Annotated in this window: 87 protein-coding genes (2 of these 87 cut by a window edge); 15 read left to right on the top strand and 72 right to left on the bottom strand. The window is 44.9% G+C overall.

Annotated features, from left to right (window positions below):
* On the bottom strand, positions 1-1,003 hold the 5' portion of the coding sequence (locus KJS52_RS10765; RefSeq protein WP_213514841.1) for a LacI family DNA-binding transcriptional regulator. It extends 32 nt beyond the left edge of the window; the window shows 1,003 of its 1,035 coding nt (coding positions 1-1,003); the start codon lies at positions 1,001-1,003; its stop codon lies off the left edge, out of view.
* Positions 1,004-1,250: 247 nt separating this feature from the next.
* Between KJS52_RS10765 and KJS52_RS10760 the strand changes: the two genes are divergently transcribed.
* Positions 1,251-1,649, top strand: coding sequence for an MmcQ/YjbR family DNA-binding protein (locus KJS52_RS10760; protein WP_213514839.1), 399 nt, complete (start codon positions 1,251-1,253; stop codon positions 1,647-1,649).
* 150 nt (positions 1,650-1,799) lie between these two features.
* Here the strand turns inward: KJS52_RS10760 and KJS52_RS10755 are convergent, their stop codons facing one another.
* The 4 genes from KJS52_RS10755 to KJS52_RS10740 all read right to left on the bottom strand — a co-directional run bounded on the left by KJS52_RS10755 (position 1,800) and on the right by KJS52_RS10740 (position 4,997).
* Positions 1,800-2,669, bottom strand: coding sequence for a DUF6612 family protein (locus KJS52_RS10755; protein ID WP_213514837.1), 870 nt, complete (start codon positions 2,667-2,669; stop codon positions 1,800-1,802).
* Positions 2,670-2,976: 307 nt separating this feature from the next.
* Entirely contained in the window at positions 2,977-3,438 is a 462-nt protein-coding gene (locus KJS52_RS10750) for a hypothetical protein (RefSeq protein ID WP_213514836.1), read from the bottom strand.
* Positions 3,439-3,575: 137 nt separating this feature from the next.
* The gene (locus tag KJS52_RS10745; RefSeq protein ID WP_213514834.1) at positions 3,576-4,739 is read right to left on the bottom strand and encodes a CobW family GTP-binding protein; all 1,164 of its coding nucleotides are present in this window, start codon (positions 4,737-4,739) and stop codon (positions 3,576-3,578) included.
* 108 nt (positions 4,740-4,847) lie between these two features.
* On the bottom strand, positions 4,848-4,997 hold the full coding sequence (locus tag KJS52_RS10740; RefSeq protein ID WP_213514833.1) for a sporulation protein YjcZ: 150 nt from the start codon (positions 4,995-4,997) through the stop codon (positions 4,848-4,850).
* 434 nt (positions 4,998-5,431) lie between these two features.
* On the opposite strand from KJS52_RS10740, the gene KJS52_RS10735 reads away from it, so the two are divergent.
* Positions 5,432-6,073 (top strand): polyhedral envelope domain-containing protein, encoded by a 642-nt coding sequence (locus KJS52_RS10735; protein WP_213514831.1) that lies wholly within the window; start codon positions 5,432-5,434, stop codon positions 6,071-6,073.
* 115 nt (positions 6,074-6,188) lie between these two features.
* On the opposite strand, the gene KJS52_RS10730 is transcribed toward KJS52_RS10735, so the two are convergent.
* From KJS52_RS10730 to KJS52_RS10580, 31 genes are all read right to left on the bottom strand, one after another.
* Positions 6,189-7,559 carry a hypothetical protein gene (locus KJS52_RS10730; protein ID WP_213514829.1) on the bottom strand — a complete coding sequence of 457 codons (1,371 nt, stop codon included), beginning with the start codon at positions 7,557-7,559 and terminating at the stop codon, positions 6,189-6,191.
* A 15-nt stretch (positions 7,560-7,574) separates the two neighbouring features.
* Positions 7,575-7,814 (bottom strand): hypothetical protein, encoded by a 240-nt coding sequence (locus KJS52_RS10725; protein ID WP_213514827.1) that lies wholly within the window; start codon positions 7,812-7,814, stop codon positions 7,575-7,577.
* 6 nt (positions 7,815-7,820) lie between these two features.
* Positions 7,821-8,027 carry an RQC domain-containing protein gene (locus tag KJS52_RS10720; RefSeq protein ID WP_213514825.1) on the bottom strand — a complete coding sequence of 69 codons (207 nt, stop codon included), beginning with the start codon at positions 8,025-8,027 and terminating at the stop codon, positions 7,821-7,823.
* A gap of 174 nt (positions 8,028-8,201) precedes the next feature.
* The gene (locus KJS52_RS10715) at positions 8,202-9,731 is read right to left on the bottom strand and encodes a methyl-accepting chemotaxis protein (protein ID WP_213514823.1); all 1,530 of its coding nucleotides are present in this window, start codon (positions 9,729-9,731) and stop codon (positions 8,202-8,204) included.
* A 170-nt stretch (positions 9,732-9,901) separates the two neighbouring features.
* The gene (locus KJS52_RS10710; RefSeq protein WP_213514822.1) at positions 9,902-10,651 is read right to left on the bottom strand and encodes a hypothetical protein; all 750 of its coding nucleotides are present in this window, start codon (positions 10,649-10,651) and stop codon (positions 9,902-9,904) included.
* On the bottom strand, positions 10,648-11,103 hold the full coding sequence (locus KJS52_RS10705) for a VanZ family protein (protein WP_213514820.1): 456 nt from the start codon (positions 11,101-11,103) through the stop codon (positions 10,648-10,650). The genes KJS52_RS10710 and KJS52_RS10705 overlap by 4 nt, the downstream gene beginning before the upstream one ends.
* Positions 11,103-11,978, bottom strand: coding sequence for a UTP--glucose-1-phosphate uridylyltransferase GalU (gene galU, locus KJS52_RS10700; RefSeq protein WP_213514818.1), 876 nt, complete (start codon positions 11,976-11,978; stop codon positions 11,103-11,105). Before galU ends, KJS52_RS10705 begins: the two co-directional genes overlap by 1 nt.
* A 32-nt stretch (positions 11,979-12,010) precedes the next feature.
* Positions 12,011-13,264 (bottom strand): oligosaccharide flippase family protein, encoded by a 1,254-nt coding sequence (locus tag KJS52_RS10695; protein ID WP_213514816.1) that lies wholly within the window; start codon positions 13,262-13,264, stop codon positions 12,011-12,013.
* 181 nt (positions 13,265-13,445) lie between these two features.
* Positions 13,446-14,879 carry an O-antigen polymerase gene (locus KJS52_RS10690; protein WP_213514814.1) on the bottom strand — a complete coding sequence of 478 codons (1,434 nt, stop codon included), beginning with the start codon at positions 14,877-14,879 and terminating at the stop codon, positions 13,446-13,448.
* 33 nt (positions 14,880-14,912) lie between these two features.
* Positions 14,913-15,992, bottom strand: a complete 1,080-nt coding sequence (locus tag KJS52_RS10685) for a glycosyltransferase (RefSeq protein WP_213514812.1) — start codon at positions 15,990-15,992, stop codon at positions 14,913-14,915.
* A gap of 5 nt (positions 15,993-15,997) precedes the next feature.
* Positions 15,998-17,131 carry a glycosyltransferase family 1 protein gene (locus tag KJS52_RS10680; RefSeq protein WP_213514811.1) on the bottom strand — a complete coding sequence of 378 codons (1,134 nt, stop codon included), beginning with the start codon at positions 17,129-17,131 and terminating at the stop codon, positions 15,998-16,000.
* Entirely contained in the window at positions 17,128-18,105 is a 978-nt protein-coding gene (locus KJS52_RS10675; protein WP_213514809.1) for an SDR family oxidoreductase, read from the bottom strand. The genes KJS52_RS10680 and KJS52_RS10675 overlap by 4 nt, the downstream gene beginning before the upstream one ends.
* 14 nt (positions 18,106-18,119) lie before the next feature.
* Positions 18,120-19,412 (bottom strand): nucleotide sugar dehydrogenase, encoded by a 1,293-nt coding sequence (locus KJS52_RS10670; protein ID WP_213514807.1) that lies wholly within the window; start codon positions 19,410-19,412, stop codon positions 18,120-18,122.
* 12 nt (positions 19,413-19,424) lie between these two features.
* Positions 19,425-20,489, bottom strand: coding sequence for a glycosyltransferase family 4 protein (locus KJS52_RS10665; protein WP_213514805.1), 1,065 nt, complete (start codon positions 20,487-20,489; stop codon positions 19,425-19,427).
* An 18-nt stretch (positions 20,490-20,507) separates the two neighbouring features.
* Entirely contained in the window at positions 20,508-21,131 is a 624-nt protein-coding gene (locus KJS52_RS10660) for an acetyltransferase (RefSeq protein ID WP_213514803.1), read from the bottom strand.
* On the bottom strand, positions 21,128-21,766 hold the full coding sequence (locus KJS52_RS10655; protein WP_281425583.1) for a sugar transferase: 639 nt from the start codon (positions 21,764-21,766) through the stop codon (positions 21,128-21,130). The genes KJS52_RS10660 and KJS52_RS10655 overlap by 4 nt, the downstream gene beginning before the upstream one ends.
* Positions 21,767-22,885, bottom strand: coding sequence for a DegT/DnrJ/EryC1/StrS family aminotransferase (locus KJS52_RS10650; protein WP_246563410.1), 1,119 nt, complete (start codon positions 22,883-22,885; stop codon positions 21,767-21,769).
* Positions 22,886-22,944: 59 nt separating this feature from the next.
* Entirely contained in the window at positions 22,945-24,798 is a 1,854-nt protein-coding gene (locus tag KJS52_RS10645; RefSeq protein ID WP_213514799.1) for a polysaccharide biosynthesis protein, read from the bottom strand.
* A 22-nt stretch (positions 24,799-24,820) separates the two neighbouring features.
* Positions 24,821-25,519: a CpsD/CapB family tyrosine-protein kinase gene (locus KJS52_RS10640; protein WP_213514797.1), complete on the bottom strand. Its 699-nt coding sequence runs from the start codon at positions 25,517-25,519 to the stop codon at positions 24,821-24,823.
* A complete protein-coding gene (locus KJS52_RS10635) occupies positions 25,500-26,249 on the bottom strand; it encodes a YveK family protein (protein ID WP_213514795.1) in 750 nt (249 codons plus the stop codon). The genes KJS52_RS10640 and KJS52_RS10635 overlap by 20 nt, the downstream gene beginning before the upstream one ends.
* A gap of 118 nt (positions 26,250-26,367) precedes the next feature.
* Positions 26,368-28,752: an S-layer homology domain-containing protein gene (locus KJS52_RS10630; RefSeq protein ID WP_213514793.1), complete on the bottom strand. Its 2,385-nt coding sequence runs from the start codon at positions 28,750-28,752 to the stop codon at positions 26,368-26,370.
* A gap of 36 nt (positions 28,753-28,788) precedes the next feature.
* Positions 28,789-29,817 carry a stalk domain-containing protein gene (locus KJS52_RS10625; protein ID WP_213514791.1) on the bottom strand — a complete coding sequence of 343 codons (1,029 nt, stop codon included), beginning with the start codon at positions 29,815-29,817 and terminating at the stop codon, positions 28,789-28,791.
* Positions 29,818-29,842: 25 nt separating this feature from the next.
* Complete coding sequence (locus KJS52_RS10620) at positions 29,843-30,598, bottom strand: tyrosine-protein phosphatase (RefSeq protein ID WP_213514789.1); 756 nt, start codon at positions 30,596-30,598, stop codon at positions 29,843-29,845.
* A 300-nt stretch (positions 30,599-30,898) separates the two neighbouring features.
* Entirely contained in the window at positions 30,899-31,870 is a 972-nt protein-coding gene (gene trhO / locus KJS52_RS10615; protein WP_213514787.1) for an oxygen-dependent tRNA uridine(34) hydroxylase TrhO, read from the bottom strand.
* Between the two features lie 159 nt (positions 31,871-32,029).
* A complete protein-coding gene (locus tag KJS52_RS10610; protein WP_213514785.1) occupies positions 32,030-35,083 on the bottom strand; it encodes a hybrid sensor histidine kinase/response regulator in 3,054 nt (1,017 codons plus the stop codon).
* Positions 35,084-35,289: 206 nt separating this feature from the next.
* On the bottom strand, positions 35,290-35,922 hold the full coding sequence (locus KJS52_RS10605; protein WP_213514783.1) for an FMN-dependent NADH-azoreductase: 633 nt from the start codon (positions 35,920-35,922) through the stop codon (positions 35,290-35,292).
* Between the two features lie 149 nt (positions 35,923-36,071).
* Positions 36,072-37,139, bottom strand: a complete 1,068-nt coding sequence (locus tag KJS52_RS10600; RefSeq protein WP_213514780.1) for a mandelate racemase/muconate lactonizing enzyme family protein — start codon at positions 37,137-37,139, stop codon at positions 36,072-36,074.
* Positions 37,136-37,711 (bottom strand): helix-turn-helix domain-containing protein, encoded by a 576-nt coding sequence (locus KJS52_RS10595; protein ID WP_281425588.1) that lies wholly within the window; start codon positions 37,709-37,711, stop codon positions 37,136-37,138. The genes KJS52_RS10600 and KJS52_RS10595 overlap by 4 nt, the downstream gene beginning before the upstream one ends.
* Before the next feature lie 75 nt (positions 37,712-37,786).
* Positions 37,787-38,338 carry a helix-turn-helix domain-containing protein gene (locus KJS52_RS10590; protein ID WP_213514777.1) on the bottom strand — a complete coding sequence of 184 codons (552 nt, stop codon included), beginning with the start codon at positions 38,336-38,338 and terminating at the stop codon, positions 37,787-37,789.
* Positions 38,339-38,361: 23 nt separating this feature from the next.
* Entirely contained in the window at positions 38,362-39,804 is a 1,443-nt protein-coding gene (locus KJS52_RS10585) for a serine hydrolase (protein ID WP_213514775.1), read from the bottom strand.
* Between the two features lie 465 nt (positions 39,805-40,269).
* The gene (locus tag KJS52_RS10580) at positions 40,270-41,310 is read right to left on the bottom strand and encodes a Gfo/Idh/MocA family protein (protein ID WP_213514773.1); all 1,041 of its coding nucleotides are present in this window, start codon (positions 41,308-41,310) and stop codon (positions 40,270-40,272) included.
* A 109-nt stretch (positions 41,311-41,419) separates the two neighbouring features.
* Between KJS52_RS10580 and KJS52_RS10575 the strand changes: the two genes are divergently transcribed.
* On the top strand, positions 41,420-42,280 hold the full coding sequence (locus KJS52_RS10575) for an Rpn family recombination-promoting nuclease/putative transposase (RefSeq protein ID WP_213514771.1): 861 nt from the start codon (positions 41,420-41,422) through the stop codon (positions 42,278-42,280).
* Between the two features lie 147 nt (positions 42,281-42,427).
* Here the strand turns inward: KJS52_RS10575 and abnB are convergent, their stop codons facing one another.
* The 11 genes from abnB to KJS52_RS10520 all read right to left on the bottom strand — a co-directional run bounded on the left by abnB (position 42,428) and on the right by KJS52_RS10520 (position 60,883).
* On the bottom strand, positions 42,428-43,993 hold the full coding sequence (gene abnB, locus KJS52_RS10570; protein ID WP_281425582.1) for an arabinan endo-1,5-alpha-L-arabinosidase AbnB: 1,566 nt from the start codon (positions 43,991-43,993) through the stop codon (positions 42,428-42,430).
* Positions 43,994-44,010: 17 nt separating this feature from the next.
* The gene (locus KJS52_RS10565) at positions 44,011-44,991 is read right to left on the bottom strand and encodes a carbohydrate ABC transporter permease (RefSeq protein WP_213514769.1); all 981 of its coding nucleotides are present in this window, start codon (positions 44,989-44,991) and stop codon (positions 44,011-44,013) included.
* Between the two features lie 4 nt (positions 44,992-44,995).
* The gene (locus KJS52_RS10560) at positions 44,996-45,847 is read right to left on the bottom strand and encodes a carbohydrate ABC transporter permease (RefSeq protein ID WP_213514767.1); all 852 of its coding nucleotides are present in this window, start codon (positions 45,845-45,847) and stop codon (positions 44,996-44,998) included.
* Positions 45,848-45,875: 28 nt separating this feature from the next.
* The gene (locus tag KJS52_RS10555; protein WP_213514765.1) at positions 45,876-48,257 is read right to left on the bottom strand and encodes a DUF5696 domain-containing protein; all 2,382 of its coding nucleotides are present in this window, start codon (positions 48,255-48,257) and stop codon (positions 45,876-45,878) included.
* A gap of 12 nt (positions 48,258-48,269) precedes the next feature.
* Entirely contained in the window at positions 48,270-48,884 is a 615-nt protein-coding gene (locus tag KJS52_RS10550) for a YIP1 family protein (protein ID WP_213514763.1), read from the bottom strand.
* Positions 48,881-50,386, bottom strand: coding sequence for a hypothetical protein (locus KJS52_RS10545; protein ID WP_213514761.1), 1,506 nt, complete (start codon positions 50,384-50,386; stop codon positions 48,881-48,883). The genes KJS52_RS10550 and KJS52_RS10545 overlap by 4 nt, the downstream gene beginning before the upstream one ends.
* Before the next feature lie 11 nt (positions 50,387-50,397).
* The gene (locus tag KJS52_RS10540; RefSeq protein ID WP_213514759.1) at positions 50,398-51,264 is read right to left on the bottom strand and encodes a carbohydrate ABC transporter permease; all 867 of its coding nucleotides are present in this window, start codon (positions 51,262-51,264) and stop codon (positions 50,398-50,400) included.
* A gap of 2 nt (positions 51,265-51,266) precedes the next feature.
* Positions 51,267-52,232, bottom strand: coding sequence for a carbohydrate ABC transporter permease (locus KJS52_RS10535; protein WP_213514758.1), 966 nt, complete (start codon positions 52,230-52,232; stop codon positions 51,267-51,269).
* Complete coding sequence (locus tag KJS52_RS10530) at positions 52,229-55,207, bottom strand: extracellular solute-binding protein (RefSeq protein ID WP_213514756.1); 2,979 nt, start codon at positions 55,205-55,207, stop codon at positions 52,229-52,231. Before KJS52_RS10530 ends, KJS52_RS10535 begins: the two co-directional genes overlap by 4 nt.
* Positions 55,208-55,307: 100 nt before the next feature.
* On the bottom strand, positions 55,308-56,717 hold the full coding sequence (locus tag KJS52_RS10525) for an ABC transporter substrate-binding protein (protein WP_213514754.1): 1,410 nt from the start codon (positions 56,715-56,717) through the stop codon (positions 55,308-55,310).
* Positions 56,718-57,127: 410 nt separating this feature from the next.
* The gene (locus tag KJS52_RS10520) at positions 57,128-60,883 is read right to left on the bottom strand and encodes an alpha-L-arabinofuranosidase family protein (protein WP_213514752.1); all 3,756 of its coding nucleotides are present in this window, start codon (positions 60,881-60,883) and stop codon (positions 57,128-57,130) included.
* A gap of 258 nt (positions 60,884-61,141) precedes the next feature.
* On the opposite strand from KJS52_RS10520, the gene KJS52_RS10515 reads away from it, so the two are divergent.
* Positions 61,142-62,140 carry a glycoside hydrolase family 43 protein gene (locus tag KJS52_RS10515; protein WP_213514750.1) on the top strand — a complete coding sequence of 333 codons (999 nt, stop codon included), beginning with the start codon at positions 61,142-61,144 and terminating at the stop codon, positions 62,138-62,140.
* A 256-nt stretch (positions 62,141-62,396) separates the two neighbouring features.
* On the opposite strand, the gene KJS52_RS10510 is transcribed toward KJS52_RS10515, so the two are convergent.
* From KJS52_RS10510 to KJS52_RS10490, 5 genes are all read right to left on the bottom strand, one after another.
* A complete protein-coding gene (locus KJS52_RS10510; protein WP_213514748.1) occupies positions 62,397-63,353 on the bottom strand; it encodes an ArsR/SmtB family transcription factor in 957 nt (318 codons plus the stop codon).
* 155 nt (positions 63,354-63,508) lie between these two features.
* On the bottom strand, positions 63,509-64,027 hold the full coding sequence (locus KJS52_RS10505) for an SRPBCC family protein (protein ID WP_213514746.1): 519 nt from the start codon (positions 64,025-64,027) through the stop codon (positions 63,509-63,511).
* Between the two features lie 181 nt (positions 64,028-64,208).
* Positions 64,209-65,876: an extracellular solute-binding protein gene (locus tag KJS52_RS10500; RefSeq protein WP_213514744.1), complete on the bottom strand. Its 1,668-nt coding sequence runs from the start codon at positions 65,874-65,876 to the stop codon at positions 64,209-64,211.
* A 62-nt stretch (positions 65,877-65,938) separates the two neighbouring features.
* A complete protein-coding gene (locus KJS52_RS10495) occupies positions 65,939-66,808 on the bottom strand; it encodes a carbohydrate ABC transporter permease (protein ID WP_213514742.1) in 870 nt (289 codons plus the stop codon).
* Between the two features lie 25 nt (positions 66,809-66,833).
* A complete protein-coding gene (locus tag KJS52_RS10490) occupies positions 66,834-67,787 on the bottom strand; it encodes an ABC transporter permease (RefSeq protein WP_213514740.1) in 954 nt (317 codons plus the stop codon).
* Between the two features lie 228 nt (positions 67,788-68,015).
* On the opposite strand from KJS52_RS10490, the gene KJS52_RS10485 reads away from it, so the two are divergent.
* Both KJS52_RS10485 and KJS52_RS10480 read left to right on the top strand, forming a co-directional pair.
* Positions 68,016-68,708: a FadR/GntR family transcriptional regulator gene (locus KJS52_RS10485; RefSeq protein WP_213514738.1), complete on the top strand. Its 693-nt coding sequence runs from the start codon at positions 68,016-68,018 to the stop codon at positions 68,706-68,708.
* A complete protein-coding gene (locus KJS52_RS10480; protein ID WP_213514737.1) occupies positions 68,705-69,913 on the top strand; it encodes a CynX/NimT family MFS transporter in 1,209 nt (402 codons plus the stop codon). The genes KJS52_RS10485 and KJS52_RS10480 overlap by 4 nt, the downstream gene beginning before the upstream one ends.
* Positions 69,914-70,546: 633 nt before the next feature.
* On the opposite strand, the gene KJS52_RS10475 is transcribed toward KJS52_RS10480, so the two are convergent.
* Both KJS52_RS10475 and KJS52_RS10470 read right to left on the bottom strand, forming a co-directional pair.
* Positions 70,547-72,061: a response regulator gene (locus KJS52_RS10475; RefSeq protein WP_213514735.1), complete on the bottom strand. Its 1,515-nt coding sequence runs from the start codon at positions 72,059-72,061 to the stop codon at positions 70,547-70,549.
* Positions 72,036-73,892, bottom strand: coding sequence for a sensor histidine kinase (locus KJS52_RS10470; protein ID WP_213514733.1), 1,857 nt, complete (start codon positions 73,890-73,892; stop codon positions 72,036-72,038). Before KJS52_RS10470 ends, KJS52_RS10475 begins: the two co-directional genes overlap by 26 nt.
* A gap of 195 nt (positions 73,893-74,087) precedes the next feature.
* On the opposite strand from KJS52_RS10470, the gene KJS52_RS10465 reads away from it, so the two are divergent.
* Positions 74,088-74,663: a hypothetical protein gene (locus tag KJS52_RS10465; RefSeq protein ID WP_213514731.1), complete on the top strand. Its 576-nt coding sequence runs from the start codon at positions 74,088-74,090 to the stop codon at positions 74,661-74,663.
* An 834-nt stretch (positions 74,664-75,497) separates the two neighbouring features.
* On the opposite strand, the gene KJS52_RS10460 is transcribed toward KJS52_RS10465, so the two are convergent.
* From KJS52_RS10460 to KJS52_RS10445, 4 genes are all read right to left on the bottom strand, one after another.
* Positions 75,498-77,591 carry a glycoside hydrolase family 36 protein gene (locus KJS52_RS10460; protein WP_213514729.1) on the bottom strand — a complete coding sequence of 698 codons (2,094 nt, stop codon included), beginning with the start codon at positions 77,589-77,591 and terminating at the stop codon, positions 75,498-75,500.
* A gap of 393 nt (positions 77,592-77,984) precedes the next feature.
* Positions 77,985-79,286, bottom strand: a complete 1,302-nt coding sequence (locus KJS52_RS10455; RefSeq protein WP_213514727.1) for an ABC transporter substrate-binding protein — start codon at positions 79,284-79,286, stop codon at positions 77,985-77,987.
* A 119-nt stretch (positions 79,287-79,405) separates the two neighbouring features.
* On the bottom strand, positions 79,406-81,058 hold the full coding sequence (locus KJS52_RS10450; RefSeq protein WP_213514725.1) for a response regulator transcription factor: 1,653 nt from the start codon (positions 81,056-81,058) through the stop codon (positions 79,406-79,408).
* Positions 81,048-82,883 carry a sensor histidine kinase gene (locus KJS52_RS10445; RefSeq protein ID WP_213514723.1) on the bottom strand — a complete coding sequence of 612 codons (1,836 nt, stop codon included), beginning with the start codon at positions 82,881-82,883 and terminating at the stop codon, positions 81,048-81,050. The genes KJS52_RS10450 and KJS52_RS10445 overlap by 11 nt, the downstream gene beginning before the upstream one ends.
* A 146-nt stretch (positions 82,884-83,029) precedes the next feature.
* Between KJS52_RS10445 and KJS52_RS10440 the strand changes: the two genes are divergently transcribed.
* The 5 genes from KJS52_RS10440 (at position 83,030) to KJS52_RS10420 (ending at position 87,560) form a co-directional block, all read left to right on the top strand.
* Positions 83,030-83,920, top strand: a complete 891-nt coding sequence (locus KJS52_RS10440; protein WP_213514722.1) for a carbohydrate ABC transporter permease — start codon at positions 83,030-83,032, stop codon at positions 83,918-83,920.
* The gene (locus KJS52_RS10435) at positions 83,920-84,753 is read left to right on the top strand and encodes a carbohydrate ABC transporter permease (protein ID WP_213514720.1); all 834 of its coding nucleotides are present in this window, start codon (positions 83,920-83,922) and stop codon (positions 84,751-84,753) included. Before KJS52_RS10440 ends, KJS52_RS10435 begins: the two co-directional genes overlap by 1 nt.
* A gap of 119 nt (positions 84,754-84,872) precedes the next feature.
* On the top strand, positions 84,873-85,052 hold the full coding sequence (locus KJS52_RS10430) for a YjfB family protein (protein ID WP_213514718.1): 180 nt from the start codon (positions 84,873-84,875) through the stop codon (positions 85,050-85,052).
* Between the two features lie 20 nt (positions 85,053-85,072).
* Entirely contained in the window at positions 85,073-86,239 is a 1,167-nt protein-coding gene (locus tag KJS52_RS10425) for a VanZ family protein (RefSeq protein ID WP_213514716.1), read from the top strand.
* 268 nt (positions 86,240-86,507) lie between these two features.
* Positions 86,508-87,560, top strand: coding sequence for a cation diffusion facilitator family transporter (locus KJS52_RS10420; RefSeq protein ID WP_213514714.1), 1,053 nt, complete (start codon positions 86,508-86,510; stop codon positions 87,558-87,560).
* A 137-nt stretch (positions 87,561-87,697) separates the two neighbouring features.
* Here the strand turns inward: KJS52_RS10420 and KJS52_RS10415 are convergent, their stop codons facing one another.
* The 4 genes from KJS52_RS10415 to KJS52_RS10400 form a co-directional block, all read right to left on the bottom strand.
* The gene (locus tag KJS52_RS10415) at positions 87,698-88,387 is read right to left on the bottom strand and encodes a PadR family transcriptional regulator (protein WP_213514712.1); all 690 of its coding nucleotides are present in this window, start codon (positions 88,385-88,387) and stop codon (positions 87,698-87,700) included.
* A 76-nt stretch (positions 88,388-88,463) separates the two neighbouring features.
* Entirely contained in the window at positions 88,464-96,122 is a 7,659-nt protein-coding gene (gene pulA / locus KJS52_RS10410) for a type I pullulanase (RefSeq protein ID WP_213514710.1), read from the bottom strand.
* Positions 96,123-96,495: 373 nt separating this feature from the next.
* Complete coding sequence (locus tag KJS52_RS10405) at positions 96,496-97,359, bottom strand: alpha/beta fold hydrolase (RefSeq protein ID WP_213514708.1); 864 nt, start codon at positions 97,357-97,359, stop codon at positions 96,496-96,498.
* A 134-nt stretch (positions 97,360-97,493) separates the two neighbouring features.
* Positions 97,494-98,918: an amidase gene (locus KJS52_RS10400; protein WP_213514706.1), complete on the bottom strand. Its 1,425-nt coding sequence runs from the start codon at positions 98,916-98,918 to the stop codon at positions 97,494-97,496.
* A gap of 652 nt (positions 98,919-99,570) precedes the next feature.
* Between KJS52_RS10400 and KJS52_RS10395 the strand changes: the two genes are divergently transcribed.
* On the top strand, positions 99,571-100,248 hold the full coding sequence (locus KJS52_RS10395) for a hypothetical protein (RefSeq protein ID WP_213514704.1): 678 nt from the start codon (positions 99,571-99,573) through the stop codon (positions 100,246-100,248).
* Positions 100,249-100,465: 217 nt separating this feature from the next.
* Here KJS52_RS10395 and KJS52_RS10390 read toward each other — a convergent pair whose 3' ends face one another.
* The 3 genes from KJS52_RS10390 to KJS52_RS10380 are packed head-to-tail and all read right to left on the bottom strand — an operon-like array spanning position 100,466 to position 103,870.
* The gene (locus tag KJS52_RS10390; RefSeq protein WP_213514702.1) at positions 100,466-101,392 is read right to left on the bottom strand and encodes a transglutaminase family protein; all 927 of its coding nucleotides are present in this window, start codon (positions 101,390-101,392) and stop codon (positions 100,466-100,468) included.
* Complete coding sequence (locus KJS52_RS10385; protein WP_213514700.1) at positions 101,389-102,372, bottom strand: alpha-E domain-containing protein; 984 nt, start codon at positions 102,370-102,372, stop codon at positions 101,389-101,391. The genes KJS52_RS10390 and KJS52_RS10385 overlap by 4 nt, the downstream gene beginning before the upstream one ends.
* Positions 102,373-102,427: 55 nt before the next feature.
* Complete coding sequence (locus KJS52_RS10380) at positions 102,428-103,870, bottom strand: circularly permuted type 2 ATP-grasp protein (RefSeq protein ID WP_213514698.1); 1,443 nt, start codon at positions 103,868-103,870, stop codon at positions 102,428-102,430.
* A 302-nt stretch (positions 103,871-104,172) separates the two neighbouring features.
* On the opposite strand from KJS52_RS10380, the gene KJS52_RS10375 reads away from it, so the two are divergent.
* Entirely contained in the window at positions 104,173-104,697 is a 525-nt protein-coding gene (locus KJS52_RS10375) for a superoxide dismutase family protein (protein WP_213514696.1), read from the top strand.
* Positions 104,698-104,771: 74 nt separating this feature from the next.
* Here the strand turns inward: KJS52_RS10375 and KJS52_RS10370 are convergent, their stop codons facing one another.
* Both KJS52_RS10370 and KJS52_RS10365 read right to left on the bottom strand, forming a co-directional pair.
* A complete protein-coding gene (locus tag KJS52_RS10370; RefSeq protein WP_213514694.1) occupies positions 104,772-105,953 on the bottom strand; it encodes an MFS transporter in 1,182 nt (393 codons plus the stop codon).
* 103 nt (positions 105,954-106,056) lie between these two features.
* Positions 106,057-106,959 carry a serine hydrolase domain-containing protein gene (locus tag KJS52_RS10365; protein WP_213514692.1) on the bottom strand — a complete coding sequence of 301 codons (903 nt, stop codon included), beginning with the start codon at positions 106,957-106,959 and terminating at the stop codon, positions 106,057-106,059.
* Positions 106,960-107,200: 241 nt separating this feature from the next.
* Here KJS52_RS10365 and KJS52_RS10360 point away from each other — a divergent pair, with 241 nt between their 5' ends.
* Positions 107,201-108,592 carry an MATE family efflux transporter gene (locus KJS52_RS10360; protein WP_213514690.1) on the top strand — a complete coding sequence of 464 codons (1,392 nt, stop codon included), beginning with the start codon at positions 107,201-107,203 and terminating at the stop codon, positions 108,590-108,592.
* A gap of 257 nt (positions 108,593-108,849) precedes the next feature.
* Here the strand turns inward: KJS52_RS10360 and KJS52_RS10355 are convergent, their stop codons facing one another.
* The 5 genes from KJS52_RS10355 to KJS52_RS10335 all read right to left on the bottom strand — a co-directional run.
* Positions 108,850-109,860, bottom strand: a complete 1,011-nt coding sequence (locus KJS52_RS10355; protein ID WP_213514688.1) for an Rpn family recombination-promoting nuclease/putative transposase — start codon at positions 109,858-109,860, stop codon at positions 108,850-108,852.
* A gap of 157 nt (positions 109,861-110,017) precedes the next feature.
* A complete protein-coding gene (gene nagZ / locus KJS52_RS10350) occupies positions 110,018-111,622 on the bottom strand; it encodes a beta-N-acetylhexosaminidase (protein WP_213514687.1) in 1,605 nt (534 codons plus the stop codon).
* A gap of 1 nt (position 111,623) precedes the next feature.
* The gene (locus KJS52_RS10345; protein ID WP_213514686.1) at positions 111,624-113,192 is read right to left on the bottom strand and encodes a response regulator; all 1,569 of its coding nucleotides are present in this window, start codon (positions 113,190-113,192) and stop codon (positions 111,624-111,626) included.
* The gene (locus tag KJS52_RS10340; protein WP_213514685.1) at positions 113,167-114,984 is read right to left on the bottom strand and encodes a cache domain-containing sensor histidine kinase; all 1,818 of its coding nucleotides are present in this window, start codon (positions 114,982-114,984) and stop codon (positions 113,167-113,169) included. Before KJS52_RS10340 ends, KJS52_RS10345 begins: the two co-directional genes overlap by 26 nt.
* Positions 114,985-115,004: 20 nt before the next feature.
* On the bottom strand, positions 115,005-115,343 hold the final stretch of the coding sequence (locus tag KJS52_RS10335; protein ID WP_213514684.1) for a carbohydrate ABC transporter permease. 489 nt of this gene lie beyond the right edge of the window; 339 of the gene's 828 nt are visible here — the last part of the coding sequence; the start codon falls outside the window, past its right edge; it ends in the stop codon at positions 115,005-115,007.

Genomic DNA, 115,343 nt, shown 5'->3' with positions numbered 1-115,343 from the left:
TAATAAGCGTCGTGCCGATCTTCACCTGCAGCGCTGCTTCACGTCCTTCCATACGCTCAAGCAGCAGCTTGACGGCTGTTCTGCCGAGCAGCTCGGTATGGGCGCGCACGGTTGTCAAAGGCGGAATGACAAAGCCCGCCAGTTCAATATCGTTAAAGCCTATGATTGACATTTTGCCCGGAACTGGCACTCCCGCTTCATGCAGGGCGCGCAGCGCACCGACAGCCATCGCATCGCTTGCTGCAATACATGCTGTTGGCTCCTGCCCGCCTGCCAGTATCCGCTGCATCGCTTCATATCCACCCTGCGACGACCAATCCGGCACATACTCCACGCATGTAAATCGATGCTTGTACTGGTGCTGCATTTGGATAAAGGCACGATAGCGATGCTCTTCTAGCTGACGCATTTGTCCGGGATTGCGCAGCGAATGAATCCACTCCTGCCCGCTAATGAAGGCGATTCGCTCATGTCCCAGCTCAACCAGGTGATCATAGGCAGATTGGATCGCCGCTTCAAAGTTTAGATGAACCGTGTCATACTGATGCAGCGGCTCGCCATGATTGACAAACACAATGCGGTCTGGCTTTGGAAATGCCTCCAGCACCTCATCCGCCTCGATCGAGCCAATGACAAGCAAGCCATCCAGTGAGGCGGCTTCCTGCTTGGCATGCGCAAGATCGCCGCGAATTACTTTGCTAATCGTTAACCCGTGCTCCTCACAATGCAGCTCGATGCCGCGGCGAACCGCCTTGAAGTAAGGATCATTGTTGCCTTCATCGGCCGTTGACCAGAACATTAAGCCAATTTCCGCATTAGAACGCTGCAGCTCGAGCTTTTGCTTGCGCAACTGCTTTGGCTTATAGCCAAGCTGCTCGGCAACAGCAAAAATTCTTTCCTTTGTTTCAGCGCTTGCATTTAAGGTCGGATCATTGTTGAGCACACGCGATACGGTAGCAGCCGATACCTGCGCCAGCTCTGCAATTTGCCGAATCGTCGCCATGCTTTCCCTCCTCTTGCTGCACATAAGCAACGTGTATGAGATGATGTTGTTTAGTTAATAATTTTACTTAACAAATGCAATTCAATCATACCTAAACTTCCCCAATTATGCAAGCGGTATTACAGCATAGTTGACGAAGCGACAAAGGCATGACATACTAGGCGTGACTGAAGCCCTTTACTGAGGCAGCTTTCAGATACGCTCTAAAGCCAAATTCAGCTTGATCGAATAAGGAGGACGCCCCACTATGAAGCAGCCATCCCCTGACAGCATAGATTTGAACAGCTTTGCAGGCTTACAACAGTATTGCTTGGACTTGCCGGGAACGACAGAAGAATACCCCTTCGGACCGACGCCTCTTGTTATGAAGGTAAGCGGCAAAATGTACGCCCTTATCCAGCCAGGAGACACACCGTCTATTTCATTAAAATGTGATCCGTTTATATCGGAGCTGTTAAGGCAGCAATATGAGGCAGTAAAGCCGGGCTATCATCTCAATAAACGACTCTGGATAACCGTTGATGTCAACGAAACCGTCCCGGCAGAGGAGCTGCGCGACTGGATCGTAAGCTCGTATCAGCTGGTCGTAAGCAAGCTGACAAAAGCACAGCGAGCCGCCTTGCAGCAGCTTGGCGAGCAGCAGTAAGCGTCTGATGGTATCAGCATAATAGAAAAAGCTCGGCTGCAAGGATATTACTCCCCGCAGCCGAGCTTTTGGTCTGTTACCAGAACAGCTATCAATTTAATAAATCGTCTATAAGATTAGGCCTAATTAAACCAAGGCTTGTCGTTCAAACTATTCGATTGTAACCTCTTCGCCACCAAGTGCTTCTTCAGGTACTACAATCGCTTCGATTGCATTGTGATTAGAATATTCTGTCTCGATGTTGGAAACGATTTTCATCGATTGTGCCGCTTCGCTGTTTTCCACTGTCATATCAAACACAACATCCAATTTTAACAGCTTGTTGCTGCTTTTTTCTACTTCAATGTTGTATTGAATAGAATCAACAGTTACGCTGCCTAACTGAGCCATCGTTTCTTGCTGCTGAGCAAGCTGCTCTTCAATCAGCTTAGAAAACTCCTCGCCTTTCGCGCTTAGCGTAAATACATAAACGCCGTCTTTTTCTTCAACTGTAAATTGATCAGCATAATCTACAAGCTGAGAAAGCTGTGCAGAAGGATCAAGCGATTCCTGATCAACGCCTTGTAAAACTTGACCAGCCGCGTCTGCAGGCAGCTTAACCCACATACCAGAGCTCAAATCTTTAACGAAAAAGCCTTCAGCAGTTAGATATGCTTCCATTTCCTGCTTTTGTCCAGCAGCTTCGATTGTTGTTACTTGCTTAAAAGCAACCTCAGGCTTTACTGTAATATCCATTGCACTTACTGTTTTACTTTCTACTACTTCGCCATCTGCCTCGATCTTTTGATCTGCAGTCATATTGATGGAGAAGCTGTCTAAGCCAGAGGCTTCGCTAACAACTGCAACAAAGAGATCCTTGTCAGTTTCAGCGGAAGATCCTGTATTCGTTTCTTTATTTCCGTTTTCCTGTTGTACAGGTGTACCTGTAGATTTCGGATCAGACTCGCCACAAGCGGCAAGCAATACCAGACTCAGTACTAGCAACATTGACATTAATGATTTTCTTACTAATTTTTTCAAAACAATACCCCACTCCTTTTTTCTATTACAAGCCATCTTAAGCTTAACATAAATCGATAGCTTGCAGCTGCTGCATCATTAAACAGTTAAATTTTGGATAGGAATGCAACAATACGAAAAAGTATATCATATCACCAGATATCGTCAACAGTCTTTTAGTCCTGGGTCAAAAGTACAATTTTCCTTGAATTTGGTATGAGCTACTATCATAACCTGTTCGGCTGCCTAACGATAAAAGGCATCAAGCCAGTTAATCTGGACATGATGCCTTTGCAGGGTTTATCGGGTTTGTAACGCCTATTAATCTTTATTGATGGTTGCTGCGTTCCTCGAGCTCATGAAGCTCGTCATGGAGCTGTTCGAGACTTTTGTCCTTGATGTCGATGCCTTTGGACTTGGCATATTCGCGGATTTTTTCCAGTTTTTTCGCACGAAATTCCTGCTTGAATGCTTCCCATTTTTCAGGCTGCGCCTTTTTCGCCTGGTCGACTTCAGCCTTTAGCTGCTCAAGCGATTTTCCATCAGTTGAAATATCAAAATATTGCGCCAGCCGCTTCAGCTTTTTTATGCGCATTTGCTTGATTTCTTCGCTTGTCATTTTTTTATGAGCATGGGGATGTGCCTGCTTATCCAGCTTCGTTTCATCCTGCTGTTTACTTGAGCCTTTGACATCCAAATCAGACATTGCCCCGCTTGCCATTGGCAGCATCAAGCTGTATGCAAGCATGGCGCTGGCAATTGACACCACAATCGTTCTAGTTTTACTCATGCTGTAACCTCCACTGTGTTGATCTACCTTGCTCAATCACAGTATTCCCAAGGCTTGGCATAATAATCATTTTTTAGCTCCGCTGGCTGCTGGAGTGCCTACGATTCTCCCGCTAGCTCTGCTGACTGCTGAATGGCCTACGATTCTCCCGCTGAATCTGCTTGTTGTTCGAGCTTTTCCAGCTCCTGCTTCAGCCATTCTGCGTCAAAATGCTCGCCGATAAATACAGCCACATCGTGGACAGTCCCTTGCGGCTCAATTCGCATAAAATCAGATTCACGATACGCAAATTGGAACAAGAAGCGGCTCGGAAGATCCCGGAACGTCATAATCCCCTTTGCCCGATAAATGTTGGCAGGCAGCTGTGCCAGCCACGCTTCAAACTGCTCGCTATGCGGTGGCTGCTTCCAGTAATGCGTATGAGCCATAACATGGGAGTGATGATGGTGCGAGGCATGCGTATGCTCATGCTCGCCATCCGTATGCTCGTGCGTGTGCTCATGCGCATGGCAGTGATCAGGCTCGTCCGTATGCTCATGCGCATGGCAGTGATCAGGCTCGTGCGTGTGCTCATGCACGTGTCCATGACCAGGCTCGTCTGTATGCTCATGCGCATGGCCGTATCTTTGCTGTGCAGCTTGCGCTTGTTTAGCTGCCTCGCTATGCCCAGGAGCTTGCGCTGTTAGGTCAGCTGAGCTTGGCTGCAGCAGCCACGACCAATCCTTAAGCCGGGCTTGGGTTGTCGTAATGATCGGAGCATAGCCGTTCAGCTCTCTAACAAGCTGCTGCAGCTCAACGACCTGCTCAGGATGCAGACGATCGCATTTATTCAGCAAAATTAGCGTAGCACAGCGGATCTGCTCCTGCATCAGCCGATAGGTTTTATCTTTGGCCGACTTCGAGCGTGCCAGCATATGCTCGCTATCGACAACCGTGACAACTTCCTGCAGCTTGGCATGCTTGTACATCGATGTTTCCGATATCGCGTCTATGCTTTCTAAAGGATGCGCAGCGCCTGTAGATTCTACAATAACAAGATCAGGCTTGTACTGCTGCAGCAGCTGATTCAGCTCAAGCGATAAATCGCCGCGCATGCTGCAGCAAATACAGCCTCCCAGCACCTCCGCCATCGCAACCTCCTTGCTCACAAGCTGGCCATCGAGATTTACCTCGCCAAGCTCATTCATCAGCACAGCCGGAGTCAAGCCGGCAGCTTGCGCTTGCTCAACCATTTGGGAAAGCAGGGTTGTTTTGCCACTTCCTAAAAATCCTGACAATAAATAAATTGGTACAATTTTCATCTGGTAACCCTTCTTTTATATAGACTTGCTTCATTATAGCTTATCTGCATAAAAGGAAGAAAGCCCTTGGTTGCCCAAGGACTTTCCGCAGGTCCGATCAAAGCTGGTTTAGCACATACATAATACAAGAAGAACCAACAAAATAAACAATACTAAAATCCAGCTAGCACTTAACCCGCCAAATCCACCACCATATCCCCCAACTTTACCGCCGTATGCTGGATTAACACTACCAGCAACATTTGCCGCATAATTCATTCACGTCAACTCCTTTGAATTAAGGTACACCATATCTTATGTCAGTTAGGACGAAATGTATGGGCAACTGCCTAAACAGGGGAGCTGCCCTTCCATTTTCCACATTCGCCTATCTTGCTGCATACTAGACATCCGTCCATGCTCATAAATCAAGGCTTGCATATAGTACAGTGTAGTCACTTACTTGAGGAGGTGCATGTTACTATGAAAGGTTACGCTGGTGGATACTCGAGCTCTGCATTTATTTTGGTGCTATTCATTTTATTAGTGCTTCTTATCGTTTGCTTCGGTTACTAATTTAACCCGAATGCTCTGTAACATGGTATGAAAGAAAAGCAGCACAACAAGGGAATGCGATATGGGGATCGCATTCCCTTTTATTGTTGACTGGCCCAATGAAACTACTCATAATATATAGAAAGGAGGTGTGAAAAATGGATACTGGCAGAACCGATTCCATGCTAATGGAACTGCTCACGCTTGTACATGGCATAAAAGATGAACAAGTTAATTTCGCCCAGCAAGTCAACAGTCGCTTTGATCTTGTTGAAACGCGGTTAGACGGCATTGATACTCAACTGAACAGCGTCGAATCACGATTAGATGGCCTTGAAACGCGGTTAGATGGCCTTGATACTCAACTGAACAGCGTCGAATCACGATTAGATGGCCTTGAAACGCGGTTAGACGGCATTGATACTCGACTGAACAGTGTCGAATCACGATTAGATGGCCTTGAATCACGATTAGACGGCGTTGAATCACGATTAGACGGCGTTGAAGCTCAACTCAAAGACGTTGACTTACGTCTGGGACATGTCGCAGCAAGACTTGACGGCGTCGAATCACGATTAGATGGCGTTGAAGCTCAACTCAAAGACGTTGACTTACGCTTCGGACATGTCGAGGTTCAACTAGAGGGTATGGAAAAAACAATAAATGCTACCTTTGACCAAACCGGACAAATAAGTGAAGATGTAGGGTATATCCTGCATGGCCGCCTTGACGCCCAACGCAACATGATTGCCCGCATTGAAGAAGATGTCGAGCAGTTGAAAGCTCGTCAGCATCTCTAGCTCTTAGTGCCTCTCATTGCATGATCACGCTTTGTTAGTAAGGAAGCACCTTCATACTTAGCGTTTGATCAAGTGTTGAAGTCCATTAAGAGCTGAGTATGCTGATCCTGAGTAATTAGAGCAAATTTTCGAGCTCATCAATGAAAGCAGGACGTCTAGCATACCGGGTTGTAAATTTATCAATGACCGCTGCCTGTTTATCCTTGCCAACCGTTTTCCCGTACTGTCTTATCACCTTGCATACCCGCTTATAATCTTTACGGTTGGAAGAAGTCTCCGCAAGTTGATCAATAAATTCACGATAAATCTGCTCAACCTCTTCCGGATAGCGATCCATTAATCTTGCAGCGTAGCTCTCGATTGAGGAAGGCGAACTGCGTACATAACTCATCATTTCCTCTACATCATTTTTATCCGAAATTAGTTTCAGATAAATCTCACGCACACCCCAGCCTTTAGCCTTCTTTAGCTCAGCAAGCATGCTGCGATAAAACACAAGCTCGTCCTCTTCATTAAGCGACTCTAATTCCTGGTAATACTTATAGTCTCCTGTCAGCAGCAGCTCTTTCGCCAGCAGCCATTGCTCTTTCTTGAGGTTACGCTGTTTGTATGCCTCATATCTGGCATTTTTCCACTTAATGACGAGACCCGGAAAGCCCTTGTCCTGCTGCTCTCCCTCTTTAGCCAGCTCAATAACAGCAGTATAGTCTCCGCTCTCCATCCGTCTTGAAATCTGCAAGGCTCTGAATGCAGGAAAAAGAAGGTGGTTCGCAATAAATAGCTCCGCTTCCTCGCCAGTACCGTAAGCTTCGATTAGTTCATATAAAATCATAAGCAAAGCTTCCTGAGTATAGGCGCCGTACGTTTGTGTGGCAGAAGCATCAATTTGAAGTTCAATGGCTGCCTTAAGCTGCTCACGTAACTCCTCCATCTCTGATAACTTACTACAAATGCGGAATAATGCTATCTGAAATTCATCCCAGCCTTGAAAAATGCCGCTCCTGCTTACAGCAAGCAGGCGATTCATGTAATATTGCTGCAAAGCAAGGTCTTGTTTATTCAAGCTGCATGTGAGCATAAAAATACGTTCAAGGGCACTATCAACCAGTATCCCTATATCGCCATTTGAGTCATCTGCATACTGAAAGGCCTCAATAGCTTCCGCTAATATCATTAAAGCAGCTTCCAGCTCTAAACGCTCATCATTCGCGGCATTAAAGTTTTCCAGCAGCTCAAGCATTTCTATTGTAAACCGATGAGTTTCTCTATACGGGATAAAGCCGTCTCTATCGGAATACCTGCGCACGGTCGACTGAATTAGTTTGCTATAAGAAGCAAGCCGCTGCTCGTTATTGCCTTCACCGTATTGCAGCAGTAACGCATTTCTCAAATGCTCATCCTGCTTTGCCAGCTCTAACAAAATCCCTTTCAGCTCGTCCTTGGTTAGCTTGTTCAAAATCTTTTCTATGCTTGGTTGTTTGCTCATAAGAATAATTACTCCCTAATGTTCATGGTTTTGTGGAGGCAAAGCATCAATCGCCTTCTGTAGCTCAGAGCGAACTTTTTTATACTCAATCTCTTGCCAAGCCTTTAACAGCGGCACAAAATCGGGATTTTTCGTTTGTTTGATCTTCTCAATCAACAGTAAAATCATTTCCCGGTTGCGATCCTTAAGCTGGCTTACATAGCTATAATCAGTGCCTTTCAGCAGCTCGGATAACTGAACCAGCAACTCTTCCACAAACTGTTAGAATCCATACACAGGGCAGCTTTCCAGCCCGTGCTTTTTTATCTGTTGGTTGTTGGAGCCTTTAAGTATAAAGCAAAGCATGTTCCTGCCACCAACAGAGATGATTTCATCCGCTGCTCGCAAAATCGCCTTAATCTCCACATCTGGCAGCCGCTTAATAGCTCCAGTATCTAAATCATAGCTAACTCTAGCTCTTCTGCTCAATTACATCACCTTTATCAGAGTCATTTGTTTTCTACATTGTATCACACTATTTTTTACTCCATTTTAATATACATATTAATCAAATTGCACACAAAAGTGGGGCTGTCAGTGATCCAGTATAAACTGAAAAACTGATCAACCCCTTCTCTTGTCTGTAATCCTTCCACCACATGCCTACGGTGCAAATTGCTGCTTTAGCTTGCGTGCAAGCTGCGCCATATCATCAATCTCCTGATCAATATTTGCTGTGGCAGCCTGCTGCTGTTCCGTGGCGGCAAGCAGCTGCTCGACTGAGGCTACGCCCTGCTCTGTAATGGCTGCCATGCTCAGCATTTCATCATACATATGTTTAGATTTATCCTGCAGCCTGTAAGTAAACTCGTACAAGCTGTCTATAATATGCTGCATTGCCTCGTTCGCCTGCTGCATCGTCTCATATTGCTCAACTGCACTGCGAGAGAGCTCCGCCGTTTGGCGTGTACCTTGCTCCCCAGCATCCAGCCGCTCGACCATTTGCTGAGCCTCGTCTGTTATTCCGCTCAGCACCTCTTGAATCTCCTCAGTGGCAATTCTTGATTGATCCGCCAGGGACTGAATTTCTTTAGCCACCACGCTAAAGCCACGACCATGCTCACCTGCTCGCGAAGCTTCAATCGCAGCATTCAGAGCCAGCATTTTTGTTTGCATGGAAATGCGCGTAATCAGCTTCATCGCAGCTTCAATTTGCGCTGTCGCCAGATTAAAAGCTTTAGCAGCATGAGAGGTTTGCTCGATTGCCTCCGCTACGTTATGTACTTGATCGTTCAATTGTGCCAGCGTAGCATAGCTTTGCTCTGCCGTGCTTGCCGCTTCCTTGGTGTGCTTGTACAGCATATCAAATGCTTCCGTATTTTCACGCACCAATGACTTTACCTCATTCAGCTCGCGATGAACATCATTAATGGCGTCACTTTGCTTCGTAAAGCCATTAGTCACCTCCTTGAACGATTGCAGCATTTCCTGCGATGTCTGCACATGCTGGCTTGATTGCTCCCGCATAGCAGCAGCGCTATTCTCCAGCTCATTAGATAACTGCTCGGCATTCACCACCAGCTGCTGCAGCTTTGCATCCTTTTCCTGCTTCTCAGCTTCAACAGCAGCCATGACACGCTGCTTAGCATAAATTTGCCTGATCGTAGCAAGAGACGTAAGGACAAGGAACAGAGCATGAATTGAAAACATGCCGAAGGAATACGCATTCGCACCAAACACGAGCTGCGGAAGCCAAAGCAAGCCTACAACATGCTGCAGCGCAAAAACAGCTGTACTTACGGTGATCAGCTTAATTTGCTCATAATAGGCAATGGCAGCGACAACCATAAATATCGAAAAATGCAGCTCCACCATGCCGCCTCCCCCAGCGATCAGCGAAATGCTGGAAAAGGTTAACGACAATGTATTCAGCAAAGCAATCAACGGATGCTCTTGATTTCGCCGATACAGTACAAAGGCCGCTGCAAAAAATAAACCAGGAACAAGGAATATAAGATTCAGCGCAAGCCCATACACCTCTTCGTCCAGTACAAGATAACTGGCCGCAGTTAACCCATGATGCATCCAGTTATGCAGCACATCGAATACACGATTCAGCAAATGGAAGGCCAAGCTGAGCAAAATTGCGATAGCTGTATATAGAAGCATCAATCGATTTTTATGCTTTAACATGTTCAACTCTCTCTTTCAAGTCTGTATCATCAGTACGCAAGGCTATTCGCCATCATAACCATGCTACGAAATAAGTCTGAAATTATTATGAACAGCTTTCAGCAGCAACTTGGATGCATACAAAAAGCAACAGGAAATCCTGTTGCTTTATAGAGAGAATGATGATGAATTTATTCAGCTTTTACTTCAGAGTAGGATTTGCCTTGGCTTAGGCCATGCTTAGCTGCAATTCCAATCAACTCGTTATATTGATCTTCGGTAAGCTTTTCAAGCAGAAGATCTCTTGCTTCTTTCTTCTCTTCTACACTAAGTCCACCGCTAGCCAGCTTTTGAAGTGCAGAAATATCGGATGCAGACAGGCTGCCCATAAGCGTTGATACAACTTTTGCTTTGTCCTTAATAGAAATGTTTTCTTCTACTTCTTTCGCTTTATCGGAAGAAACCTCTGGGCTGTAGCCTCCGCTGTTAGAACCACTCGAACCTTGCTGCTCAGATCCGCTTGCCTGCTCTCCATTAGAGCCATTAGAGCTATTCGGTTGCTGTCCGTTAGAGCTTGAAGAAGAACTATCAGAACCACCGTTGCTTGAGTTAGTTCCGCCACCGTTTGATGGATCAGTTGAATTGCCTGTGTTTTGGCTATTACCTGATGAAACCGACTGATTTGGATCACCAACAGCCCCATCATTAGTACCAGTTCCAGTATCAGTTTCTGAATCTCCATTACCTGTCGGCGGCGATACTGTGCCATCACTATTTCCAGACTCATTGACATCCTCTTCACCAATGAGATCGTCCACGCTCATGCCAACCATTGAATCAAGCACCTTATCAACCGCATAATTTGCAGCAAATAATCCACCTACAACTAAAACAATCAGTATACTTGCTATCCATATCGTTACTTTTTGCCATCTCTTCATTTTAACCATCTCCGTCCAACTAAAAATACTACGACAATTCCAAGAATCGCTCCCGCACTATCAATTGCAACATCTCGTATGCTAGCGCCTCTGCCTTCAATAAACAATTGATGAGACTCATCAATGACGGCATAGCTCATCGCAATAAAAAGTGTAATGATTGCGGATCTTCTCCAGCTTAGCTTTTTGAGTCGACACATCGTGATAAGAAATATCGCCAAAAAGAAAAACAATGAGAAATGCGCCAGCTTTCTTAAAATACGATTCCACTCAGCCAATGAAAGCTCATAACCTGTCCATTTCTCTATATACGGCAAGGAATGTGCAGCAAAAGTCATACTTAAATGACTGGATTGACTGGCAGGCTGATTCGACAGCATGAAAATCGCAACTGCTAGCATTATGGTGAGCGTTCCTAGTATTAGACGCAATATTACTGACTTTTGTTTCATTAATCGCTATTTTCCTTAATGATTTTATTTAGATACGCCAAAAACGGCTCCTTTAGCTCATCACGACGAAGCGCGTATTCGACTGTTGCTTCGAGAAATCCTAGCTTATCCCCCACATCATAGCGTCTGCCGCTAAACTCGTAGGCATAGACCGCTTCTTTACGAGAAAGTTGGTTCAAGGCATCGGTTAACTGGATTTCACCATTCGCTCCCGGCGGTGTTTTTTCAAGAATGCTAAAAATTTCTGGTGTAATAATATAGCGACCGAGAATGGCAATATTGGTAGGAGCTTCTTCCGTTTTAGGTTTTTCTACTAAGCGATTGACACGAGATACCGTAGTGTCAATTTTATGTCCGTCAACAATTCCATATTTATGAATGTCCTTATGTTCAACTTGCTGCACGCCAAGAATAGAGCTATTGTAATACTCGTACACATCAATGAGTTGCTTTAAGCAAGGTGTATCGCTATAGACGATATCATCGCCAAGCAATACGGCAAATGGCTCATTGCCAATAAAGCTTTTAGCGCAATAGATCGCATGGCCAAGTCCTTTAGGCTCTTTTTGGCGGATATAGTGGATATTCACCATATTCGATATTTTGCGTACCTCTTTTAACAACTCAACCTTGCCCTTAGCTTCCAGCTCTAATTCGAGCTCAACAGATTTATCGAAGTGATCTTCAATCGACTTTTTGTTACGACCCGTAATGATCAAAATCTCATCAATACCAGATTCAACCGCTTCCTCGATAATATATTGCAGCGTCGGTTTATCAACAATTGGCAGCATTTCCTTCGGTTGCGCCTTCGTAGCTGGCAAGAAACGAGTGCCAAGACCTGCTGCTGGAATTATTGCCTTACGGATTTTCATATTAAACCTCCATTTCGGAATATCGTTCCCTTCTATCTCCTTAAAATCCTCTTTAGAACTGTATTTATTTCACTTTTAGTTACAAATAACATATCTTTTAATTTTAAAGAATATAACTTTTGAAAGTACCACAAAAATAAAGATCCACATAAAGAATAAGAAATAATAGATGAATACGCTGCTCCTAATATTCCATAATTGGGAATCAACAAAAAATTTATAATTGTATTTAAACAAACTGAGGTAAATAAAGTTATAAAAGCAAACTTCTGTTTTCCAATAGATACAAAGAGGGTATTTATTATTTTGTATAATATCATTGGAACACAGCCTATCAACATTAACGCCGAGACTAAAAAAGCATCTTTATATTCATTTCCATACATAATTACAATAAAATCTTTTCCAATAACTAGAAAAAAAATAATTACTACTACCGCTAAATATACGTTAAATTTAATACTAATTAAAATTTCTTTTATTGAGTCATTTTTAGCTGTTCTGTTAAATAATACTTCTTTAAATGCATCCGGAATTATCCACAACATTCCAGCTAATGTAGCACCTACGCTATAAATCCCGATATCTCTATTTTCAACAAATAACTTTAATATTATAACATCTAGCTTATAATTCAAAGTGATTAGTAATGTAGTGAGAAGTGGGAGAAAACTATATTTTAGAACTACCTTAATTAGAGATAAGTTTATTTTCATTAATGTAGGATATAGTTTCATCTTTACTATAATTGCAGTAGTTTCAACAAATAATTTAATCGCATGTATGATAATTACAACTTCTAGATTATTGCTTGATGTTGCAATTATCATTAACAATAGAAGCATGTTATAAATTAAAGTTGAACTCACCATTATTTTATTCTTTTGTTTAATATTCGAAACTAATGCCATAAATCCTATTTGCGTGTTAAATTGGGTTAGAATAGATAAAGATACAATAAGATGTGAACTGTAATCAGGTATAATAAAAGAAAAACAGCTATAAAATAAGAAGTATAGAATAAATTGTATATAAAAGATATTAACAAAAACTTGCTTAACAGAACTTCCATAATTACGTGAAAAATAACTATAAGATTGTCCTATTCCTAAATTCAAAACTAACGATATGATACTAACAGCATTTAATATAAAAGTGTATTCACCTTTCAGTTCAGGTCCCAGGTAACGATTGATAATAACAGAGCTTATTAAACCTGAGGCGATCAGTATTATTCTTGAAATTATTGTTGAAATATAATCATTTTTTAAAAGTTTATTAATCATATCACACCGTTTTCTTAATCATATGATGGCAGTTTCTTTATAGCCCTTTACAAGCTCTATAAATAATTATGATGCTATTATATTTTATATATATGAAATCCTCAAAACTTTAATTCCTATATTACGAAATAAGAATGGAAGCCATGCAGCTTCCAACAGTGATGATCATCATTTATCCGAGTTAGATAGAATTTTTTCGAGTTAATTTCATAATCATGATGCTTATTATAGTAATTATAAATATTATGAATAAATTGCTGTATATTGTTCCAAAAGCACTTCTATGGAATGAAACTGTTTGAGAAATACCAGCTACATAAAATACACTGAATAAAATTGTTTTGTATCGAAACACTTCATCTAAATACCGTAATACGAATGCAAGTAATAAATAAATGACAAAGACTCCAATGTATTTAAAATTCATAAAAGCTTCTAAAAGAGATGAGAATCCTGTACCAGCTATCCTACCGCGACTTGCTTCACTAGAGAAATACTGGTCTCTAAACTCATACGTAATTTGTATAGGTTTTTCACCCGGATACACAAATGATGGTATCGGTAATACTAATCCCTTTATATACGTTTCCCCCATATAAAGAGGAAATTCTTTTTCATTCTCACTAAGAAATTGATTAAAATTCCCAAAAGTAGAGCCGAACTCGTTACTACTAGGATTTAAAGCCTCAATCAATCTTTCTTTTTGTGTAGCTGTCTTTATAAATAAGTTAAAATCCTCAGTTATTAATGAAACTATAGATCGATTAGCAAAGATAAATGACATAAGTATATATAATACAGAAATTATTATGACCAACTTTGGTTTAATTCTTTTTATTGGAAGAAAATATGTTAATCCAATAATAAGGCAAATAAATAGGGACAATAATATTCCTCTTTGACCTAATATTAATTTGATGCCTATATGAGGCAACGATAGAATAATAAATAAAAGTATTAAATTCTTACACTCTTTAAATTTTTTATTCTTAGTTCTAAGTATCCCAAGATATAAACTAAAAAGTGACATAGCTACAAGCAAAAATTCAGAAGAAGGTAAGCTTAAGGAAAGTTCTGAAACAGCGCTTTGAAATTGAGCTTTCCCCATAAAAATTTGCGAGAGGCCACCAACCCTATATATATTTATCATTTCAAATAGCAAAGAAATAATTACCAACATCAAGGATGCCTTAATTAATGATTGGCGTATACTAAACAATTTTTCTGAAAATGTGTCAACTTTTTTGTTATCAGTCGGTAATTGTTTCTTTCCTAAATGAAATAGCAAAACCCCTGTAATAAATCCTATGTTGGATAATGCAAACACAAATAGATAAGTATCTAAGTGGTTTTCAGTGCTAAATATTTTATTTAATCCATCTCCCCATGCAACACTTATCGGACCTGATAAGCCATATAATGCAGCAAACGTTATAAAAATAACTGTGGCGTTAGTATAATATTTAGTAACAACCTTACTCCAATAAATCATTCCAATGCACGTTATTATACTAATAAAAAGTGCAATATTAGATAAATTATTAATGGAGAGTATCATTGATATCAAATTTAAAAGCAATAAATATATGGAGAGTTGAACATTTATGTTTGACAAATTAATACCTCCAAGATAATGTTTGCAACACCTTTATTTCTTAATTACACTATCAATTAATTGCTCATATTGAAATACTATGTGATTAACGTCAAAATGTTCTCTCACTGTTTCCTGAACGTTCATTGGATTGAAAAAATGGTCAGCAATAGTAATATCCGGAATCATCCTTTCATTTATGTCAAGCAATTCCATTATTTCTCTTGTCCCCCCCGGATGATCCCAAACTAATACTGGGCATTCACATGCTAATGCTTCTAACAAAACATTCGGTAAACCTTCATAATGAGAACTAAGCATAAATAAGTCAGCATTTCTGAGCCACTTATATGGATTAGATTCAAATTCATTTATAGTAATGTTCTTTTCTAGGTTTAAATCATCTATCAACTTTAATAATCGGCCTTTATATGAACCATTCCCAAAAATATAAAGCTTAAGATTAGGATATTTAGCTATAAAATCAGGAACTTTCTTAATTAATCTTTCATACCCTTTAACTTCCTCAAGTCTACCAAAACACACTATTTTAGGGAATTCTTTTTCAGAAATAAATGGGTTTAATTCTGTTTCAGCCATTGTAATTATCTTATTTATTTCAACAGGATTATAGATTTTTTTTATCTTATTCGAATTAATCCCAAAAATTTCTATTAGATCTTGTTTCATAAATTCTGATTGACTTATAATTGCATCGGCCATTGGATAAAATACTTTATATAGTTTAATCCACTTTTTAGTCATATCTCCTGATTTAATTGCTTCCGATACAATTGTTGCTTCACGAACAATTAATTTAGTGTTTTTTGGAAGAAACTTTTTCACCATTAAAAGTATAATATTTAATTGTCCTAAGGTTGATATTATCGCTTTAGGTTTAAGTCTTCTCACTAACTTAACTAATGTGAATATAGCGTTCCTAGCTCTCTTAGAATTTAAATTATGAACGATAACATCACTAGATAATAAATTAGCATACTCACCTGAAAGATTAATGATGGCCACGTGTAACTCATATTTATTCCTATTAAAGTTATTAAGTAGGGTCACAATTACTTTCTCAGCTCCCCCACCTCTTAATGAAGGGATCACGAATAATAACTTTGTTTTCATATTTATTACCTACAATCAATTTTATTTATTACCCTAAAGTAGAACGATGAAAGTTGTCCAGCTACATTAGTGATATCATAACCACTTTCAATGATATCTTTTGCATACAACTTTCTATTATTAACTTTTGAGCTTTCTAATATTTTCATAGCCCATATATTCGGACTATCATTAAGAGAGAGAGACTCAATTAAATCTGTTATAACCACTTCTTTAGTAATCCTATCTGAGATATAACATTTTAAACCATTAGCTTGGGCTTCTATTAATGTAACTGGCAATCCCTCATACAAAGAAGGGAAAACAAATTTATCAAAACCATGAATTAAGTTATCTATATCATCTCGTATACCCAATAATAGTACTGAGCTCTCTAAATTTTCAAATGTTATCTTATTTCTAATCTCTGTATTAAGGGGGCCATCGCCAACTAATACTAAAACAACATTGTCATTAACTTTTTTGCACTCTTTAAGAATATCAATTAAGAAAGAATGATTCTTGGGCTCAGTAAAGCTGCCAATGTGACCTAAAACAATATTATCTTCATTAAGATTAAGGCATTTCCTACTAATAATCCTTTTTTCTTCACTAAATTGAAACTTACTAGTATCTACACCATTATATATTATTTTATAGTTAGATTGGTTCACTATTTTTTTCCCAAATAACCATGTACCAGCCGCATTTGAACACGAAAAAAAATAATCCGCAATAAATCTTATAGGATACTGAAGAACGCCCTTAATTTTTTTTTCTATATAACTGCCGCGAGAAGATGTGCTGTGACTATGTGCAATTGTTACTAAACCATACCTTTTCGCAATAGATAGATATAAAGATGCAGTACTTCTCATATGCCCATGAATAATTTTATATTGTTTATTCACTTCAAAAAATCTCTGCCAAGATTTAATATATTCTAAATGATTTACTCCTCTATACTTGGGGAGACAGTAGATAGTTCCCCCAAGTAAACTAATTTCATCATCGTATGCCCCTTTCTCAGTTGAATGGACAATAAAATCAAATTGAATCTCATCCCTATTTATTTTTCTATAAATATTCATTATCATCGTTTCTGCTCCACCTCTATTCATATGGGCAAAAACATGTAATATTCTTATAGGAGATCTCATACTAGAACCTCTTTATACCAATTTATAGCTTCTTTTATTCCTCTCTCAAAAGACCATTTAGGATCATAACCTAAATTAACTTTTGCTTTGGAAATATCAGCACTACTATGTTTTATGTCCCCTATTCTATCTGGTCCAAAAACAGGTTTTATGTCTACATTCAAATTCTCACAAAGAAGCTTATATATATTAATTAAATAATCTCTACCACCGTAAGCAATATTGTAAGCTTCACCTGCAACTTCACTAGACGCTAAGCATGCTTTTAAATTTGCTTCTATAACATTCTCGATGTAAGTAAAATCTCTACTTTGCATACCGTCTCCATTAATAGTAGGTGATTTTCCATCTAATAGCAGTTTAATAAACTTTGGTATCACTGCTGCATACGCTCCATCTGGATCTTGTCTTCTACCAAACACATTAAAATAGCGTAATCCATACGTATCTAATCCGTATAGCTCCTTATATAACCTACCGTATTCTTCATTCACTCTTTTAGTTAACGCATAAGGAGATAATAAATTCCCTTCTCTGCCCTCAATTTTAGGTAAATTAGGTTCATCTCCATATACTGAGGAACTTGATGCATATACGAATTTTTTTACTTTATTATGCCTTGCAGCTTCCATCATATTTAGCGTTCCCTTTATATTGATTTCATCATAAACCAGAGGCATTTCGATACTTCTTGGAACACTTCCCCAAGCAGCTTGATGTAAAACATAATCTACGTCTTTACAGGCATGCAAACAAGTTTCATAATTTGTAATATCGCCTTGTACAAATTGAAAGTTTGGATTTAATTTCAGTTCTCTTATATTTTCAAGTTTACCGCTTGATAAATTATCTAGACACCTAACCTTATATCCCATACTAATTATTGCTTCACACAAATTAGAACCAATAAACCCAGCTCCTCCAGTAACAAGAAAAAGCGACTCTTTACTAAAATTCAAATTTTTATATGACATTAAATTAATTCCTCCTATAATCTCCAATAGTTATATTTAGTCTCTGCAAACATTTTTTTGTCATAAATAGATTTAATATCTAAAAGAATGTTTCTTGCTGAGTTGTTTTTATAATAGAGATCAAATTTCGTGATATCAAAATTGCAGAATTCATCATGTGCCACTGCAACAATGATAGCATCCATTTCTTTCAAATCTTTTTCCTCACTAAATTCAATACCATACTCATGAAAAGCTTCTTCTTTATCAGCCTGAGAATCTACAATTAAGGGGTTAATACCATAATCCCTGAGTTCATTAATAATATCAATTACTTTTGTATTCCTTGTATCAGGACAATTTTCTTTAAATGTAAAGCCCAGTATTCCGACTTTAGCATACTTAATTGATATGTCTTCTTGTATTAATTTTTTTAATAACACTTCCGCGACATATTTGCCCATTCCATCATTAATCCTTCTACCTGCCAAGATTATTTGAGAATGATAACCTAATTCTTGAGCTTTATATGTAAGATAATAAGGATCTACTCCAATGCAATGTCCTCCAACTAATCCAGGCGAAAATTTAAGAAAGTTCCATTTAGAAGAGGCTGCATCTAATACTGCTTTAGTGTCTATATTCATTTTGTTAAATATAATAGATAATTCGTTCATAAATGCTATATTTATATCTCTTTGCGAGTTTTCAATAACTTTAGCTGCTTCAGCCACTTTTATTGATTCTGCACGATATACACCAGCCTCAACTACAAGGCTATAAACATCAGCTATAATATTCAACGACTCTTCATCCATACCCGAAACAACTTTTACAATATTTTCAAGTCTGTGATTTTTATCTCCTGGATTAATTCTTTCAGGGGAATAGCCTACTTTAAAATCAACACCATATTTTAATCCTGACTCCTGCTCTAATATAGGAACACATATATCTTCTGTTACCCCCGGATAAACTGTTGATTCAAATACTACAATTGAACCTTTACTTAAATTTCTAGCTAGTGTTTTACTTGCCGATTTAATAGGCGTCAAATCTGGTGTATTATCCGACTTAACAGGGGTAGGTACGGCAACAATATGAAAATTAGCACTTTTAAGATCTTCTTCATTAGAAGTGAAAATTACATTCGTCTTTTTTATAACATCATTTCCAACCTCTTTGGTTGGATCAACTCCACTTTTATACAATGAAATTTTAGATTCACTAATATCAAATCCAATTACCTTTACTTTTTTTGCAAATGCCACAGCAATAGGCAAGCCAACATAACCTAAACCGATTATTGAAATTTTTATATTTTTCATAGCGACCTCCAATTAATTAGTAATAGCATCGATATATCTATTAATAATTAGCTCTCTATTAAATTCTTTAGAAACCTTCTCTCTTGCAAAAATCCCCATTTTCTCCCTTTCTTTCCAGCTTAGTTGAATAAATTTTTCAATAGCACTTTCTAAGCCTTTAACACTTTGTTTAGGAAATGAAAATCCTGATATACCTTCATCAAAAATTTCCATACACCCAGGGATATTACTTGCCAAAATAGGTCTTCCACATGCTGCTGCTTCAAGTAAAACATTTGATAACCCTTCATGATAGGAAGGATGAATTATCGCATGACAATTTCTATAAAAAGGAATCACATTTGTCTGATTACCATAAAAAATAATCTTATTTTCAATTTGATATTCTTTTCTATCAAATTGAAAATCATCTTCTTTTTCTCCGACTATATGAAATATAATGTGCTCATACTTTTCAACAAGATATCTAGCAACTGAACACAATTCTATAATTCCTTTATCTTGCATTAATCTGCCCACAAAAAGGAAATGAATATTCTTATCATCACCTGGATATTCCAAATAAGGATACTCATTTAAATTCACTCCTGAACCAGCTATTAATTGTTTATTTTTTATATTAAATAAATCATAATTTTGTTTATTTTGAAAAAATACAACTTTAGACTGAGATACAATTATTGAGTATATTTTTCTAGCCAATCTTTTTTGTATACTTTGTCCGATTATAAATGTTCCTAAACCTGTGACCGTTGAAATAACTGGAATCTTCAACATTTTTGCAAGTAGCCCGATATAAATATTAGGCTTAATTGTATACGTTAAAACAATTTCAGGTCTTTCTTTTTGTAGAACTTGGTAGTATTCCTTGAGTAATTCAAATTCACCTTTTATTTTTACACTCCGCCTATTAATTTCTGAATAATAAATGATACACCCAATACTTTTAAAATAGCTACAGTATTGACCGAGAGGTGTAAGTATAATCACTTGGTTATTTTCCATTAATTTTTCAATGAGTTCTTTACGGAATTTATATAAACCAACATCACTATTAATTACAATTGCAATTTTCATGATAAATATTCCTTTTCTTCAAATCTCAATTCTTTCAGCTGGTACTCCCACATAAGTACCTGGTGTTCGGAGAGATCTTATTACCACAGCGCCTGCTCCAACTGTACATTCTTTTGTTAATTCAATATTATTAACTAAAGAACTCCCAATACCTATCCAAGAAAGGTCACCAATTTTAACATTTCCTGCAATATTAACCCCAGGTGATACGTGCACAAAATTACCAATATAATTATCATGATCAATCGAAGAACTAGTGTTTATAATACATCCTTTCCCTATTCGAGTATAACAATTAATTACTGCTCCTGCCATAACTACAGTCCCATGCTTAATCTCAACCATTTCATTTACAATCGCAGAGGGATGAACTAATACCGGGATACTTGCGCCCTCTTTTTCGAGTCGTTCAATAATTGTTTTTCTGGCAAAATTATTCCCTAATGCAACAAATATGTCATGGTTATGATAATAATTCTTCCACTCTGCTAACTCTCCAATAATTTCAACTCCGAGAGTTGATTGTATTGATCTATTATCATCTAGAAAATATATATTGTCCCATGCATTCATCTTTATCGCAATGTCTGCTACTACCTTACCATGACCACCAGCGCCAATTATAATCAGTTTATTTTTCATAGACCTATACTTTCCTTTTTGACACCTTTAAAAGGCTCCATTGTAGCTGCCGTATTAGAATTAATACCTTCTCGAATAAACACTTTTTTAATAGTTAAAAATATAATTTTCCAATCTCTAAAGAAACTAACAGAGTCAACGTACTGGATATCCAGCTCAAATTTCTCTTCCCAGCTAATTGTATTGCGACCATTTACCTGAGCCAAGCCAGATAATCCTGGTCTTACTTCATGACGTCTCTTTTGGCGCTCGTCATATAAGGAAAGATATTGAACGAGTAAAGGTCTAGGTCCTACAAATGACATGTTGCCTTTAAGAATATTAAACAGCTCAGGTAATTCGTCTAGCGAAGTTGATCGCAACAATTTCCCGAATTTAGTTAATCTAATGTCATCTGGTAGAAGCTTTCCTGTACTATCTTTTTCATCTGTCATTGTTCTAAACTTATACATTTCAAAAATTCTATCGTTTAACCCAGGTCTTTTCTGTTTAAAAATAATAGGTGAACCCAATTTGAAGCGAACAAGCAATGCTACGATAACTATTATTGGACTCAAAATGATCAAAGAAATTAATGCCAGTATAAAATCTTGTGGTCTCTTAATATATCGTTCATAGAATCCTATTTTTCTCAACTACATCCACAATCCTTTTATCAGATTTGTTACTCGTTCCAGATCTTCCTCGGTCATTTTCGTGTCAGAGGGTAAACAAATGCCTTGCGCAAATAATTCTTCTGCAACTGTAGTACCAACAAAATCATATTTATTAAAAAAGGGCTGTAAGTGCATAGGCTTCCATACAGGTCTAGATTCGATGTTTTCTTTTTCTAAAGCCAGTATTACATTTAGTGGCTTAATTTTTCCCTTTAGTAATATACTGCTCAACCAATAGTTAGCACGATTCCATGCATTCTCAGGCATGAAGGTAATTCCGTCTAAATCCGCTAATTCGTTAACATAATGCTGATATATCGCTGTTTTTTGTCTAACCCTTTCATCCAAAACTTTCAATTGACCACGGCCTATGCCTGCTACAACATTGCTCATGCGATAATTAAAGCCAAGTTCCTTATGCTCATAATGTCGTTCTGGCTCTCTAGACTGCGTCGCCCAAAATCTAGCCTTTGCAATCATTTCCTCGTTATTAGAAACTAGCATGCCGCCGCCAGATGTAGTAATGATTTTATTTCCATTAAACGAAAAAATCCCATAATCTCCGAAAGTACCTGTTTGCTTATCCTTGTAATAAGTCCCTAAAGACTCAGCCGCATCTTCAATCAAAGGAACATTATAGTAATCACATAACTCCTTAATGCGATCAATATCGGCGGATAATCCATACAAGTGGACAACTATAACGGCTTTTACTTCAGGATATTTTTTAAAAGCTTCTTCCAGTGCTTCAGGACTCATATTCCAGGTACTATAATCGCTATCTATAAAAACAGGAATAGCATCTTGATAAATAATTGGATTTGCAGTAGCTGAAAATGTTAACGACTGACAAAACACAATATCTCCTGATCCTACTCCTGCAGCTTTCAATGCCAAGTGTATTGCTGCAGTCCCCGATGACAATGCTGCTGCTGATCTAATATGTACTTTTTGTGCGAATTCTTTTTCAAACTCATTTACATTCATTCCTAAAGGGGCAATCCAATTTGTATCAAATGCTTCTTTCACAAAATGTTGTTCATAGCCTTCTTCGCTCATATGCGGTGATGATAAAAATATGCGCGCAGGTTGAGTCATTGTTCGTTCCTCCATAAACTAAGATAGGAGAAGCAGAGACACTCCCCACTCCTCCCCTGTTAAATACTCGGTACAAGTACTTTATTCGTTTCACGCTTGCCGTTACTATAGGTAGGGACAATGCGTGACAGCACTTCTTGTATCATTTCTTTGTCTTGACCAAGTATACGCTCCAAGCGGCGAAGCTCCAGCTCTATATCTTCCCGATCCAAATTTGTTGGTTTGCCAATAAATATCCGATCATGCTTCGTATCGGTCATGCCTTCTTCATTTAGAAGCAGCTCTTCATACAGTTTTTCTCCTGTACGAATTCCCGTAAATTCGATCATAATATCTACGTTCGGTTCAAGACCAGATAGCTTTATTAAGTCATGTGCAAGATCCGCAATGCGTACCGGCTCGCCCATATCAAGAATAAAGATTTCTCCACCAGTAGCGTATGCACCAGCCTGCAAGACAAGACGTGAAGCCTCAGGAATTGTCATAAAATAACGAATCATCTCTGGATGTGTTACTGTTACAGGGCCTCCCTTGGCAATTTGCTCCTTGAATAATGGAATGACACTGCCACGACTGCCTAGCACATTACCAAAGCGTACAGCACTAAAGCTTGTTTTGGATTGCTTTGCCAAGCATTGTATATACATCTCGGCAATTCGTTTCGTTGTCCCCATAATGCTGGTAGGGTTTACTGCTTTATCAGTAGATACAAGCACAAATTTTTCAGCGGTAAAACGATCTGCAAGATCTGCTACATTGCGCGTACCGAACACATTGTTTTTGATCGCCTCAGAAGGGTTTTCTTCCATCAAAGGCACATGCTTATGAGCCGCAGCATGAAATACCACCTGTGGTCTAAATTTGCGGAACACGTCCTCCATACGAGCGCGATCCTGTATATCTGCAATGATCGGAATAAGCTTAATTCCTGTTGGAGCCAATTCACGATGAATTTGATAGATGCTGTTTTCACCATGTCCAAGTAATAGCAACTTACTTGGCTTAAAGTTGACAAGCTGACGGCAAAGCTCTGAGCCAATTGATCCACCTGCGCCAGTTACAAGTACAACCTTGCCTTCGATATAATCTTTAATTCCATCGCTTTCCAGTACAACAGGCTCTCGACCTAGTAAATCCTCTACCTCTACATTGCGCAGCGACTTCATCGTGACCTTGCCTTCCAGTAAATCATTAATATGCGGTATGATTTTTAGATTAGCATTGGTTCGCTTGCATATAGAGATAATCTCTGAAACTTCTCTACGCGACACAGAAGGCAACGCAATAATAATTTCTGTAATTTTATACTGTAGTACAACCTCTTGTATATGGGAACGATTACCCAGTACGGGAAGTCCTACTACATTTTGATGCAATTTAAGCGGATCATCATCGATAAAACCAACCGCTAGCAAGTTGGAATTCACATTAGATTTCAGCTCACGAGCTACAATCACACCGCATTGGCCTGCACCAATAATTAACGTTTTCTTAAAGCCGCTTAAGTCCTGCTTTATAAAGTGGTCCTTTACCAGCCTTACCGCAAAGCGTGAACCGCCAGTGCCGAGAAGAATAAGCAAATAGCTGTTTAATGCCACTGCTACAGGAACATAAATGCCAGGCCAGACAAACGTCAACAGATACGCTAATGCCAAGCTTATGGTGACCGATTTAAATATAAGAAGCATCTCTCCGACACTGGCAAACTGCCATACCCGCTTATATAGCGAAACCATATAAAAGGTTATGAAGCTGAATACAAGACTGAACACTCCAAACATCAATGCGTCAGGAAGAGCTATCTCATTCAAGTTACCATTCGCATGGAGAATAAATGATAGTGCAACACATGCAGCAATGATCACGCAGTCTATAACCATGAGCAGAATCATATGTTTCCGTACTTTACTCATGCTAGCCTCCCCTTACCGATTACTACTTGTCTTCTTGACCATAATAATAATAGTAGTAATTATCCTTTGCTTTTCTTTTGGCATTATTAATAACAACGCCGATGATTCTCGCTTTTACAATTTGCAGCCTTTCCTTGGCATCAAGCAAAGCGCTGCGTTTTACTTTGCCAGACTCGGCCACAAGCACTACTCCATCGCAATGCGTTGAGATAAGCTGTGCATCTGTTAAGGCGAGTACTGGAGGTGTATCGATAATGATCTGCTCAAACTGCTCCTTTAGCTGCTTAAGTATTATTCCTAATGCTTTGGAGCCTAACAGCTCAGAAGGATTAGGCGGGATCATACCAGCTGTAATTGCGCTTAAATTAGGAATAGCTGTATCTTGAATCACTTCATCAAGTGTCGCTTGCTTTGTTAAAACATGGCTCATACCTAGACGGTTGGAAAGCTTGAACGTTTTATGAACGGTCGGTTTGCGAAGATCCAGCTCGATTAATAAAGTACGCTTATCGCTTTGCGCAAAGGTTGCTGCCAGGTTGGCAACTGTAGTAGACTTGCCTTCGCCTGGTCCAGCCGATGTAACCATAATAATATCCAAATCTTCATCAACTGCGGAAAAGCTAATATTGGTACGAAGTGTGCGATAGGCTTCGCTAATCGGCGATTTCGGGTTAGTAACGGAGATAATATGTCTTTCTTGATTATTTAGAGACTGTGACATTGCGACCTACCTCCGTTCTTACTTTTGCTGCTGATTGCTTGCCTATTTTAAGATCTTCTTCGGTGACACTAGGTATGCTCATTAACACAGGCAAATCAACATACTGCAAGACATCCTGCTCATCTTTAATTGTATCATCAAGATATTCAAGCAATAATGCCAGTCCTATACCAAGTAATAATGCAACAATAATACTTAATGCAATGTTCATAATCGGATTCGGCGCAACTGGCGATGGATTTTCAACCTGCTTTGCCTCATTTAAAATGCTGACATTATTAACTGTCATAATATTAGGTATTTCTTCTACAAACACTTTTGCTACTTCATTTACTACTGCTACTGTGGTCGGATAGTCGCTGTTCCTCGCGGAAATGGTCAACACCTGCGTGTTGCTAACAGAAGAGACAGATATCATACTATTGATTTGCTCTCCGGTTAATCCAAGTTGAGGGTTTTGTTCTGCTACTTTATCGGTTATTGCCGCTGTTTTAATAATTTGCTTATACGTGTCTACGAGTCGAATATCGAGATTTACGCTGTTAATATCAAGCGCTCGAGTCATATCCTGCGAATTATTGACGATTAGTTTCGTTGATGATTCATAGACTGGCTTCATAAACCAATAACTAAAGATAGCCGTTATTATTGCTGCTACAACAACTAACCATAGAATTAGCTTTATTCTTTTCATTACAATTCTGAAGTAGTCTTTAAGCTCTAGTTCCATGGAATATTTGTACCCCCATAAGCATAATCCTCGGGCTAGCAAGCAGTAAGAGTCTTTACCCCTACTGCTTATGGGATAAAAACTCTTACACCTCAAACTAGCTTGCTATACAAATCAATTATCTTAGGTCAACAAGAGAAGCAAGAACAACGGCAGCCTCAGCGCGTGTTGCAGTGCCTTTTGGATCGTAGTTATTTTTGCCTTTACCTTGAATGATGGCTTCGTTTTTCAGCATAGCAACATTTGTGCGATGTACAGCTACAACCTTGTCACCATCAACAAATTTGCTTAGTAGCTCTTCAACATTTGAAGGATTTTCGAATTCCAGAACTGCTTTAAGTGCATTTGCAGCCATAGAAGCCATTTCTTCACGAGTAATTTTCGCATTAGGATCGAATACAGAAGCGCTGCGTCCGTTTACGATACCGTAAGCTTTAGCTGCAGAAATCGCATCATGATACCATGCATTTTCGCTTACATCGTTGAATGTTAGCTCAGTAGAAGCATTCAAGTTGAATGCGCGAACAAGCATAGTTGTAAACTCAGCACGTGTTACGTTGCCGTTAGGATCAAATTTGCCATTGCCTTTACCTAGCAATAGACCTTTGTCAGCTAGAAGCTGGATTTTATCTTTTGCCCAGTTAAGGTTAGCGATGTCATTGAAGGAAGCGCTGTTCTCAACAACTACGAAGTCACCAAGCTCATTGGTATAGAATGTAATTGTGCGAGTAGCAGCGTCATATTGGCCGCCAACATAAGTCAGGCTGTCGCCTGCTACTTTAGCAACCGTTACATTGGAGCTGCCGTTAACTGGAAGCGTTACACGGTGTGCTTTTTCGAATCCAACAACTTCTTTACCGTCTGCATCCGTTACAGCTAGCGTGTACGTATCGGATTTTGCACCAGTAACTTTAGACTCAGCTTTTTTGATTACTAGCTTGCTTGCGCCTTTAAGCTGATCAAGCACTACTTCGACTACAGCATCACCGGATTTCAAGCCAGTAACTGCAATGCCTTTAGAAGTTAGAGAATCAATTAGATCCTTGCTCAAGTTGAATTCACCATTAGCAGTTACGCCAATGTTGTAAATTAGAGCTGGAGCTGGTTTCAATGTAAGCTTGTTGTCTTCCAACGCTTTTTTAGATGCATTTAGAACATAGTCCAATTGATTATTGTAAATGTTGCCCATTTGAGCAGGAGTAACATTTAAAGTTGATACGCCATTGTTCACTGTTACTGCACCAGCTGCTTGAACAAGCAATGCTTGACGCAATGTTTCTTCAAACAATTGAGTCAGATTCAGCTTCAATGTGTTGTTGTATAGATCCGGGTTAGCTTTCAGGAAGTCCGCAACTTTACCAGCAAGAGCATCTGCTTTTGCTTGATAGTCGCTAACTAGTGTTAGATCAGATACAATTACACCGCCACCGCTAGTAGGAGGAGTTGCGCCTACTGAAACTGTTTGACTGAACAATTGAACACCTTCAAATGCCGCAGTCAAAGGAATTTTGGTGATTTCTTTAATAGTTGCAGAAACTGTAACTTGACCATAAGAGCCTGGATTTAGAACAAGGTAACCATCTACAAAGTCGATATCAGCATTGTTGCTAGTATTGCTTGCAGACCACTTAAGAGCAGACAAAGGTAAGCCGCTAACTCCGAAGAAGTCAGGTTGAAGTGTCACACTACTGCCATAATAGTAAGATTGTAGCGGTTGATTACCTTCTTGCGCAAGGTAGTATTTTGCATAGCTAAGCGCTAGTGCTGCAGCACCTTTTTTGTAAGTATCAGTGTTAAGTGTAGCTTTATTGTTGTCTTTGAAAGTTTCGAAATCCGCTTTCAAAGCTTCGAATCCATCATTACCTTCTCCATATAGACCTTGTAGTACTTCAACAAAACCATTAGATGGCTCAGCCCATTCAGCTTCTGCAATCTCTAGCAAGCTATTAAGCAATTCATTAGCAAAGTTTGCATCGGTAATTTTAGAGAAGTCAAGCTCAGCAATTTCAGCAAGAAGCTTAGTTTCAAGCTCATCCAGCAACTTAGCTAGATCAGTAAGATTCAATTCTGATTCAGGAGCAATCGCTTGCTTGAATGCATTGAATTTAGTTCTTAGATCATCGCTAATATCACCAAGATTAGCAGATTTAGAGCTGTAATCTTTAGCCAATTGTTGAACCAATTCAACCAGGCTTTGTTGAACAGCAGCTACATCGTAGTCACCGCTATCCAAAGCTTGATAAAGATTAGGCAGGTTGTTTTGGATGTTGAACAAACCAGCAGCATCTGTGTTGAATTGTGCTACTGCTGCATCATAAGGAACATGCAATAATTCATCGCTGTTCAACTGCTCAAATACAGCTGCCAGCTTATCTGCAGCTTCTACCACTTCAGGGCTTGCCGCATAAGCTTTGTCAATCACCTTATAGGATACTGGCGAAAATGCCATCGCGCTCGCTGTTACTAGTGCAACAGCGGATGTTAATAACGCTTTTTTCTTCATTTCATTCTCTCCTTTTTTCAAATCAATAATAAAATATTAAAGAAATTTGGCTAACGCAGCTTCTTTTTTAGCCTTATATGTTTCTAAAAACTCGGCTCCATCATTACCAATTTCGTAATCGTATTTCGCCAAGTCTTTATTCAACTGATCAATAACGGCTTGAACATCAGCATCGGTTTGGCCCATAAGCGCAAAACCTTCGTCGATATATTTCTGCTTTTCTTCCGCAGTAGTTGCTGCTTCGTACTTCTCGTACAAGGAGAAAGCAAGTGTCGTAAGTCTTGTTTCCATACGGCTAAGCTGAGCTTTTGCAGCTGAAACCAATTCTGCTCTAGTTGGCTTATCTACTTCGCCTGGAGTGCCCGGATTAGTAGTTCCTCCGTTGCCGCCGCCAGGAGCAGTCGTTCCGCCTGTACCATTGTCAGGATTAGTTGTCGATCCGCCGTTATTGCCGTTATTGTTGTTGCCGTTATTGCCTGTGTCTGAACCGCCACGCGAGTTCATAATGATGCTTTTCGTAGCAGAGTCGTACGAAATTTCATGCTGAATCAATTCTGCAAAGTAACGCAGTGGAACATACAATGTTCCTTTATGCAGGAATGTCGTAACATCCTTAGGAATTGATTGCTCTTTCCCAAAGAAGTTATAGCCCGCTGCATCTACTAATGCATAGATGTTCTCCTTTTTGTAAGCAGAAGCCGGCTTGCTAGTATCGACATTTGGCATCAAATATTGTTTTTTGTAGCTTTGTAGCTGCTTAAGCTGGTTATCATCTGGCACCGTAACTGATACAGTAGATGTCTTCTGATCCCATACGACCCAATTTTCTAGCAAGTAGCTGGCAAAGCGAATCGGCACATAAGTGCGGTTGTTGTAAAGAAAGCCTTGTGTGTCTTTCGGCGCGTGATAAACTTTACCGTCTACAATAAAGTGGAAATCAGCCTTGGATACGACGACATGCTGCTGCTTTCCAACTGCATTAGCTGGCGATGCCCCAATCCCAATAATAAGCGCGCATACAACTGTTAATAGAATCGCTTTGATGCCTAATCTGTTCGCTTTCACGAATACGCCTCCTTTTTTATGTATTCTACCAGAATATAAATCTCCGCTTTGCGGCCGGGATCTCTCTATGAATAGAATGACCTCCAATAACCCGCTCGGCATTGAGCTGATAGTAATCAACAAACGCTTGACCCAAATGCTTGCCAATCGCTTCGTAGCCTTGTGCAAGGTCGAACGGGCGAGTTTTGGCATGGTGGGCATCAGATGCGACGAAGTGGACAAGTCCCCTCTTGCACATCTCAAGCGATAGCTTTTGCAGCTTTCGTCCCATCGTTCCACATACAGAGGAGCTGGTCAGCTGAGCAAGCGCACCTGCTTCAACGAGCTGCTCCAGCAAATCATGATTGTCCGCCAGCTCGCGGTTGCGTTCAGGATGAGCGATGATTGGCGTAACATCCAGCAATCTCAGCTCATGGAACAACTCATCAACCTGGCTTGGAACATTAGAAGACGGAAATTCTACAAGCAAATAGGGACTGGAAGCAATTGTAGCTAGTTGCCCAGCCTCCAAATCCTCTAGCAATCTATCATAGACGCGAACCTCTTGACCAGTCAGCACTTCAAGCGGAATATTGCGCTTATACAGCTCATCATTCAGCTTGCTCGTGTCCAGTTTAATTTGCTCGGCGTCGGAATAGTAACCTCTTGCATAATGATGGGGCGTAGCCACTACGGTGCGAATTCCGTTGCGTACCGCTTGCTCTGCAAGCTCCAGCGCTTCTTCAAGCGAGCCCGCTCCATCGTCAATCCCGGGCAGTATATGCGTATGTATATCAATCAATGTTCTACCCTCTCAATCTGTAAAACGTACAGCTTCCAAAGAATTCCTACTCTATTCTAGCATACTTGAAACCAGATTTATAGAAACACTCTGTAAAAAATAAGCTGTGCTATCATATTTTTTACAATTTGTCACAAACCCATTATCAACTATATATACGCATAATGAAATAGTAAAGTTGCGCCATTTCTATAAATTATAAAGCCAATGATTGGCAGTATGCATATAGGTCAATGTACCTCTTTTCCAAATATACCCTCTATGCGCTGTTTTGTCCATCATTGGCCTCACATTGATGTATTAAATTTGTAACGAATTGTAAGCAGAAGCTTCATCCTGAAGCGCCTTCAATCTGTCTGCAACTTCAACCTCGCTTAGCCCATGCTTTGCGACATACATATTGCGCGGATGCGCGCTGCATTCTGGCGTACAGCCACCCAAATGCTTATGCTCATTTTCTTCAGAGCTTAAAATTTGCTTGTTGCATTCCGGGTTGGCGCAGTTGATGTAGCGTTCGCAAGGCTCGCCGGTAAAATGATCCTTGCCGACAATAGTTGGATTAACCTGATTGATCGGAACGACCAGGCGCTCATCAAATACATAGCATTGCCCCTTCCATAGCTGTCCTTTCGCTACCGGGTCCTTGCCGTAGCTTACAATCCCGCCGTGCAATTGCCCAACATCCTCAAAGCCCTCTCGCACCAGCCAGCCAGAAAATTTCTCGCAGCGAATGCCGCCAGTACAGTAGGTCAAAATCCGTTTGCCTTCAAGCTGCTCACGATTTTCTCTAATCCACTGCGGCAGCTCGCGGAATGATTCTATATCAGGACGAATGGCCCCTTCAAAATGACCAACGTCATATTCATACGTATTGCGTGCATCAATTACAATCGTATCCTCTTGCTGCATTTGCTCGTAAAATTCCGCTGGTTCGACATATCGTCCTGTCAGCTCGCGCGGATTAATATCATCCTCAAGGCTCAAATTAACAAGCTCTGGTCTTGGACGAACATGCATTTTTTTGAACGCATGGTGTTCAGACTCATCAATTTTGAATACGATGCCCTCGAACAATGGATCTGCCTTCATCGCTTCCATATAAGCGTTCGTTTGCTCGACAGTTCCGGAAACCGTACCGTTAATGCCTTCCTCTGCGACAAGGATGCGCCCTTTCAGCTCCAGCGACTTGCAAAACGCCAGATGCTGCTTGGCGAACTCGGCAGGGTCCGCAATAGTCGTGTAGTGATAATACAATAAAATTCGATATTCCATTTTCTTTTTCCACCTATCATGTATATTTCCAGGATATAACCTGATAGAGTGATTCACATTCGGTCAAGTGCAATGCTGCATAGCAAAATGTTGAATCGCACCTATAAATTATAACGGACTTCATCCACAGAATGCAATGTTCATAAATTGGTTGGGCAGCTAATTTTCAGCACTGGCCGCTGCGGCAAAGCTTATCGCAACCGATGTGCCGACATCCAGCTCGCTTTTTACGGCAAAGGAAGAGTCCCGGAAATGACGTATCCGCTTCTGCACATTGCCGAAGCCAACACCGCTGCTGAACTGCTGATCAAGCAGCTGCTGCAGCTTTTGCTCCGACATGCCGACTCCGTCATCAGAGACGACCAGAGTGAGTATTCCTTTGTCGGCGCTCGCCGCAACAGTAATCGTCCCGCCTTCCGGCTTGCGGTATAGTCCATGCTTGATAGCATTTTCAACTAAAGGCTGGATGCAAAAGCTTGGAACCATAACATCGAGCAAATGCTTAGGCACATTCAGCTCCAGCTTGTATTTATCGCCAAAGCGTGCCCGCTCGATATTGACATACACCTCGACCAGCTCCAGCTCTCTGCGAAGCGGCACCTCGTTCAAGCTTGACTCTATATCAAATACGAGCCGCAAATATTGGCTAAAATCAGTCAGCACCTGCGCCGCTTTGGGCGGATCAATATGACAGAGCGAAATGACAGTATTGATCGCATTGTAGACGAAATGCGGCTCGATTTGCGTTTGTAAAAAAGCGAGCTCATTTTGCAGCGCCAGCTCCATTGAGCTTTGAATCGCAAGCTGGCTTTTTACACGAGCAATGACTTCGTGCTTGACAAACGGCTTGCGAATATAATCATTAGCCCCCGCGGCAAAGCCTTGCTCCAGCTCCTCGGCCATGCCAACACTCATTAAAATAACAGGCAGCTCAATGATCGTAAATTGATTGCGGATTTCTCGACAAACCTTGATGCCGGATTGCTCCTGTAGTCCTATATCCAGAAGTACTAGATCGACACGATACGATTGCAGCATATGCAGTGCTTCTTCCCCGGAATATGCATACAGCAAATTGAACGACTCGTCCTGCAGCATCGTCAGCAGCGTTTGAATGTTGTAATATTGATCCTCAACAATAAGAATGGTGCGCTGCTGCTCCTTATGCTGGCCAAGCTCGCTCCAGGCTGGCATCAGCTGCTCGGCGCGGAGCTCGATTAACTGCTCGTTCACCTCATGCTGCTCCTGCGTGCGATAGCCAGACAAGCTGAGCTCAAAGCAATTGTGATTGCCTGCGCCAGGCTGCACTACCTCGAGCTTGCCGCCCATCGCCTGTATGATTTCACGTGTCATAAACAGGTTGAAGCCTATATCCGTATCATCCATAAAACTCGGATCAAACAAGCGTGCTTGCTTGACGCTGGACAACGGCTGTCCATCATCCTGAATATGAATGATCAGCTGACGCTTAGCCAATTTTGCCTCAATCTGCACCTGAGTTGCGCCCGCTCGATTGGCTGCTTGACGTATCAGCGTATACAGCACCTGTCTGACCCGCTCCTCGTCGCCAAGCACGATCAAGCCGGAATCGACATTCAGCTTGGCCTGTACGCCCTGCTCTCCGCCCAATACCGTAACTGCATCAATCGCCCGCTCCAGACTGGAACGCAGCGAAATCGGTTCGATGCGCAGCTTCAATTCATCATGCTTTAGCAAGGTAAGATCGATAACACCGCTCACCTGCTGAAGCATGCGCTGAGCGAGCCCATTTATAATTTTGGCTTGTCTGTACGCATCCGACTCCAGCCACTGCTCTTTCTTCTGCTCGCGCTGCAGCATTTGACCTGTCAGATTCATCATGCTGTCCAGCGGCGCTCGCAGGTAATAGGCTGTATTGACGAAAAAGTCCTCCTTGACCTGATCGAGCCGCTTCATGCGGTTCACATTGCGAATATAGCGGAAAGCGAGCACCAATTGACTCGCGACAACAAAAAGCGAAATCGCAATTGAGCCGATCGACTTATTCGACACAAAGCCAAAATTGTATAACAAATTATTGGAATAAGAAACCGTCCAGCATACAAGAATAATCATGTAAAGCAGCACCGAGTTCTGATTAAGCTGAAACTGATGCTTCCGCCATATCCGCAGCAGTCGCCACAGCATATATAGCATAATGACGAGATAATATAGCGAAATGTATTCGGTAAATTTTGAATGGATGCTGCTTTCTGTGAACAAGATGAAGGCAAGACTTATCCAATAGCTGATCATCGTCAGCTTATGAAATTTCGCAGACAGCAGCCCTTTTACTTCATGCACCAAATAAAGCTGCAGCATAATGCGCGTCCCGATTCGGCCTAGCCAAATCAGCTTGATTAGCAGCTCATACGGAATCTGCTCGACAAATCTGACAAGGTTGACCTCGCCGCCGCATAAAAACAGCAGTGACGTAAAGCCAAATAATAACGCAAAGTAAAGCGAGCTTAACGATCTTGTGTAGACTGCAATATAGAGATGATAAAGCATTATAATGAAGCAAAAGGCAGCGCCGCACAGCTCGATCGCAATTCCGAAGGCAGTCTGGCTGGCAATTTGATTGGCTTGCCCCAGCCAGATTGAGTAATGGTAGGCAAAGCCATACTGCGTATAGTTGGATACCTGCAGGATGATTTCCAGCTCGCTGGCATGCGGCTCAAAATACACATCGTATCCTTTGTTGCCCGGCTCGTACTGCTCCTCGTCCTGCGAAACAACACCATGTCCACCGAATTGCTCGCCATTAATATAAAGCACACTGCTGTGCCGAATATTCGAAAGCTTAAGCGCCAATGCTTTCTCTGTCAGCCCTTCAAGTGAAATATGCAGGCGGTATGTACGCGAGCCGATCGCTTCATCATTAGAGGAGGCTAGCCACTGCTGCAGGCTGCGAGTAGCTGTAGGGTCCAAATACCCCGTCATTTGCGGCACTTGCGTCGTTGAGCCAGCTTCTTGCTTTTGAAAATCAGCAGGGGTCAGCAGCTGGCCTTCGTACAGCTCCCACTCTCCTTTAAGCTTGATTGGACCTTTCTCATTAAAGCTCCACTCTGCAAGCTCGATCTCGCCTTTTATCGCCTGAGGAGAATCCACAGATTGAAACGGATGTGCAATAAGGATAAGTATCGTAAATAACAGCAAACCGATTATTATAATGAACGATAAAAATTTCTTCATCCGCGCGCTCCTCGTATCGTACTTAAACGCTCTAACATATGTATTTTTTCAAATTTATAAACAATTATTACTAAGCTTACCGACAATCCACGTATTTTGTCCATAGAAAAACGACGAAAAGGCATTTACTCGCCTTGAAACAAGGGAATAAATGCCTTTGCATGTAATTGATTATGAATCAATATGAAGTTCGTCTGTAGCTGCGATTATTGAGCAGCAACAAGAGAAAGCTTTTCAGCCGCAGCTTTAACTTTTTCAAGACCTTCAGCGATAATTGCTTCTGCTTGAGCAGGAGCCGCATTATGACCTTCGATGACAACCTCATCGATCACTTCCATACCGAACACGCCGCCAACTACGTTGCGCATATAATTAAGCGACATTTCCATTGGAGCAGCTTCTGGAGAAGAATAAACACCACCGCGAGCATTCAGGAAGATCGCTTTTTTGCTTGTTAGAAGTGGAACTAGCTGACCTTGCTCATTGTATTTGAAGGAATAGCCTGCTTGATATACGTAGTCAATGAAGGTTTGAAGCGCCGCTGGAATAGTCAGGTTCCAAAGCGGGAATGCAAATACAACAACGTCAGCAGCAGAAAGAGCATCCATAGCTTTTTGTTTTGCTGCAAGAAGACGTTTGTCCTCGTCAGTTAGAGTGCCAGCTTGCGCTCTGCCGAAAGCGTCGAAGAAGTCTTGACCGAAATACGGCATATCCTCTGCAAATACGTCAAAAGTAGAAACTTCAACTCCTTTTAGATTAGCAGCGAATGCTTCATACATTTTTGAAGATACCGCATCAGAAGCCGGGCGGTTGTTAGCTTTTACCAATAGAACTTTCATGTCTCTCATTCTCCTTTATGTTTGAACTTTATCTCTATTTTTGTTAGATGCCTTTTTATTATAACGCGTTCGCCCATAAAAATAAATAGCTACTATACAAAATAAAGTTACATATTTTTGACAGCCTATTTTGAACTTCCTTTATAAGGTTAAAATTCTACCTCAATCCCCAAGCCATACCGCTCGGACAACGTAATTAACGGGCCTTCACTTGTAATGCCGCCCTGAATTCTGCCATCTTCCTTTAAATACAGAAAGCTGTCCAGATCGCCATACACGATATTCGATCTGGCTGCGACTAATGCGGCAGCGGCTGAAATCCCGATTCGACTTTCCATCATGCAGCCGATCATGCATTGGTTTCCGTTTGCTTCGGCAATCGCATTAATTTGCAGCGCTTTATATAGTCCGCCGCATTTCATTAATTTAATGTTGATCAGATCGACCGCGTCTTTTTTAACGAGTTTCATCGCATCCTGCGGGGTAAAGCAGCTTTCGTCGGCCATTATTTTCACTGACGACCTGGAGCGAAGGTAGCTCAGTCCATCTAGGTCCCAATAAGGAAGCGGCTGCTCCACAACGTCTACTCCATACTGCGCCATGCTTTTCATAACGCGAAGCGCATCACCGACAGACCAGCCTTGATTGGCGTCCACCTTTAAATGAATCGCCCCACCAATCCGCTCTCTAATCTGCTTGATCGCTTCAATGTCATCATCTGGATTAAGCCCTGCCTTCACCTTAATAAAGCGAAAGCCTTGCTGTACATAGCTTACTGCTTCCTGAGCCATCGCATCTGGAGTCCCGATGCCAATTGTTCGATCTGTTTCGATTTGACTAATTGTACCACCAAGCAATTGATGGAGCGGAACTTGGGAGAATTTGCTCATAATATCGTAAAGCGCAATGTCAATCGCCGCCTTGGCCGAGGCATTGTTAACCAGTGCCCGATCCATTTTACGGTGCACAAGCTCAATTGCAAATGGATTCAAGCCGATCAGCTCGGCGCTTAGCAGCTTGATCGCATGAAGAATCATATCAACCGACTCTCCCGTTACGAAAGGAACTCCAATTCCTTCACCGTAGCCTACGATCCCTTCATCTGTTTCGATTTTTACCAGCACCGTTTCGCAATAGTCAATTGTTCCTATCGCAATGACGATAGGCTGCTGCAGCTCGAGCTTCAGCTTCTTCGCTTCAATCGCTCGAATTTTCATGCTCGTTCTCCTCCATTCTCATTCGCCTGCAGATGAGGATGGATGTTGCCCAGCACAGCAAACAGCTTCGCTTCTCGCTCGCCAGGATTATAAACCAAGTGCGGCACATTTTTCTTAAGGTAGATGCTGTCTCCTTCAGATAAATAGTACGTTCGCTTGTCCGTCCTGTACTCGATGCATCCTTCCAGCACATAGCAAAATTCTTCAAAATCATGCGAGACCATCTCATCATAATCGGCTTGCTGCGCTTCAAGACGAACGAGAATAACGGACATATCCGGTTTGCTGCCATCCTTTAGACGTGATGGCGTCATTAAGCGGTATTTTGCATTTGCCTGCTGAAAGCTTCTTGCTGTCGTCTCCTCTTCCGTCGTAACCAAAATATCGAGCGGTGCTTCATATTCCAATAAAAACAGCAGCTCAACATTTAAAATATTCGCCAATTGTCTAAGCACAGAAAGCGACGGCTCAGCCAAATTGCGCTCGATTTGCGATATATAAGCGGGCGTTACCCCTACCAAGTCAGCGAGCACTGTTGAAGACAGCCCTTTTGCCTGCCGCAGCTCTCTAATCTTTTCGCCCTTAAGCTTAAATGAAATCTCCTTCTTATGAATAATGGAACCTCCTAACTACCTGAATGCCTTCTTCTACTTGCCGGATTTGGCAGCCCATAATATAATAGCGGTTGCTTGTCCAGCATTATGAAAATAATGACCAGATTTCCTTGGAATAAACACACTTCCGCCTTTATTAATCCGAATCGTTTCATTGCCGCAGCGCAGCTCAAGCTCGCCTTCTACTACATAAATGCATTCGTCTGAATCTGTCGTCAAATCCTTTGTGGAAATTTGCCCTTGCGGCGGGATTTCCAACCGAATGACATCGATCTCTGGCGGCTCAGTGCTTCTCCATGCCAAAGGCGTTAAGACCTCGGACTCGTAATCCAAATTAACAAATTGAATTTGTGGTCGCTTCCCTTTACGGAACACCATCACATCTTCCTCTGTCACTTCCGCAAACAACATCGTCGCAGGAATGTCGAGCTGTTCTGACAAGCCTCTTAATACCGAAATTGATGGCTCCTGACGATTATTTTCCAGGTTGGATAAATAGCCGGTTGTAACGCCAACCCTGCCCGCCAGCTCGGCTAGTGTCAATTTTTTATTTTTTCTCGCGTCGCGCAATATTTCTCCCAGCATACTCTATGTCCTTTTTCGTTCATTTAATTTTGTCTTGTAAACTGTATTGGCTCCACAGTCGGCTCAAACGGGATGGAAAGCGAAGCAATTTTGCCATCTATTCCAGTAGCAAAAGATAGAGGCTGCGCCCCACCCAGCAGCTCAAAGGTAAAGATATCATAATGGAGATGCGCAACCTCCATCGCATTATGATGATACTTCATATGAAGCCGATCGTCCTTCAGCGTAATTTCAATTTCTCCGTAGCCGGGATGCACATAGTCGCCTACGTATTCATCCAATGCATGACTGTGCGGCTTGCCTTCGATCTTTGTCTCGTAAATGGCGCTCTGCTGCCCTTTCATCGCAGCGAGCAGCGCATTCATCCCATCCTGATAGGAGGTAAACCAGTTTTTCTCGCCTTGATGCCCTAGATAACGATCATAAATTTCCATTGATAAAGCCGTGCCAAACAGATTGCTGTTGGCGTTGGTCAAAATCGCACAGCCAATATTATGCCCAGGCATAAAAGATATGAGCGCTGAGCCGCCGCTCACATTTCCACCGTGATCGACTACTTTATGGCCGCGGAAGTAATCGACCGTCCAGCCTAGCGCATAGCCTGCTGTGACGCGCTCCGGGAAGTCAAACGGTAAAATTTGATAAGGAAGATTAGGCTTGTGAAGCTCGTTGAACAGTGCTGCGTCAATGAGCGAATCTTCTCCTGCTTTCCCGCCATTCATTTGAAACGCAATCCATTTGGCAAGCTGATCGGCCGTTGTATTAATCGAACCGGCAGGTCCCATTGCGTCGATTACGAGCGGCTCATTTTCCTGATTGACGCCGCTTGCATCCGGTGTATACAGACGAGCATATTTGCCGCTTGCATCCGGGTATGGAATTGAGAAGCTGTACTCGTTGATGCCTAGCGGCGCAAACAAACGCTCCTCTACAAATCGCTCCCATGTTTGCCCGCTCACTCTTTCAATAAGGTAGCCAAGCGCCGCATACATTTGGTTGGAATACTGGAAGCCGCTTCTGAATGGCAAATTATTTTTGAGATGACGCAGGCGATTCAGCACAAGATCCTCCCGCTTCATATCATCCCATTTATACCACATCAGCTCATGTCGTGGCAGGCCTGTGCGATGACAAAGCAAATCACGAGGAGTCGCTTGGGCTGTTGCGACGGGGTCAGAAAGCTCAAATTCGGGGATATAGGTACGAATTGGCGCGTCCAGCTTCAGCTTTCCTTCACTCGCCAGCAAGGCAATAGCCGCCGCTGTAAATGATTTGCTGGAGGACCCGATAGGCAAAATATGCTCCTTGGTCATCGGAACTTGCGCTTGCAGATTTGCATAGCCGTATGACGCGGAATGAATAACCTCTCCATCCTTAACGATCGCTACCTGGGCGCCGGGGACATTCAATTCAGACATCGCTTTCTCAATTAACTCGTCCAGACCACTCAAAATACTGTTGTTCATTACATACCTCCTGTTAATAATCATTTAAATTGCTCAATTTTCAGACTATTTTTATGTTTATCATTTTAAAGCTCTGAATGTAATTGTCAATATAAAAATGATCATTTTTATTCTATAGTTTACATCAGCAAGTGAATTCGATTAGAGCGAACTTGATTAGAGTGAACTGAATGGAAAAACGGATTGAAGTTGGCAAGAGGCTGAGGAAAATAACGAGTAAAAAGAGTAATATACAGAGGAGTATAAAGCGGCATATATAATGGAAGCAAAAATTTGATTGGTGTTAATAAGCTAACAAAATGCTGTTACAGTTAATAGGACCCAGCTCTCCCGAGCATAGCGGAAAGAGTTTTGACAATCGTTTGCACAAATGATTGCAGCAACACGTCCAAACGCCTTTCGGGAGAGCTAAGCCTTTAGCTTAGGCTGGGCCATCTATCTATATTGAGAAGATCAATAGTTCGTTTACAGCTTGATTTCACTGCCCTGCTGAGACGAGCGATAGATCGCATCCAAAATTTGAATCATATGCACGCCATCCTCAGGTGTAATCGTTGGCGATTGCTCACCCTTTACACATTTAATAAAGTGAATAATATTTTGCACATGCTGCGGTTGACCTCCTTGCGGCAGCTCCGGCTTCTCAGCTACCACCTGACCATCTCGCTCCACATACAGCGTCAGCTCATCGTTAATGATCGAGAAGCCCGCTTCCGTACCGCGCCATTCAATAAATTTCTGCTCACGCTCAACATTGGACGCCCAGCTGAATTCAATTTGCAGTGCAGCTCCATTAGTAAAACGAATAAAGCCCATCGCCATATCCTCAACGTCGAATGTTCCGCTCGGCACTTGACCGTCTGCATCCGGGCGATCAGCGAATTTGCGATAGGTTGATCCGCTGACTGTAGTTGGAACTGGGTTGTCATTCAGCCACATCGCCAGGTCAATCATATGCACGCCAAGATCGATGAGCGGGCCGCCGCCAGACAGCTCCTTCGTTGTAAACCAGCCGCCGCGCCCTGGAATGCCGCGCGTACGCACCCAGCCGCAGCGTCCTGCATATAGCTCGCCAAAGAAGCCTTGCTCCATAAGCTGCTTGACATGCTGGGCTGCCGCCGTAAAGCGATTATTGCGCATTACCATTAGCACTTTGCCGCTTTCACTAGCGATGTCCGCCATTTTCTGCGCTTCCTCCGGATTAATCGCATCCGGCTTTTCGCAAAATACATGCTTGCCTTGCTTCAGGGCATCAATCGCAATAATCGAATGAAACTTGTTTGGCGTTGTAATACTAACGATATCGATATCATCCCGAGCAATAAGCTCTTTATAATCGGTATATACACTGGCTCCAGGAAAATCCTGCTCCGCCGCCCTCGCCAGCTCGGCATTCGCATCACATACAGCGACTACTTGAACGCCATCAGCCTCAGCCGCCTTCCAACCTTCCAAATGCGCATAGCGATAAATCCCGCCAGTCCCAATAATCCCAACTCTTAGCATGAAGAAACCTCCTAAATCTTGTTCAAATGTACCTGCCATAAGCTTGTTTCTTAGCTTAGCATATCACAAAATAATGGTATAATAAAAAGAAACGGAGTTGATGTATAAGATGTCAGATTTGCTCGATCCTCGAAATGATTTTGTTTTCAAACGAATCTTTGGCAGCGAGGAAAATAAAGATGTGTTGCTTGCATTCTTAAATCGAACATTTACCGAGTCTAACGAACCGCCTCTGACAGAAATTGTATTACTCAACCCATATACCGAGAAGGACACTCCCCTAGATAAACAATCTATTTTTGATATTTGGGCAAAAACGATTGAGGGTAAACTAATTAACATCGAGATGCAGCTTTTCAATAAATACGATATAGAGAAACGGACACTATATTACTGGAGTAAACGCTATTCCAGTCAACTTCAAGAAGGGCAGACTTATAAGGAATTAAAAAAATGTGTCACGATTAATATTCTGAATTATTCTTTTATTAAAAATAATCGCTACCACAATGTATTTCACCTTAGAGAGGATCATACAGGATTGGAGCTTTGTGATGATATCGAAGTCCATTTTATGGAGTTAACTAAGCTGGATGATCAACACATTCCGCTAGACGGAGGGTTAATTAACTGGTTACTTTTCCTGAAAGGAGCCGACAAATCGAATTGGGAGGTGCTCAAGATGAACGAACCTACTTTGAAAAAAGCGATGGATACTCTCGAATTTTTAAGCCAAGATCGTGAAGCGCGTCGCTTATATGAGGAGCGTCAAAAGTATTTGCATGACGAAGCCTCTATGATCGAATGGGCCACAGAAAAAGGCATGGCGGAAGGCGAGCATAAAAAAGCAATTGAAATTGCCAAAAACTTGCTTGAAATGGGGCTCGATGTTGATGCCATCGCAAAAGCAAGCGGGCTTTCTAAAGAGGAAGTTTCAGCACTCGCCTCGAACAATATCGCGAAGCAATAAACCGGCCGACTTAGCTTATGCTCCCCACTATCTATTGCATTGCAATCGCCCAGCCCTTGCGCGCACTACGCAAGGACTGGGCGATTTTTTGCGCCGCCGCAAAATCGGCTGGGCCAATTGCCGGAGCAGCAACATCTGTGCTCCACGCTATTCTGCTTTAACCGTTACTGCACTCCCCCACAAGGCAGTACCTTCCGCTTCAGATACAACTGAGAAGGTCATAACATCCTGCTTGGTCAGCTCATCGTATTGGCGTAGAAACACACCATGATATACGACTCCATCAATCGTCAAGGATGCATTATGCTCTCCGCCAAGCTCCCAGCTTCCTGATAGCGCGCCTGTAATGCTGCCATCGGCTGCCAGCTCAACGACTACCGAATTTTTCACTTCTGCTGAAATGTCTCGGCCATGGTTGATTAGCTTATAAGAGCCTGCAACTTCTTCTGCTGTATACGATCCTATCGTTTCACCTGAATAGCGATGAGGCGCCATCACAAACCAGCCATCCTCATTCAAAAACATTTGATGTACGCGAATTTCATGCTCCTCACCGCGATACGGGAAGCGTGTATGGAAAATGTTGAAGTATTTGCCGCTTTCCTCGTCGTAGTAGGTGGAGTTGTGTCCTGGAGAAATATATCCCGCGCCTACGCCACCTCCGCTTTCACCAGCCTCGCGCCGAAACAGGAAGTTGCCGACGAGCTTGACGCCGTAAGGCTCGATTGCACGATCATCAAAAAATGTTCCCGCTGCCCCTTGTGCATCTATTAAATCATTGCCCATCGAATCCACATATGGTCCGTCCGGCGTTTTTGAGCGGGCAACTCGTAGATTATAGCCTCCGTTGGCATCTAACCCGCCGAAGGACAAGAATAAATAGTAGTAATCCGTCTCCGGGCTATATTGAATATATGGCCCTTCAATCCGCACATGGTTTTTGCCAAGCAGCTTTTTGCCATAGCCCTGATCCGGCAATGGAAGTCCGGTTTTCGGATCTAGCTCCATGATGAAAATACCGCCTGAATAAGAGCCGTATACCATCCACAACAGGCCTTCTTTATCAAAAAATACATGCGGGTCAATCGCGTTAGGATGGACAGTCGCATCATATATTGTTCCGTCCTCGCTCTTCTGTCCCCACATTCCCGACTTCAAAAACATACCCAAATCTTGAAACGGTCCTTCAGGAGAATCCGCTACAGCCAAGCCAATCGCTGCGCGCGGTGAATCTCCCTTGCACACACTATAATAGAAATAATATTTTCCGTCTGCCAGCTGGATGACGTCCCCGGCCCAAAATGTTTCAGTTTGCCCCCATTCCAGCGCTTCGGCCATTTCTTCCTTCACATTTGGAATAAGTGGATTGCCGTCAACAACACCTGAGCCAATCAGCGTCCAATTCATTAAATCGGGACTTTTGGCAGCCGCCAAATGCGAGCCGTAAACATAAAACATACCATCTGCATAAATCACCGAAGGATCATGCACGGAAGCGTTGCTAAACACAGGCGTACCCTCTTCTATTATTTGCTCTGTTGGAGCAGGCGTTGCAGCCTGCTCCTCATCTTGCTGATCATCCTGCTGCTCGTTCATTTCAGCTTGCTGCTCTTGCGGCTCTGGCGACGGAACTGGCGTCGCGTCCTTGCTGCAAGCCGCAACAAGCATTACGGCTGCAGCAAAGCTTACAGCATAGATCCAAGTTTTTTTCATTGCTCCTCCTACAAACTTTATTCGCCGGCAATACCTGCACGCTCAACGCTTTCTACAAAATAGCGCTGTACGAACAGATACAGAATCAGAATCGGAATAACAGACAGCACGACTCCGGCCATCATCTGATTCAATACGGTTGGCGCCATCCCGATTGCACCCGAGGATACACTGGAGCTCATTTGCTCCGCCGTCATCGTTGCTTTACCGTAGAAGCCGTTCATGCGCTGCGCCAGATTGTAAAATGGCGGAAGGCGCAAATAAAGGCTCGGCTGGAAGTTGTCATTCCAGTGCCATACGACCGAGAATAGAAATACGGTAATCATCGCTGGCCGCCCAAGCGGGAACATAATTTGCCAGTAGGTGCGGAAAGCTCCTGCGCCGTCAATACGCGCCGCTTCCTCCAGTACGGCAGGCATGCGACGATAAAACTGGATAAAGATCAGGATAAACAATGCGCCTTGCAAGCCATGTCCGAAAGCCGCCGGCACAATAAATGGCAAATGTGTGTTGATCCAGCCAAGATCGCTGAAAAACATGTACAGCGGTACGACGATCGTTTGCGGCGGTACAAGAAATGTAAAGATCAATAGCACGAACCATACCCCATACAGCGGAAAGCGATAGCGGGCAAAGCCATAGCCAATCATCGAGCATGATACAATTTGCAGCAGCGCACTGCCAAACGAAATGATCATACTATTCGAGAAGCCCTGCCAATACTTCATTTCAGTGAATGCCACTCGATAATTGTGAAAGTTCAGCTCATGCGGAATCCAGCGTACCGTTGCATCCGCTACATCCCAGGTTTGCATCAGTGATTTTGATACCATATAGAGCAATGGATACAAGAAGATGAACGCCAGACTGAGCAATACAAAATAGTAGAACGCATTGCCTACGAAATTTTTGCTCTTTTTGATGGTGTAAAACTTCACAGCAGGATCAATCTTATCGCTCATCTTTAATTTGTCTACAATTGCTTGCGGATTCGCCATATTGTTACCTGCCTTCCATCGAGGATAAGCTTCTTCTAAACAGAAGGAATACGATGCCGATCATAATAAAGATCAGTACAAAGTAAATCCAGCCTAGCGCCGAAGCATATCCGTAATCATTGTCTGCAAATACCCGTTGATTAATATAATCCATTACGCCGTTGTCTGCACGTGTAAACGAGCTGACCATCGTAAACAGCGTATTTACTAGAATCATAGGCATAATCATCGGAAATGTAATTTTCCAGAAGCTTTCCCATTTGGTCGCGCCGTCACATTTCGCAGCTTCATATAAAGCTGGTGAAATCGTCTGCAAGCCTGCAAGGAAAATCAAGGTCTGTACGCCCGCATCCCACATGACGATCGTCAAGGCATCGGCATATTCCAGCAGGTTCATAAGCAGGTCGCTCGGAATAAACAGCCGCAGCGTACTATATAGGTCATAGTCCATAAAGATTGGCAAATTCGCTGCCCCTTGCTCCATCAGCTTCTTCAAGGTCGAGCCGGAAGCGATAATGACCGGCAAAAAGAAGATGCCGCGGAAAACCATTCGCCCGCGAAAACTGCGATTAAGCAGCAGCGCGCTCGCCATTGAGAAAATCAATACAAGCGGCACATGCGTCAGCATATTCGTAAATGTACTCTGCAGCAGCGGTAGAAACTGAACGTCAACCGTAAACGCCGCACGGAAATGCTGCGTTCCTACATAATCAGCAATCAGACCCGATTTGCTGGGCGACAGGTTTTGAAAGGAATAATAGATGGAGCGCCCTAGCGGGACGGCCATAAACGCTAAAAACCCAACAATCCAAAGACTGATGAAGGAATAGCCTTCAAGTATATGTCTCATTCTCATATTCATTTTAAACTTCATGCTGCTTCCTTCACCCCTTATTCCACGTATAGTTCAAGCTTTTGATCGTAATGCCGTCAACCGTTACATCCTCATTGTTGTAATTGACGATTACCGTTGTGCCATTGCTGTACGTTGTGCGGAAAACACCAGCAGCCAATTGCTCATGGTTCATCATTTGCTGACCAGCAATCGCCTCATACATTGGCTGCAGCTCCTGGAATTCCGCTGCAATCGGTTCGATCCAATCATCAGCATAGGAGCTGAACAAGCGCGTTGCTGCTGTACGATGCAGCTTGCTGCTCAATTCTCCTGTCAGCTCTGCGCTTGGCAAAGCACCGTATTCGATCGCCTTCAGCCATTCAACCGTTGCATCCTCGCGCAAATTGATCGGTCCCGCATAATACGGCACCAGGCCGTGCAATACCAGCTGATAGAATGGCACTGCTTCATCGGTATACGTATAATTGCTATGGTAAAGCGGAGCATCCTCAATCCGGTCAACGATGCCCAGTGCATAAGCGTTGCCGTATTCCACCGCAACAGAGCCTACCTGATCCTTCATGAGCTGCATGCTTTCGATCCAGGCTCCCGCTGCTACCGAACGATCCGTAATCGAGGCTTTATCCTCATCGGAGTAGATCAGCTTGCCCATATATTGCAGCTGAACGCCATCCACGCCGAAGTCGGCAAAATCATCTACCTGCTTTTTCACATATTTATTAAGCGCTTGCTCAGGCTTCAAGTAATGGAAGCTGAAGCTGTTGCGGCTCCAGCGGTCACTCGGCCAGTAAAGCGTAGCAACCAGCAGCTCACGGTCCATGCCGCGCACCGCATCCTTGCGCTCGTTGTATTTGCCCGTTTGCTCAAACGGCTTAACGTAATTCGCCTTCAAATAAAGCGGAACGTTCTGCTCATTGGCAAAGCTGATCAGGCTCTCCAGCCCTTTCTGTCCACCCAGCTGGCGTGCTGCTTTATGCTGCGGCTGAGCACCATAAACGCCATTCTTCGTCCAGCCGTCATACGTCGCAACAATATTGCTTACCCCGCTCGCCTTCAGCCTGCTAATAATATCTTGCGCCTGCTTGAAGGTCGTCATCTTAATGAAAGTGTCGCCGATAATTTCCTCGCGCAGAATGCCGCCAAACAGCTTGAGCGACAAATTAGGCGTTTGATCGGCAACTGGCACAACACCTTGCTCTTTAATTAAATAATCGCGATATGCCTTGGCCATACCAACATAATTCGCATCCTTCTGCTCCAGCAGCACATATTCCGCACTGCGATTTCCTGGAATCATTTGCCCCTGGAAATACGGAATTTGCCCGGAGTTGCCGATGAAAATCGTGTCGTTTTTGCGATACATAAATTCAACGGCACTGCGATAGACCGGAATCGCGCGAATGCCCGCAGGAGTGGCATTGATTTTCGCTTCATATTGGCCGTCCTTCACGATGGCTAGCGAGCCAATCCCGTTGCGATACATGCCGAATACAGGCAGCGCAATGCTCTCACGAACTGTATTGGCGCGTTTCACGCCATTGTCGAGCATATCATGCGTTTGCGTTAAAAACGTTGTATCATTGCCATAAATATACTCGGAATAGCCCTTCAAGTATTGCTCATGATTGGTACGGAAATGAAGCAGCGCACCCGAACCGTCAGGGATAAGCATAGCGCCAGTGTCCGTCTCCAGTGCGCCATTGAAAAATGGCAGCGGCTCAAGGCTCGTCAAGCGGGCTGTACCGCTTTCCACAATACTTTCAAATGGAATATCGAGCTGCAGGCCGCGCTCGGTCAATGTATAAATCATTTGCAGTGCAATGCCCTCTGCTCCAAAGTTAATATCTAGCACGACCCGATCGCCATCAACCTTGTAGCTGGTAGCCGTCGTGCTATCCTTGAGCGAATAAGTCGTCGTAATATCCGAGCCTTCGGTAAAGCGCAAATGCAGCGGTGAATCAACAAATTTTTTGTTGTTAGGCGGCAGCGTCGACGGAACCTGAGGCGCGCCCAGCCACTCTGTGCCTGTCTTATTGCTAACTACACGCACATTGCCCGTTTTCTCGTCCAAATATAGCGTAAACTGCTCATTGCGCAGCACCTGCTTCGTTGCCGTAATATCCGACAGCGTCACTTCGCCTTCTGCTCCGGCAGCTCCTGCAACAGCTCCAGCTCCAGCAGCAGCACCGCCTGCTGCTTCAGCTTCCGTATCTGCTGCTGACGCTTCTGCACCCTCAGCGCCAGATGCTTGCTGCTCAGCTGCAGCTGCTTCAGCCTCTGCTCCTTGCTCATCAGCCCGCTCGGCATAAATCCCGCTCAGTGAATGAAGCGCAGACGACTGGCTGAGAAGGACAACGACAAGCAGCATTACGGTAAGCAGCCTTTTCCACTTCATGTTTGATACCTTCATTACGCAGTCCTCCTATCCTCTTAGTCTTAATTCCTTCACAATATCCAGCAGGAAATTTACAAACTGATTAGCAAGACCATACAATAAAATGCACACGAACCATAAAATTAGCACCGCTATAATGCTCAGCAAGCTAATAAACAATGTTTTCGGCAAATCAAAGTTGTGCAGCACTTTAACCTTCAGCAGAAACAGCCAGATTACCCAGGCGTAAATGCCGTAGGTTAGCAAATTTACGATTCCCGCTTCATCAAGCGCCAAAAACTGCGTCAAAAGCGTAACCGGAATAATTAAAATGATATAAGGGACGAGCGCATAGGCGCTGCCATAGACAATTTCAACAAACTTGCCTTCCCCGTCAAGTATCGCCGCAACCGCCCAATGTGCTACACACCATGTAAACCACGGGATAAAGATCCAGATCGCTTCCTGTAAAATCGATATTTGATACGCTTCTCTCGTTTCAAAGGAAAAGCCCAGCAAATAGATTGATATAACGCGAGCGATATAGGCGCATATAATTAATGCAACTGCTTGCTTGATCCGCACCATGCCTGGACTTTGAATGTCCTCAAAAAAGTCGAATGGACGGAAAATGATTTTATGGATCATAACGAATGGACTCATACCGTCTCACCCTCCTTTGCCACTGCTTGCACTGCTGGTTGCGCACCTGCATTAAGCTGCTGCTTCGATTTTTCCTTCACCTTGCGGGCCAGCCATCTTGTCAGCTTCGGAATATAAATGCGAAGCAATATGAACAGGACAATGATGCCAATCGCAACGACAGCAAAGTTTTCCTTAATCAATTCCTTGCGATATTCCTTGAAGGCCATCGAGTAATCGCCGCGGGCGCTGGCCAGCTTGAAGTACTCCATCGCTTCCTTATATTTTTCTTCCTTGTACAATGCTTTGCCGATCGCTTGATAAGCCATTTCGTAGTTGCTGTTAAGACGAATAACCTCGGCCCACATTTCCTTCGCTTCATCATAGCGTCCATCAACATAAAGGGTTGACGCTTTTTGCACGAGCTCGGCAAATGGCGTTTTGCGGAACACCTCGATCGTATTGCGACCGCGGTCCACGACATAAATATCGCCGTCAGCCGTTTGCGCCAAATCGGCAGGTGTTGTAAACATGCCGCGCTGCTCGCCTACTCCACCGAAAGCAAACAGGAAGTTGCCCAGCTTGTCGTACTGAAACACCTTGCTCGTCTGCAAGTCGAGCGCCGTTATAATACCGTTCTGATCAACAGAAACGCCGATGAAGGACGGCATGGAAAACGGTCCTGCGCTGTAGAAGTCACCATATTGACGCTGCATGCCTATGTTCAGCGTATCGACGCCAACTGGCGACAGGCGCTTGATCTGATTGAACGCTTCGCCAATCGTTGTCGTATACATAAAGCCTTCCTTGTCGATATCAAGGTTGGAAAACTCCGCTGGACGTACCGTCGCAATCTTTTGCTGCTGCGACTCTGTCGCAATTAAGCGAATCAACAGGCGCGACCAGCTGAAGCCCACGTGGTTGGCACCGTAGAAGCCTTTAAATTGACCAGTTGGGTCAAGCTGAATCAACCCTTGTGTATTGCCATCGCTGACAACATACATATAATCGCGCTTATCCAAAATAATTTTCGATGGCGAATAGGAGAAGGTAGAGCCGATCAACGGACTTTCCGGCTTCAAAAACTCCTTCTCGAATTGTCCGTCCTTATTGAAAATGACGATCCGCCCATTTTTCGTGTCGGCGACATAAATCGTCCCGTCTTCCTTCACATAAACACCCTTCGGCTCGCTCAGCTTGCCTGGACCTTCCGCATCGCCGATCGTGCGTACATATTGATGCTGCTTATTCAACTGAACGATGCGGTTATTGCCCGCGTCCGCTATGTAAATCATCCCGTCAGCTGTAATAAACAATGATTCAGGTCGAACGAGCGCGCCAGATTCCAGATCAAGACCTGTAATTGAGCCTTCGTATACAAAGCCTGCTATCGAACGAATATCCTGTCCTTGTGAATTAATCGTATAGCTTTCATAGGGCGTAGCCGCATTGGCGGTTGAAGCTAGCAAGGACATCATAAACGTCATGAGCACGATGATTCGCACTTTTTTCAAGCTTTTCATCCTATGTCCCCCTATTCCTTCAAGCCCGAATGAGCCATCGTTTGAAGCACCATGCGCTGCGTTCCGATAAAGACAAGCAAGGTTGGAATAATCATCAGGAAGCTCGCAGCAGCGAAGGTGCCGACACGCGCTATGACCCCGACCCCGCCTTGAATCGTCTGAATCGCAAGCGGCAAGGACTTCATATTTTCACTCGTCGTATAAACCATCGCTGGATAAGGATCATTCCATGCTGTAATGAAGCTGAACAGCGCAAAGGTTGCAATAGCCGGCTTCAGCATCGGCATTACGATCGACCAGAAAATTTTCCATTCGCTGGCGCCGTCAATTCTCGCTGCCTCCAGCAAGGCGTCAGGAATTTGCCGCAGAAACTGCACCATCAGGAACATTCCGACCGGAGCAGCAAGATAAGGCAAAATCAAGGCAAAGTACGTGTTCATCAAGCCGGATTTGCTCATAATCAAATATTGCGGAATTTGCAATACTAGCGGCGAGAACATAAGCGACGCTACGATAAGATCAAAGAAAAACTTTTTGAATACCATATTGTGCTTGGCTAGCGGATACGCTGCCAAAGCCGAAATAATAACGCCGCCGCCGACAATGCCGGCCGTTACAATTATGCTGTTGAAAATAAAGCGAATAAAAGGCACCGTTGATGTTCCTGTAACGAGCAACAGGTCGCGAAAGTTAACCAGCGTTGGATTCATTACAAAAAATCTAGGCGGGAACAGGAACAGCTCGCTGATCGGCTTCAATGCCGTCGATGCCAAATATACAAGCGGCATTAGCATAAGCAGCCCAAAAGCTGTTAGAAAGGTGTACAGAACGATGCCGCCCCAGTCTATTTTTCTTCTAATTGATCGCAATCGAGACACCATTAATCCCTCCCTAACAGATTAAAGATTAAGCGGTTCAAGCCCATCATCAGCAAGAACAGTACAACGGCAATCGCTGATGCGTAGCCCATTTCAAAACGGATAAAGGCATAATCGAACAAATGCGTCAGAATCGTATGACCCGCATACAATGGGCTCGGCAAGCCGACAAGCTGAACGCTAATGTCGAATACTTGAAGCGAGGCAACGACCTGCATAACCGCACCAAACAGAAGCTGCGGCTTAACCGATGGAATCGTAATGTACCATAGGCGCTGCCAGCGATTGCGAATGCCGTCAATATCGCCTGCTTCATATAAATCCTTCGGCACGTTTTGCAAGCCTGCAAGAAAGGCCAGGAAGCCTACCCCCATGCTCATCCATAGCGATACGATAACGATAACCGGCACGATTGAACGAATATCCTGCAGAAACAGAAACGGTTCATCCATAATGCCGAGCTGAATCAGCCAATGATTGAGCAAGCCCTTACGGTCGCCGGCGAACAAATACAGCCAAACGACAGACATCGCCGTACCGCTGGCAATCGACGGTGTATAGAAGCAAAGCGTGTAAAAGAAGCGATATTTTCTCGGAATCTGGCTAATCAGCCAAGCGAGCAAAAACGCCATAATATAGCCAATTGGTCCCGTAATAATCGCAAACTTCAACGTAATGCCAACTGCCTGCATAAAAATATCATCTTCAATGAACAGCAGCTTGTAGTTGGAGAAGCCGATAAAGCGCGGCGACTCCAAAATGTTATAGTACGTAAAGCTGAGTGACATCGAAATAATAATCGGAACTACGATAAACAGCGTAAACAATAGCAGGAAGGGCGCTACAAAAAGCAGCGACACCTTGCTGCGCTTCACATCCGCCCAAAACCATTTGAGCTTCTGCTTCAAGCGGGACTCAGAACGAGGCAACACTGCACCTGCCTGACTCTCTGTTTTTTCAGCTATCATTCTGTCGTCCCTCCTTGATCTTCTTTATCCAGACCGAATTCTTCCCGCTTCTTGGCGAGCTCTTTATTAATCTCTTTCACGCCGTCCTCAACGGATTCACGGACAATTCGGCCGTTCAATACAATTTCATTCCACATATTTGCAACATAACGAGTTGTGTAGTAGCCGCCTAGCACGACCTCGCGCTCGCGGAACCACTCCCATTGCTCAAGAATGGCTTCAATGTCTTCTGCTTGCCAAGGCAAACGCTGCAGTGCTTCAACATTCGCTGTATTCCAGCGCGCTTCAACACCAAGCAGTGCTTCCAGCTCAGAACCAAAGCGCTCTTGCGCATCGGCACTCGTCCACCATTTGAGGAACTCCCAAGACTGCTCCGGATGATCGGTATCCTTGAAAATCATACCGGTTTGCGCCAAGCCGCCTGTTGAGCGATTGATTTTGCCATCCTCCTGCATGATGCCTGGCATTGGCTTCATTCCCCACCAGCCTGTCAGCTCAGGAGCTGCGGTAGACAATAGAATATAAGTCGAGTAGTCCGCTACACCAATCGGCATTTCGCCCGAACGGAATCGGTTGTAGAAATCAGCCTGCTTCTCGATTTTGTAGTTGGTAAACAGTCCCGTCCACATTCTCATCGCTTCAATCGCTTCTGGAGAATCAAGCGCTGACTTGCTGCCGTTTTCCGTATAAAACTCCCCGCCATGCTGGAACAGGAATGGGGCAAATTCGTTGATCGCCTGCTTCGTATCATTGATCGCATGCGGATAATAGAAATCCATCCCGTTTTGCTGCAGGATCGGGATCAGCTCCATTACATCATCCCATGTTTCAGGCATATCCTCTTCATCGTAGCCAAGCTCCGCCATAATGTCCTTGCGATAGAACAGCATGTAGAAGTTCTGATTTTCAGGCAGCGCGTAGTTTCCGCCGTTGTATTTGTACGGAATAAGCGCACCTGGACGGAAGCGAGCTGCCACTTCCTCATAGTCATCGAAGCTGCCCAGATCGACCAATGCGTTACGTACCGCAAAGTCAATCGGCACCTCTCCATCGACGCCTAGTGCGACATCAGGAGCAAGTCCTGATGTATTGGCCAGCATCAGCACCTGCGACTGATTGGCAGGAATAACGTTTACATTCACTTTGATGCCAGTCTCTGGCGTGAAATCCTCATCAATCATTTGCTTAATAATATCGACCCAGTCTCGACCGCGAGCGATCCAGACATCGAGCACCTCTTCATCCTCATCGTATACCGTACCTACACCGCCATAATTTTTTCTAAAGGTCATCAGCAGGTCATTGATGCTGTTGCCGATCCGAATATAAATTGGCGCAGCAGGACGCGGCCAATCCTGATCAGGCGATTTCACAATAATGTAGTCGATTAGCAAGCTTTGCTTGCTTAGGCCGTTTACCCATAGGCCAAGCGCAGATTGCAGCTCTCTGAATTGATTTAGACGCGCTGGAATCGAGCGCGTATTGTCTGCCATGTCGACAAGTACGCCTCTCGCTTCATACAGCGTACTAATTTCGGAGCTGCCTTCATCAACGCCAAACAGCGCCAACAGCGTAATAGCATCCTCAATACTCCACGCCATATTTTGCAGGCGCTCGACGATGCCAGGAATGTTGCGGTCAAGCTTCCAATCTGCATTCGGGTCAGGGTTAGTGCCTGTAACGCGAATGACCTCGCGCGTAAGCTCGCTCATCTTTTGCGTCGTGTCGGTTACAAGCTCCAGCACCTCACCGAGATCGCCGACCTGCACTTCCATACGGATCGTGTTTTTGCCTTCCTTCAGATAGAACAAATAGTCTTCCTCATGCGATTGACTGAGGTTGCTAATTTGCCATTCCTGCTTGTAAGGAAACGGCACTGAATTCATTTCAATGAACGGAAGCTCTCCGTTAATATATACTTTGCGCTGTACCGGGAATCCGTTAAGGAACCATTGTCCAAAACGAATGCCTATATTATATAAGCCGCTTTCTGGCACTTCGATTTCCCATTCCGCCCATTGACCACCATCGCGCCAGCTTAATCCTCCAAAACTATTAAGCACGATCGCTTCACTATTAAATGGAACAGTGTCAGGCTCGCGGTCTTCTATTCGTTTTAAAGTGGGATCAGATCTTAACGTAGCAAGCTCGGCCTGGAACGTCATATAGTGACCAGTCGTCTCCTTAAGATTGTCCTGCTTGTATTGCGCAGACACCTCTTCGTATGTAGGAACGACCTTTGGCGCATAAATATGCAGCTGTCCGATTGCTCCCGGCTCGCGAATCGCTTCGATTCTGATGCTGTGCTTGCCCTTGCTAAAATAGAAGCGGAAGCTTTCCGCTACCTTTGCCTCTGCATCAATAAAGTCGCGGTATTGCCATCCGAACACCTCTTCACGCTTCGGATTATACTCATTGCCCTGATTGTCGTACCAAGGCTCGCCATGCTCTCGCCACATGCGTTGAAATTTTACTTGCTTCGCTTGATAGAACGGATATTCTCCGTCAACCTTTATACTTCTAACAAGGCCGGAGCGCTTGCCTTCAAGCGCATAATAATCCATGCCAATCGCATAAAATCCATCCTGGGGAATATCTATCTCGTATTCAACCCAGCTATTTTCATCGCGCAGCGCGATGACTTCACCAAATTGTCCGTCAAGATTGCGCTCAACTGTTGTTCCAGTTTCACTAATTGCACTGTAATCGATTGAAGGAACGATAATATGCACATCCTTAACGTCGGATGCGCCTTGATCAACATGACCGTAATAATATTTGTAATAGCTTTGCTCCAAAAGTGCAGCTGTTTTCTCTCCATCCAATAAGGAGGCTTCATTCAAGTCAGTATGGCGCGGCACATCGGCCATCACATTTTGATCAAAACTGCGATTGTTATACCACCATATCGAAATGGACGCCAAAGCAATCAATATCAATATGGTCCCTGTATATTTCTTCAAAAATCTGACCAAGCGGCTCCCCCCCAATCATAATCAAGTATTGTTCGGCTTATGCGGCAAACAATCCGAATCAAGTCGGGGCGACTTGATTCGGATAGAAGCACTACAATTGTTATTTACCTAGATCAGCCTTAAGCTTGGCGATATCCTCTGCCAGCATCGACTCTACATCTTCCTTCGCCAGTTGCAGCGTTGTACGGGAGTCAACGTTGTTGTCGAGCGCATCGAGAATACGAGGCACCCAAATTCCCCATGCCGCGCCGTCAAGCGGGTTCAAGCGTTTCGTCGGAATATTAGCTGCGATTTGCTCATAAAGCTTGTAATCCTGCTGACCGCCTAGGAACTCGCTTTCATGGCTAGCGTACCAATCCTGCTGTGCAATATCAGTGTAGCCTGGCTGAATCGAGTATTTTGTCCAAATTTCCCAAGCTGTTTGTGAACGCATTGCCCATTGCAAATACACCCACGCCGCTTCTTTGTTGTTGGATTGAGAAGGAATAACGAAGCTGGAGCCGCCAATCGGGAAGTTGATATCAAACGGCAGATTCGTTACTTTCCATTTGCCAGCTTGCTCCGGGAAGTTAATTTCCAAGTCACGCGCACCCCAAGAGCCTAGCGCCAAGCCGATCAATTGACCTGATTGAACTAGCGGCTTGCCTTCTTCAGTGCCATAAGCCAAATGCGGTGCCCAGCCTAGCTGATTGCCGCGCTTCGTATAGTCAAGCACTTGTACAAGCTTATCGGTTTCACGAACCCAAGCCAGATTATCATCGAAATAGCCGATCTCATCACCAGCCCAGTGAATCGGACCGTCACGCCATTCCATTACTTGCTTTCCTTGTGCAGCAGCAGCTTGTGCCAGCTGCAGGAAGTTTTCGCCATCCTTAATGAATTCGCCCAGCTCTTCAGGATCGCTCGGGAAGCCAAGCTCCTCTATAATATCGGCGCGGTAGTACCATACACCTGGCGTAGAATCCCAAGGCATGCCAAGCAATTGTGTACCGTCTGGGCTCATCCAGCGCTCCCAGTTGTATGCAGGAACCAGATCTTTATATTTCCCTGCGTTATATGGTTCTTCAAGCAGGTTTTCAAGCACCCCGCCAGTTACATAGCGCGTAAAGTTGCCAACCTCAACCTCGGCGATATCAGGTGCGCCTGTACCGCTGGCCAGAGCTGTTTGCAAGTTGTCATGCAGCTCAGCAAATGGCACAAATACAGTGTTTACTTTAATATTCGGATATTCCGCCATAAACGCAGCCGCTACTTCCTCGAATACGTTTTCATTAAATACCCAAATCGTTACTTCACCAGATACATCCTTGCCGAAATCCTCTTCAACGCCTCCTGCTGTTCCATTTCCAGCGCCTCCGTTATTGGAGCCTTCTGCATTTGCAGGTGTGCTTGTCGCATTGCCATTGCCGTTGCCGCTATTAGAGCCCGAATTGCCACCGGAGCATGCTGATAGAACCAAAAGCAATGTCAGTAGTACGAACATCATTTTGCTAGATTTTGCAAATTTCATGTCTTTACCTCCCAATTTGTGTTTGTTGGAGAATCTGTGATGTGTGACCCCTGATGTAGTCTTAAATTAACATAAACATTAACAATTTGACTCGTTTTCGCTATTTTTCTCGCATTTTGCTTTGACCGAATTAACTTTTTATTAATCCATGTTGCAATCGCTTACACATGCATTAAAAAAGAAAATTTCAAATATGAAAGGCGAGAAGAAAGCGCAATCATCAAATCAACGCTTATCGTTTATGTCTTTGTTAATAGATTACTTATTTATTAATGATTAGTCAATACATAAACAATAAACTTTCTACATTTTTTTTAATCAATGTGCAGGCAGCTTGCCTGACACCGCATTAAGGAAGCGGGAGCTGCCATCCTGCTCCCGCTTCTAACATCCATACTGGGTTGGCTACTTCATCGCTTTAGCTCCCATACAACAACCTGCACGGAATGCGGTGGCAGCAGCAAAATCGCTTCATTTTGCTGCAGGCTGGCCGTTTCCTTGCGCGGCGTAATCAGCTCTGCTCGTTTCTTATTGACATTAGGCACATGCAATAAATCCGCAGCTCCCGTTAGTACAATCGTCTGGTACTGCTCTTGCAACGCAAATTGAGACAAGTCAACCCTTACCTCTTTGCTGACCGCATCCGCATTTACAAGCTTCATATATACATGCTTGTCATCCATTGTAGTAGAGTAGAATACCTCGTCATTGTAGGCTTCAAGCTTGTAGGCTACGGCAAAACGATCCTGCTCCTCGCCCTGCTTGCGATGCGAGCAATGCAGCGTATCCCCTTCACTGCCGCCGTAAACGACGCGATAGCAGTATACGGTATCATCTTCAAGCTGTTCATCGTAAGCAGCACGCAAATTGCCGGCCATCGTACTGGAAGCAAAGTCTCCCAGCGTATATGCCTCTACCCCTTTTTTGAACACTTTTATGCCAGTTGCCTTGCCGTGCTCGCCGGCAACGTATTCGATCACATCAGTTTTCGATGTATTTGCCTGCTGCAGTCCAACGCCAATGTACAATCCATCCTTGCCTGACCGATAATGCGCGACCACCTCGACTACAACCTTGCTCCAGCTTGCTTCCAGGTACAGCCCTGTACGCTTGCCGCCAGTCGGCTGCAGCACTACTCCTTCGCCTGACTGCCACTGAGAGGCGCCACTGCCTTCAAGCCAGCGCCATGCCGAATGAAGCGGCTTAGCAAAATCCTGCTCAAACAGCGTTTCTCCGCTCAATTCATCCTTAACGACAACTGATTTCAGCACAATATGCGCATTGGCGGTCGACAGGCTGATTCCCCCTTGCGGCTTCAAGGCTGCTTTGCTGCCATTGCGATAGGTATGGAACTGGCTTGCTACGGTTCGCGTGCCAATATATTCGGCAAACATCGCCTGCACATAATAATTTGGCGTGAACCAAATATCGGTATCATCAAACCAAATGCAATCCGGCGTCCAGCGGTAGGAGCCGTCCGTCAGCACCTTGTTGAACAATGGCGCATAGGCTGCCAGGCGCACAACATCCGCATTGTTTTCAAAGCCCGTCATAATTGCAGCTTCCGCAATTGCTCCCGCCAGCGTATTTTTATCGTTAGAGGCATACTCACCTACGAATACCTTGCTTGTCAGTGTCTCATCAAGCTGACCCTGCTCATTGTAGGCGCGGAAATAATAGTTGTAGCGATCAGCATTGACAAGCAAATAATCGTTAGAGCGGTAATAATGCTCATCAACAATCGTATCCATATAATGCGGCTTGTCGCGATACCAGCTTATCGTTTCCTCTACACTGCAGCAGCCGTCGGTAAATGCGATCGTTTCACTGCCCTCGTACTTTCCGCGCAAAAACTTCCAGCCCTGCTGATACGCATCATCATCGGCTTGCGCTCCAACTGTCGATATAATTGTCAGCTTGTGTCCAGGATAATGCTTCTGCATATAACGCTCGATCGCCGCATAAAAAATTTCAAAGTTGGCGAAAAACTCTGTGCCCCAGTTTTCATTGCCAACGCCTAAATAGCGCAGCTCAAACGGCTCAGGATGGCCCATGCTGGCACGCATTCTCGCCCATTCATTGCCTTCAATGTCCTCGCTAATTGCAAAATCTATTAAATCGGTAAAGTTTTTAATATAGTAATCTCGCAGCTTCCCTCCTGCCGGATTCGCATAATCGCTACGCGCCTGGCAAAGCACGCCGCAGGCCATTACCGGAAGCGGAGTCGCGTTCAAATCCTCAGCCAGCTGGAAATATTCCATATAGCCAAGACCGAGCGTCATCATATAGCCCCATACATTGAAATTTTCCTTGCGCAGCTCAACCTCGCCAACAGAATGCTTCCAATCATAGACGTTATCCCAAACATGAGAGCCCTCGGAAATACAGCCCCCTGGAAAACGTAAAAAGCGAGGCTTCATATTTTGCAGCGCTACGACCATATCCTTGCGCAAGCGATAGTTGGGATTGCCCAAATAGTTGCGATGAGCGCTTGGCGAGCCTGCTTCCTCACTCGCTCCCCATACCTGCTCAGGAAATAACGATACCATATCAATAGAAGCAGAGCCTGTGAAGCTGATTGCCAGCTGACCAAGCACAGTGGCAGCCGCTGTTAGACGGAGCGGCTGCTCGATGCCATATTTGCGCCATTTGCCGTCAGGCTGCAGCTCAATGCTTAACTGCTCGCTAATCGTTTGTCCGTCCGCATTTTGCAATTCAATCTGAATGGAAGCATTGGCCTCAGCCTTTGCCCAAATCGTAAAACCATAGCCTTCATTCGCGACAAACGACATCGCGCATTGATGGTTGTTGTCGTTATAGCCCTTATTTATAATCGTAGCTCCAGCAGCAGCCGTAACATAGGTTGCATTGATCTCGGCATCCTGCAAGCCAAAATGCTCATTCAGCCCGCCTTCCGTACAAACCTCCAGCTTTTCAAGCTCGCCATACCAGCCTTCCAGCGGATTGCGTCTGCGCCCGGTTGAATGACCGTTTTCACCGCATACATGAGAAAAGCTGTCGAACGTAAAGGCCTCAAAGCTGCGATTGCGTACAAGCTCAGCATAAATACCGCCGTCTGCCGCATTATTAATATCCTCATAAAACAAGCCGTACAGATCAGGGCTTACCTCTACCGTTTTGCCCTGCGGCTGCAATACAATTTCATATGGAATCTCCGTTTTCGGCAGCACCGTCAGCTCAAAGCCAAGCTTGCGGCTTTCCGCTCCGCGGCATAATTCAGCTGTTAGCTTGACTGCTTGCGGCTCTGTCAGCTTTTCGTTAACTACGCCTTCAGCTGACAGTACGTCCAGCTTGGACGAGCTCCACTCAATCGTTACCAGCCCGCCAAGCAGCGACTGCGGCAAAGCAATTGAATCCTTAATGATTGATGAAGGCAAGGAGAGATCGCTTTCGCCTGCCAACGCTACGATCTGCCGATCACTTAACGTCTCGCACATCAGCGTAATAATATCCTGATCCGACAAAGCTGTGCGATATAAGCGGAAATCTGAAATCGCACCGAGAAAATCTGGATCAGCAGCAAACTGCGAGCGTCCAATATAGTTGCGGCTGTAGCCATCGCCTGCCAAAGTCGCCAGCCACTGGCGATACTTCAAATAAGCTCCGCTTGATGTTTGGCTGATCGAGCCGTCCACGACAAGCTGTCCATTAAGATAAAGCTTCGGCCCGGCGCTGCTTTCCGTCGCCCCTTTAGTGCCGCTAATTGACAAGGCGGCATGGAACCACTCCCCGACAGGCAGCTGCTTATTATAATCTACAGCGATATCCGAGCCGTTAAAGCAAGCGCCACGCAAATTGCGCGTCAAAAACATGTACGGCCCCTGCTCTCCTTCACCAAAATCAAAAATTCTTTCCCATACGCTTTGCCCTGACTGCAAATAAATCCAGCTGGCGACCGTTAAGCCGGTATCATCATTAACTTCTGACAAAATATGCTCAGGAAGCTGAAGATAGCCGCTGCCATGCTTGCCGCCTTGAAACAGAATTGCCGGCCGCCCCTGCAAAATCGCAGCGACCGGAAGCTGACCGTTTCCGTAAACGGTTGCATGATTGCCATTACCGGAATGATCCGTGCCAGGACTCTCTCTTTCAACAGATGCATAATGTAAAACTAACTGCTCATGATTGTGGACTGGTTGCTTCATCAATATCACCTACTGATTCGTATTATCGTTAACAAATTAATTACATAATTAATCTATATGCGAATCAGTTTAACCTAGAGCTTAACGTTTTTCAATAGTCCAGTAGGCAAAATTCTCACTTTTTTTGCATGTGGCTACTAATTTTTGTCCGTTTTTAAATTAACCACTAGACAAAGCATTCACTTTATGTGATATTAATATTATTCTAAATACTTAATGTTTATATTAACTTTTAATGAGGAGGATTGAATTTACCCAATGCCTACAACCGAGTATGTAAACCCGATTATTCCTCAACGCGCTGATCCTTGGATCTATAAGCATACTGATGGCTATTACTACTTTACAGGGTCGGTTCCTGCTTATGATTGTATAGAGCTAAGACGTGCCACTACAATTAGCGGACTTGCAGCTGCCGAGCCAGTCGTTTGCTGGAGAAAATACGATTCAGGACCGATGAGCGCGAATATTTGGGCGCCTGAAATTCATTTTATTAACAATAAGTGGTACATTTATTTTGCTGCCGCACGTACCGCAGAAACGAACGAGGGTCTGTTCGACCATCGCATGTTTGCGCTGGAATGTGAAGCCAGCAATCCTTTGGAAGGTCCATGGCTAGAGAAAGGACAGGTTAAAACAAAGTGGGAATCCTTCTCGCTGGATGCGACCTCCTTCGAGCACCGCGGTGTTCGCTACTATGTATGGGCGCAAAAGGATCCTGCGATCCCTGGGAACTCCAATCTCTATATCGCTCCAATGATCAACCCTTGGACGATTTCCGATCAGCAAGCCTGCATTTCGATCCCTGAATATGAATGGGAAAAAATCGGCTTCCTTGTTAATGAAGGAGCGGCCATCCTTAAGCGCAACGGGAAAATCTTTATGTCCTATTCTGCAAGCGCTACAGATCATAATTATTGCATGGGCTTGCTATGGGCAGATGAAAATAGCGATCTGCTTGACCCAGCCTCCTGGCATAAATCACCGGCTCCAATTTTCAGCACACGCGAGGAGCTGTCGATTTTCGGCCCAGGCCATAACAGCTTTACAGTTGCCGAGGACGGCGTTACAGATTTGCTTGTTTATCATGCGCGCAATTACAAAGAAATCGTTGGCGATCCGCTGTATGATCCTAATCGCCATACATGCGTGCAGCCGATTAGCTGGACACCATCCGGTTTCCCGGATTTCGGAAAGCCGCTTACACGCGCAGCGCTTCCTGCTTCGGCAAGTGTTAATGCACAAGTAATAAGCTAGTTAAATTTTGTATAAATAAAAAGAAGCTGGGTCAAAAACCGCCCAACTGAAAAAAGACAGCCGTTGAACTTTTACGACAAGTATAAGTTCAACGGCTTCAACTTTTTAAATACAAAAAGACATGAGTGGAGAACCTTTAAAGTAAAGTTACCACTCTCGGCAAAAAAATCAAGAGCGAAATTACACAAAAAAATGATGCTCACACAGAAGTTATCAATGAGCATCACTTTTGATTTAAATATGGGCATTTGCTTTGTCATTTTTTCTTATTCATTTCTTGCATTTCCGCTTCTGTCAGCTTGCGATCATAGTACAGCTTAAACACGATGTCCTGGTTGTAGTTGCCAAAGCCGCTGCCGAATAACGTGACACCTCCTACATTTTCAGCGTCCTCATGTACGGAAATTCTAAATTTCCACTGTGTCAGCTCCAGATCAAGATCCTTGAGCGTCACATTCGAAATTTGCGTGCCGTCAATAAAAGTGCCTTCATTATTAATTTTCAGCACCTTAAGCAAGCCGTACTGGTTAATTTCATCCCACCACCAATCAGGTGTGTAGCGACCGCGCTGCTTGTCTCCGCCGAAATCGCCGGGGCTTGTCCACATGCCCAAATCTACGCCATTTAAATTGAAGGTAATATCAGACGGCCAGTTTTCGTTAGCAAATGGAGCCTCGGAGGAAATCTCCATGGAAATTTCCAGCTCCACTGGAACTTCGTTTTTATTAAGATAGTTGGCAAGCCGATACTCGACAAAGCCTTGACCGAACCACAATATTTTAGCGTTTACACGTTCTGGCTCAAGAAAGGCGCGCGGCTCATCGAACATGCCAAGCACCTTGACGGTCGTAGCCAGGCCGCAGGTCGGCGTCACCTCAAAGTCTGTATAATGACCAACTGAAACCTCAGTTACATGACAATCACGAAACACGCTCTCCACCTTAGGCGGAAATATGATTTCGATTGAATCCGTTACAAGCGTACATACCTTTTTCGCTCCGCCCTTACCGGGCTGCATGGACGATTTTATAATACCTGCACGCTCCAGCTTCTTGACATGCATCGTCATAATTGCGCTGCTCAAATTCATAGCATCCGCCAATTCCTTAATGTTCATCGATTTTACAGCAAGCAGGCGAATCATCTCGATCCGCACATTGCTCGCCAGCGCCTCATAAACAGGCAAAGAATGCTGGGAAATATCTATCTTCATAGTCGACCACCTTATTAATAATAAACTCATTAATAATATATAACTTGATTAAGTATAGCATAAAATTAACAATTCTGATATGTCGGGATGCTACAAAAAAAGGATGCGTCAGCGTACAATTAATCATCATGTAGCGTTGTGCATCCAGTCTGTTATTATGATTTTCGTAAAAAGCGATCCAGCTTCATCCAAGTTTCGGTAATGCCTGCAACTAAGCCCATTTTCAATACTTCATCAAGCTCTTCCTTGGTAGGATAGCGCGCCTCGCTAATCACTCTTGTAAATTTGGCTTGATCGGAGAACTCCACAATAACGAGCGATTCCGGCAAGCTTGGATCAATCTCGCCCTTTTCATTGGAAAAACAATCGCGATAGACGAGACGATTTGGCGCATCGATCTCAACATAAATCGCTTTCCCCCATGATTGCTGGCCAACATACTCCTTGCTTTGATCAGTGCATGTCATGCAAAAATGCCAGGAGCCTTCAGGTCGCAGGTCAATTTCACAATGAGTAAGCTGCCAGCCCTCTGGTCCCCACCACTCTTTTAATTGCTCGGCATCAACAAAAGCCTGAAACACTTGCTCGCGCGATGCAGGAAATACCTGCTCCAAAAACAATGATTGCTCTCGAACCTTGGAGCTGATCTTGCCCAGCTTAGCTCTTGAAAACATGCGATCTATCTCCCCCGTTTAGCGATACTATTTTCTCTATCATAACGAAAAGCATGGCCGAAACGCAAATTATTCATAAAAAACAGGGATGTCCCGATGGTCAGTGAAAACTGACGATCTGGCATCCCCGCCCTAGACCTAGTAGCCCAGACTTTACTGCTTACCCTTTACTGCTTACCCTTTACTGCTCGTTAAACGCACGCTGCTGGTCCTCATAGATTTCATAGAAATCATCCCATACAAGTACATTTTCCTTCTCCTTGCTCCACCAATCCAAATACCAGGCTTCAATGTCTTTACCGCCTTGTGTGTCCCATAGCTCTGTTACTTCAGTCATCGCTTGCTCTACTGTATACTTGCTTCCACCAATAATCGACTTCGTAAATAGATCATTAATTTGTGTGCTTAAATTGGACATTTTTGTTTGCAAATCCTTTGGCAGCTGCGGCATATGCTCAGAGTGTGTAATCCCTTCACCGACTGGAATTTTCTCCATGTATACCTCTCGCGCTTCCTTAAACAGTCGCAAGCCTTCCTTTTGAGAAGGGACATTTTCATCAAAAAATGCTTCAGTATACCCACACTTGCCATCCTCTAGCCGGCTATATAGCATGCCGTAGTCACTGTTCCAGCTAACTTCATTTTTGTATGTTTCTTCATCAATCGTAACCGGACAGCCATTTTCACCGATCTCGTAGTGTACACCTTCAAGCCCATACTTAAATACTTTGCCCGTTTCGTTGTTAGCCAGAAAATCAATTTCACGAATAACAGCTTCTGGATCCTTTGCTCTGGCATTGACAACCGCTGTCATTTGGATTGGATTGTTCCATACCATTGTGTAGCGGCCAACTGGCGTCTCAGGAAGCGGAACGATCGCCAGCTTAGCTTCAGGCGCATTTTTCATCAATGTGTCCAATTCCTTGGTTGAGAAGCTTGTATAATCATTCGTCATCCATCCCATAATCCCGACCTTGCCATTCAAGAAATCCTGCTTCGCCTTCGAACCATCCTTATCCGTCAAGAAATCTTTATCCATTACACCGGCCTCATACAGATCACGTCTGAACTGAGTAGCAAGCTTCATATTTTCAAGTCCAAATTGAAGCTCATTGTTTTCATCCACATTAACAAAATTGGCATTGTACATATAACGGATGATGCCTGCAGTGTCGCCAAAATGTACGGCAGCAATACCGTATGTATCATCCTGTCCGTTGCGGTCAGGGTCCTGCTCTGTAAACGCCTTTGCTACTGCAATCATTTCCTCTGTTGTTTTAGGCATATCCAGCCCCAATTCGTCGAGCCAATCCTGACGAATAAAGAGACTGACGAGCGGGTATACCTCATTAATCCGCCCCACCTCATACAGCTTGCCATCGCTTTTTGTGCCTGCTTTCTTTAGCTGTGGATACTTTTCAAGCATCGCTTTGTACACGGTGCTATGATTTTCGATTAGCTCATCAAGCGGCAACAGCTGCTTTTGATCAAACAGCGTATTGCGAATACTGGTGCCGAATTCGAAAATAAGATCGGGCGCACTGCCAGAGGCAAACAGCACATTTAATTTTTGCGACGATTCCCAGCGCGGCACAGCGGTGAATTTTACATCATTCGGGCCATTTTCGTTAATCCACTTTGTCCATAAATTATCTTCAATCGTTCCCATTCCGTTTGGAATATTGCCTCTGTCATACACGGTAGACGTTATCTTTCCACGTTTGGCATTGCCTTCTCCGGCTGAATTGTCAGCATCAACCGCTTCATTTCCAGTACCGGAACAGCCTGCTAGCAGGAAAGCAGTCGCCGTCAGCGCCATTATACCTTTGATCAAACTCTTCTTATTCACAAACTATCGCTCCTTTTATATTCGATGTTTGAAAGCTTGAGCTAAGATGAACCATGCTCAGATCAACCTTTAATAGAGCCAAGCATCACACCTTTGACGAAATATTTTTGCAGAAACGGATAGACGAGCAATATCGGGATGACCATTACAATGACTGCTGCAGCACGTATTCCGTCAGGCGTCAAATTCGCAATCATATCAGGATCCGAGAAATCCTGCACCATCGAGGTTGATTTAATCATATTTTGTACGAGTACTGTCATGTTGTATTTGGCAGTATCATTGATATAGATCATGACACTCATAAAGGCGTTCCAAAATCCAACTCCGTAAAACAGTGCAATTGTAGCCAGCACCGGTTTGGACAGTGGCAGCATAATATTGAACAAAATTCGCAGCTCGCCGCAGCCGTCAATCCGGGCGGCTTCATCAAGCTCGTAAGGAATGTTTGAAAAATAGGTGCGCATAATTAACACGTTATAGGCGCTGGCCAATCCTGGCAGCCATAAGGCATAGTAGGAATTGACAAGTCCAAGCTTCGCCACAACCAGATAAGTTGGGATGAGTCCTCCACTAAAAATCATCGTAAACACCATAGCCATCGTAAAAAAGCTTCTTGCATAAAATTGTCTTCTCGACAACGGGTATGCTGCCATGATCGTCACGACCAGACTAAGTATTGTCCCGATGATCGTAATTTCGACGCTATTCCAAAACGCATTCAGAATCGGCGTTCCTTTAAATAGACTTTCAAATGAGTAAAGCGTCCACCCGACAGGCAGCAATGATACCTTGCCTGACATAATTGCATTAGCATCACTCAATGAAAGGGCAATAACATTCATTAGAGGAACAATACAACTGAGTGCGATCAGAGAAAGCAGAACGTAGTTGATCATATAAAATAACTTCTCGCCTCTTGAAGCACGCACAATTATCCTCCTTTACGATTAGCAATCACCATAAGCCTTCATTATATTTGCGAGCAATATAGTTCGCGCCTACAACCAAAACGAATGCAACGAGTGACTCGAACATCCCCATCGCTGTCGTTAAGCTAAACTGCGCGCCTTGCAAGCCAGTTCGGTAAATATAAGTGCTGATTACATCCGCTATTTCGTTGACATTTGAGTTTTGCAGCATATATACCTGATCGAAGCCAACCTCCATCACTCTCCCCATTGAGAGAATCAGCAGCAAAATAATAGTGGAGCGAATGCCTGGCAGTGTAATATGAAAGATTTGCTTCCCTTTGCTTGCCCCATCCATGCTTGCTGCCTCGTACAAGCTCGGATCAATCGTTGTTAGCGCTGCCAAAAATATAATTGCGTTAAAGCCCATGTCCTTCCAAATGCCTGAGCTTATGAATACTGCAATCCAGGAGCCATTGTTATACATAAAGGGGTACGGCTCACCGAAAAATAATTCAACAAATTTATTAATCAGACCATTTTCCAAAGAAAACATCGTCATAATCATCATCGCGATAATGACCCAGGATAGAAAGTGAGGCATATAAACGATCGTTTGCACGGTGCGCTTGAACATCATGTTTCGTACCTCATTTAGCATGATAGCCAGAATAATCGGTACCGGAAAACCGAATACGATGCTGAGCAAGCTTAGCACAAATGTATTGCGAATAATTTCTAATGTTCGTGGGTCTTGAAACAATTGCTCGAAATAATGCAGACCGACCCATGGACTGTTCAGAACGCCGTCGTAAAAGTTGTAATCCTTAAACGCAATGATCAGCCCGCCCATCGGCACGTATTTAAAAATTACGAAGTAAAGCACTACCGGAGTAAACATAATGAGCAAAGGCAAATTAGACTTGAAGCGACGTTTGCGCAGCCTTCGCGTTGCCTCTCGTTCCTTCTGATGAAGCGGAACGACGGAAGTATTGTCCATAATCTTCTCCTTTCTTGTTGTTTGGATTGTTCTTATTGGAATTATAATGAAACGCATAACATCGAGCATTTGATATTTACAGCTAAACTTTAAATATTCTACACAGAAATAAAAAACTTCAGATTATTTCGAACCGTAAAGACTTGTTTCAATTACATATGTCTGATAAAATACCAATTAACCAAACATCCTACGTTTGATAAAAGGTAAAAGAGAGAAGGTAGACTTATGCTTCAGAAAACAAACCGGCTAACGTTGGTTGAACAAGTTGCACTGCAAATGGAAAGTTTGATCGAATCCGGCAAGTGGACTGTCGGGATGCGCATCCCGGCTGAACCAGAGTTGATGGCGGAGTTGAATGTCAGCCGCAATACATTAAGAGAAGCGATTCGAGCATTAATACACGCGGGTCTATTAAAAACAAAGCAAGGGGACGGAACTTATGTCTGTTCTTCAAGTGCTTTGGGAGTTGTGCTGCAAAAGCGTATTCTGCGCTCGGATACGCTGCAGACGTTGGAAGTTCGGCATGCGCTCGAACGCGAAGCAGCACATCTTGCTGCGCAACGCAGAACGAGCGATGAGGCGCAAGAGCTTCTGCTTCAATTGGAGCGCTGTGAGGCAGCGGCAGCAAACGGCGACATTGATCGCTTTGTAACAGAGGATATTCGTCTTCACCAAAGCATCGTCACTTCGTCTCATAATGAAGTATTGATTGAGTTATACGACCATATCGCTGAAGCTTCTCAAGATTCAATTACAAGCATGACTCGTTATGAAGTGGATACGGAATTTATAGAAATACACCGACAACTGGTCGAAGCGATTGTCGAACAGGACGCTGCTCGTGCTGCAGCAGCCGTTCATCGTTATATTTCGCAATCAAAAGCGGTTCTCGTTGCCGAAGGAGGAGACCAGCTGTGAGCGTACTGAGTGATACGAAGTCAACAACGGTCAAAAAGTCTTTGTCGGCGAGTTGGCCAATCATTGTCGGCATTGTCTTGATTGCACTGACTATGCGATCGCCGTTAACATCAGTAGGTCCGCTAATTGGCTCAATTCGTGATTCGTTGGGACTATCGAATACAGCAGCAGGTCTGCTTACAACATTACCGTTACTTGCTTTCGCCGTTCTTTCACCGTTCATCCCCATTCTGGCACGCCGCTTTGGGGCAGAACGGGCCCTGCTTTACGCGTTGGTTCTGCTCATCGCCAGTATCGTTATCCGTTCATTAAGCACAACAGCATCGTTGTTTATAGGCACCGCTTTGCTTGGGCTCGCGATTGCAGTGTGCAACGTGCTTATTCCGAGTCTTGTCAAGCGGAATTTCGCAAGTCAAGTTGGTCTGATGACAGGAGTATACTCCGTGTCGATGAATTTATGCGGGGCAATTGCATCTGGTGTCAGCGTTCCACTCGCCCGTGATCTAGGCTTCGGTTGGAATGGTGCGCTTGTTATCTGGGGCGCACTCGCTTTATTGGCTGCGTTATGCTGGCTGCCTCAAGCTCGAGCGAATCACATTTCTGCCGTTTCAACAGCAGGCAGTGCCTCAGCACGTCGAAGTTTGTGGCGTTCGCCGCTTGCATGGATGGTTACAATTTTTATGGGGATGCAGTCACTCTTGTTCTATGTGTTAATCGCCTGGCTGCCTGAACTCTTGACAAGCAGGGGCTTGAGTGAAGATAGTGCCGGTTGGATGCTATCGCTGTTTCAAATCGCTGCGCTGCCCGTTTCATTCATCATGCCGATAGTTGCAGGTCGCATGAAAAACCAGCGTTTACTAGTTATCATTACGGCAAGCTTGTTGATTGCAGCTATAGCAGGCCTGTATTGGAGTGGAAATGCACTTCTTCCATTATGGACCATTTTGCTTGGAATTGGCGGTGGATCTGCGTTCAGCCTTGCAATGATCTTCTTGAGCTTGCGAACGAAAAATGCCCACGACGCAGCTTCATTATCCGGCATGTCGCAATCCATTGGATATTCACTGGCAGCAACTGGACCTATTCTATTTGGCTTGCTCCACGACGTCACAGCAAGCTGGAGCCTTCCGCTGTTATTGTTGCTTGTCATTAGCGCCCTGCTGTTTATATCAGGCTGGGGCGCCTCAAAAAATCAAACAGTATAGAGCTCCGGAGCAAAGCATCCTGAAGTCGCTTTTTAAATCGTAATGCTTTTTATTTGAATTTTATAGGTTGCATTACGATGTTAAAGGCGACACACTCCGTTTTTTGGATGCTTTGCTCCTTCGCTGTAGCTTTTTTTGTTATTGAGTGCGCTACGAAGCAGCGTAGCAGCATCAGCGCTCCGGAGCTAAGCATCCTCCAGTCGCTTTTTAAATCGTAATGCTCTTTTTTGAATTTTATAGGTAGCATTACGATGTTAAAGGCGACACACTTCGTTTTTCGGATGCTTTGCTCCTCCGCTGGTGTTTCTTTGGAGTGCAGGAGCAAGAAACTCGGACGACAGTAGAAAGACGAGGAGCGCAGCGTAGGCAGAAAGCTACGTGAGCACCGCAGCTTTCGGTAACGCGACATATTCGCCGTCGAATCCGCTACGAAGCATCACATCGTCTTCAAAGTCCAGCTATTTGAACTTCCCCTTCCAATGTAAGTTTAAAAGCTCGGCTTTCAGGACCAAGAAGCTTGGACGCTAGTAGAAAACGAGGAGCGCAGCGTAGGCCAATAGCTACGTGAGCACCGCAGTTTTCGCTAGCGTTCAAGATTCGCCGTCGAGTATACTACAACGCCCATCATCGTCATCAAAGTCCAGCTATTTGAACTTCCTTTCGGTATTCGGTTGGCGATTTGCCTGTTACTTGCCTAAACACCGTCGTAAAATAACTCGCACTATCAAAACCGGTGTGCTCTGCTATTTCAGATATTCTCATTTTTGTGAAGGTCAGCAGGTTCTTTGCGTTCTCGATTCGCAGCATGCTGATATAATTGCTAAAGGCGACTCCCGTTTCTCGTTTAAATAGATTGCTTAAATAATTGGGCGTTACATGGACGTGGGCAGCAACCAGCTGTAGTGAGCAGCTTTCCTTGTAATGCAGCTCGATATATTGTTTCGCCTGTTGCACGACATTCTCTCGTTTTTCTTGCAGCCACTGCTCAAATCTGCTGAGAAAAGCCTCAGTTTTGATGAGCGCCCACTCCGTTATTTTAGCTTTTTCTTCAAGCAACAGGATCGACTCCAGATGCAAATCATTGCTGTTGTCTGCTTGCAGCTGTTTAAAATTTGTATCTAGCAGGCTTGATAAAGCCAACACTAAAATATAAATCTCTGTTTTACAATGGTGCAGCGTGAAGCTGGCCGCTCGCTCTATATGCGCAATAAGCTTCTTTCTCGCTCCTTCCACATCACCAATAATTAAGTCCGACAATACATTCTCGCGCAGTTCAATTGATCGTTCAGCCTTATCGTCCAGCCTTGTATTGCTAGCGTGCAAGTATACTCCTCTCAGCTGAGCATATCGCAGCTCGAGTTCCTCCAATTGCTGTATTAATCCGCCGCAATGCCATTGCACCGCCAGATGTAGAAGAGCGTTTATATTTTCCGTTACTAGTGTGCAATATCGCTGTACAGCTTCGCCAGGTGCAAGCAGGAATACAAGCTCCCAATTATTTAAAGAAAGAAGAATCCCTTGCTGATTCTGCGACTGAAGCAGTTCTCCTCCTATATTTGCTATCGCGTAATGCAACAGCTCGATATCTTTCTCTTCATAATTTCTATCTTGAGGGAAGTAGTTCTCAACCTGCAGCACCCATAGCTCATACCCGCTAAATTGGGAGCTTACTTCATTCCATTCTTGCTTATTACAAGGCAGTCGAAATAGTGCAGCTCTTAATATATTCAACTGCTTTTCACGCAAACGAAGCTTTTGCTCAACTTGCTTCTGCCGATATCTGTCATATGCTTTTCGCAATACACGGCATGTCTCCTGAAGTGATACTGGCTTCAACAAATATTCAATCGCACCATTTCGCAAAGCGTGTTGAGCGTACTCAAAATCACGGTATCCTGTTAAAATAATGACCATAATATCACGATGTGTTTCAGCCAGACGTTCCGTTAGCATCAGCCCGTCAACAACAGGCATACGAATATCTGTAATGACAAGATCCGGTTTTGTTGTTTCGATTAATGCAAGCGCCTCTTCCCCATCAGACGCCTCTCCTACAACCTCCCAGCCAAGCTGTTCCTTGCCGATCAGCATCATTAATCCTTCCCTAAACCAGGATTCATCATCAACCACTATCAGCTTTCCGATCAACCAAGTTCCCCTCCCTTTCATCCATAAGAGGTTGTTCACATTCTAAAGGAAGCCGCAGCTTAACAAGAGTTCCTGTTCCAAGCTTTGAGCTAATTTCAATTCCATATGACTTGCCATGCATTAGCTCAATACGTCGAATAACACTGCTGAGTCCAATTCTGTCCCGTTCCTTTTCAGTGCTTGTCCAATGAGGAGCGCTGTACAGAATGCGCTCTATTGTTTCGATCTCCATGCCGCAGCCATTATCTTGAATTGTTAGACTAAGAAATGATTGCTCTGTGCTCGAGTTTACTTCACATCTACCACGAATGACAAGATAGCGATCATTCTTCTTATCGCGAAACGCATGGACAAATACGTTCTCAACAATCGGTTGGATTAAAAATCGAATAATCTGATTGTCAAGCAGCTCATCCGGAACATCTATTTCTGTAGTCAGCACATCGTTATATCGCGCTTGCTGTATGCTTAAATAATGGTTAATTTGTTTTAATTCATCACGTAGTGTCGTAAAACGACTTGGCGGCTCAAGCGAATACTGAAGCATTTCAGATAAGGAATTGACGAGCTGAGCAGATTTTTCATCGCCTAGTACATAAAACTTCCAAAAAAACATGCCTAGCGTGTTGTACATAAAATGGGGATTCAATCTAGCTTGAATTGCTTTCAGCTCGGCTTCCTTCTCGCTCAATTCCCGCTGGTAAACCTCGCGAATGAGCGTATCAATTTGCTCGGTCATCTGATTAAATCGATCCCCGATAAATCCAAGCTCATCACGCGAACGAATCTCAACTCGTGTATCAAATTTCCCTGATCGAACTCGAGTCATGGCATGAACGAGCTTTTTCAGTGGACTAAGCAGTCGCTTACTGACAATCGTAATAATAAGCCATGAAAAAACCATGCTCGCTAGCGCTGAAATAATCGCCACCTGCAAAATAAGCTTACTACGATGCTGCACCTCTTTTAACGATGCCCGGCTAACTAGTGAAAATTGAACCTGGTCGGAAACCTGCTTTGTATATAAATACGACCGTCCCCCTTCCTTAACAATTTGGCTTATTAGTCCGTCAATACTCGGAATTTGGACGTTTGGCTGCTGCCCACTTCCGGTAGACATATACAATAGATCTCCGTTTGAATCATACAAATAACCTATTGTATCTCCTTGTTGCCGTAAATCCTTCATGTACGTTTCGAAAAGCGAGGTTCTAAATAAAATGAGCATTACACCGTAGGTAACCAGATCTTCAGAGCGCATAAGCCGTGCAGCCAGGACCCAGTTTTTATTGGCATTATCCTGAAACTGATCCTCACCTATTCGACGCCAAATATATTCTCCGCTCGTCCCTTCCAGCATATTAATCGTTTCTGTTAAAAAAGACGGTTGAAGCTGCTGAAAGGAGCCTGTAAAGCTTCCCAAATTCAGCATATTATTTTTCAGATCATAGATTCGAATCGCTTCAATCTCCGGTGCATCAAAACGCACCTGACGCAGCTGTTTCTCCAGCTCCTTCTCCAGCATTAATCGATCATATGAACTGGAATTCTCCTCTAGTCCGCTAATTAGTTGCTTAACCATGGGGTTCAACGTAATATAATCCGTTATTCGATACATATCCTTAACACGGGAATCAAGCCTGGCAAGAACCTGCTGGTTATGCATAGTATGCTGCCGGCTGAGCTCCTCATTAAAAAGGGATTGATGTACGCGATAAGTAATGAGACCCGTTATGCCAGAGATAATAAGATTGGCAGCAACAAGAATTAAAATGAGCTTTGTACTGAAGCTATATCGTTTACGTCTCAGCTTATTAATCATTTCAAGCATGAAAGCCACCTCCACAAAAGTAAGCCCTTACATTATGGCACATGCAAAGAAGCTGAAACAATACAATTATGCACTGCACATAGGGATTGTAGAGGATACACATCTTATTTTGTAACACATTTCCGAGATAAAGCGTCTTAAAGAGTGTAGGACATCCACATTTGTTATATATAACCAAAAGGGAGCGATATGTTTATGTTTTCATTCAAAAAGGCAGTACCGTTATTGATGATAATGGTAGTTCTACTATCTGCCTGTTCTCAAAACATTGAGGCTTTGCAACAACTTGGTCAAAACAAAGAGGAAAGTAGGGTTGAAAAAGATACTCCGATAACATCCAATGAACCTTCCATAAAATTAGATAAAGAACTAGAAGAAGCCGATACATTTGATCCTATTGTTCTATTTGAGCTGACGGAGGATGATTTTAAAAAGCCTGCAACCGAAATTCCATATTATTCCTTCGGGCGAATCGAATTTATTACTCAAGAAATCATTCAAGGCTTTGCCGAAGGTCATTTCCCATGGAGAGGTTCACCAGACCATGCAGCTGAAATATTAACACAAAATCTGATTCCAGCAGGGGTTTCTCCCGATCAAGTGAGCCATAACAGGATTCGCGTGGAGAATGAGAATCAAGCGGATGAACTTACCATTGTGGAAAAAATCGTTCCTGATCTAGGAACATTTACGATCAGCTTGCAGTTTCATCCAGAAAGTGGCGGAATCTGTTTTATTTCTAAAATTGTTTGGCAGCCAGCAAAACGGTGAATCATCGAGGCCCAGCTTTTGAACCGACCTTTTCAGCGCTCCGGAGCAATGCATCCTCCAGTCGCTTTTTAAAGCGTAATGCTTTTTATTTGAAGTTTATAGGTTGCATTACGATATTAAAGGCGACACACTCCGTTTTTCAGCGCTCCGGAGCTAAGCATCCTCCAGTCGCTTTTTAAATCGTAATGCTCTTTATTTGAATTTTATAGGTTGCATTACGATATTAAAGGCGACACACTCCGTTTTTCGGATGCTTTGCTCCTCCGCTGTAGCTTTTTTTGTTATTGAGTGCGCTACGAAGCAGCGTAGCGGCATCAGCGCTCCGGAGCTAAGCATCCTCCAATCGCTTTTTAAATCGTAATGCTCTTATTTTAATTTTATAGGCAGCATTACGATGTTAAAGGCAACCCACTCCGTTTTTCGGATGCTTTGCTCCTTCACTGTAGCTTTCTTGAATGCAGAACCAATTCCAATAAAGGATTCAAAACTGGGCTTTCAGGACCAAGAAGCTTGGACGCTAGTAGAAAATGAGGAGCGCAGCGTAGGCAGAAAGCTACGTGAGCACCGGAATTTTCGCTAGCGTTCAAGATTCGACGCCGAATCCACTACAACGCCCATCATCGTCATCAAAATCCAGTTTTGAACCTACCTCTTCCAATAAAGGGTTCAAAACTGGGCTTTCAGGACCAAGAAGCTTGGACGCTAGTAGAAAATGAGGAGCGCAGCGTAGGCACTTGCTACGTGAGCACCGGAATTTTCGCTAGCGTTCAAGATTCGACGCCGACTACGCTCCAACGTAACCGCATCGTCATCAAAGTCCAGTTTTGAACCTACCTATAGAATCTCGATGAGGCGTGCTGTGGGTCCTTGCGGGAGCCCCACCACCAACTCCTCCCGCTCAGCATTCCATGTCAGCTCTCCAGCTGCTTGCGCCGGGTAGGCAATGCGCATCGTCGAAGCCTTGTAGCCGCGGCCGGCCAGCGGCAGCACGAGCTGCTCTGCCTCTCCTTTGACTCGCCATACTGCAATAAAGCTACGCTCTTCATGGCGCAAGCCGAGGCATATCCATTCGGACTGATCATTGGGCAAGCCAAGCGGCCAGAATGGCAGTGCTTCTTTTATATAAGGGCGAATTTGCTTGTAATAATCGAGCGCTTCCTTAACCAATGCGAAGCGCGATTTGCTTAGCTCAGCCAAATGTCCGCTTTGGTGCACACGCAGCAGCAAGGCATTGACCATATTAAAGATGACTTCCTCGTCATCGCCTTCGCGCAGCGGATACGACCATACCGCTGCTTGCTCTGGTGTTAGCACGGCTGGCGCTCCTGCTGCAATGGCTGCATAGTGAACGTAGTTCTCCTGATCGCTTGTCGATTGAATGCTGTAGCGGCTAAGCATGGCGTAATCCATGCGCATGCCGCCCGATGAGCAATTTTCGATCACGAGCTCAGGGTATTTGGCAAAGGTTTTATCAAGCCAGCTCAAATAAGCGCGATTATGCTCCAGCAGTCCTGCTCCCGGGCTATCTGCTGCAGTTTCTGTTCCAATGCCTGCATTAATGTTGTAATCCATTTTAATATAGCCTACTCCGTACTCCTCAACTAGCCGCGCAATGACGCTATCGGCATGAGCAATAACCTCCGGGTTGCGGAAGTCAAGCTGGTAGCGGCTGCGATCCTTTACTCTTTGTCCGTGGCGCATGAAGAACCAGCTGTCGTTCGTTTCAGCAAGCTTTGGACTATTGATCCCCATTACCTCAATTTCGAGCCATAAGCCAGGGATCATCTGTTTGCTGCGTATATAGTCCAGTACAAACTTTATGCCTTCAGGGAATCGTTCGCTTGAAGGCAGCCATTCGCCTACACCGTCCCACCATTCACCCGCTGCGTACCAGCCTGCATCAATACAGAAATATTCGCAGCCTGCTTCAGCAGCCGCGTCTATAAGCGGCAGCAGCTTGTCCGTTGTTGGCGAGCCCCATAAGCAATTCATATAGTCATTGAAAATGATGCGCAGCTGCTCATTATCTTCATTAGCACGACGAATCATGCGGCGATAGCGAGTCAACTCGGCAATCGATTGCTCAAAGCCGCCAGCCGCTACGCCAACGGCGACGGGCACAGAAGTGAAGGTTTCACCTGGTTCTAGCTGCTCCCACCAATGATTGTCATGCTCATTTGGCCCGCCTGCGAGCAAGGTAAGCTGATCGACCTGATCGGTGAATTCCCAATGCCATGAACCATTATGCTCAATTTGCCAATACAGCGCCTGCTTGTTTTCTTCATCCTCGAGTACTGCCATCGGCACCGTCTCAGCGCATGACCAAGATCCAGTATTGCTAAACGCAAGCCGCTTCGAGCCGCGATCGATCAAATGCGTCAGCCCAAGCTCTGGCAAGCGATAGCTGCGCCACTGCAGCTCGCTTTGCCATCCGCTATGCGCGATGTAAAGCCGCAGCTTCTCATTGCGATCAAGCTTGCCTTCCTTGCCGAAGCCAGTCAGCGCAAAGCTCGACAAATATTCAAGCGCAACACTTTGCTGACCTTCATTATGCACCACCGTCCAGGTGCGCAGCGTGCGCAAGCCATCATAAAATTGATAATGCTGCTCAGCAGTTACGCCCGTCACTTCATCAAACAGACTAATTACGAGCTTGCGCCCTTGTGCATTGCGACGATCTGTATGCGATCTATACTTCATTCGCAAGCCTGGATATGAGGCGCGATGTGTGCGACCATGATATTCTGCCCGATCCTCTCCCGTCAGCTGCAGCTCAAGCATGCGATAGCCAACCACATCCTGCTCAGTAATAAGCTCCTCCTGCAGCGGAGCGGCACCAAAATGCAGCAATGTTACATCCCCCGACTGTGCAATATGAAAGGTCATAAATATTCCTTGCTCCTCTAACGAAAGCAGCTGTTGCTTCATACTCCATTCCTCCCGCTATTTTTTTTATAATATCGTCATCAAAGGCGGACCTTTTGAGCTTCATCTTCCAATAAGTGTTCAAAAATTCGCCTTTCAGGACCGAGAAGCTTGGACGCTAGTAGAAAACGAGGAGCGCAGCGTAGGCCAATAGCTACGTGAGCACCGCAGTTTTCGCTAGCGTTCAAGATTCGACGTCGAATATACGACGACGCAATACATCGTCATCAAAGGCGGACCTTTTGAACTTCATTTTTAAAAGTAAAGGGGTGTTTAGAGAGCCAGTACACCTGACCCCCAAACACCCCCTCTTGTTGTAGTTCAGCGCTCCGAAGCAATGCATTCCTCCAATTTCATTTTTCGGATTTGCATTGTTCCTTCGCTCTAGTCTAAATGTTATTGAGCAGCACCGAATTGAGTCCATGCTTTTTGGATTTCATCGATCGTTTGCTCTTTCGATTTGCTTTGGCCGATATATGCCTGCATCAGCTCACCGAATTTTTGATGGAATGTATCCAGCGAGTAGTTGACAGACAGATCGCCTGATTTGCCAGTTTTCAAAATTTCCTCCATTTGCTTCGGCATATCCAAATCTGGCAGTGCCGCATCTTTAATTGGAGGAATGACTTTGGCAACCTCAGAGAACCAGCTCTTGCCGTAATCGGATGTGTACAGCCAGTTAAAGAATTCAATTGTTTCCTCTACAACTGGTGAATCCTTGTTAATGCGAAGCGCTTGGTCCGCACCTGTTGCAATCGTTGCCTGCTCAGCTTTGTCGCTGACCGGATAGCCGGCAATTTGCAGCTTGATATCTGGCGTAATTTTTTTGATTGCTTCCTCGTCCCATGCGCCCTTGCCCGTCATAAACGCTGCCTGACCTGTAGCAAAGTCGCTAACCTGCGCATTGCTGTCTCTTTCAAGCGGCTTGCTTGTTCCGTGTGCAACCGTTTTGTCGATAAAGCTGAAGAAGTTGTCGCGCAATACAGGGTGATCTTCAAAAGTAGTTGTTCCTGCAATAAATTGGTCTACCAGCTCTTTTGGCGTAATGCCTGCGTCCTCAGCTGCCGCATTTACGAAATGTTGGAAAATATGCTTCCATACCCACCATTCCTTATACGCATTGGCAAATGGTGTGATACCTGCTGCTTCCAGCTTGGCAATTGCATCATCCAGCTCGGCAGTTGTTTTTGGAATTTCGCTAACGCCAGCCTTCTCCAGCAAATCCATGTTGGCTACAAGGCTCATCAGATTTCCTTTAACCGGCAAGCCCAGCACGCGTCCATCTGTTGACGACATGTTCGCGCGCACCGCATCTGTCATCGCTGCTGCAAGCGGTTGATCCGTCAAATCCGCACTGTATTCAGCAAATGTATCGATGTCGCCGCCAGCCGTTGTTTGGAATACATCCGGCGTTTGACCAGAGGAGATTTTTGATTTCAATACCGTATTGTAGTCAGCCTGCATAATTTCCAAATTAATCGTTACATTAGGCTTAACCTTTTTGTATTCTTCGATATAAGCATGGAATGCTTCAGTATACTCGGGAGAAGCTGTAAACATATAAATCGTAACCTTTTCATCTCCGCCCGCGCCAGGTTCTGTGTTTGTTCCAGTGTTGCCATTGTTCGTTCCACATGCTGACAATAAGCCCACTACAAGCATAAGGCTTACTGCAAGCGCAGAAATTTTCTTTAGCATGTTATTGCCCCCAATCACGAATGTGTTAGCTTACACCTATATTCTAAATAAATCATCCACGCTTCTAAATGTAGATAAGTGAAGAAAAAAGGGTAAAAAAGTGTTCGATCATGACGATTTCACTTTTTCACAGCTTCTGCTTGCTGACGGTATTCGGAAGGCGTCATCTTAACCATATTGCGAAATGCTTTGCTGAAATAGTTTTTATCCCGGTAGCCCAGCATTTCGGAAATCTCTTGAATTTTCAAGCTTCCTTCGGCCAGCAATGCCTTTGCTTTCTCCATCCGCACATGCTGGACGTATTCATGAATGCCTTTGCCGTACTGTTGCTTGAACAGCTTCATTAAGTACTCGCGGCTAAGATAGTATTTTTCAGCAAACATGGTCACTTTAATATCCTCATAGTAATGCTCATCGATATAGTTTTTGATCTCGCTGATTTTAAAGCCAGTGTCCTGCCGCTTTTCCTGGTCAATCAGCTCCTTATAAGCGAGTGCCAGTCGCTGCAGGCTTGCTCCGTATTGCTTAATATCGCTGTAGTCGCCATTGACACTTAGCACGCGAAGCGGATTGCTGCTGCTGATCGGCAGCTTGGAGGAAGGCACGCCAAATTCAAGCGCGATATCATTTAAGATTAAAACGAGCTCGTCCATCAGCTTCTCTGCCTCGCTCAGTTTAAAATGATCAGCACTATGCAGCTGCTCAATAATCGTTTGGCAGAAGCTGCTCAGCATCGCGGTATTGCCTGTCTCCAGCATATGCTTTAACTGATTGACGCGAGCGAGTATTGATTTTTTATCCTGCCCCGTCTCTTCTGACCTTTCCTCATATCGTATAACCGGGATGCCAGCTGCTCGCATTAAATCAAAGCTCAAGGCTGCCCGCTTTGCCTGCTCGTAGCTCGTCGTTAATTGCTGGATCGCGGCAACAGGCATGCCGAAGCCAACGACGATATGAAGCTTGAACAAATCTTTAAGTGTCGCAGTTAATTTGCTCATCTGATGATAAAGCTTGTACAGCATATCCTCGCGGTATTGGCCTTCCATCGATACGATTGTAATAATCTCCCGCTCATGCTTTGGGTTAGCAAAGCTGAAGCTGTTGAAGTAGACGGAAGCAAGATCCTGAATAATATTGGTGATGGCATAGTGCAGCAGGTCGATATCGCCTTTAAATCGTTTCTCCGCCAGCTGCTCCATATTAAGCATCGATATGCTGACTGCGGCAAACAGCTGATTTCCCTGCTCAAAGCCTGTCAGCTTCAGCAAATCCTCACTTAAATAGCTGCTATCGCTGCGGTCGATAAGCGATAAATAAAGCTTTTCCTTCAGACGCGGCAGAGACATGTTTAAGGTGATCGTTTGGTTGATCGTTTCCTGTTCCTTTTGCTTTTTTGCTGCAAGCATATCGGTAGCTTTACGTAATGCCTGGTTCAGATCCTGCCGATTGATCGGCTTCAGTAAATAATCGACAACTCGAGAGCGAATGGCCTGCTTCGTATATTCAAAATCATCATAGCCGCTAATGACGATTGCAATCAGCTCAGGAAATTGCTGCTCAATCATCTGCAGCAGCTGCTTCCCGTTCATTTCAGGCATTTTCATGTCAACTAAAGCGATATCGATCGGATGCTTGGCGAGCAGCTCAAGTGCAGTTTGACCATTGTTTGCTTCATAGATCGTCGCGACATTCAGATCTTCCCACTGACCGAGAATTTTAATTGCCTCGCGCAACGGCTCCTCATCATCAATAATTACGACACTATAATTCATCGTAACTGCCTCCTTCTGGTAGTATGTCCAGCGGCAATGAAATTATCATTTCCGTCAGCTCATTGGCACTATATATACTTAGCTTGGCACTACTGCCATACAGCAGCTTCAGCCTTGCATTCAAATTGACAAGCCCGATGCTTTCCTGCTTATAAAGCGCTTCTTCCCAGTCCTGCTGAAGCCAGCGCTCGATCTCGGCAAGCTTATGCTCGTCAATCGCCGGACCGTTATTGGCTACAACTATCGTCACATGATGATCATCGCGGCTGGCGCGAATTTCAAGCTTGACGGGAGTCGAAACCTTCTCTACACCATGCTTCACCGCGTTCTCAACAAGCGTTTGAATGGACAGCTTCGGAATTTCGATGGTCTTCAAGCTTTCCGACCACTGGTACTCAACGATTAGACGCTCGCCGAAGCGAGCCTTTTGGATCGCTAAATAGTGGCCGATATGCTTAAGCTCCTCCTCTGCTGTAACAATGTCTTTGCCGCTAATGCAATAGCGCAGTGTTAAGGCTAGTGAATCGACCATTTCCACGATTTCAAGCCGCCCTGTTTTCAATGCTTTGGTGGAAACGGCCTGCAGCGCATTATACAGAAAATGCGGATTAATTTCAGCCTCCAACGCTTTCAAAACGGCATTCTTCTCGGCAAGCTTCAATTTGTAGCGCTCGTTAATAAGCTCATTGGTGCGCTTAACCATCGAGTTGAAGCGATGTGATAGATAGGCAAGCTCGTCCGTACCGACGACTTCAAGCGTAGCGTCAAAATCGCCTGAGCCGAATCGCTTCATTTGCGTTGACAGCTTTTTAAGCGGCTTCGTTATTCGATTCGCCAGAATGATCACTAGCAGAACTGCGATTACAAGAAAGCCGATCCCGATCAGCAGGCTGAAGCGCAGCGTTTGCTGGGCGCTGGCATTAATTTGCGAGTAGGGAATCGTCTTGATCAGCTTCCAGCCTTCCTTCTCACCGATATTATATATGGCCAAATGCTTTTGCTCGTTTGCTGTATACGTATATTCGCCTTGCTGCTGCCCGTTCGCTATCGCCTCAATAACCTGCTCCTTTACCAGCTGCGAAAAGCGGGACTGATCCGTAGCGATAAACAGCTCATTGTTCGGGCCGAGCCAAAATAGCTGCTCTTCGTCTTCAATCGGCACATCTTCGATAATATCGTTATAAATGGAGTCATTGTAGTAAAAGGAAATAACAGCTTGCGGCGTCCGCGTGGCGATTGAACGCAGAACGCGATGATAAGCAAAAAAGCCCTTCTCTGTTTTCATGCTGTAGCTGTCCTCATAGCCAGAGAAGGGTAGTGATTGATAGGAGCGATTAAATTGGCTTTCCAGTGCATCCTTATACCAGGGCTGGTTAATGACCGTTGAATCCTCATACGTGGAAATCGTAATATCATTGCGCAGACGCTTCACCTCGTAATATTTTCCGCTGTTAACGAGATACAGGTAAATGCCCTCCAGATCATACTGATTGTAAAATATGCTGCGCAAATAATCCTCAATCAGCATTTTCGACGCGTAGCTGTCGGCTTCATGGACAAAGGCATAGCTCAGCTCATCGAAATTAATTTGCGGCAACGAGCGCTTCTCCATTTCCTTGACATAGTCCTCCAAATTTTGATTGACAAGCATTAAATTGTTGGAGCTGCTGGAGATGATATGCCCGATCGCTTCCTTATGCAGCCGCTGGTATGAAATAAATGTCAGGCTGACGACGACCAGAATAATAATTGCCGAAAACAATATAATAAGCTTATTTACTAAGCGGCTTGCAACATATTCACGCATCCGTTTTATACTCTTCATCTCGTATATCCTTCCTCATCCATCATAGATCGTTCACTTTTTTACCCTTAAGTGACAATGAAAATCCATTTAGCCCCCTGAGGCACATCCCTATAATATGTAATATAACTTCAACTTATCGTGTACTACAAGAAAGAAGGTGCCTTATGTTCAAATTTTTTGGAAGAAAAGGAAAAGACAGACTTGAATTCAGCTTTTTCACAATTCCCGTTATAATCTGTATTGCTGTCGCTTTCTATATTCCATTTTTTATGACGATCAGATACTCTCTAATGAACTGGAACGGAATTTCAAGCTCGCCTACTTTTATCGGATTTGATAACTATAAGCAAATTTTTATGGGCGACGCAAATTTTGCTAACGCCTCCTGGTTCACTATTAAATACGCTATTTTGTATATTGTGCTGGTCAATGTGCTGGCAATCGGGCTTGCTCTACTGTTGAATATGAAGCTGAAAACGTCTACCTGGCTAAGAGCTGCCTTCTTTATTCCATATATTTTAAGCTTGGTTATCGTCGGCTTTATTTGGAAGTTCATCTTTATGCAAGGCTTTGAATCGCTAAGCCGAAGCACCGGCTGGGGCATCTTTGAGCTTAGCTGGCTGGGCGATCCGAATTTGGCGTTTATTTCGATATTGCTCGTTTCGATCTGGCAATCCGTCGGGTTTTACCTTGTTATTTATATCGCGGGCTTGCAAGCCGTGCCTGATGATTTGAAGGAAGCTGCTGTCGTGGACGGAGCTGGGCCAATTCGCCGCTTCTTTAGCATTACGCTGCCGCTGTTGGCGCCTTCGATTACGATTTCGGTGTTTATGGCTTTGACCAATTCGATTAAAGTGTTCGATGTTATTTTGTCACTAACAGCCGGTGGTCCGGGCGGAACAACCTACAGTGTCGCCTATGACATTTATCGTGATACGTTCCAAAACAATTTGTTCGGCTACGGTACAGCTAAAGCGATTGTACTGTTCGTCGTGGTGCTCATTATTACGATTATCCAGCTGGCATTATTCAAACGCAGGGAGGTTGAGGCGTAATGCAAAAACGTGGAATAGTTGGAAAGGTTGCATTAGAAGTCATTTTAGTGCTGTGTTCGCTGCTGTTTTTATATCCGTTGTTTCTGGCGATCAACAACTCCTTTAAATCCTTTGGCGAAGTGATGCGCGATGTAATCGCCTTGCCTGAAAAGCTGATGCTGGACAACTACGCTTATGTATGGAAGTTTATTGATTATCCAAGATTGTTTACCAACAATGTCGTCATAACTGTGCTTGGGTTGGCAGGGATTATATTCGTGTCCTCCATTGCCGCCTACAAGCTGGCACGTACCAAATCGCGCATGAGCATTCTGATTTATATGCTGTGCATAATGCCGATGCTGATTCCATTTCAATCAATCATGCTGAGCGTTGTTCAGCTCGCTAATACATTGAATTTATCGCAAAGCACGGTTGGTCTTGGCTTGCTGTACTGGGGCTTTGGCGCTCCGCTTGCCGTCTTTATCTACCACGGCTTTGTAAAGGGAATTCCGCGAGAAATCGACGAAAGTGCTACAATTGACGGCGCTTCAGGCTTCAGATTGTATTTCTCGGTTATTTTCCCGCTATTGAAATCCGTTACAACAACGATTATTATTATTGATGTTATGTGGATCTGGAACGACTTCCTGCTTCCATTGCTTATGGTCAACAGCTCGCCAAGCACGAAAACATTGACGCTGGCAGCGTACACCTTTGTCGGCCAATATACTTCAGATTGGCAATATGCGATGACAGCGATGGTTATGGCCGTACTGCCTTCCATCATCGTGTTCATGTTCTTGCAAAAATATATTGTAAAAGGCGTTGTAGCAGGCGCTGTCAAAGGCTAATTCTCCCCCTTGGTATAATGATTTGAACAGAATAAGCCGATATAATAGCTGAGTCTTTCACAGACTCGGCTATTATTTGTGTAAATGAGCAATAATAATAAAGTAGGGAGATGTACAGTATGGATGTAGCAGCAGCTTCAATCTCTAACAGCTTGACCTCTGTAAAGCAAGAAGTTTCAATCAGTCTGCTAAAGAAGTCGATGGATGTCAATAAAGATATCGCGTCGCAATTGATTACAAAAGTGCTGGAAGGCAGTCTTGACCCCAATCTCGGAAAACAGCTGGATATTCGAGTGTAAGACGGAAAGGAAATAAAGTTTTGCTGGATTACGTTCAACCAATTGTTGTGGCATTAATTATTTTTGCGTTTATAGCCATGGTGAGCTTTTTGCCATGGCTAATCTACATTTATCGCAAAATCGGCTTTTTCCCCTTATCGTCAACGATCATTGTGTTTTCGTTCATATTTTATTTTTTGGCGGCGTTTTTGCTTACGATGCTGCCGCTGCCGGATACGATCCACAATTGCACCGTTAAGCCTGGGGGAAGGACCTACTATTCGTTTGTTCCGTTTCAGTTTGTGAAGGATTTACTGCGTGAAACGAATGTAGATTGGCACAGACCTGCAACCTATGTATCCTTGCTAAAAGAACGGGCATTTTTACAAGCGTTTTTTAATTTACTGCTGCTTATGCCGTTAGGCGTATATTTACGCTACTACTTCCAGGCGCGCAAAGCATGGTGGAAGGCATTGCTTATTATATTCGCAGTTACGCTGGGCTATGAAGTAACACAGGTTACAGGCATATACGGCATCTATGATTGCCCGTATCGTTTGTTCGACGTCGACGACCTGATGTTGAATACAGTTGGCGGCATACTCGGCTTTTTTATTGCGCCAATTTTGCTCGCCCTGTTCCCGACGCGAGCGAATATTCAGCAAAAGGCAGCCGAGCTGCTGGAAAGAGATGAAGTCCGCAATATGCCTATATTGCTCGCCATGCTGCTTGATGTTTTGCTTGTTCAAATTATTTCGCGCATAGCAGCAAGCATAAGCGGCAGCTCGGACATATGGAGCATGCTGGCGATTCATACGGTAACGCTGTTTGTTTTCCTTGTTATCATACCGCTCATTTGGCGCGGTCAGACCTTAGGCAGCAAATTTATGCGCTTCCGCTTTACAAGCTCCAAGCTAGCACGCAAGCTAATAAAACGGTATCTCGCTGTCTTTCTTATCTATGCGGTCGCCTTTGTCGCTCAAGTATTCAATCGCATTGAAGCTGATTTCGAGTCCTCGACGTATGTGCTTTCAATTGCTTTCAATGTTTTAGGGTTGTTACTATCATTCGTGATGTTCATCGTGCTGGTCGTGCACATTATACTTGTGCTCATTAGCAAGGAGCAGCGCCGCTTCTTCTTTGATGTATATGCAGGGCTTGGTACGACTCGCAAGACCCACGAATCAGATGCTGATCAGCAAAGCTGATCGCCAATGCCTGGGTCATACCGCAATTAAATAAAACCGCCGCTTTCGCAGGACAATGAGATCAAATCGACCTTGTTCTGCTGTAAAGCGGCGGTTTTTTGTTTGACTGTTATTGACAATAGATACGGATTATGATTTACTATATATGAGCATATGTTCATATATTAATTATACAACTTGCATGCAGTGATTAGCGTATTGATTTTGTTCAGAAAACATAACCTGTAGTCAATGACAACTGCATGAACGCTTAAAGGAGAGAGGGATTATGTCATCAAATAAAAGCTGCAGCCACGAGCATGAGCATGATCATAACAGCCATGCTAAGCAAAGTCAGCATAAGCACACTCACGATTCACATGATCACAGCCACCATCACGGACATGGTCATGGCCATGATCACAGTCATGGACTGCTGCATCATCACGGCTCTGCAAGCGGCAATCGCCAAGGGCTGATCATTGCTCTTATTATTACAACTGTCATTATGGTGCTAGAATTTATTGGCGGACTAGTAACGAACAGCTTGGCGCTGCTATCCGACAGCGGCCATATGCTTAGCGACAGCAGCTCGCTGCTGCTCAGCTTGATCGCCTTCTGGTTTGCTGCCAAAGCAGCATCGCCAAAGCGCACCTTCGGCAATCATCGCTTTGAAATACTCGCCGCCTTGCTTAACGCCGTCACGCTTTTTGTTGTAGCAGGCTTCATTATTGTTGAAGCAATTGAACGCTTTGTAGAGCCGCCAGAGGTAGCTAGCGGAACGATGATTTTGATTGCTTGTATCGGCCTCGTCGCCAATATGCTGTCCGCTTATTTCCTAATGCGCAAAGGCGATGTGGAGCATAATTTGAATATGCGCTCGGCCTACCTGCATGTAATTGGCGATATGCTCGGCTCTATTGGAGCGATTGCTGCAGGGCTAATTATGCTAGCCTTTAACTGGTACTATGCCGATCCAATTATTAGCGTGCTGGTTGCGCTGCTCATTTTAAGAAGTGCATGGGGAGTGCTGAAGCAAAGCCTTCATATTTTAATGGAGGGAGCGCCTGCCCGTCTTGATCAGCAGCAGGTGAAAGCAAGCCTGCTCCGCTTGCCGCATGTAATTGATGTGCATGACTTGCATATTTGGACGATTACCTCACAAATGGAATCGTTAAGCTGCCACATCGTCGTCGAAGATGATGCTGATCAGCAGGTCGTGCTCTGTGAAGCGATCAAGCTTGCCAAAGAGCAATTCGGCATCGCTCACTCTACGTTCCAGATCGAAACATCTGCCACCGAGCATGATCCATGCGCTGCAGCTATGGCGCCTCAAACCTAGCGAAGCTGCTTCATGCAGCGTGCGATCATTGCGAGCATTCTTCTGTGTAAATGCAAAGACGGCAAGCTCTGCTTCTTTACCAGCAAAGCCTGCCGTCTTATTTGCAATGGATTAACCCGCTCAAACTATGTTTGAGTTCACTGCCCTTCCTGATCATTCTCTGCCTGCGGCGCAGCAGCTAATGCCGCTACTATTTGCTGCATGCCTGCCTGCGTTGTTTTCATCAGCTTCTTGAATTGCTCAGCCTGCTCGGAATCCGGTGCCTGCTGTACAGCCTGTGAAGCCTGCGCCATTAAATAAACGAGCTCGGACCAATCCTGCATAAAGCTTTTCAATTGCTGCTTCGGATGTCTGCCGAACTGCTGCATGCCGCTTCTCTCACGATGATGGTGCTTCCAGCGTTCCTCCTCTCCCGTTGCCTGCTGGCTGCGTTCTTCTAAATGGTTTTTCCCTGCTTCAGTAATTTGATATAGCTTCTTGCCGTCTGCATCGCTGGAGCTGATGTAGCCCATATCCTCTAGCAGCTGCAAATTTGGATAGATTGAGCCCGCACTAGGTACATACAAGCCGCCTGTTTTTTCTTCCATAGCTTTCATTAATTGATAGCCATGCATCGCTTGCTCTGCCAGCAGCTCAAGCAGAGCGAATTTAAATTGACCGCGCTCGAAAAAACGTTTGCCTTCACCTCTTCGACCGTAGCCTCCCCGCTCGCCGCCATGACGGAATCTTAAAAATTCCATGTCTTCTCCATGTCTGGCATAGCTCATTTTTCGATGCAAACGATGACGGTGCTGACCGTCTTCATAGTGGTGATTAAAACCCTTCATACATATATCACTCCTCAATACGATATATCGTAATAATATAACGATATATCGTATTGAGTCAATCTTTATTTAAATTTTATCTCTGTTCCAAAGCGAGCAGCACCTTTACTGCTTCCGCGCGAGTCAGCAGCCCTTTAGGATCAAAGCGATCTTTTCCTTTGCCTTCAATGATCTCCGCTGCCGTTGCTTTGCCGATCGCATCAAGCGCCCACTGTGAAATCGTCTCAGCATCAGCATAGCTAATTTCAGCTTGATCAAGCTCAGTTCCAAGCTTATATTCGAGTGCGCGTACGAGCAGTACTGCCATTTCCTCACGCGTAATCGAACGGTTTGGTGCGAATGTATGCTCATTCAATCCGTTGATCAGCCCAGCCTCATAGGCGCCTGCTACAGCAGAAGCATACCAGCTGCCGGCCTCAACATCAGCGAACGAAGTTGCCGCGCTAGAGGAGAGACTGAAGATACGCGCAACGATCATCGTAAATTCCGCTCGCGTAATCGCGCCATTCGGATCAAATGCATCTAGCGACTTTCCTTCAACAAGCTGCTTTGCCGCAGCCTGCTTAATCAGTTCAGCTGCCCAATGCGAGTTATCGACGTCGGTAAAATGCTTCATATAGCTGGCTACTACATACGTACCAGCTTCGTCTGTCGCCAGCTGATACGAGCCGTCAACCAGCTTCGCCGATACATACTGCAATTTACCATCATCAAGCACCCGATAAACATTAGTTAGCCCCTCGTCTTGTTCAGCCGCAGACAGCTTAAGCGCTGTCCCCGCTCCTAATGAAATCAGCTTGCTTGTTTCACCCGCTGCTGTTTTACCAGTTGCTTCAATGCTGACTGGAGCTGTTAGCAGCTTGACCTCTGCTGCCAGCTGCTTCGCTTGTTCAGTAATCATTTGCGATACAGCTGATCCCGCCTCTGCCAGCTTCAGCTCAATCGTGGCATACTGCTCAGACCAAGCCTGCAGCTGAGCTGCCGTAATCGTTAGCTGTGTATCTCCAGCAGCAATAGAAACCGGTTTGCTTAGCTGATCTGGTGTTAATTGAATCGTCGCATCTGCCTTTTCCAAAGCAATCTTGTACTGATCACCTGACAAATAACGCTCATCAACTCGAATGATGCTGCTGTCTGCAACAGGGGCTTCTGTGCCAGGATGCGGATTGACTACAACAGGCGCTGGAGCAGCAAGGATAAATGTGCCGCCAGCAGAACGTGCAGGCAGCTCAAGCGTAACTGTCCGCTCTGCGCTTACCGTTACCATCTCGCCGCTGTACAGATCCTTCAAGCGTGTGCCAGCTGCCGCAGCAACCGCAAAGCTGACTGTTTGTTCACTGTCGCTTGTATTAATGCCAACATAAACCTCATCGCCCTTATAGGCTCGTTCGAATACGATGTATTGATCAGCATCGCCGCCAGCCAGCTTCGTACGTGTTCCTTTAGCAAATACTTTGGAATATTGCGCACGAGCCGCCAGCACCTTCTGATAGTGCGTCAGCATATCACTGCGCTGCTCAAGCTCCTCCCATGGCATATCATAGCGATTGGAGCCCAGATTGCCATTGTCGAAATTAGCATTCGTTCCAGACATGCCAAGCTCTTCCCCATAATAGATGACAGGCTGTCCTTTTGCTGTAATTTGCAAGGTCGCTGCAATTTTTTGCTTGCTTAAATCGCCCTGCGCAAACGTAGCAAGGAAGCCGTCCTCGTCATGGCTGCTAAGGAATTGACCGAAGGTGGCCGCACTATTCAGCTTTTCATTTCTCGCTTGCAGCCTTTGCTCAACGGAATCGATTCTGCCATTAATAAAGTCGCCAGCAATATGCTTAAAGTTGAAATCCAGCAAGGAATCCATCATGCCTGAGCCAAGATAGCCACGCTGATCATCAACATAAGCACTGTACACCTCGCCAATCAGCTTGAATTCAGGGCTTACTTTAGTAAGCTCATTCTTGAAATGCATCCAGGTTGCATTTTCCACATGCTTGACCGTATCAACACGGAAATAATCAATCGTATCGCCGCGGTCGGTACGGGCACGCTGCAGCCAATCGACCTGCCATTGTACGATTTGCTCACGAACGCCAGGGTCTTCGGTTACAAGATCAGGCAAGCCTGCCAGCTCGCCCAGCACCTCATGATCCGGCACTGGTGATGTACGAATCATTCCATCAAATACGGCCTGCTCCTCTTCCGTTGGATAGTTGCTAACATCAAGCCGTTCTGATTGCGAATTCATTCCGTAGCCGACATGATTAATGACGACATCAACCATAATTTTAATGCCGCGATCATGCGCTTTATCAATCAGCTCCTTGAATGTATCAAGATCGCCCAAATGCTCGTCCAGCTTCGTAAAGTCCTTCGCCCAATAGCCATGATAGCCGTACTGATATTCCCAGCTTTGACCATTGCCGACGTTCCAGTCAATATTGTCCACGATTGGCGTAATCCAGATCGTGTTGATGCCCAGCTCCTGCAAATAATCCAGGCGATCGATAATGCCCTGGAAGTCGCCGCCATGATACGTTTGCAGATGCTCCTTATCGTAATTTTCCCCATTCGGATCATTATTGCTCTCATCGCCGTCATTAAAGCGGTCAGTCAGCATAAAGTAAATGCGTGCTTCATCCCAATCAAAATCATGGCTATTGCTGACATGCCTTGGCTGTACCGTTACTTGCGCAGCAAAGCGATGCTCGACGTTGTTACTGTCTACTATGATGACAGGGATTGTTTTCTCCCCTGCCGTTACAGCATCCGCAACCGATAACGTCAACGCTTTGAGCTGCTTGTCGATTTCCACATCAGCCCTGCCGCCAAGCGCGGTTAAATCAGCATAGATGCGGCTAATATCTGCTGCAGGCGCATCAGTTTCAATCGTTAAAATGCTGTGAGTATTGTAGTTGAATGCTTGTGGCGTAGCTGATGCCGTCGCTTCAATATCAATGACACGGTAAACAATTTTGGAGACGCCATCTACCGTGTTTTTCGGATCGTTAATCTCCACTTGCTTGCCATCAATCGTAGCCAGGAATGTATACGGATATTCGCCTTCCTCAAGCCCTTCCAGAGTATAGTAATAATATTCTCCGGCTTCGTCATACGCCATCGGATAGGTTTGCCCGTTGATCGCAAGCTTGACCTCGCTTAAGCGATGCTGCTCATTGCTGCGATACAGCTCGTCATTACGATAGTAGAACGTTACATCACTGCCAGTGATAACCGGACCAGAAATGTATGCAGTCTGGGCAAAGCTTGCTTGACCGCTCGTCAGCTTGACTACAACGAAGCTTTCATCCAATCGCACATTAACTACACGATCCGCTTCAGTATCCTTTTCCAGCCACTGATCACCGCCGCGGCGCACAATAAAACCAATCTGGGTAACGGCAGGGCCGATTTCCACCAGTGCGATAGCTTTGCCGTCCTTAACCGTAAATGGCATCGCGTCATTTTGCACGCCTGTATTCCATACCCACATATCCCATTCACTATAGTCTTGATCAGGACGCGAGTATTCGAATTGAATATACCGCTTCACATAAGGCTTAACCTCAATCGTATAGCTTGCGGAAATCGTACCAATCTCCGCAGTAATCGTTGCACGGCCAGCACTTACCCCTGTAACAAGCCCCGAGCTGTTGACCGTTGCAATCGAAGTGTCGCTGCTTTTCCAGCTTAGCAGCGGGCTGCTAATCACTTGATCGAATTGATCCTTGACGGCTGGCATCAGCTTTGTTGTAAAGCCTTCATAGACAAAGCTCTCGCCCTGCAAGGTAAGCGCTGCCGGAACCAGCTTTGCGACATGCAGCTCAATGGATTTGCTCAATCCGCCTAATGTTGCAGTAATCGTTGTCACGCCATTGCCAAGCGCTATAATGCGGCCTGAAGACGAGACAGCAGCGACTGCTTCATTCGATGAGCTCCACACAATTGGCTGGCCCGCCATCGTCCGTCCTTGCTGATCCTTTACAACAGCAGTCGCAACCGTTTCCTTGCCTGCCTCAATTGCTTTTCTCGCGATATTGAGCTCAATTGATGCCGGTTTTGCCTCATAGTCATTGCTTTCATCGTACAGCACCATCATGGAGATCGGCTCAACTGTAACGCTATCGCTGACTGTCGCAAGCGCTGCTGTACCAGCTGCCGATTCATCAACGACAATTTTCCACTCTCCTGCAGGCAGCGATAGCGAGCGAGCCTCGCCAGCTCCGTTGTACACAACGATAATGTTTTTCCATGCATCGTAGTTGGCATGCTCGCCCAGCTTGAAGGCTACAATGCCATTGTCGCGTTGAAGCACCTGCAGCTTGCTGTTGATTTCCTCCTTCGTCGTCATGCGGAAGGCCGGATGCTCCTTGCGCAGCTTGATCAAGCCTTTATAGTATTCATTTACGTCAGTAAAGCTTGCCTTATTGCTCCAGTTAATCTGGTTGACGGCATCTGGACTGCGATAGCTGTTATGATCGCCATACTTGCTGCGCAGCAGCTCGTCGCCAGCATGAATGAACGGTATGCCCTGCGAGGTCAATACGATGCCGTTAGCGAGCAAGGAGCGCTTGACCGTTTCATTTTCCAGCACATGCTCTGGATCGATATCGCGATAAGGCTTGGCATTGGCAACTGCCTCGGCAACATCGCCACCGTCTACCAGCACCCCATCCTTAATATTGAGCATGCCAAGCTCTTCAAACAAGCCTTGCGTATTCAATACTTTATCCCATAAATTCAAGTTATCATGCGCAGTTACATAGTTAATTGTTTCAGTTGGAGCAGCGGTAAAATCGTCTGTAGCGCCTTTAATGCCATGCACCAGACCATCCACTGTATCCAGATTACCTGTAGCAAAGCCTTTGCCGTCCCCGTCGCTATCCCCTTTTATTGCTGATCTGAAGTTGTCGTTGAAAACGGCAAAGTCAAGATTTTTTTGCGACCCCTTTACTGTTTGCTCTGAGCCTGGCAGTGGTGTTGAGCCTCCCATCCACGGCTCGCCGTAAATAAGAATGCTAGGGTCAACCTCGCTGTGCAGCTCCTCTGTTAATTCCTTCATTGTCGTCGTATCTATAATCCCCATCAAGTCAAAGCGGAAGCCGTCCACATTGTATTCCTTCGCCCAATAGCTGACGGAATCCTTAATATATTTGCGTACCATCGGACGCTCTGTTGCAATTTCATTGCCTACGCCAGAGCCGTTGGAATACGAGCCATCGCTGTTGGTTCGGTAGTAATAGCCCGGAACAATTTTGTTGAATGGGCCATCCTCAATCGAATACGTATGATTGTATACGACGTCCATTACGACACGAATGCCTTTTTCATGCAGCGCCTGCACCATTTGCTTGAATTCTGTAATTCTCGCAGTCGGGTTGGCTGCATCGGAAGAATATGAGCCTTCAGGCACATTATAATTTTGCGGATCATAGCCCCAGTTGAATTTCGGATTGCTGGAAGCCGGGTCATTAACAGTCAATTCATTAACCGTCTGGAAATCGTAAGCAGGCAGCAAATGTACATGTGTAATGCCAAGCTCGGCCAAATGATCGATTCCAAGCGCATTGCCATGCTCATCTACAAGCCCTGTTTCCGTAAATGCAGCATATTTGCCTTTGTTTGCCTCACTGACCCCGGAGCTGTCGCTAATCGAAAAATCGCGAATATGCAGCTCATATATAATCGCATCAGTTGCATTTATGAATGGCGGCTTGCTGTCCTGCTGCCAGCGATCCGGGTCCGTTGCAGCCAAATCAACAATCGCTGTTCTAGCGCCATTTGCGGCAACTGCACGCGCATATGGATCAACGACATAATTGCTTGTGCCGTCTGCAAATTCAACGCGATACATATAATACTTGCCGGCCAGATCTCCATTGACTGTCCCTGACCAAACACCGTTGCTGCTCCGTTCAAGCGTTACTTCTACACCGCCTGTATGATCAACAACTTTGCCAGCGCTATTGTATTGGCCCGCATCGTCATAGATCGCCACAGCAACCTCGGAGGCAGTCGGCGCCCAAAGCTTGAAGGTGCTTGCTGTCTTATTGTAGCTTAAGCCAAGGTCGCTGCCATTATAATAAAATTGCTTGTCGTCAAGCACATTGCGGTAAACGAGCCTTGTACCCGTTAATTCAGCATGCCCCACCGTATACGCTTTCGTTACATCGATTTCATTCGCTGCTACCGTTAAGCGATAGCGGCGATCACCCAGCCTGCGAGCAGCAGCCTCAATTTTGCTGTTATCGGCTGAATTCTCAATATAGAAGTGCTCCAATTGCTCATCTGCAAGCTCTTTCGTAGTCGCAACATCAATCGTTGTCAACGAATCCATATAGGCGGATTGGATTGTCTCCCCAAGGTTCAGCTCCTCAAAGCTGTAGTACACCTTCGTATCGCCTTCCACCAGCCACACGTCAACCGCATTTTGCCCAGCAGGCATCGTAATGATGCGGTCCGGCTCTTGCGAGCTCCAGCTGCCTGGACGTGTAATGACGTAAATGCTGCCGGCAAAGCTGGTAATCGCCGTTGTCGCAAAGCCGTTTTCGTCTGTTCCGCTAAAATCGACCTCACGGCCGTCGCGGCCATCCTCCCATGTCCAAATATCCCATTCTGTTTGCTTGCCGTCATACCTAAAGTAATGGATATTGTAAGTATTCAAAGCGCCAGGATCCTTCTCAGTTGTAAATGTAATGATCTTATCCTCCGCTAGTCCTGCAATCGCTCCTGCAGGAATGGTGACTGTATAAGCAGTATCGTATTTCAAGCGTTCAAGCAGCTTGATTGCAATTGCATTATTCGCAATGCTTGCTTCTGTAGGCACTATGCTGTCCCCAGCGCTTACAATTGGCTGCAGGCTCTCGTCGGCCCAAGCAAGCTCGCCCAGAAAGCCAAGCGTAATGTCGCTCAGCTCGACACTTACATCGTATTCCCCATTGCCAGGCGTGGAGCCTGTCATTACCAGCTCAGGCTGTGCAAAGCTGATCGAATAGGCTTGTGTGTAATTCGCCAGCGTATTCGGCTCAGCGGATTGCTGCCACGAATCTGTAATCATGTTGTCAGGTGTTTCAGGGATAACATCGAAAGCGCCATGTTCCGCGCCTTCATTGCCGCTCAGCACAGCAATCGCTTGAACGGTGTCTCCTTCCCCAAGGCCTAATAGTGCAAGAGGAATGCGGCCTTCAAAGCCTGTTTGAATAGAATTGGCAAATTGCGCACCGTTACTCTCTCCCCAGCTTGCTGCAAGCGGATTGCTCAGGTCAGAGGAAGCATAGACAGCAGCGCCATTTAGCTCGTTCGTTTGCTTAATGCGACTTAACACATGGAAATCCGGCTTATGCTCTGCCGTGCTAAAATTAAAGGCCGTTCCCCAAGGAGCTGCAGCTTCGCTCTGCGCTCCAGCTCCACCATTGATTGACAACGCCAGGTTGAGATAAAAGCCGTTATCTCCCCAATTATCCACCTTTACAGCGTCCACCCAGTAATATAAATAGGTGCAATCATTCGTTATTTTCAAGTTATTAATTTGGTAGCCTTGCCAGCCAGCCGTTTCAGAGCTGCCAAGCACAGGAACGCTATTCCATAAATCGTCCTTCACACCGTCTACCGTAATGTAGCTGCATGCACTGTCAGAACTCGCTTCTGCAGCGTGAACCTGAGTTTGTGCGAGTGGAAACAGCGAGAATAATAAGGCAATAATTGATAAAATTGCAACCCACTTTTGCTGCTTGCCAAACATGTTAGCCCTCCATTCTTCTTCTTAAATTTGTTAAGATAACATTGTGCAAACGATTGCATTTTCTAGTAAGAAAAACTGCACATTTTGTGCAGCTGCAATGATGCTTTGCTCATTTTTCAAGAAGACTGAACTAATGCTGACAAAATCTGTGCAATCGTTTTCATACAATATGATAGTAGAGCCTTCCTCTATTGTCAATCATTATTTAAACGCTTTCATTATTACTCTATCGCATAACAGCAGACAATATTTCCTCCTGTCGCGTTTTAAATCCTCTTGCTCTTATTAATTTGGATGCAAGAGGATTTAAGGCGACCCACGTTCGTTTTTCGAAATTGTGTTGCTTCTTGACTGGGTGCAATTCATTTTATAATCATGCTCTGGTGAGAAAGTCGATCGTTCGCTCATTGACCAGCTCGGCAAACTCGATGGTAAAGGTATGACTTGCTTGGCTCACGAGCTCGCATTGAATATAAGGCACACTCATGCTGGCATATTCCAGTGCTTTTTGTGCCGGGTAAATTACTTCATTCTCTCCAATCATCAGCAGCACTGGCAGCAGCAGCGTGCTCAGCTCCTCGGCTTCGATTTTAAGGGGATAAAGCCTCAGCATTGGCAGTGCGTTGTGATAGCCTGCCAAAATAAACTCGCGATAGCCGGGAGCAAACGGCAAGCCTTCAGCCGACAAAGATCGGAAGGTGCGATCCACCCATTTTTCTGTTTGAAACAGCAAGCCGGGAAACGCATAATAAAAAAACTTCCAATGAAGCCGATGAAAGCCAGCTGCCGGCGCAAACAAAGCAAGCTTGGCTACACGATTCTGAAACGCAAGCGCAAATCGCAATGAAATATACCCGCCGATCGAATGGCCGGCAAGATGAAAGCGGTGCAGCTTTAGAGCATCGACCGTTTGTTTAAGCCAATCGACTGCCTCCTCCTGCTGCAATATTGCCTCATGCGGAACACTTTTTCCGATATCTCCAATAATATCAATTGCGTAGACTGTATAGTGCTTGACCCAAACCTTTACATTCGGATACCACATCACCGAGCTCATTGTCATCCCATGAAGCAGTACAAGCGGCGGTTTGTCTGAATCGCCAAATTGCAGCACATAAGTTTTTCCGTAGCTGGTGTCGATATACCTATCGCTATACTCACATTGAAACAGCTTCAAACTCTCATCATACTGTCGATTATACTGTTCACGATATCCACTTTCTCGAAATACATCCATGGGCTGCTCCTTCATTGCAATGCACGATACAGCACATCTTTAATTGTGCCAATGAATATAAAGCTTAGCTTGCCTGCGCCAGCGCTTAATTATTCTTTGACGTTGCAAGGCAGAAGCAGAACGTTCAACACGCCCTAGCTATCATATGATGTACAGCGTTTGTAGCGATACATTTCTTCCTCAATCCATTCTCCCAGCTGAAATATGGCGTCCTCATTTCCTACTGAGGAAATAAGCTGAACACCAATCGGCATTCCGTCCTCATCTGTGCCAATTGGCAATGTCAGAGCTGGAAGTCCCCACACATTTGCATATGAAATATATGGCATGTACTGCTTGAACGTTTTACGAATTGAAAAAATTTCGCTATATTGCTTGCCATGGCGTTGTGCTGCTTCATGATAAACTGGAAGAATAAGCAGGCGCGTATGAAAGTAATGAGCGAGCTCCTCGTCTCCTTGCTTCAATAGCTCAGCGATTTGAGCTCGTCTTGCTTGCGACGGCTTGAACATATTTGCTCCAAGCAGCGCCCAAGACAAATACGCATGTGTATCGGAGCGCCCGGTCAGCTTCTCTTTAACATACTCCATAAGCGGTTTGGCTGAACCGTCACTGCTCATCAGATTTTGGATTTGCTTTGCTCCATCAATACTCATCATTTCCTGCCATAGCAATGCGGATTGCGCAAAATGCGGCGGCGGCTCACAGCCTGTCTTAAAATCAGCCGCAATTTTTTGCCGCAGCTGCTCAATCAGTTTTTCGCTGCTAGCAGACAGCGGAATATTCGGCAGCTTTTCGGGAATGACCAGTTCATAAGCATCCAAATCAACAAAAATGCGTTTGCTGCCTGTTAAAATTTCATTGACCAATCTTGCATCACGCACTGATTTGCCCATTGCGCCTATACCTAGCATGCGCCGCTGCTCAGCAATGCTGACATGTGGAAAATTGCCGGTATCATCCACCCGCTCATTGCCCGATTTAAACCCGACAATTCCGTTATAATGGCTCGGAAACCGAATTGAGCCACCAATATCTGCTCCTAAACCTACCGCAGCGCCGCCGACGGCAATTAACGCTCCTTCTCCACCGCTCGAACCGCCGGCAGACCGCTGCAAATCCCATGGATTATTCGTTTGGCCATGCAGCTTGTTGACCGTCTCTTGGCAGAAGCAAAGCGCTGGCGTATTCGTTTTAGCTACAATGATCGCTCCCTCCTGCTTAAGCAGCTTTACGACAGCGGCGTCCTGCTCTTCAATCAAATGCGCACGATAGCTAAGCCCTGAAGTCGTTGGCATGCCAGCTACATGAAAGCAGTCCTTTACGCTAATTGGCACTCCATGCAATCTGCCAAGCTTTTCGCCGCTTTGCAGCTTAAGATCAGCCTGAATCGCTTCCTGCCTCGCTGCTTCATAGCGATCCACTGTAACGCAGTTAATTTTAATGTTGGCACGCTGCAAATGGTCGATGTAAGCGTTCGTTGCCTGTACGGCCGTCACCTCACCATTCCTAATGCGCGCAGCAACCTCTGTCGCGTCCAGATCAAGGACGTTGTCCATTTCATTCCCTCCTTTGTTCAGCGCTACGGAGTAAAGCATCCTCCAGTCGCTTTTTAAATCAGCGCTGCGGAGCAATGCATCCTCCAGTCGCTTTTTAAATCGTAATGCTTCCTTTGTTTAATTTTATGGTTGCATTACGATGTTAAAGGCGACCCACTTCGTTTTTCGGATGCATTGCTCCTTCGCTGTAGCTTTTTTTGAATGCAGGACCAAGAAGATGGCACGATACTAGAAAGCGAGGAGCGCAGCGTAGGCAATAAGCTACGTGAGCACCGCAGCCTTCGGTAGCGTGACATATTCGCCGTCGACTAAGCTACAGCGCAACTACATCGTCATCAAAGTCGAGCTTTTTAAACCTCCTCTTTCAATAATAGTACGTGCCTTGCTAATATAGTATTCTTATTAGCTACTAATCCTTGTTTTCCTGCTAGGGGCAGCTTCGATCTCCTTTGCAAGCTTTAATGGGATACTTCACTCGCTTACCAGCGTTCCTCCAATCACAATCGTTGTTACAGGGAATCTATTCCAATTCCCGCTGATATCATATATGATATTTGTGAGATGGTTTAATTTTATCGTTAAGTTTCAAGGTTATTCTGAAGGGATACTTCCCTTAAATCATTTAATCAACTAAACGTCAGGGTGTCCGAAAATGAATAGATTTGTTCCAACGCACTTTAAAGTTCTTATAGCCTCTTTAGCAGTTGCTCTTGCTGCCTCTTTAATTGCGAATTTGTATTGGTTTTCTTCATCGAGAAACGATAAATTAGAGAACTTCTCACATCAACAGTATAATCAAGTACTGTCGGATTATGAAAATGCCATTCTTTCTACTTCACAGCTTATTTTGTCAATACTTGATGATGCAATAAACAACAAAAATATCGACAAGGAAGAGCTTTTGATTTTATACAAGAGCTATGAAGCTTTGAAAGAGGATCAAATTCAATACGCATACTATGTCCAGGCATATAGCTCTCCTGAAGGAAAAAATGCGACCAAACGAGAACTGAATAATGAATCTATCACTCTTAATTATGTTCCTGGCTTTATCTACTTTAATTCAAGCCTTGCCTTATTTAAAGAATTGCTTTTGCAAAGCGGCTCTCATACTGACATAGTTGTGACCCCTGAATTAGAACAGAAATTACAGCTAGTGAATGAAATCGTTCGCTTGAACACATCCATTTATGAGAAGTATATAAATGAAGATTTCACTCCATCGTCAAATGAAGCCATATTAACTCGACTAAAATTACAAAAGGAATTGACTACCTCATTTACGAAGCTTGTGGAGCTTGATGTAGAGTTGTCAAGATTAGATAAGTAACACTGGGCATATATGAGAATGCGGAGGACAGAAATTTTCGTTCATACAAGACGCATTTGTGAAAGCGTGCCTAGGGGAGTATTAACTTTTAAAGCCCGATTCTTCTATGACCTCCTCATCGGTCAAAGAATCGGGCTTTAAAAGCGATTGTAAGAACACTTTGTGCCGTAGCATCTCCTTCGCCATAAACTAATTCGATGACAAGGCCTGAAATTCACTACGCGCCACTATTGAGCTTCTGCACATCTACCTTTACACTAAGCCGCTGCTCGCTGGTACCGCGATAGATGCCTTTGACGGGGACGATGTCCAAATAATCGCGTCCATGTCCAAGCTTGACGTAGCGATCATCAAACGCCGTTTTGTTGGTAGGATCGAAGGAGCACCAGCCAAGCTCAGGCACGTATGCCTCGACCCAGGCATGCGATGCTTGCTCGAAATCGGCCGCTCCCCCTTGCAGATCGCCTACAAAATGATAGCCGCTCACGTAGCGCGCTGGAATTCCTTGCGCCCGGCAGACCGCGATCATCAAATGGGCAAAGTCCTGACATACGCCGCGCTGCTTGGCGATCAGCTCATAGGCCTTGGTGCTGACTGTTGTTGCTTCCGGGTCATAAATAAAGTTTGTGCGAATATAGTTGCACAGCGCATCCACCCATTCATAGACTGAGGACGCAGGCACTGCTGCTCCCCGCTTGCCCGCTTCTCCTGAAATAACGCTCAGCCTCGGAATTTCATTCATCAGCTTGTGTATTTCATTTGTTATTTCTGTATAAGCAGTGGGCAACAAAAACTCAATAAAGCGATCTATCAGCTTCTCGGACTGCAGCTTTTCCCAAGCCTCGCTCGGCTTTAGACTTTGCAGCTTTTTTTTGTCGTCCAGAGTAAACGGCTCGGTGGTCACGACAATCATTGAGGTTTTAATCGTTAGCTCACGATGCGGATGATTGACTGAAAAAGCATGAACGCGATTGCCAAAGCTGTCCTCATATGCAAATAGCGAAGCATTGGGCTCAATCGCGATGCTATGGTTGTAGCAGGATTGGCGCTCATTCGTAACGGGGGTCAAACGAATTTCATTGACACTGTCCGAAACCTCCTGCGCGTACTGATACTTCGTAATATGACTGATTTTCAGCTTCATGCGCTAACCTCCCCGACAAGAAAAAATGTTTTGCCAAGCTCGCTCCCGATCCAGCTGCACGATTGCAGCAAACGGTTGGTCAGCTCATCCTTCGTTTCACAGGTTAGCTCAGCTACCTCAATGCAATCCAGCTCGGCGATCAGCTTGCTAATTTGACGAACGATGCGTTCATGGGCGATTTTCAACGACTTGTCATTGAGCTCCAGCGAACGGATATGCTCAATCAGCTGGTGAAAAGCATAATGCACAGAGCGCGGGAAGCTTGGGTTGAGAATAACAAACTCCAAAATCCGCTCAACCGAAATGCTGTCGGCATAAACGCGGCGATACGCCTGATAGCCGCTCATCGACTTCAATACGGCCTGTAAATACATATACGATTCCGAGCTGGAAGCTGCATTGGCGGCTAACGACGGCTGTACCGCATGCAAAATGCGCAGCGTATTCTCCGCACGCTCCAAATACCGTCCGCACTCGATAAAATACCATTCGTTTTGGCGCGGCATGACAGAATAAGCGCAGCCATAAAACATATTGCACCAGTTTTTAATTTGCGAAAGAAATTGATGCGGCGATTCCTTTAGCACGCCATCGCTGCGCTGCTCACGCAGCCACAAATAAAAGCCGTTGAGCACCTCCCACATTTCCGTTGGCGCCTGCTCGCGCAGCGTTCGCAAATTGTCGCGCGCATGGTTGATGCAGGAAACTAGCGAATTCGGATTGTCGCGATCGAGCGTAATATAAAAAAATACGGTTTGCTCTTTGTAGTGGCCGTATACCTGCTCGAAGGATGCCCGGCTGCCGAGCGCCTCGACCATGCGCTTCCATTTGTCGCTATGCTGATCTGCGGCAAGCTCCTCGCTTTTCAAATATTCATCCTGCTGTGAATGATAGTAAACATCAATCAATCTCGCATGATTTTCAGCGCGCTCCAAATATCTCCCTATCCAAAATAAAGCTTCTGCCGTTCGATTCAGCATATTCATCCCTCCAACTCATCCTTCATCATTCAGCTTGAAACAATCATCTCAGCACCTATGTATCCTTGACTCCGCCGCCTTGCGAGGAATTGACGACCAACGAGCCTTCCACAAGCGCTACTCGCGTCAGTCCCCCCGGTATGACATGCGTTTCCGTCCCTTTTAACACAAAGCCGCGCAAATCAATATGTCGAGGCGCCATCGCTCCATTGCTCATAATAGGCGCAGTGGACAGCTTCATCGTCTTTTGCGCAACATAACGCGACGGATTGGCTTGAATCGCTTTTCTAAACTGCGCAATTTCCTGCTCCGTAGCCGCTGGTCCAATCAGCATGCCATAGCCGCCGGACAAAGAGGTTTCCTTCACCACCAATTCTCTTAAATGGTCAAGCACATACTCTCGATCCTGCTCCCGCTCTAATATATAGGTCGGCACATTGTTCAAAATCGGCTCTTCGTGCAAATAGTAGCGGATCATATCCGGCACGTAAGCATAGATCGCCTTATCATCCGCTACACCAGTTCCTGGCGCGTTGGCAATTGCTACATTGCCCGCGCGATAGGCGTTCATTAAACCGGGAACGCCAAGCAGCGAGCTCGGATTGAACGCAAGCGGATCAAGAAAATCATCGTCGATTCTGCGATAAATCACATCTACCTGGCGCAAGCCATCCAGACTGCGAACATAAATTTTATGATCCTTATAGACCAAATCCCTACCCTCAACCAGGTAAATCCCCATTTGCTGCGCCAAAAACGTATGCTCAAAATAAGCGGAATTGTAAGCGCCGGGACTAAGCAAGGCGATGACAGGATCTCGCTTTCCGCTTGGCGCGAGACTGCGCAAGGAGCTTAAAAATGCATTTAAGCTGCGCTCGATATCAACAACAGAATTTTTCAAGTACAAATCATGGAACAGCTCGCGCATTAAGGCTCTCCCTTTAAATAAATAGGAAAAGCCGGATGGTGATCGCAAATTATCCTCCAGCACGTAGTAGTCGCCCTGCTCGTCGCGAATCAAATCAATTCCCGAGGCTGTAATATATACGCCTCCCGGCACCTCAAGCGATACCATTTCAGGACGGTAATACGTATTTGATACAATTAATCTGCGAGGCATGACGCCATCCTTCACAATGTGCTGATTATGGTAAATATCATGAATGAACGCATTTAGCGCCTGTACCCGTTGGCGCAAGCCGCGGTCAACCTTGTCCCATTCCGTGGCAGCGATCACGCGAGGAATATAATCAAATGGAATCGTTCGCTCAAGAGGCTCGCTTTGATCAGGCCGATAGAGAGTGAACGTAATGCCTTCTTCAATCATTCGCTGCTGCAGCGCCTGCTGTCTCGCTGCCTGATTTGACGGACTCATCTTTGCAAACTGCGCATAAATGGATTGATAATGGTCTCGTATTCCTCCAATGCTATCGAACATCTCATCATAAAACGACTGTGAATCATAAGAAAACAATTGTTTCCTTTTGGCCGTAGACATCTCGACCACCTCCTGAGTATTGAACCTGAATTATGCCGCAATGATTAATGTTAGGTTTTCTTTCTTAAAATTCAGATTATTGCCTTAATTTTACTACTTATAGCTATAATATGTCAACTTACCTTCCAATATTCTCGAACATTTAGCATAAGTCCTACTGGAATGTTCGGATATCCCGAGAGTTTATGTTATGTTAACTACCATAAAATTACCCACTGATATTCCAAAGGCATTTTGCATAATTCCTTGGTAAAATGTACAAGCTACCTATATACACTCTATCAAGCGACCAGGAGGACAGCATGAAAAAGATTATAATCGGCCTAAGCTTGGCCCTTGCTTTACTTGTACCAACAACCTTTGCGGCAGAGCGCCCGCTTACTGTTCCTATTGTGAATAGCGAGGGAGCAACGATTGGACAAGCCACATTTATTCAGGATGGAAAAAATGTAACGATACATGTTAAAGCTAAGCAGCTAACACCAGGGGAGCATGGCATTCACATTCATGAAAAAGGAATTTGTGAGCCGCCAGAGTTCAAAACAGCAGGCGAGCACTTCAACCCTACTGCCAAGCATCATGGCTTTGACAATCCGAAGGGCTTCCATAGTGGCGATTTGCCTAATCTCGCCGTAGCAGAAGATGGAACTGTTGATGTCATGTTAGTAACCGATAATGTAACGCTGAAAAAAGGAAAAGCAAATTCCTTGCGCGGCAAGCAAGGAGCTTCCCTTGTCATTCACGCTGCGCCCGATGATTATGTCACCGATCCGGCAGGCAATTCCGGTGCGCGTATTGCCTGCGGTGTAATCAGCTCTCCTCAATAATGCAAAAAGCTCATCTGAAAGGCGCTGCTTTGCGCACTTCAGATGAGCTTTTTTATGCCTCTCAAGCCTTCAGTTCAATTTTCCTGCCCGCTTATTGCTGGCTGCTTAATCAATGTGGATGCAAGCAGACTGATTATTAGCACAACGGCAAGCAAATGGAATACCGTTACAGTAAGCTGCCACTCAAGCACCTGCATAGCAAGCACAGGACCTAGCGAAGCTCCGATAAATAATATAAAGGTATAGAGTGAGGTTGCCAGAGCCCTGCTCGTACCGCCAAGCTCGCCGATGATTGCGATCAATGAAGGGACAATGAGTGCTATGCCGGCAACAAATACGACGCTGGCCAGCGTATACATAACGACCGTCTGTACCATTCCAAGCAGCAGCAGGCCGATAATCGCCAGCAGCAAGCCGGCTCGAATAATCGCTGCCATGCCAAAGCGGCGGCACAGCCTGCCGGCAAAAAGACAAAGCGCCATACCGACAATGCCCGCAGCGCGAATCGCAACGATTTGCATAAAGCTTAAGGAAAAGGGCGGCTCGGTTAAATAGAAGGCAAGCGCACTGTATGCACCAACAAAGCTAAGCAGTACAGTCACTGTAATGATGTAACAGCATAACAGGCTGCGATTTTTCGCAATTGCAGCAAGTGAAGCGCCAAGATGCAATGCCTGCTTTCTGGCTCGCGGCGCTTCAGGCAGCCACAGCAGAAAGCAGGCTGCCAGCACGCCATAGAAAATACCAAACAACAAAAACACCGCCTGCCAGCCGCTCCAATAGGTTAGTGCGCTTGCCAGCACCTGGCCAACAATGCCGGAAAGCAGAAAGCCTGTGCTAATAAAGCCGATAACTGTCACTCTGCGGTCAGCAGGAAACATTTCGCCTGCATAAGTAAGTGCTACTGGCGAAAAGGTTGATGCAGTCGCCCCTTGCAAGCCGCGTAAAATAAGCAGCCAATGAAACTGCCCAACGAGGCAGGTGAGCAATGTTGCAAACGACAAGCCTATCAATCCCGCTACCATAACCCGCTTGCGACCGAGCCGTGAGGAAAGCGGACCATAAACCAGACAACCAAGGGCAAAGCAAATGGAAAAGACAGCCCCCGCTAATGCTGCTTTGCCCGGTGTAACAGCAAATTCTTCGCTAATTGTTGCAATAATCGGTACTGTGAAATACAAAGCGGAAAGCACCAGCAGCGCACCGCTAACCAAGAGCAGCGTCATTTTGCCATAAGCTTGTGTTCCAGCTCCCACGACAAGCAGCCCCTTTCTTCGTCCAAATTACAGCAGCTTAATGCAATGCTTCATATATATGAGCAGCAAGCAGCAAATTTGCTATAATCCCCAAAGAAAGCGACTATCGGTGAAGCAGATTGCGGAATATTAATAGCGGCGAGGTTGTCTTATGCTTTTGATTGCGGGTAAATACAACTACAAGCTGCAACTTGGGAACAACAATAATAAACTGCCCGCCATAGCCGCGCGCATAATAGTAAGGGTTTTGCTCTTCCTGCTCGCACCACCAATGCCAGCCGTATTGGCCGCGTTCAGGCTCCTCTACTTCAATGTGAGCTGTTGTGGAAGCAATGCAAAGCTCCGATGAAATAACCTGCTTGTTTTGCCATAGACCTTGCTGCAAATAAAGCAAGCCGAATTTAAGCATATCGTGCGCGGTCAGCTCCATGCCAAAGCCGCCAGTATATTCGCCCTGTGGAGTTTGCTTCCAGCGATAGTCTGCAATATCGAGCGGATGAAACAAATATTCCTCGGCAAGCGACGCCAGGCTCCGTCCGCTGGCCCGTTCAATCAAGCTTGCCAGCAGCTGCGAAATCCCGGAATTGTAGGTCCATATCTCGCCTGGTGCATAGCGCAGCGGCTGCTGCAATACAAAATCAATCCAGTCCTCTGTTCTTGTCATGCGCGGAAAATGATTCGTCCCGCCAAACTCCTGCCAGGTGAAGCCTGCTGTCAGCGTCAGTAAATGCTCCACCGTAATCGATCGCTTACGCTGATCAGCCGCATGCTGCAATTCAGGAAAAAATTGCGAGATCTTCTCCTCCGGCCGCGGCAGCAAGCCTCGCTGCAATCCGATGCAATAGAGTGCCGAGACGATGCTTTTTGTGCATGAATTAATCGGCATTAAAGCATGTGACACATTTGGCGATTGCTCATAATGATAAACGAGCTTGCCCTCGGCATGAACGAGGCAGCTTGAAACCTTAGCCTGCTCAAGCGCTTTATTAAGTTGAGACACCAGCATTTCAGTCATTCCTTACTGTATTTTTGTATTACCTTATTATGAACATAAACAAGCCGTAAAAACAGCTTTACGGTAACAAAAAAGGGGAATTTTGATCGTTTTTCACTGTATTGAGTTATTATTCAGCGGTTTACTGATCTTTTCTTAATGAAAGCAAAATGTGCGCACTAATTAACAATGCTATAATGAACAATAATACGTTTCCTAAATCACAGTTTAGCTGAGACAAGATGGTGCTAATATGAAACTAACTTCAAGTATGAAAATGAGTGCTGCTTCTTTCGTAAATCGCTATTTTAGCGGGAAGTCGATAAGTGCCAAACAAATTTTTTCACTAATTATCCCTATTTTTGTAGACTCGGCCTTTATTGTACTCATTAGCATTCTTAATACAGCTATGATTAGTACTTCGGGCGTAGCTGCGGTTAGTGCGGTAAGCGTTGTCGATTCGCTCAATATTTTTATCGTGAGCTTATTTATTGCAATTGCAACAGGTGGTACTGTCATTGTCGCGCAATATACTGGAAGCAGAAATCCGCAGCAAGCCTCAAATGCTGCAGCGCAAGCGATCTCGGCAGTAGCCGCGCTTTCGTTAGCGCTGTGCATCCTAATTATTTTGTTTCATTCACAGCTGTTAGGCCTGCTGTTCGGCAGCGCTGAAGCCGATGTATTTGAAAATGCCAAGCTGTTTCTAATTGGCAGCAGCATTTCTTATCCTTTTTTTGCGGTATACCAAGCTGTAGTTGGTGTGCTACGAGGTGTTTCTGAAACAAAAGCTTGTCTTATGCTGTCGGTAATCCTGAATTTGACTTACTTCCTATTAAATATTCTGTTTGTTGCCGTATTCGATATGGGCGTGGTGGGACTGGCGATTTCCTATATCGCAGCACGAATACTGGGCGCGGCAGCTGCTCTTTTTTACTTATTTAAAATTAATCACACCTTGCATGTTCAGCTTCGTGATCTCTTAAAGCTGAAATTTTCATTGCTTAAAAAGATTATGTTTATCGGCATCCCATTTGCCGCGGAGCAAATGTTTTTCAATGGAGGCAAACTGTTAACGCAAGCCTTTATCGTTCAGCTCGGTACGCTGTCTATTACAGTTAATGCGATCAGCAATTCATTGTCCATGCTATTTCAAATTGGCGGCAGCACATTAAGCGTTGCTATCGTTACTGTTGTTGGTCAATGCATCGGTAGACGTGAAATTGACGATGCGCGAAAATTCATTCGCTCATTTCTATGGCTGTCCAGCTTGTTCTTTGTGTTCATTACGATTGTACTGCTGGCAATGTTCCCGCTTCTCGTTGGGCTGTACTCGCCGCCAGATGAAATCGTGCCTAGTATTTTCGAGCTGATTCTGCTTATTTCCATAGCGCAGCCGCTTGTATGGTCGATCAGCTTTGTGTTGCCTTCGGCGCTGCGCGCAGCAGGCGATTCTACATTTACGTCGATTTCCTCCTTGCTTTCAATGTGGCTCTTCCGGATCGGCGTAGGTTATGTATTGGGCATTATGCTGCAAATGGGAGTCATGGGGATTTGGATTGCTATGGTAGCAGAATGGGGCGTACGCGGTCTTATCTTCTACTTAAGATTTAGAGGAGACAAATGGTATCAGCATAAGCTAGTTTAGGGCGTGTCTGAAAACCCGCTCAGGGGCCCCTTTCACCGCCTTTTCGCCCCCTGCTTCGTTCCGTTTGCTTGACGTACGCCCGGTACGCCTTCCCAAACGCGCCTTGCATGGAACGAAAATTCGGCAAAATGGGCTGGCTTCGGAGTTCTCAGACACGCCCTAACAGCCGCTAAAAAAATGAGGCTTGGACAAAACCCACCTCAAAACAACAAAGTCCCGAATGCTTTACGAAATGTAAAGCGTCCTAGTTCTTTAATTTAACGGGACTTCTTGCGCAGTTGTTCGATTTTTTCGAGAGGGTATCCGGTTACGCGGGAAATCGTTTCATCATCAATGTTCTCGGCAAGCAATCGAGTTGCAATTTTCTCTAGTGTCTGTTCTTCACCTATTTGGTAACCTTCTTCCTTGCCTTGTTTAATCATGTCATCAAGTACCTTTTCCAATCCCATAATCTTTTCCTCTCCCTTCATATCATTTATCAATTGTTGGACAACCAGATCATTTTCAGGCAGCTTGGTTCGCAGCATATTGCTCATCCAAGCGACAAACCTTTGCTGATCTTCTTCTTGCATTTGACGAATCGTTTTCATCAGCTTAGAAAGATATATGCGTAATTGCTTTTGATCCTTTGCCTTGTCAAGCAAGAATACGGCGCTTAATGTATTGGATAATGACAGCAGTTCTTCTTCTGTGTAGCTTGCAACATCAAGTAATAAGTATTCAAAGCTCATTAGCTCTGTGTCAAACATATCTTCATTTTCAAGCAACTGACGAAACCTTCGTTTTGCCGTCCAGTTCTTCTTGCCGTTGTACAACACAATTGGTACAATCGGCGGCAAGCTAAAGCTTTTACGGTTTTTCATGCCATCTACTTGATTACTGAGCCAGTAACGCCATATTTCCACCTGATACAATAGCAGCCGATACGGCATACGATGATCGACGCTTGATTGTAACTCCACCAGTACGTAAAACAAAACCTCCTGGCCCTTCACTTCTGCTCGGTATACGATATCTGCTTCTTGCCGCTTAAAGTCCTGCAGTACGAACGAATGTGGAATTTGCTCTACTTGATCCTCCACGATTTCTTTCGCCCAGCTTCTTTGAATAAAAGTATTAAGAAGCTGTACAAACAGTCTTTTGCTTGATAACAAAAACTTATAGGATGTGTCATGTTGTTGGTGAATCATCTCTGCTGCTTGCTTATGAGCATGCAAGGGAGGATTATTCCCGTCCTGCTTTTGCTCTTGTTCAGAATCAAGCTTCATGAATAAGACACCTCTTTCGCAATATTATAACATAAAAAGCACACGAATCGAGCTGTCGCCCGTTTCGTGTGCTTCACGTTAACTATTGTATGTCTCATCATTATACCCTGCAGCAGCAATAGCTGCAAACAATCAAATCTGCTGACTGTGAGACTCGCTATCGCTTGCCTGCCGTTAGCGTCACAGGCAGCCTGCCGCGAAAAGGCAGCTTCCCGCTCAAGGCGAGCCCAAGCGCACGCAGCATCGCCGGACGATTCTCATAAGCACAAACATAGCTGTCACGCTCCGACAGCAAGGCAATGTCATAAGGATTGCGCAGCGAAATGTATACAACCTTTATGTCCTTGCTGGCTTGCAGCAGCTCTACTAGTCGCTGCTGTCCAGTCGAAAAGCTGGCATTGTACAAGCCAACGATTACTTGCTTGAACCTGGCTGCTTGCAGCTTCTCCTCCAAATTGATAAGCTCGGCTTGGGTCGGCTCCGTGCCAACAATCATTTCCTCGACCTGCAGCCCCAGCTTTATAAGCTGCTTGCCAAGCGTAAGCTCCTGCTCGATCACCTCATCAACCTCCGTTGACTGACGCACCTCTGGCCAAATAACCAGCGTCTCCGCTCCTGCTAACAATGGCAAATGTCCCCGCTGATCCTGAACGAGCGTTACAGCCTGCTCCATCATCGCTTCGCTGCGACGCAATGATTTCGCGTTGCCGATATTCAACCAATGCTGCTTCGCTTGCTGCTGGCGCCGCTGCTGCTGCTGCTTCAGCTGCAAAAGGCGCGCTACCGATTGATCCAGCCTTTGCTCACTAATTTCTCCCGTTGCCAGCGCAGCCTCCATAGCATGGTAGGCTTCAAGCTGACGGTCCAATCTGTGACTTACCAGAATCAGATCGGCGCCGGCCTTGAATGCCTCGACTGCTCCTCGCCCAATTCCAATCCCTTGCGAAATAGCATTCATCTCCAGGCAATCGGTTACGATAACGCCGCTGAAGCCAAGCTCCTTGCGCAGCAAATCAGTTAGCACGCGAGGAGATAGCGTTGCAGGCGTACCGTCCGGCTCCAATGCTGGAAACTGAACATGAGCTGTCATAATCATATCGACATCGGCAGCGATTGCTGCTTTGAAGGGCACCAGCTCGACTGCATGAATGCGCTCAAGCGAATGGGCAACCGAAGGCAGCTCCTGGTGCGAATCAACAGTCGTATCGCCGTGGCCTGGAAAATGCTTGGCGCAGGCTGAAAGTCCCATTTCCTGATAGCCTCTGATCATGCTGCTGCCCAATTGCGCTACCAGTTCAGGCCGCTCGCCAAATGAACGTATCCCGATTACCGGATTAAGCGGATTGTTGTTTACATCCAGCACCGGAGCAAAATTAACGGTAATGCCGAGCTGCGCCAGCTCCATTGCCGAAATCCGCCCAGCTTCATAAGCAAGCTCGGCATTGCCTGTCGCGCCAAGCGTCATCTGACCCGGCAGCACAGTTACCTCGCGATCAATACGCGCCACCATACCGCCTTCCTGATCGACCGCAATTGCTAACGGTATGCTGTTGTAGCTGCTGGACAGCTGCTGCAGCCCGGAAGACAATGCAGCAATTTGCTGAGGCAGCGCTGTATTGCGACGGAAATAAATGATTCCTCCAACATAATAATCCCGAAACAGCATTTCCATATGCTCGGGCACTTCATGCCCTTCAAAGCCAAACATAAAGAGCTGACCAAGCTTTTGCTTAATCGTCAAGCTGGAAAGTTCGCTATTCATTCTAGCTTACCTCGTTTCGTAATAGTTGATTTTCACGGTACTCGGAAGGAAGCATGCCTACTCGCTTTTGAAATACTTTGTTAAAATAGCGGCGCTCTGTGTAGCCCACTGTTTTCGCAATTTCTGTTATGCTTTTCTTGGTCATCGTCAGCAGCGACTTGGCACGCTCTATTCTTGCCTGGGTAACAAACTCGATAAAAGTAACGCCGTAATACTGCTTAAATAGCGTGCTGAAATAGCTCAAGCTAATATTCAAATAATTGGCGACCTCTTCCGCAGCGATATCGCTTGATAAATGCGATTCGATATACTCCTTCGCTACATGAATGGAAACCTGCGGCCGCTTGTTGGCATGCTCGACAAACGCCTCCTCCACCATTTTGCAAATAAGCTCCAGCAAGCTTTTCAGCTTGCTCGTTATGCTAAGCTGCTGCCAAATATATTGCTCGACCTCAGCGCTTACTGCATCATAACGGCGCAGCTCCTTGATCATATAAACAATTAGCGAATTGACCAGCTTTTCCACCTGCTGCAGCGACTGGGAGGAAAGCGTGCGCAGCTGCTCGCTCAGCTCAGCAAGACAGCGATTGGCTGACGACTGCTCCGTATGCTTGATCGCTGCAATCAAACGATCGACGCAGCTCCACACATGCTGTACATTGCCGTGACGATCCGGTTTTGGCGCTTGCACGATGATACCGATTTGGTGAGCAAATGTAATCTCTCGGCACATCATTTTCCATATATGATGCAGCTCATCAGCGGCGGCAACCGTCTCATACACCGCGATTGTCATGCCGGAGTCCTTGCCCTTTGACAGCTCCTGCTGCAAATTCGCTGTAATGCTCTGCAGCTGCTGCTCCTGCAGGCGCTGCAGCTGCCCGGCAACGACAATGGCCCAGAAGCGTTCCTCAACATGCAGCAGGTAAGCCGCTGCACTGTTAGCCTCGGCTGCAAAAGTATCAGCAAGCTGCTGCAGCAGTGCGTTGGAAGCTGCAGGCTGCGTCAGCTGCGGCGAGCACTCCACGACGAATAGCGCATAATCAATCTCGCCTGGCTCGAACGCATCATTCCACTTCTGCGCTTGTGCTTGATGCTGATAGCCTAGCAGCAGATCGAGCAGCACTTTTTCAAAGGCAATGTCCTTCATCCGTCCTTGCTCTTGATCGGCAAGCTGAGTTTGCAGCAGCTTCTGCTTAATTTGATTGACAGTTTTCAGAAAAAACTGCTCCAATGCATCGTAATCAATCGGCTTCAAAATATAGTCGAGCACACGATAGCGCAGAACTGAGCGGGCATATTCAAAGTCCTGATAGCCCGTCAACGTAATGACCTCAACCTCGTCATTAAAGCTGCGCAGCTCCTGCAAAAATTCAATCCCGTCCATCACGGGCATGCGGATATCACAAAAGATCAGATGAGGATTATGCTGCTTGACCAGCTCTAATGCTTGAACTCCATTTTTGGCAAAGCCAACAATGTCGACATCATTTGCTTCCCAGGGCAAAATTAGCTGCAGGTTTCGCAAAATATTGATTTCATCATCAATCAGAAGAGCTTTCAATCTCATAATCATTACCATCCTTTCCTTTTGGAATTGTCATCTGAATAACGGTGCCTTGACCTGGCGCACTGCATAGCATTAGGCCATAAGGCTTTCCGTAGCGCAAGCGGACCCGATCGGCGACGTTTCTTACACCAATGCTTCTGCGCTCGCCAAGCTGAGGCGTGTTGTCGAAAGTACCGACGCTGCCTGAAAGATAATTAAACTTCTCCAGCTGCTCAGCATCAATACCAACGCCATTATCTTCAATTCTAAAATAAATATGCTGCTCGCTGTCCGTAATGACGATGCGGATAAAGCCGAAATAATCAATGCCCTCAAAGCCATGCTGAATGCAATTTTCAATAAGCGGCTGCAGACTCAGCTTAATCGTCATATGGTGCAGCAGCTGCTCATTTACGATAATATCGTAGTCAAATAAATCCTCGAAGCGATATTTCTGTATATCAAGATAGCTGCGTACATGGGCAAGCTCCTGCTCAATTGTAATTTCCTCGCGCTGCTGGATGCTGATCCGCAAAATATTGCCGAGCTTGGATACCATTTGGCTAACCTTTTTCCCTTGGTTCTGAATCGCTAATATATTGATAGATTCCAGCGTGTTAAACAAAAAATGCGGCTTGATTTGCGCCTGCAGCGCAGTAATTTCCGCCTCGCGCTTGCGCTCGGATTGCTCCTTCACCTCTTCAATCAGCTGTTCGAGACGATATACGAGACGATTCGTTCCTCTTGTCAGCAGCCCGATTTCGTCATTGCCGCGCACCGCGACACGCGCCTGCAAATTGCCGCGTTCCACCTCGCGCATCACCTTAACTGTCTCAATGATCGCTTTCGTAATCCGTGATCCGATATATACAATGAATATGCAGGCCAGCAAAATACAAATACCGATTGAGGTCGATACAGCGACCGCGGTCCACTTAATGTCTCCGCCAATGACGCTCCACGGTGTGACCGCTACAAGGCGCCACTGCTCATAATTGCCAAATTCAATCGTAGATACGACGGAGTCCACGCCTTGAAACCTGCTGCGCGCGCTGTAGCCGCCAACAGCCTCCTGCTGCTCTGACATCAGATCCTGAAGCCATTGCTGTTCATGCTCACCGTTGCTGTCATACATGATCAGCCCATCCGCATTTACAATCATATATTTCGTATGTTCTTGCTTGTAGCGAAAATAACGAAAGATGGACTCGAGATCGGAATTGCGAATTTGCACGAGCAGAATCCCTTTATTGTCCAATGTATCAATATCTTTGACGACGCGCGCCAGCGTAAAAACCTGGTCCTCGCCCGTCAGCTTCGTATGCTCGTAAGCACCGATCCATACAGGTAGGCCATCGCGCTTGATGACTTCCTGATAGATATCCAGTTGTTTAAATTCCTCGAAGGGCATTGGCGAAAAGCTCGCCTTGGAAAACAGCTTGTGTACGTTTTGCTGCTGAAGGGTATACATAAACGCGTAGCTGACCGACGGATGATTGACGAGCAGCTCGCGAAAATTGCGTTGTACGGTATTAAGCTCAAGGTAATTGATTTGGTCCAAATCTGCACTTTGCAAATTGTTGAGCGCCTCCTGAATCGCACGACTGGCAATGGTGCTGTCTGTCACCCGATTCATATCGTTGAACACCTGATCGATGCTGAGCAGGAGCGCACGCAGCCTCAGCTCGGTAGCCTCGGAATAGCTGGTCTCTGTTCTGTTCGAAATATATTTGTAGGAAAGTGTACCTAATACGAGGAGCGGCACAATAATGAGCCCAACAAAAGCTAATAGCAGTTTCTTCTGAAGCGACATGCAGATTCACGACCCCTTCATTACCCTTTCACGCTGCCTGCCGTTACCCCTTCAATAATTTTTTCCTGAAGAAATGCGTACAGAATCAATACCGGCGTCACACTGTAGACGATCCCTGTACTAATTAAAGCATAGTTCGTTTGGAACGCATCACGGAAGCCAACCATCCCGGTAGGCAAGGTTTTAAGCTCATCCTTGCTAATAAAGAAATTGGCTAGCAAATATTCATTCCAGGAGCCTAAAAAATTGACAATAAATACGGTAACGAGCGCAGGCAAGGTTAACGGTAAAATAATTTTATAAAACAGCTTGAAGGCGCCCAGGCCATCGACAATAGCGGCTTCCTCAAGCTCATTTGG

Origin of the sequence: Paenibacillus montaniterrae, assembly GCF_018403185.1 — a bacterium.
GTDB classification, from domain to species: domain Bacteria; phylum Bacillota; class Bacilli; order Paenibacillales; family Paenibacillaceae; genus Pristimantibacillus; species Pristimantibacillus montaniterrae.
Note: the sequence above shows the minus strand (reverse complement) of the source record. Positions and strands in the feature narration are given on the sequence as shown.

What these genes read in the sequence shown, in the direction of transcription:
- KJS52_RS10760 (WP_213514839.1), top strand. Translation starts at nt 1,251, where the DNA reads ATGAAGCAGCCATCCCCTGACAGCATAGATTTGAACAGCTTTGCAGGC.
- trhO (WP_213514787.1), bottom strand. Translation starts at nt 31,870, where the DNA reads ATGGAATATCGAATTTTATTGTATTATCACTACACGACTATTGCGGAC.
- KJS52_RS10630 (WP_213514793.1), bottom strand. Translation starts at nt 28,752, where the DNA reads ATGAAGAAAAAAGCGTTATTAACATCCGCTGTTGCACTAGTAACAGCG.
- KJS52_RS10665 (WP_213514805.1), bottom strand. Translation starts at nt 20,489, where the DNA reads ATGAAAATTGCAATTGTAATTAATAGTGATGTTGGTTTATATAAATTC.
- KJS52_RS10385 (WP_213514700.1), bottom strand. Translation starts at nt 102,372, where the DNA reads ATGCTGAATCGAACGGCAGAAGCTTTATTTTGGATAGGGAGATATTTG.
- KJS52_RS10670 (WP_213514807.1), bottom strand. Translation starts at nt 19,412, where the DNA reads ATGAAAAATATAAAAATTTCAATAATCGGTTTAGGTTATGTTGGCTTG.
- KJS52_RS10345 (WP_213514686.1), bottom strand. Translation starts at nt 113,192, where the DNA reads ATGAGATTGAAAGCTCTTCTGATTGATGATGAAATCAATATTTTGCGA.
- KJS52_RS10525 (WP_213514754.1), bottom strand. Translation starts at nt 56,717, where the DNA reads ATGAAATTTGCAAAATCTAGCAAAATGATGTTCGTACTACTGACATTG.
- KJS52_RS10735 (WP_213514831.1), top strand. Translation starts at nt 5,432, where the DNA reads ATGGATACTGGCAGAACCGATTCCATGCTAATGGAACTGCTCACGCTT.
- KJS52_RS10650 (WP_246563410.1), bottom strand. Translation starts at nt 22,885, where the DNA reads ATGACTCAACCTGCGCGCATATTTTTATCATCACCGCATATGAGCGAA.
- KJS52_RS10550 (WP_213514763.1), bottom strand. Translation starts at nt 48,884, where the DNA reads ATGAGTCCATTCGTTATGATCCATAAAATCATTTTCCGTCCATTCGAC.
- KJS52_RS10545 (WP_213514761.1), bottom strand. Translation starts at nt 50,386, where the DNA reads ATGAAAAGCTTGAAAAAAGTGCGAATCATCGTGCTCATGACGTTTATG.
- KJS52_RS10445 (WP_213514723.1), bottom strand. Translation starts at nt 82,883, where the DNA reads ATGAAGAGTATAAAACGGATGCGTGAATATGTTGCAAGCCGCTTAGTA.
- KJS52_RS10645 (WP_213514799.1), bottom strand. Translation starts at nt 24,798, where the DNA reads ATGAGTAAAGTACGGAAACATATGATTCTGCTCATGGTTATAGACTGC.
- KJS52_RS10420 (WP_213514714.1), top strand. Translation starts at nt 86,508, where the DNA reads ATGTCATCAAATAAAAGCTGCAGCCACGAGCATGAGCATGATCATAAC.
- KJS52_RS10560 (WP_213514767.1), bottom strand. Translation starts at nt 45,847, where the DNA reads ATGAGAATGAGACATATACTTGAAGGCTATTCCTTCATCAGTCTTTGG.
- KJS52_RS10660 (WP_213514803.1), bottom strand. Translation starts at nt 21,131, where the DNA reads ATGAAAAATAAACTGATTATAATTGGCGCTGGTGGTCATGGTAAGGTA.
- KJS52_RS10505 (WP_213514746.1), bottom strand. Translation starts at nt 64,027, where the DNA reads ATGTTTTCAAGAGCTAAGCTGGGCAAGATCAGCTCCAAGGTTCGAGAG.
- galU (WP_213514818.1), bottom strand. Translation starts at nt 11,978, where the DNA reads ATGAAAATCCGTAAGGCAATAATTCCAGCAGCAGGTCTTGGCACTCGT.
- KJS52_RS10415 (WP_213514712.1), bottom strand. Translation starts at nt 88,387, where the DNA reads ATGAAGGGTTTTAATCACCACTATGAAGACGGTCAGCACCGTCATCGT.
- KJS52_RS10430 (WP_213514718.1), top strand. Translation starts at nt 84,873, where the DNA reads ATGGATGTAGCAGCAGCTTCAATCTCTAACAGCTTGACCTCTGTAAAG.
- KJS52_RS10640 (WP_213514797.1), bottom strand. Translation starts at nt 25,519, where the DNA reads ATGTCACAGTCTCTAAATAATCAAGAAAGACATATTATCTCCGTTACT.
- KJS52_RS10740 (WP_213514833.1), bottom strand. Translation starts at nt 4,997, where the DNA reads ATGAATTATGCGGCAAATGTTGCTGGTAGTGTTAATCCAGCATACGGC.
- KJS52_RS10685 (WP_213514812.1), bottom strand. Translation starts at nt 15,992, where the DNA reads ATGAAAACAAAGTTATTATTCGTGATCCCTTCATTAAGAGGTGGGGGA.
- KJS52_RS10395 (WP_213514704.1), top strand. Translation starts at nt 99,571, where the DNA reads ATGAATAGATTTGTTCCAACGCACTTTAAAGTTCTTATAGCCTCTTTA.
- KJS52_RS10705 (WP_213514820.1), bottom strand. Translation starts at nt 11,103, where the DNA reads ATGAAACAAAAGTCAGTAATATTGCGTCTAATACTAGGAACGCTCACC.
- KJS52_RS10460 (WP_213514729.1), bottom strand. Translation starts at nt 77,591, where the DNA reads ATGAAGCAACAGCTGCTTTCGTTAGAGGAGCAAGGAATATTTATGACC.
- KJS52_RS10730 (WP_213514829.1), bottom strand. Translation starts at nt 7,559, where the DNA reads ATGAGCAAACAACCAAGCATAGAAAAGATTTTGAACAAGCTAACCAAG.
- KJS52_RS10365 (WP_213514692.1), bottom strand. Translation starts at nt 106,959, where the DNA reads ATGCTGGTGTCTCAACTTAATAAAGCGCTTGAGCAGGCTAAGGTTTCA.
- KJS52_RS10585 (WP_213514775.1), bottom strand. Translation starts at nt 39,804, where the DNA reads ATGAACAACAGTATTTTGAGTGGTCTGGACGAGTTAATTGAGAAAGCG.
- KJS52_RS10380 (WP_213514698.1), bottom strand. Translation starts at nt 103,870, where the DNA reads ATGTCTACGGCCAAAAGGAAACAATTGTTTTCTTATGATTCACAGTCG.
- KJS52_RS10340 (WP_213514685.1), bottom strand. Translation starts at nt 114,984, where the DNA reads ATGTCGCTTCAGAAGAAACTGCTATTAGCTTTTGTTGGGCTCATTATT.
- KJS52_RS10400 (WP_213514706.1), bottom strand. Translation starts at nt 98,918, where the DNA reads ATGGACAACGTCCTTGATCTGGACGCGACAGAGGTTGCTGCGCGCATT.
- KJS52_RS10520 (WP_213514752.1), bottom strand. Translation starts at nt 60,883, where the DNA reads ATGAAGCAACCAGTCCACAATCATGAGCAGTTAGTTTTACATTATGCA.
- abnB (WP_281425582.1), bottom strand. Translation starts at nt 43,993, where the DNA reads ATGAAAAAAACTTGGATCTATGCTGTAAGCTTTGCTGCAGCCGTAATG.
- KJS52_RS10600 (WP_213514780.1), bottom strand. Translation starts at nt 37,139, where the DNA reads ATGAAAATTCGAGCGATTGAAGCGAAGAAGCTGAAGCTCGAGCTGCAG.
- nagZ (WP_213514687.1), bottom strand. Translation starts at nt 111,622, where the DNA reads ATGAATAGCGAACTTTCCAGCTTGACGATTAAGCAAAAGCTTGGTCAG.
- KJS52_RS10605 (WP_213514783.1), bottom strand. Translation starts at nt 35,922, where the DNA reads ATGAAAGTTCTATTGGTAAAAGCTAACAACCGCCCGGCTTCTGATGCG.
- KJS52_RS10750 (WP_213514836.1), bottom strand. Translation starts at nt 3,438, where the DNA reads ATGAGTAAAACTAGAACGATTGTGGTGTCAATTGCCAGCGCCATGCTT.
- KJS52_RS10710 (WP_213514822.1), bottom strand. Translation starts at nt 10,651, where the DNA reads ATGAAGAGATGGCAAAAAGTAACGATATGGATAGCAAGTATACTGATT.
- KJS52_RS10590 (WP_213514777.1), bottom strand. Translation starts at nt 38,338, where the DNA reads ATGCTGGGAGAAATATTGCGCGACGCGAGAAAAAATAAAAAATTGACA.
- KJS52_RS10695 (WP_213514816.1), bottom strand. Translation starts at nt 13,264, where the DNA reads ATGATTAATAAACTTTTAAAAAATGATTATATTTCAACAATAATTTCA.
- KJS52_RS10610 (WP_213514785.1), bottom strand. Translation starts at nt 35,083, where the DNA reads ATGAAGAAATTTTTATCGTTCATTATAATAATCGGTTTGCTGTTATTT.
- pulA (WP_213514710.1), bottom strand. Translation starts at nt 96,122, where the DNA reads ATGTTTGGCAAGCAGCAAAAGTGGGTTGCAATTTTATCAATTATTGCC.
- KJS52_RS10715 (WP_213514823.1), bottom strand. Translation starts at nt 9,731, where the DNA reads ATGTTAAAGCATAAAAATCGATTGATGCTTCTATATACAGCTATCGCA.
- KJS52_RS10635 (WP_213514795.1), bottom strand. Translation starts at nt 26,249, where the DNA reads ATGGAACTAGAGCTTAAAGACTACTTCAGAATTGTAATGAAAAGAATA.
- KJS52_RS10405 (WP_213514708.1), bottom strand. Translation starts at nt 97,359, where the DNA reads ATGGATGTATTTCGAGAAAGTGGATATCGTGAACAGTATAATCGACAG.
- KJS52_RS10490 (WP_213514740.1), bottom strand. Translation starts at nt 67,787, where the DNA reads ATGGACAATACTTCCGTCGTTCCGCTTCATCAGAAGGAACGAGAGGCA.
- KJS52_RS10355 (WP_213514688.1), bottom strand. Translation starts at nt 109,860, where the DNA reads ATGAAGCTTGATTCTGAACAAGAGCAAAAGCAGGACGGGAATAATCCT.
- KJS52_RS10470 (WP_213514733.1), bottom strand. Translation starts at nt 73,892, where the DNA reads ATGCTTGAAATGATTAATAAGCTGAGACGTAAACGATATAGCTTCAGT.
- KJS52_RS10375 (WP_213514696.1), top strand. Translation starts at nt 104,173, where the DNA reads ATGAAAAAGATTATAATCGGCCTAAGCTTGGCCCTTGCTTTACTTGTA.
- KJS52_RS10360 (WP_213514690.1), top strand. Translation starts at nt 107,201, where the DNA reads ATGAAACTAACTTCAAGTATGAAAATGAGTGCTGCTTCTTTCGTAAAT.
- KJS52_RS10435 (WP_213514720.1), top strand. Translation starts at nt 83,920, where the DNA reads ATGCAAAAACGTGGAATAGTTGGAAAGGTTGCATTAGAAGTCATTTTA.
- KJS52_RS10440 (WP_213514722.1), top strand. Translation starts at nt 83,030, where the DNA reads ATGTTCAAATTTTTTGGAAGAAAAGGAAAAGACAGACTTGAATTCAGC.
- KJS52_RS10555 (WP_213514765.1), bottom strand. Translation starts at nt 48,257, where the DNA reads ATGAAGGTATCAAACATGAAGTGGAAAAGGCTGCTTACCGTAATGCTG.
- KJS52_RS10580 (WP_213514773.1), bottom strand. Translation starts at nt 41,310, where the DNA reads ATGCTAAGAGTTGGGATTATTGGGACTGGCGGGATTTATCGCTATGCG.
- KJS52_RS10510 (WP_213514748.1), bottom strand. Translation starts at nt 63,353, where the DNA reads ATGAAGATAGATATTTCCCAGCATTCTTTGCCTGTTTATGAGGCGCTG.
- KJS52_RS10575 (WP_213514771.1), top strand. Translation starts at nt 41,420, where the DNA reads ATGTCAGATTTGCTCGATCCTCGAAATGATTTTGTTTTCAAACGAATC.
- KJS52_RS10450 (WP_213514725.1), bottom strand. Translation starts at nt 81,058, where the DNA reads ATGAATTATAGTGTCGTAATTATTGATGATGAGGAGCCGTTGCGCGAG.
- KJS52_RS10675 (WP_213514809.1), bottom strand. Translation starts at nt 18,105, where the DNA reads ATGTCATATAAAAATTTGAATTTTAGTAAAGAGTCGCTTTTTCTTGTT.
- KJS52_RS10535 (WP_213514758.1), bottom strand. Translation starts at nt 52,232, where the DNA reads ATGATAGCTGAAAAAACAGAGAGTCAGGCAGGTGCAGTGTTGCCTCGT.
- KJS52_RS10745 (WP_213514834.1), bottom strand. Translation starts at nt 4,739, where the DNA reads ATGAAAATTGTACCAATTTATTTATTGTCAGGATTTTTAGGAAGTGGC.
- KJS52_RS10680 (WP_213514811.1), bottom strand. Translation starts at nt 17,131, where the DNA reads ATGAGATCTCCTATAAGAATATTACATGTTTTTGCCCATATGAATAGA.
- KJS52_RS10515 (WP_213514750.1), top strand. Translation starts at nt 61,142, where the DNA reads ATGCCTACAACCGAGTATGTAAACCCGATTATTCCTCAACGCGCTGAT.
- KJS52_RS10485 (WP_213514738.1), top strand. Translation starts at nt 68,016, where the DNA reads ATGCTTCAGAAAACAAACCGGCTAACGTTGGTTGAACAAGTTGCACTG.
- KJS52_RS10390 (WP_213514702.1), bottom strand. Translation starts at nt 101,392, where the DNA reads ATGAAGCTGAAAATCAGTCATATTACGAAGTATCAGTACGCGCAGGAG.
- KJS52_RS10465 (WP_213514731.1), top strand. Translation starts at nt 74,088, where the DNA reads ATGTTTTCATTCAAAAAGGCAGTACCGTTATTGATGATAATGGTAGTT.
- KJS52_RS10565 (WP_213514769.1), bottom strand. Translation starts at nt 44,991, where the DNA reads ATGGCGAATCCGCAAGCAATTGTAGACAAATTAAAGATGAGCGATAAG.
- KJS52_RS10455 (WP_213514727.1), bottom strand. Translation starts at nt 79,286, where the DNA reads ATGCTAAAGAAAATTTCTGCGCTTGCAGTAAGCCTTATGCTTGTAGTG.